Annotated in this window: 115 protein-coding genes, 8 tRNA genes and 2 pseudogenes (2 of these 125 only partly in view); 80 read left to right on the top strand and 45 right to left on the bottom strand. The window is 50.3% G+C overall.

What is annotated here, in order from left to right; genetic code table 11:
- The 3 genes from hchA to NCTC9997_RS08955 form a co-directional block, all read left to right on the top strand.
- Positions 1 to 767: the 3' portion of a glyoxalase III HchA gene (hchA, locus tag NCTC9997_RS08965; protein ID WP_064977895.1), read on the top strand. The gene continues 85 nt to the left of window position 1, outside the view; the window shows 767 of its 852 coding nt (coding positions 86–852); its start codon lies beyond the left edge, outside the window; it ends in the stop codon at positions 765 to 767.
- Positions 768 to 1,129: 362 nt separating this feature from the next.
- The gene (gene ycfP, locus NCTC9997_RS08960; RefSeq protein ID WP_010863875.1) at positions 1,130 to 1,672 is read left to right on the top strand and encodes an alpha/beta hydrolase YcfP; all 543 of its coding nucleotides are present in this window, start codon (positions 1,130 to 1,132) and stop codon (positions 1,670 to 1,672) included.
- Positions 1,673 to 1,803: 131 nt separating this feature from the next.
- Positions 1,804 to 3,096 carry an NAD(P)/FAD-dependent oxidoreductase gene (locus NCTC9997_RS08955; RefSeq protein WP_064977894.1) on the top strand — a complete coding sequence of 431 codons (1,293 nt, stop codon included), beginning with the start codon at positions 1,804 to 1,806 and terminating at the stop codon, positions 3,094 to 3,096.
- Between the two features lie 187 nt (positions 3,097 to 3,283).
- On the opposite strand, the gene mfd is transcribed toward NCTC9997_RS08955, so the two are convergent.
- Positions 3,284 to 6,754 (bottom strand): transcription-repair coupling factor, encoded by a 3,471-nt coding sequence (gene mfd / locus NCTC9997_RS08950; RefSeq protein ID WP_064977893.1) that lies wholly within the window; start codon positions 6,752 to 6,754, stop codon positions 3,284 to 3,286.
- A 3-nt stretch (positions 6,755 to 6,757) separates the two neighbouring features.
- Entirely contained in the window at positions 6,758 to 7,324 is a 567-nt protein-coding gene (locus NCTC9997_RS08945) for a PilZ domain-containing protein (RefSeq protein ID WP_064977892.1), read from the bottom strand.
- 289 nt (positions 7,325 to 7,613) lie between these two features.
- Between NCTC9997_RS08945 and lolC the strand changes: the two genes are divergently transcribed.
- From lolC to NCTC9997_RS08920, 5 genes are all read left to right on the top strand, one after another.
- Entirely contained in the window at positions 7,614 to 8,819 is a 1,206-nt protein-coding gene (gene lolC, locus NCTC9997_RS08940) for a lipoprotein-releasing ABC transporter permease subunit LolC (RefSeq protein WP_064977891.1), read from the top strand.
- The gene (gene lolD, locus NCTC9997_RS08935) at positions 8,812 to 9,516 is read left to right on the top strand and encodes a lipoprotein-releasing ABC transporter ATP-binding protein LolD (protein ID WP_010863870.1); all 705 of its coding nucleotides are present in this window, start codon (positions 8,812 to 8,814) and stop codon (positions 9,514 to 9,516) included. Before lolC ends, lolD begins: the two co-directional genes overlap by 8 nt.
- Positions 9,516 to 10,760 carry a lipoprotein-releasing ABC transporter permease subunit LolE gene (gene lolE, locus NCTC9997_RS08930; RefSeq protein ID WP_039044835.1) on the top strand — a complete coding sequence of 415 codons (1,245 nt, stop codon included), beginning with the start codon at positions 9,516 to 9,518 and terminating at the stop codon, positions 10,758 to 10,760. The genes lolD and lolE overlap by 1 nt, the downstream gene beginning before the upstream one ends.
- A 118-nt stretch (positions 10,761 to 10,878) precedes the next feature.
- A complete protein-coding gene (locus NCTC9997_RS08925; RefSeq protein ID WP_369795339.1) occupies positions 10,879 to 11,787 on the top strand; it encodes an SPFH domain-containing protein in 909 nt (302 codons plus the stop codon).
- Positions 11,784 to 12,242, top strand: a complete 459-nt coding sequence (locus tag NCTC9997_RS08920) for an NfeD family protein (RefSeq protein ID WP_064977890.1) — start codon at positions 11,784 to 11,786, stop codon at positions 12,240 to 12,242. The genes NCTC9997_RS08925 and NCTC9997_RS08920 overlap by 4 nt, the downstream gene beginning before the upstream one ends.
- A 243-nt stretch (positions 12,243 to 12,485) precedes the next feature.
- On the opposite strand, the gene NCTC9997_RS08915 is transcribed toward NCTC9997_RS08920, so the two are convergent.
- From NCTC9997_RS08915 to NCTC9997_RS08870, 10 genes and pseudogenes are all read right to left on the bottom strand, one after another.
- Positions 12,486 to 13,514 carry a phage integrase Arm DNA-binding domain-containing protein gene (locus NCTC9997_RS08915; protein ID WP_064977889.1) on the bottom strand — a complete coding sequence of 343 codons (1,029 nt, stop codon included), beginning with the start codon at positions 13,512 to 13,514 and terminating at the stop codon, positions 12,486 to 12,488.
- Complete coding sequence (locus NCTC9997_RS08910; RefSeq protein ID WP_071849696.1) at positions 13,483 to 13,707, bottom strand: excisionase; 225 nt, start codon at positions 13,705 to 13,707, stop codon at positions 13,483 to 13,485. The genes NCTC9997_RS08915 and NCTC9997_RS08910 overlap by 32 nt, the downstream gene beginning before the upstream one ends.
- An 86-nt stretch (positions 13,708 to 13,793) precedes the next feature.
- Positions 13,794 to 14,234, bottom strand: coding sequence for a hypothetical protein (locus NCTC9997_RS08905; RefSeq protein ID WP_064977888.1), 441 nt, complete (start codon positions 14,232 to 14,234; stop codon positions 13,794 to 13,796).
- Positions 14,227 to 14,382, bottom strand: coding sequence for a hypothetical protein (locus tag NCTC9997_RS08900; RefSeq protein WP_156669260.1), 156 nt, complete (start codon positions 14,380 to 14,382; stop codon positions 14,227 to 14,229). Before NCTC9997_RS08900 ends, NCTC9997_RS08905 begins: the two co-directional genes overlap by 8 nt.
- A gap of 148 nt (positions 14,383 to 14,530) precedes the next feature.
- A pseudogene (gene rdgC / locus NCTC9997_RS08895) lies at positions 14,531 to 14,623 on the bottom strand (recombination-associated protein RdgC); the annotation flags it as partial.
- Positions 14,624 to 14,712: 89 nt separating this feature from the next.
- Complete coding sequence (locus tag NCTC9997_RS08890; protein WP_064977887.1) at positions 14,713 to 14,901, bottom strand: hypothetical protein; 189 nt, start codon at positions 14,899 to 14,901, stop codon at positions 14,713 to 14,715.
- Between the two features lie 17 nt (positions 14,902 to 14,918).
- Complete coding sequence (locus NCTC9997_RS08885; RefSeq protein WP_064977886.1) at positions 14,919 to 15,989, bottom strand: RecT family recombinase; 1,071 nt, start codon at positions 15,987 to 15,989, stop codon at positions 14,919 to 14,921.
- Positions 15,986 to 17,449, bottom strand: coding sequence for a PD-(D/E)XK nuclease-like domain-containing protein (locus NCTC9997_RS08880; RefSeq protein WP_064977885.1), 1,464 nt, complete (start codon positions 17,447 to 17,449; stop codon positions 15,986 to 15,988). Before NCTC9997_RS08880 ends, NCTC9997_RS08885 begins: the two co-directional genes overlap by 4 nt.
- The gene (locus tag NCTC9997_RS08875; protein WP_064977884.1) at positions 17,434 to 17,700 is read right to left on the bottom strand and encodes a hypothetical protein; all 267 of its coding nucleotides are present in this window, start codon (positions 17,698 to 17,700) and stop codon (positions 17,434 to 17,436) included. The genes NCTC9997_RS08880 and NCTC9997_RS08875 overlap by 16 nt, the downstream gene beginning before the upstream one ends.
- A gap of 172 nt (positions 17,701 to 17,872) precedes the next feature.
- Positions 17,873 to 18,007 (bottom strand): protease FtsH-inhibitory lysogeny factor CIII, encoded by a 135-nt coding sequence (locus tag NCTC9997_RS08870; protein WP_156669259.1) that lies wholly within the window; start codon positions 18,005 to 18,007, stop codon positions 17,873 to 17,875.
- 165 nt (positions 18,008 to 18,172) lie between these two features.
- Between NCTC9997_RS08870 and NCTC9997_RS08865 the strand changes: the two genes are divergently transcribed.
- Complete coding sequence (locus NCTC9997_RS08865) at positions 18,173 to 18,688, top strand: hypothetical protein (protein ID WP_071849695.1); 516 nt, start codon at positions 18,173 to 18,175, stop codon at positions 18,686 to 18,688.
- Between the two features lie 721 nt (positions 18,689 to 19,409).
- Here the strand turns inward: NCTC9997_RS08865 and NCTC9997_RS08860 are convergent.
- Entirely contained in the window at positions 19,410 to 20,126 is a 717-nt protein-coding gene (locus NCTC9997_RS08860) for a LexA family protein (protein ID WP_064977882.1), read from the bottom strand.
- A gap of 101 nt (positions 20,127 to 20,227) precedes the next feature.
- Between NCTC9997_RS08860 and NCTC9997_RS08855 the strand changes: the two genes are divergently transcribed.
- The 15 genes and pseudogenes from NCTC9997_RS08855 to NCTC9997_RS08790 all read left to right on the top strand — a co-directional run bounded on the left by NCTC9997_RS08855 (position 20,228) and on the right by NCTC9997_RS08790 (position 28,940).
- Positions 20,228 to 20,434: a Cro/CI family transcriptional regulator gene (locus NCTC9997_RS08855; RefSeq protein ID WP_010863297.1), complete on the top strand. Its 207-nt coding sequence runs from the start codon at positions 20,228 to 20,230 to the stop codon at positions 20,432 to 20,434.
- Positions 20,435 to 20,547: 113 nt separating this feature from the next.
- Entirely contained in the window at positions 20,548 to 20,844 is a 297-nt protein-coding gene (locus NCTC9997_RS08850) for a CII family transcriptional regulator (protein ID WP_010863298.1), read from the top strand.
- A gap of 63 nt (positions 20,845 to 20,907) precedes the next feature.
- On the top strand, positions 20,908 to 21,735 hold the full coding sequence (locus NCTC9997_RS15325) for a helix-turn-helix domain-containing protein (protein WP_010863299.1): 828 nt from the start codon (positions 20,908 to 20,910) through the stop codon (positions 21,733 to 21,735).
- The gene (locus tag NCTC9997_RS08835) at positions 21,732 to 22,427 is read left to right on the top strand and encodes a replication protein P (RefSeq protein WP_064977881.1); all 696 of its coding nucleotides are present in this window, start codon (positions 21,732 to 21,734) and stop codon (positions 22,425 to 22,427) included. Before NCTC9997_RS15325 ends, NCTC9997_RS08835 begins: the two co-directional genes overlap by 4 nt.
- A gap of 265 nt (positions 22,428 to 22,692) precedes the next feature.
- A pseudogene (locus NCTC9997_RS15175) lies at positions 22,693 to 23,138 on the top strand (recombination protein NinB).
- Positions 23,131 to 23,403 carry a hypothetical protein gene (locus NCTC9997_RS08830; protein WP_064977880.1) on the top strand — a complete coding sequence of 91 codons (273 nt, stop codon included), beginning with the start codon at positions 23,131 to 23,133 and terminating at the stop codon, positions 23,401 to 23,403. Before NCTC9997_RS15175 ends, NCTC9997_RS08830 begins: the two are co-directional and overlap by 8 nt.
- Before the next feature lie 195 nt (positions 23,404 to 23,598).
- A complete protein-coding gene (locus tag NCTC9997_RS08825; protein WP_010863305.1) occupies positions 23,599 to 24,054 on the top strand; it encodes a hypothetical protein in 456 nt (151 codons plus the stop codon).
- A gap of 4 nt (positions 24,055 to 24,058) precedes the next feature.
- Positions 24,059 to 24,565, top strand: coding sequence for an antiterminator Q family protein (locus tag NCTC9997_RS08820; RefSeq protein WP_064977879.1), 507 nt, complete (start codon positions 24,059 to 24,061; stop codon positions 24,563 to 24,565).
- Between the two features lie 251 nt (positions 24,566 to 24,816).
- Positions 24,817 to 24,945, top strand: coding sequence for a hypothetical protein (locus tag NCTC9997_RS15395; protein ID WP_268952955.1), 129 nt, complete (start codon positions 24,817 to 24,819; stop codon positions 24,943 to 24,945).
- 263 nt (positions 24,946 to 25,208) lie between these two features.
- Positions 25,209 to 25,490 (top strand): hypothetical protein, encoded by a 282-nt coding sequence (locus tag NCTC9997_RS08815; protein WP_064977878.1) that lies wholly within the window; start codon positions 25,209 to 25,211, stop codon positions 25,488 to 25,490.
- Between the two features lie 395 nt (positions 25,491 to 25,885).
- On the top strand, positions 25,886 to 26,647 hold the full coding sequence (locus NCTC9997_RS08810; RefSeq protein WP_064977877.1) for a hypothetical protein: 762 nt from the start codon (positions 25,886 to 25,888) through the stop codon (positions 26,645 to 26,647).
- Positions 26,648 to 26,708: 61 nt separating this feature from the next.
- Positions 26,709 to 27,092: a type II toxin-antitoxin system death-on-curing family toxin gene (locus NCTC9997_RS08805; protein ID WP_064977876.1), complete on the top strand. Its 384-nt coding sequence runs from the start codon at positions 26,709 to 26,711 to the stop codon at positions 27,090 to 27,092.
- Between the two features lie 111 nt (positions 27,093 to 27,203).
- On the top strand, positions 27,204 to 27,524 hold the full coding sequence (locus NCTC9997_RS08800; protein WP_039046631.1) for a phage holin, lambda family: 321 nt from the start codon (positions 27,204 to 27,206) through the stop codon (positions 27,522 to 27,524).
- The gene (locus NCTC9997_RS08795) at positions 27,524 to 27,937 is read left to right on the top strand and encodes a M15 family metallopeptidase (protein ID WP_064977875.1); all 414 of its coding nucleotides are present in this window, start codon (positions 27,524 to 27,526) and stop codon (positions 27,935 to 27,937) included. The genes NCTC9997_RS08800 and NCTC9997_RS08795 overlap by 1 nt, the downstream gene beginning before the upstream one ends.
- Before the next feature lie 202 nt (positions 27,938 to 28,139).
- Positions 28,140 to 28,940, top strand: a complete 801-nt coding sequence (locus tag NCTC9997_RS08790) for an antA/AntB antirepressor family protein (RefSeq protein ID WP_064977874.1) — start codon at positions 28,140 to 28,142, stop codon at positions 28,938 to 28,940.
- 51 nt (positions 28,941 to 28,991) lie between these two features.
- Here the strand turns inward: NCTC9997_RS08790 and NCTC9997_RS08785 are convergent, their stop codons facing one another.
- Complete coding sequence (locus tag NCTC9997_RS08785; RefSeq protein ID WP_010864008.1) at positions 28,992 to 29,429, bottom strand: hypothetical protein; 438 nt, start codon at positions 29,427 to 29,429, stop codon at positions 28,992 to 28,994.
- A 360-nt stretch (positions 29,430 to 29,789) separates the two neighbouring features.
- The gene (locus tag NCTC9997_RS15440; RefSeq protein ID WP_197665187.1) at positions 29,790 to 30,395 is read right to left on the bottom strand and encodes a sugar O-acetyltransferase; all 606 of its coding nucleotides are present in this window, start codon (positions 30,393 to 30,395) and stop codon (positions 29,790 to 29,792) included.
- A 140-nt stretch (positions 30,396 to 30,535) separates the two neighbouring features.
- Between NCTC9997_RS15440 and NCTC9997_RS08775 the strand changes: the two genes are divergently transcribed.
- Positions 30,536 to 31,075 (top strand): DUF2514 family protein, encoded by a 540-nt coding sequence (locus NCTC9997_RS08775; protein ID WP_064977872.1) that lies wholly within the window; start codon positions 30,536 to 30,538, stop codon positions 31,073 to 31,075.
- A 69-nt stretch (positions 31,076 to 31,144) separates the two neighbouring features.
- On the opposite strand, the gene NCTC9997_RS08770 is transcribed toward NCTC9997_RS08775, so the two are convergent.
- On the bottom strand, positions 31,145 to 31,546 hold the full coding sequence (locus tag NCTC9997_RS08770; protein ID WP_064977871.1) for a PPC domain-containing protein: 402 nt from the start codon (positions 31,544 to 31,546) through the stop codon (positions 31,145 to 31,147).
- A gap of 334 nt (positions 31,547 to 31,880) precedes the next feature.
- Here NCTC9997_RS08770 and NCTC9997_RS08765 point away from each other — a divergent pair, with 334 nt between their 5' ends.
- From NCTC9997_RS08765 to NCTC9997_RS15390, 27 genes are all read left to right on the top strand, one after another.
- The gene (locus tag NCTC9997_RS08765) at positions 31,881 to 32,390 is read left to right on the top strand and encodes a terminase small subunit (RefSeq protein WP_010863318.1); all 510 of its coding nucleotides are present in this window, start codon (positions 31,881 to 31,883) and stop codon (positions 32,388 to 32,390) included.
- Positions 32,362 to 34,290, top strand: coding sequence for a phage terminase large subunit family protein (locus NCTC9997_RS08760; RefSeq protein WP_064977870.1), 1,929 nt, complete (start codon positions 32,362 to 32,364; stop codon positions 34,288 to 34,290). The genes NCTC9997_RS08765 and NCTC9997_RS08760 overlap by 29 nt, the downstream gene beginning before the upstream one ends.
- Positions 34,291 to 34,294: 4 nt before the next feature.
- Complete coding sequence (locus tag NCTC9997_RS08755) at positions 34,295 to 34,498, top strand: phage head-tail joining protein (RefSeq protein WP_010863320.1); 204 nt, start codon at positions 34,295 to 34,297, stop codon at positions 34,496 to 34,498.
- A complete protein-coding gene (locus NCTC9997_RS08750) occupies positions 34,495 to 36,087 on the top strand; it encodes a phage portal protein (RefSeq protein ID WP_064977869.1) in 1,593 nt (530 codons plus the stop codon). Before NCTC9997_RS08755 ends, NCTC9997_RS08750 begins: the two co-directional genes overlap by 4 nt.
- Entirely contained in the window at positions 36,077 to 37,345 is a 1,269-nt protein-coding gene (locus NCTC9997_RS08745) for a S49 family peptidase (RefSeq protein WP_064977868.1), read from the top strand. Before NCTC9997_RS08750 ends, NCTC9997_RS08745 begins: the two co-directional genes overlap by 11 nt.
- Before the next feature lie 9 nt (positions 37,346 to 37,354).
- A complete protein-coding gene (locus NCTC9997_RS08740; protein ID WP_010863323.1) occupies positions 37,355 to 37,681 on the top strand; it encodes a head decoration protein in 327 nt (108 codons plus the stop codon).
- Between the two features lie 53 nt (positions 37,682 to 37,734).
- Positions 37,735 to 38,760, top strand: a complete 1,026-nt coding sequence (locus NCTC9997_RS08735; RefSeq protein ID WP_064978486.1) for a major capsid protein — start codon at positions 37,735 to 37,737, stop codon at positions 38,758 to 38,760.
- A gap of 49 nt (positions 38,761 to 38,809) precedes the next feature.
- Positions 38,810 to 39,157 carry a DNA-packaging protein FI gene (gene gpFI / locus NCTC9997_RS08730; protein ID WP_064977867.1) on the top strand — a complete coding sequence of 116 codons (348 nt, stop codon included), beginning with the start codon at positions 38,810 to 38,812 and terminating at the stop codon, positions 39,155 to 39,157.
- 1 nt (position 39,158) lies between these two features.
- Entirely contained in the window at positions 39,159 to 39,548 is a 390-nt protein-coding gene (locus tag NCTC9997_RS08725; RefSeq protein ID WP_064977866.1) for a hypothetical protein, read from the top strand.
- A complete protein-coding gene (locus NCTC9997_RS08720) occupies positions 39,545 to 40,105 on the top strand; it encodes a hypothetical protein (protein ID WP_064977865.1) in 561 nt (186 codons plus the stop codon). Before NCTC9997_RS08725 ends, NCTC9997_RS08720 begins: the two co-directional genes overlap by 4 nt.
- Positions 40,098 to 40,625, top strand: a complete 528-nt coding sequence (locus NCTC9997_RS08715) for a hypothetical protein (protein WP_064977864.1) — start codon at positions 40,098 to 40,100, stop codon at positions 40,623 to 40,625. Before NCTC9997_RS08720 ends, NCTC9997_RS08715 begins: the two co-directional genes overlap by 8 nt.
- A complete protein-coding gene (locus tag NCTC9997_RS08710) occupies positions 40,594 to 41,217 on the top strand; it encodes a phage baseplate assembly protein V (protein WP_082935527.1) in 624 nt (207 codons plus the stop codon). Before NCTC9997_RS08715 ends, NCTC9997_RS08710 begins: the two co-directional genes overlap by 32 nt.
- A 7-nt stretch (positions 41,218 to 41,224) precedes the next feature.
- The gene (locus tag NCTC9997_RS08705) at positions 41,225 to 41,557 is read left to right on the top strand and encodes a hypothetical protein (RefSeq protein ID WP_010863330.1); all 333 of its coding nucleotides are present in this window, start codon (positions 41,225 to 41,227) and stop codon (positions 41,555 to 41,557) included.
- The gene (locus NCTC9997_RS08700; RefSeq protein WP_064977862.1) at positions 41,550 to 42,554 is read left to right on the top strand and encodes a baseplate assembly protein; all 1,005 of its coding nucleotides are present in this window, start codon (positions 41,550 to 41,552) and stop codon (positions 42,552 to 42,554) included. Before NCTC9997_RS08705 ends, NCTC9997_RS08700 begins: the two co-directional genes overlap by 8 nt.
- On the top strand, positions 42,547 to 43,155 hold the full coding sequence (locus tag NCTC9997_RS08695) for a phage tail protein (protein WP_064977861.1): 609 nt from the start codon (positions 42,547 to 42,549) through the stop codon (positions 43,153 to 43,155). The genes NCTC9997_RS08700 and NCTC9997_RS08695 overlap by 8 nt, the downstream gene beginning before the upstream one ends.
- Positions 43,152 to 44,882: a tail fiber protein gene (locus NCTC9997_RS08690; RefSeq protein ID WP_064977860.1), complete on the top strand. Its 1,731-nt coding sequence runs from the start codon at positions 43,152 to 43,154 to the stop codon at positions 44,880 to 44,882. Before NCTC9997_RS08695 ends, NCTC9997_RS08690 begins: the two co-directional genes overlap by 4 nt.
- Positions 44,882 to 45,457: a tail fiber assembly protein gene (locus NCTC9997_RS08685; protein ID WP_064978485.1), complete on the top strand. Its 576-nt coding sequence runs from the start codon at positions 44,882 to 44,884 to the stop codon at positions 45,455 to 45,457. The genes NCTC9997_RS08690 and NCTC9997_RS08685 overlap by 1 nt, the downstream gene beginning before the upstream one ends.
- Before the next feature lie 51 nt (positions 45,458 to 45,508).
- The gene (locus NCTC9997_RS08680; RefSeq protein ID WP_064977859.1) at positions 45,509 to 45,694 is read left to right on the top strand and encodes a hypothetical protein; all 186 of its coding nucleotides are present in this window, start codon (positions 45,509 to 45,511) and stop codon (positions 45,692 to 45,694) included.
- Positions 45,687 to 47,135: a phage tail sheath protein gene (locus NCTC9997_RS08675; protein ID WP_064977858.1), complete on the top strand. Its 1,449-nt coding sequence runs from the start codon at positions 45,687 to 45,689 to the stop codon at positions 47,133 to 47,135. The genes NCTC9997_RS08680 and NCTC9997_RS08675 overlap by 8 nt, the downstream gene beginning before the upstream one ends.
- Positions 47,135 to 47,626, top strand: coding sequence for a phage major tail tube protein (locus tag NCTC9997_RS08670; RefSeq protein ID WP_010863337.1), 492 nt, complete (start codon positions 47,135 to 47,137; stop codon positions 47,624 to 47,626). The genes NCTC9997_RS08675 and NCTC9997_RS08670 overlap by 1 nt, the downstream gene beginning before the upstream one ends.
- A gap of 77 nt (positions 47,627 to 47,703) precedes the next feature.
- Complete coding sequence (locus NCTC9997_RS08665) at positions 47,704 to 48,342, top strand: hypothetical protein (RefSeq protein WP_064977857.1); 639 nt, start codon at positions 47,704 to 47,706, stop codon at positions 48,340 to 48,342.
- A 49-nt stretch (positions 48,343 to 48,391) separates the two neighbouring features.
- Positions 48,392 to 51,253 (top strand): phage tail tape measure protein, encoded by a 2,862-nt coding sequence (locus NCTC9997_RS08660; RefSeq protein ID WP_064977856.1) that lies wholly within the window; start codon positions 48,392 to 48,394, stop codon positions 51,251 to 51,253.
- On the top strand, positions 51,253 to 51,684 hold the full coding sequence (locus NCTC9997_RS08655) for a phage tail protein (protein ID WP_010863340.1): 432 nt from the start codon (positions 51,253 to 51,255) through the stop codon (positions 51,682 to 51,684). Before NCTC9997_RS08660 ends, NCTC9997_RS08655 begins: the two co-directional genes overlap by 1 nt.
- Positions 51,656 to 51,865 carry a tail protein X gene (locus tag NCTC9997_RS08650; protein WP_064977855.1) on the top strand — a complete coding sequence of 70 codons (210 nt, stop codon included), beginning with the start codon at positions 51,656 to 51,658 and terminating at the stop codon, positions 51,863 to 51,865. Before NCTC9997_RS08655 ends, NCTC9997_RS08650 begins: the two co-directional genes overlap by 29 nt.
- Positions 51,856 to 52,866, top strand: coding sequence for a contractile injection system protein, VgrG/Pvc8 family (locus NCTC9997_RS08645; RefSeq protein ID WP_064977854.1), 1,011 nt, complete (start codon positions 51,856 to 51,858; stop codon positions 52,864 to 52,866). The genes NCTC9997_RS08650 and NCTC9997_RS08645 overlap by 10 nt, the downstream gene beginning before the upstream one ends.
- Before the next feature lie 151 nt (positions 52,867 to 53,017).
- A complete protein-coding gene (locus NCTC9997_RS08640; protein WP_064977853.1) occupies positions 53,018 to 56,551 on the top strand; it encodes a hypothetical protein in 3,534 nt (1,177 codons plus the stop codon).
- 273 nt (positions 56,552 to 56,824) lie between these two features.
- Positions 56,825 to 56,947, top strand: coding sequence for a hypothetical protein (locus tag NCTC9997_RS15390; RefSeq protein WP_268952954.1), 123 nt, complete (start codon positions 56,825 to 56,827; stop codon positions 56,945 to 56,947).
- Between the two features lie 110 nt (positions 56,948 to 57,057).
- Here NCTC9997_RS15390 and NCTC9997_RS08630 read toward each other — a convergent pair whose 3' ends face one another.
- Entirely contained in the window at positions 57,058 to 57,225 is a 168-nt protein-coding gene (locus tag NCTC9997_RS08630; RefSeq protein WP_156669258.1) for a hypothetical protein, read from the bottom strand.
- Positions 57,222 to 58,535, bottom strand: coding sequence for a hypothetical protein (locus NCTC9997_RS08625; protein WP_064977852.1), 1,314 nt, complete (start codon positions 58,533 to 58,535; stop codon positions 57,222 to 57,224). Before NCTC9997_RS08625 ends, NCTC9997_RS08630 begins: the two co-directional genes overlap by 4 nt.
- A gap of 531 nt (positions 58,536 to 59,066) precedes the next feature.
- On the opposite strand from NCTC9997_RS08625, the gene NCTC9997_RS08620 reads away from it, so the two are divergent.
- Positions 59,067 to 59,603 carry a YaeQ family protein gene (locus NCTC9997_RS08620; RefSeq protein ID WP_010863866.1) on the top strand — a complete coding sequence of 179 codons (537 nt, stop codon included), beginning with the start codon at positions 59,067 to 59,069 and terminating at the stop codon, positions 59,601 to 59,603.
- 324 nt (positions 59,604 to 59,927) lie between these two features.
- Positions 59,928 to 61,955, top strand: coding sequence for an EAL domain-containing protein (locus tag NCTC9997_RS08615; RefSeq protein ID WP_064977851.1), 2,028 nt, complete (start codon positions 59,928 to 59,930; stop codon positions 61,953 to 61,955).
- A 64-nt stretch (positions 61,956 to 62,019) separates the two neighbouring features.
- On the opposite strand, the gene NCTC9997_RS08610 is transcribed toward NCTC9997_RS08615, so the two are convergent.
- A complete protein-coding gene (locus tag NCTC9997_RS08610) occupies positions 62,020 to 63,591 on the bottom strand; it encodes an ABC-F family ATPase (protein WP_413463040.1) in 1,572 nt (523 codons plus the stop codon).
- A gap of 257 nt (positions 63,592 to 63,848) precedes the next feature.
- Between NCTC9997_RS08610 and earP the strand changes: the two genes are divergently transcribed.
- Positions 63,849 to 64,994, top strand: coding sequence for an elongation factor P maturation arginine rhamnosyltransferase EarP (gene earP, locus NCTC9997_RS08605; RefSeq protein WP_064977849.1), 1,146 nt, complete (start codon positions 63,849 to 63,851; stop codon positions 64,992 to 64,994).
- Between the two features lie 44 nt (positions 64,995 to 65,038).
- Positions 65,039 to 65,608, top strand: a complete 570-nt coding sequence (efp, locus tag NCTC9997_RS08600) for an elongation factor P (RefSeq protein WP_010863855.1) — start codon at positions 65,039 to 65,041, stop codon at positions 65,606 to 65,608.
- A gap of 99 nt (positions 65,609 to 65,707) precedes the next feature.
- Here efp and ttcA read toward each other — a convergent pair whose 3' ends face one another.
- Both ttcA and NCTC9997_RS08590 read right to left on the bottom strand, forming a co-directional pair.
- Positions 65,708 to 66,640 carry a tRNA 2-thiocytidine(32) synthetase TtcA gene (gene ttcA / locus NCTC9997_RS08595; protein ID WP_010863854.1) on the bottom strand — a complete coding sequence of 311 codons (933 nt, stop codon included), beginning with the start codon at positions 66,638 to 66,640 and terminating at the stop codon, positions 65,708 to 65,710.
- On the bottom strand, positions 66,597 to 66,866 hold the full coding sequence (locus NCTC9997_RS08590; RefSeq protein ID WP_144060933.1) for a hypothetical protein: 270 nt from the start codon (positions 66,864 to 66,866) through the stop codon (positions 66,597 to 66,599). The genes ttcA and NCTC9997_RS08590 overlap by 44 nt, the downstream gene beginning before the upstream one ends.
- A 255-nt stretch (positions 66,867 to 67,121) precedes the next feature.
- Here NCTC9997_RS08590 and NCTC9997_RS08585 point away from each other — a divergent pair, with 255 nt between their 5' ends.
- Entirely contained in the window at positions 67,122 to 67,838 is a 717-nt protein-coding gene (locus tag NCTC9997_RS08585) for an SIMPL domain-containing protein (RefSeq protein WP_039044831.1), read from the top strand.
- Positions 67,839 to 68,416: 578 nt separating this feature from the next.
- Complete coding sequence (locus tag NCTC9997_RS08580) at positions 68,417 to 69,289, top strand: cation diffusion facilitator family transporter (RefSeq protein WP_197665185.1); 873 nt, start codon at positions 68,417 to 68,419, stop codon at positions 69,287 to 69,289.
- A 145-nt stretch (positions 69,290 to 69,434) separates the two neighbouring features.
- On the opposite strand, the gene uspE is transcribed toward NCTC9997_RS08580, so the two are convergent.
- The 10 genes from uspE to ccoN all read right to left on the bottom strand — a co-directional run bounded on the left by uspE (position 69,435) and on the right by ccoN (position 78,694).
- Complete coding sequence (gene uspE, locus NCTC9997_RS08575; protein ID WP_010863851.1) at positions 69,435 to 70,382, bottom strand: universal stress protein UspE; 948 nt, start codon at positions 70,380 to 70,382, stop codon at positions 69,435 to 69,437.
- Between the two features lie 142 nt (positions 70,383 to 70,524).
- A complete protein-coding gene (locus NCTC9997_RS08570; RefSeq protein WP_010863850.1) occupies positions 70,525 to 71,274 on the bottom strand; it encodes an FNR family transcription factor in 750 nt (249 codons plus the stop codon).
- A 65-nt stretch (positions 71,275 to 71,339) separates the two neighbouring features.
- Positions 71,340 to 72,023 (bottom strand): sulfite exporter TauE/SafE family protein, encoded by a 684-nt coding sequence (locus tag NCTC9997_RS08565; RefSeq protein ID WP_064977848.1) that lies wholly within the window; start codon positions 72,021 to 72,023, stop codon positions 71,340 to 71,342.
- Entirely contained in the window at positions 72,020 to 72,244 is a 225-nt protein-coding gene (gene ccoS / locus NCTC9997_RS08560) for a cbb3-type cytochrome oxidase assembly protein CcoS (RefSeq protein ID WP_064977847.1), read from the bottom strand. Before ccoS ends, NCTC9997_RS08565 begins: the two co-directional genes overlap by 4 nt.
- Before the next feature lie 6 nt (positions 72,245 to 72,250).
- The gene (locus NCTC9997_RS08555; protein WP_064977846.1) at positions 72,251 to 74,710 is read right to left on the bottom strand and encodes a heavy metal translocating P-type ATPase; all 2,460 of its coding nucleotides are present in this window, start codon (positions 74,708 to 74,710) and stop codon (positions 72,251 to 72,253) included.
- An 18-nt stretch (positions 74,711 to 74,728) separates the two neighbouring features.
- Positions 74,729 to 75,217: a FixH family protein gene (locus NCTC9997_RS08550; protein WP_010863846.1), complete on the bottom strand. Its 489-nt coding sequence runs from the start codon at positions 75,215 to 75,217 to the stop codon at positions 74,729 to 74,731.
- Between the two features lie 185 nt (positions 75,218 to 75,402).
- A complete protein-coding gene (ccoP, locus tag NCTC9997_RS08545) occupies positions 75,403 to 76,425 on the bottom strand; it encodes a cytochrome-c oxidase, cbb3-type subunit III (RefSeq protein WP_064977845.1) in 1,023 nt (340 codons plus the stop codon).
- Positions 76,422 to 76,607 (bottom strand): cbb3-type cytochrome oxidase subunit 3, encoded by a 186-nt coding sequence (locus tag NCTC9997_RS08540; protein WP_010863844.1) that lies wholly within the window; start codon positions 76,605 to 76,607, stop codon positions 76,422 to 76,424. The genes ccoP and NCTC9997_RS08540 overlap by 4 nt, the downstream gene beginning before the upstream one ends.
- A gap of 11 nt (positions 76,608 to 76,618) precedes the next feature.
- Positions 76,619 to 77,236, bottom strand: a complete 618-nt coding sequence (ccoO, locus tag NCTC9997_RS08535; protein ID WP_010863843.1) for a cytochrome-c oxidase, cbb3-type subunit II — start codon at positions 77,234 to 77,236, stop codon at positions 76,619 to 76,621.
- 15 nt (positions 77,237 to 77,251) lie between these two features.
- Positions 77,252 to 78,694 carry a cytochrome-c oxidase, cbb3-type subunit I gene (gene ccoN / locus NCTC9997_RS08530; protein WP_036769819.1) on the bottom strand — a complete coding sequence of 481 codons (1,443 nt, stop codon included), beginning with the start codon at positions 78,692 to 78,694 and terminating at the stop codon, positions 77,252 to 77,254.
- A 580-nt stretch (positions 78,695 to 79,274) separates the two neighbouring features.
- Between ccoN and NCTC9997_RS08525 the strand changes: the two genes are divergently transcribed.
- Together NCTC9997_RS08525 and NCTC9997_RS08520 are read left to right on the top strand one after the other, a co-directional pair.
- Positions 79,275 to 79,757, top strand: a complete 483-nt coding sequence (locus NCTC9997_RS08525; protein ID WP_064977844.1) for a hypothetical protein — start codon at positions 79,275 to 79,277, stop codon at positions 79,755 to 79,757.
- 190 nt (positions 79,758 to 79,947) lie between these two features.
- On the top strand, positions 79,948 to 80,367 hold the full coding sequence (locus NCTC9997_RS08520; protein WP_039044953.1) for an acyl-CoA thioesterase: 420 nt from the start codon (positions 79,948 to 79,950) through the stop codon (positions 80,365 to 80,367).
- Positions 80,368 to 80,574: 207 nt separating this feature from the next.
- Here the strand turns inward: NCTC9997_RS08520 and NCTC9997_RS08515 are convergent, their stop codons facing one another.
- Positions 80,575 to 81,297: a DUF3581 family protein gene (locus tag NCTC9997_RS08515; RefSeq protein ID WP_039044826.1), complete on the bottom strand. Its 723-nt coding sequence runs from the start codon at positions 81,295 to 81,297 to the stop codon at positions 80,575 to 80,577.
- 313 nt (positions 81,298 to 81,610) lie between these two features.
- Positions 81,611 to 82,768, bottom strand: a complete 1,158-nt coding sequence (locus tag NCTC9997_RS08510) for an iron-containing alcohol dehydrogenase (RefSeq protein ID WP_064977843.1) — start codon at positions 82,766 to 82,768, stop codon at positions 81,611 to 81,613.
- A 418-nt stretch (positions 82,769 to 83,186) separates the two neighbouring features.
- Between NCTC9997_RS08510 and catB the strand changes: the two genes are divergently transcribed.
- Entirely contained in the window at positions 83,187 to 83,840 is a 654-nt protein-coding gene (gene catB, locus NCTC9997_RS08505; RefSeq protein ID WP_064977842.1) for a type B chloramphenicol O-acetyltransferase, read from the top strand.
- Here the strand turns inward: catB and NCTC9997_RS08500 are convergent.
- A complete protein-coding gene (locus NCTC9997_RS08500) occupies positions 83,792 to 84,568 on the bottom strand; it encodes a hypothetical protein (RefSeq protein ID WP_064977841.1) in 777 nt (258 codons plus the stop codon). The genes catB and NCTC9997_RS08500 overlap by 49 nt on opposite strands.
- 217 nt (positions 84,569 to 84,785) lie before the next feature.
- On the opposite strand from NCTC9997_RS08500, the gene miaE reads away from it, so the two are divergent.
- The 4 genes from miaE (at position 84,786) to pnuC (ending at position 88,332) form a co-directional block, all read left to right on the top strand.
- Complete coding sequence (miaE, locus tag NCTC9997_RS08495) at positions 84,786 to 85,550, top strand: tRNA isopentenyl-2-thiomethyl-A-37 hydroxylase MiaE (protein ID WP_064977840.1); 765 nt, start codon at positions 84,786 to 84,788, stop codon at positions 85,548 to 85,550.
- A 485-nt stretch (positions 85,551 to 86,035) separates the two neighbouring features.
- Positions 86,036 to 86,728 (top strand): Crp/Fnr family transcriptional regulator, encoded by a 693-nt coding sequence (locus NCTC9997_RS08490; RefSeq protein WP_081632875.1) that lies wholly within the window; start codon positions 86,036 to 86,038, stop codon positions 86,726 to 86,728.
- Between the two features lie 126 nt (positions 86,729 to 86,854).
- Positions 86,855 to 87,604, top strand: a complete 750-nt coding sequence (locus NCTC9997_RS08485; RefSeq protein WP_082935591.1) for a nucleoside phosphorylase — start codon at positions 86,855 to 86,857, stop codon at positions 87,602 to 87,604.
- Positions 87,604 to 88,332 (top strand): nicotinamide riboside transporter PnuC, encoded by a 729-nt coding sequence (gene pnuC / locus NCTC9997_RS08480; RefSeq protein WP_064977838.1) that lies wholly within the window; start codon positions 87,604 to 87,606, stop codon positions 88,330 to 88,332. The genes NCTC9997_RS08485 and pnuC overlap by 1 nt, the downstream gene beginning before the upstream one ends.
- Before the next feature lie 111 nt (positions 88,333 to 88,443).
- Here the strand turns inward: pnuC and NCTC9997_RS08475 are convergent, their stop codons facing one another.
- The 3 genes from NCTC9997_RS08475 to sodB form a co-directional block, all read right to left on the bottom strand.
- Entirely contained in the window at positions 88,444 to 90,621 is a 2,178-nt protein-coding gene (locus NCTC9997_RS08475; RefSeq protein WP_064977837.1) for an RCC1 domain-containing protein, read from the bottom strand.
- Between the two features lie 540 nt (positions 90,622 to 91,161).
- Positions 91,162 to 91,878, bottom strand: a complete 717-nt coding sequence (aphA, locus tag NCTC9997_RS08470) for an acid phosphatase AphA (protein ID WP_010863830.1) — start codon at positions 91,876 to 91,878, stop codon at positions 91,162 to 91,164.
- A gap of 288 nt (positions 91,879 to 92,166) precedes the next feature.
- Positions 92,167 to 92,748: a superoxide dismutase [Fe] gene (sodB, locus tag NCTC9997_RS08465; protein WP_010863829.1), complete on the bottom strand. Its 582-nt coding sequence runs from the start codon at positions 92,746 to 92,748 to the stop codon at positions 92,167 to 92,169.
- 399 nt (positions 92,749 to 93,147) lie between these two features.
- Between sodB and NCTC9997_RS08460 the strand changes: the two genes are divergently transcribed.
- The 4 genes from NCTC9997_RS08460 to kch all read left to right on the top strand — a co-directional run bounded on the left by NCTC9997_RS08460 (position 93,148) and on the right by kch (position 97,174).
- A complete protein-coding gene (locus NCTC9997_RS08460; protein ID WP_170919720.1) occupies positions 93,148 to 93,489 on the top strand; it encodes a Grx4 family monothiol glutaredoxin in 342 nt (113 codons plus the stop codon).
- A gap of 365 nt (positions 93,490 to 93,854) precedes the next feature.
- Positions 93,855 to 95,105 (top strand): uracil-xanthine permease family protein, encoded by a 1,251-nt coding sequence (locus tag NCTC9997_RS08455; RefSeq protein ID WP_039044817.1) that lies wholly within the window; start codon positions 93,855 to 93,857, stop codon positions 95,103 to 95,105.
- A gap of 165 nt (positions 95,106 to 95,270) precedes the next feature.
- Positions 95,271 to 95,723 carry a nuclear transport factor 2 family protein gene (locus NCTC9997_RS08450; protein ID WP_064977836.1) on the top strand — a complete coding sequence of 151 codons (453 nt, stop codon included), beginning with the start codon at positions 95,271 to 95,273 and terminating at the stop codon, positions 95,721 to 95,723.
- Between the two features lie 185 nt (positions 95,724 to 95,908).
- Positions 95,909 to 97,174, top strand: a complete 1,266-nt coding sequence (kch, locus tag NCTC9997_RS08445; protein ID WP_071849712.1) for a voltage-gated potassium channel protein — start codon at positions 95,909 to 95,911, stop codon at positions 97,172 to 97,174.
- Between the two features lie 165 nt (positions 97,175 to 97,339).
- On the opposite strand, the gene hcr is transcribed toward kch, so the two are convergent.
- The 3 genes from hcr to NCTC9997_RS08430 form a co-directional block, all read right to left on the bottom strand.
- Positions 97,340 to 98,458, bottom strand: coding sequence for an NADH oxidoreductase (hcr, locus tag NCTC9997_RS08440; protein ID WP_082935525.1), 1,119 nt, complete (start codon positions 98,456 to 98,458; stop codon positions 97,340 to 97,342).
- 114 nt (positions 98,459 to 98,572) lie between these two features.
- Positions 98,573 to 100,231, bottom strand: coding sequence for a hydroxylamine reductase (gene hcp, locus NCTC9997_RS08435; RefSeq protein ID WP_064977834.1), 1,659 nt, complete (start codon positions 100,229 to 100,231; stop codon positions 98,573 to 98,575).
- 324 nt (positions 100,232 to 100,555) lie between these two features.
- Positions 100,556 to 101,455, bottom strand: coding sequence for a LysO family transporter (locus tag NCTC9997_RS08430; RefSeq protein WP_064977833.1), 900 nt, complete (start codon positions 101,453 to 101,455; stop codon positions 100,556 to 100,558).
- 229 nt (positions 101,456 to 101,684) lie between these two features.
- On the opposite strand from NCTC9997_RS08430, the gene NCTC9997_RS08425 reads away from it, so the two are divergent.
- A complete protein-coding gene (locus tag NCTC9997_RS08425; RefSeq protein WP_064977832.1) occupies positions 101,685 to 103,340 on the top strand; it encodes an ATP-dependent nuclease in 1,656 nt (551 codons plus the stop codon).
- A 170-nt stretch (positions 103,341 to 103,510) separates the two neighbouring features.
- On the opposite strand, the gene pfkB is transcribed toward NCTC9997_RS08425, so the two are convergent.
- On the bottom strand, positions 103,511 to 104,443 hold the full coding sequence (gene pfkB / locus NCTC9997_RS08420) for a 1-phosphofructokinase (protein WP_064977831.1): 933 nt from the start codon (positions 104,441 to 104,443) through the stop codon (positions 103,511 to 103,513).
- Positions 104,444 to 104,613: 170 nt separating this feature from the next.
- Entirely contained in the window at positions 104,614 to 105,603 is a 990-nt protein-coding gene (locus NCTC9997_RS08415) for a VirK/YbjX family protein (protein WP_082935524.1), read from the bottom strand.
- A gap of 368 nt (positions 105,604 to 105,971) precedes the next feature.
- On the opposite strand from NCTC9997_RS08415, the gene NCTC9997_RS08410 reads away from it, so the two are divergent.
- The 8 genes from NCTC9997_RS08410 (at position 105,972) to NCTC9997_RS08375 (ending at position 106,853) form a co-directional block, all read left to right on the top strand.
- Positions 105,972 to 106,047: transfer RNA gene (locus NCTC9997_RS08410), tRNA-Gly, on the top strand.
- A gap of 4 nt (positions 106,048 to 106,051) precedes the next feature.
- Positions 106,052 to 106,125: transfer RNA gene (locus NCTC9997_RS08405), tRNA-Cys, on the top strand.
- A gap of 28 nt (positions 106,126 to 106,153) precedes the next feature.
- Positions 106,154 to 106,230, top strand: a tRNA-Met gene (locus tag NCTC9997_RS08400).
- Positions 106,231 to 106,277: 47 nt separating this feature from the next.
- A tRNA-Met gene (locus NCTC9997_RS08395) sits at positions 106,278 to 106,354 on the top strand.
- Positions 106,355 to 106,403: 49 nt separating this feature from the next.
- Positions 106,404 to 106,480: transfer RNA gene (locus NCTC9997_RS08390), tRNA-Met, on the top strand.
- A gap of 44 nt (positions 106,481 to 106,524) precedes the next feature.
- Positions 106,525 to 106,601 (top strand) — tRNA-Met (locus NCTC9997_RS08385).
- A gap of 49 nt (positions 106,602 to 106,650) precedes the next feature.
- Positions 106,651 to 106,727 (top strand) — tRNA-Met (locus NCTC9997_RS08380).
- Between the two features lie 49 nt (positions 106,728 to 106,776).
- Positions 106,777 to 106,853, top strand: a tRNA-Met gene (locus NCTC9997_RS08375).
- Positions 106,854 to 107,262: 409 nt separating this feature from the next.
- On the opposite strand, the gene NCTC9997_RS08370 is transcribed toward NCTC9997_RS08375, so the two are convergent.
- A complete protein-coding gene (locus NCTC9997_RS08370) occupies positions 107,263 to 107,451 on the bottom strand; it encodes a hypothetical protein (protein ID WP_010863812.1) in 189 nt (62 codons plus the stop codon).
- 332 nt (positions 107,452 to 107,783) lie between these two features.
- Positions 107,784 to 108,374 (bottom strand): GTP cyclohydrolase II, encoded by a 591-nt coding sequence (gene ribA / locus NCTC9997_RS08365; RefSeq protein ID WP_010863811.1) that lies wholly within the window; start codon positions 108,372 to 108,374, stop codon positions 107,784 to 107,786.
- A gap of 338 nt (positions 108,375 to 108,712) precedes the next feature.
- On the opposite strand from ribA, the gene nagK reads away from it, so the two are divergent.
- On the top strand, positions 108,713 to 109,624 hold the full coding sequence (nagK, locus tag NCTC9997_RS08360; protein ID WP_064977829.1) for an N-acetylglucosamine kinase: 912 nt from the start codon (positions 108,713 to 108,715) through the stop codon (positions 109,622 to 109,624).
- A 458-nt stretch (positions 109,625 to 110,082) separates the two neighbouring features.
- Positions 110,083 to 110,808, top strand: a complete 726-nt coding sequence (gene cobB / locus NCTC9997_RS08355; protein WP_010863809.1) for a Sir2 family NAD+-dependent deacetylase — start codon at positions 110,083 to 110,085, stop codon at positions 110,806 to 110,808.
- A 199-nt stretch (positions 110,809 to 111,007) separates the two neighbouring features.
- Here cobB and potD read toward each other — a convergent pair whose 3' ends face one another.
- On the bottom strand, positions 111,008 to 111,590 hold the 3' portion of the coding sequence (gene potD / locus NCTC9997_RS08350) for a spermidine/putrescine ABC transporter substrate-binding protein PotD (RefSeq protein WP_010863808.1). The gene runs 470 nt beyond the window's last position; the window shows 583 of its 1,053 coding nt (coding positions 471–1,053); its start codon lies beyond the right edge, outside the window; it ends in the stop codon at positions 111,008 to 111,010.

Below are 111,590 nucleotides of genomic sequence, written 5' to 3'. Positions count from 1 at the left end.
TTACCAGCTCTAAATCTGATCTCAGCGGGGCAGATTACGCCAAACCGTACCGCGGCAAGCACAAGATCTTGCTGATAGGCGCCGACGAGCGCTATTTGCCGACCGATACCGGTGCGCTGTTCTCAACCGGTAACCACCCAGTCGAAACGCTGTTGCCGATGTATCACTTGCATCAGGCCGGTTTTGAATTCGAGGTCGCGACGGTCTCCGGTTTGATGGTCAAGTTTGAACATTGGGCGATGCCGAACGAAGATGAGGCGATTGTCGGTTTGTATAACCACTATCTGCCACAGTTTATGCGCCCGCGTAAATTGCAGGATGTGGTCAGCCAGCTCACGCCAGATAGCGAGTATGCTGGGGTCTTTATTCCTGGTGGACATGGCGCGTTGATTGGTTTGCCAGCCAGTGAAGCGGTGGCTGAAACACTGCGTTGGGCATTGGCCAATGATCGTTATGTGATTTCTCTTTGCCATGGCCCAGCAGCATTTTTGGCGTTGTCGCACGGCGCAAACCCACTGCAAGGTTACGCGATTTGTGCCTTCCCAGATGCCGCCGATAAGCAAACCCCCGATATCGGGTATATGCCAGGGCAGTTAACCTGGTTCTTTGGTGAGCAGCTGCAGAAAATGGGGCTGACGCTGATGAACCAAGATATTACCGGGATGGTGCATAAAGACCGTAAAGTGCTGACTGGCGACAGCCCATTTGCCGCCAACGCATTGGGTAAACTGGCCGCCGAGGAGCTGCTCAAGGCTTACGTAGGCTAAGTTTCTCGTAATTTGGAAAACTGATTCCAAATACGGGCAAATGACCCAATAGGCACCAATGAAAAATAAGCCGGAGAGTGCACCCGTTGATAATAGGTGGGCTGTCCGGCTTTTTTATGGGTGATTCAGGTTATCAAGCAGGTTAAGCGGCGGGGCTCGGTGTGACGGGGAAGCGGTCATGCTGAACTATGAGCAAGCGTTACGTTTATGCACATGACATGTCATCAAATTACTCCCCATAAGCGATAGCAAATTTGCTTTTCTCCTCAAAACTTTATAACCCTTGTAATGATAGAGTGTCAGAGTAGGCGGTGTATCTACAGAGCCTTCTGGCCGCAAGCATCAGACAAGGAGTAACAAGCATGATCATCTATTTGCACGGGTTTGATTCAACCAGTCCGGGTAACCACGAAAAAGTACTGCAATTGCAGTTTATCGATCCGGATGTGCGGTTTATCAGTTACAGCACTTTGCACCCGCGGCATGACATGCAGCACCTGCTCAAAGAAGTGCACAAAGCAGTACAGCTGTGCGGTGATCAAAAACCACTGATTTGCGGTGTGGGGCTGGGGGGGTATTGGGCTGAGCGAATTGGCTACCTGTGCGGCTTACGTCAGGTGATGTTTAACCCGAATTTGCATCCCGAACAAAACATGACCGGAAAGATTGACCGGCCGGAAGAATATGAAGATATTGCGACCAAGTGTGTAGAAAACTTCCGTAAAAAAAATGAGGGAAATTGTCTGGTGATCCTTTCCACTCAGGATGAAGTGTTGGATAATCGGCTTACTCAGGAAGAGCTGAACGATTTTTACGAAATAGTCTGGGATGACAAGCAATCCCATAAATTTAAAAACATTTCTCATCACCTTCAGCGCATTAAGGCGTTTAAGCTGCAGGATTGAGGGGCGACCGGAACCGGTAAAAAATGCCCGTTCCGGTGACTCAGACGTGATGCAGTTAGAACAGGTAGCCTTGCGCGGTTGGTGTAAGTTTTTTTCATTCTGACCAAATAAGTTGTAACGAGGGCTACGCCTTGAAAAGAATCATTGTTGTTGGCGGCGGCGCCGGGGGACTTGAGTTAGTTACCCGTCTGGGCGATAAACTGGGCCGTAAGGGCAAAGCTGAAATCATTCTGATTGACCGCAGTCAGACCCACCTGTGGAAACCTCTGCTGCACGAAGTAGCCACTGGCTCTATGGATGATGGCGTTGATGCGCTGAGCTACCGCGCTCAGGCTCGTAACCATCACTTCCAGTTCCAGCAGGGCACTCTGGTGGATATCGATCGTGAGCGTCGCTCGGTCAAGCTGGCGGAAATCCGTGATGAAGACAACGAACTGCTGGTGCCTGAGCGCGAGCTGTTCTTTGATATTCTGGTCATGGCGCTGGGCAGCAAATCCAACGACTTCCGCACTGAAGGTGTGGCTGATAATTGTATCTTCCTCGATAGCCCAGATCAGGCTAATCGCTTCCATGAGCAGATGCTGAATCTGTTTATGAAGTTCTCGGCACAGCCAGAAAAGCAGGAAAAAGTGAACATTGCCATTGTGGGCGGTGGCGCGACGGGCGTTGAACTGTCGGCTGAGCTGCACAATGCGGTTAAACAGCTGCACCGTTATGGCTTTGATGCGCTGGATAGCCGTCACCTGAACGTCACGCTGGTGGAAGCCGGTGAGCGTATTCTGCCAGCACTGCCAGTGCGTATCTCTTCTGCGGCGCATCTGGAGCTGACCAAGCTGGGCGTGAATGTGCGCACCAACACTATGGTGACCAAAGCGGAAAGCAATGGTCTGCATACCAAAGATGGTGAGTTTATCCCAGCAGAGCTGATGGTATGGGCTGCAGGTATCAAGGCGCCGGATTTCCTGAAGGATATCGCGGGTCTGGAAACCAACCGTATCAACCAGCTGGTGGTCGAGCCAACACTGCAAACCTCGCGCGATTCCAACATTTTCGCCATTGGTGACTGTGCTAGCTGTCCACAAACTGACGGTACCTTTGTACCGCCACGCGCGCAAGCAGCGCACCAGATGGCTAGCCTGTGCTACCAGAACATCGTGGCACTGATGGAAGGGCGTACCCTGAAGAACTATGTCTATAACGACAAAGGCTCTTTGGTTTCCCTGTCTAAATTCAGTACCGTGGGTAGCCTGATGGGTAACCTGATGCGCGGCTCAATGATGATTGAAGGCCGTATCGCGCGTATCGCTTACATTTCACTGTACCGTATGCACCAGATGGCGCTGCATGGTTACGTGAAAACCGGCTTGATGATGCTGGTAGGCGGTATCAACCGTGTGATCCGCCCGACACTGAAACTGCACTGATTTCGCGTTTTACTGCGGCTACGGCTATGCTTACTCTGTGTGGATAGCCGTATGACTTCTTGGCCATAATTTCAGTGATTATTGTTAAGATCATGCAGTCATACCGGATAAGCAAAAACACCGCTCAATGAGCGGTGTTTTTTTATGCCAGCGTTTTGGCTATGAGCCTGTACGCTGTTACGCGCGATTAGCTGATTTTGTGGGCTTCAAAACCACTCAGTAACTGCTCGATATAGGCCAAGCGCTTAGCTCGATCGGTGAAGATCCCGAAAAACTTCAGCTTGTTCGGCCCCTCAAGTCGGAACTCATGCGGGTTATGCAGCAAGGAAATCAGATACGCTGGGCTAATATTCGGCTGATCGTTAAACTCCACATAACCGCCATTATCAGAGCCTTCGATGCGGCGAATGCCCAGCTGATGTGCGCGCAGGCGGATTTTCGCCACTTGCAGCAAGTTGCGTGTGGCATCTGGCAATAAGCCAAAGCGGTCGATGATTTCGACTTTCAGCTCATCCAATTGCGCGGCATCTTCAGCGCTGGCAATGCGCTTATACAGGGAAAGGCGCATATTAACGTCAGGCAGATAGTCATCCGGCAATAGAGCCGGTACACGCAGCTCCACTTCGGTCTGACCACGCGTCAGATCATCCAGTGACGGCTCGCGACCATGCTTCAGCGCGTCGACGGCGTTTTCCAGCATTTCCATATACAGGCTAAAGCCGACCGACTCAATCTGACCGCTTTGATCGTCGCCCAGCAGCTCACCTGCGCCGCGAATTTCCAGATCGTGGGTTGCTAACGCAAAGCCCGCACCCAAATCTTCCAGCGAGGCGATCGCTTCCAAGCGCTTACGCGCATCGTCGGTCATGCGCTTCGGTGGTGGCGTGAGTAAGTACGCATAAGCCTGATGGTGTGAACGACCCACGCGGCCACGCAGCTGGTGCAACTGTGCCAGACCGAAGTGGTCAGCATCATCAATGATGATGGTGTTGGCAGTCGGTACGTCGATCCCCGTTTCGATGATGGTGGTACATACCAGCACGTTGAAACGTTGGTGGTAGAAGTCCGACATCACGCGCTCCAGATCGCGCTCACGCATCTGGCCATGACCGATGGTGATACGTGCTTCCGGTACCAGCTCCGCCAGTTTTTCTGCGGTTTTCTCAATGGTCTCTACGCTGTTGTGCAGGTAATAGACCTGACCACCACGCAGTACTTCACGCAAAATGGCCTCGCGAATAGTGCGCTCATCATGCTCTCGCACGAAGGTCTTCACGGCCATCCGGCGTGCCGGTGGCGTCGCGATGATGGAGAGATCGCGCATGCCACTCATCGCCATATTCAGCGTACGTGGAATCGGCGTCGCGGTGAGGGTCAGAATATCCACATCGGCGCGCAGCGCTTTGATTTTTTCTTTCTGACGCACCCCAAAGCGGTGCTCTTCATCCACGATCAGCAGACCTAACTGCTTAAACTTCACATCGCCCTGCAGCAGTTTGTGGGTGCCGATGAGGATATCCACTTTCCCTTCTCGCACATCTTCCAGCACTTGCTGTTGCTCTTTGGCTGTACGGAAGCGAGACAGCACTTCAATGCGTACCGGCCAGTTGGCAAAACGGTCACGGAAGTTTTCAAAGTGCTGCTGTGCCAGCAGGGTGGTTGGCACTAATACCGCGACTTGGCGATGGTTGATGACCGACAAAAACGCGGCGCGCATCGCCACTTCGGTTTTACCAAAGCCCACATCACCACAAACCAGTCGATCCATCGCCACCGGTTGGGTCATGTCAGTCAGCACCGCGTTGATTGCATTGAGCTGATCATCGGTTTCATCAAACGGGAAACTGGTGCAGAACTGGCGATATTGCTCGCGATCGTGCTTGAACGCAAAACCCGGCTTAATAGCGCGGCGTGCGTAGATATCGAGCAATTCGGCGGCCACATCGCGCACTTTCTCTGCTGCTTTACCGCGCGCTCGTGCCCAGGCTTCGCCGCCCAGTTTGTGTAGTGGTGCGCTTTCTTCCGCGCCGCCGCTATAGCGGCTAATCAAATGCAGCGATGACACCGGCACATACAGCTTGGCGTCATTGGCATAGGTGAGGATCATGTATTCCGCAGTGACCCCACCGGTTTCCAGCGTGGTGAGGCCACCGTAGCGACCAACCCCGTGCTCCAGATGCACCACTGGCTGCCCAATACGCAATTCGGCTAAGTTGCGAATGATGGTATCGGTATTGATGGCTTTGCGGTTATCACGGCGGCGCTGGCTGACGCGCGCACCGAGCAGATCGCTTTCACAGATAAAGGCCAGCGCGCTACTTGCGTCAGCCTCTGACTCACTTTCTGGCGAGAGTACAAATCCAGACTCGGCCGCGCCTATCATTAGCGCCCGCGAGACGGTGCGGCTGTCGGCCAAATTCTGGATCGTTTGCGGACGCAATTTCAGCGGTGTCAGCAAATCGAGTAGCGTTTCTCGCCGACCTTCACTTTCTACCGAAAACACCACATTGCCGCGAAACTCTTCTAAGAAGCGGCGCAGAGCCTGCAGTGGCTCTTTATGTTGATGTTGTAAACGGATATCCGGCAACGCGCTAAGCGGCAAATTGCTGCGTCCTGCGCGCGGCTCTACCGCGTCTTTTTGCAGATGGACATTGGGGTAGCTTTTCAGGTTGGCATTGAGCTCATCCAAACGTTGCCAGAGAACCGGCGGTGCCAGCAGCGGCCGCATCGGGTCGACGCCGCGATCGTGGTAACGATGTTCGGCATCGGCATAAAAGCGGGTTGCCGCATCTTGAATATCGCCGACGCTAACAATCAGCGTATTGCCTGGCAGATGGTCGAACAAGGTGGTCATCTGCTCGAAAAACAGCGGTTGCCAATATTCAATACCTGCGGGCAGGGTGCCTTTGCTGACTTGCTGATAAACGTGTTCCGGATCACGACGGATTTCAAACTGTTCGCGCCAGCGACTGCGAAATCCTTCGATGGCATTTTTATCGGTTGGAAATTCGCGCGCCGGTAACAAGTTGATGTGATCCACTTCTTCCAGCGTGCGCTGAGAGTCAGGGTCAAAGGTGCGAATCGAGTCAATTTCGTCATCGAAAAAATCAAGACGAAACGGTGTCTGGCTGCCCATCGGGAACAGATCCAGCAGCGCGCCACGGGTGGCAAACTCACCGTGCTCCATCACTTGCTCGGCTGGGCGATATCCGGCTTGCTCTAACTGACTGCGTAGTTTCGACAGCGATAAGCGCTCACCTTTTTTCACCACCAAGGCATGCGACAGCAAAAACTCGCGCGGACATACCCGCTGCATCAAGGTATTGACCGGCATGATCAGCAGCCCTTGTTGCAAGGTCGGCAAGCGATACAGCGTCGATAAACGTTCCGAGATGATATCTTGGTGTGGTGAGAAGCTATCGTACGGCAGGGTTTCCCAATCAGGGAATAACTCCAGCGGCTGGGCGCTGAACTCACGAATTTCTTGGGCGAGACGCAGTGCCATCTGGCTGTCTTTGGTGACCAGTAGCACCGGCCCTTGATGCTGCGTACTGATTTGCGCGGCGGCCAGTGCCAGCGCAGCGCCCTGCAATTGACCAAAATAGCGGTGGTCGCCTGCTTTATCTGGCAGGCTCAGATTCAGAAATGGTAACGTCATGGATTAGTCTTTGACCCTGAGCTCGGCACGTTGCTTGAGTTGCTGCTGCTGCTCGTGCAGGGCGGCACGAATCAGCAAGTCCTGATCTTTGTCGCGCAGGCGAATAAAACGGATCTGCACCAACGGCCGACCGTCTTCAATGCTGACTTCACTCACTTTGCCATAGGCATACACGGCGGCGGCAGGCTGACTCAAAAACAGTTTAATACGCATGATACTGCCACTGGCAGGCGGCGTATCGGCAAAATAACTAAAACCACCGGCACTGAAAGAGTGTGTCAGGTGCCGTAAGTGCGGTTGATCTTCTTGCGCCAGAATATAGTTTACGACCAGATCGATTTTCTGCTGCTGAATGCGCAAAAATCCCATCAAATCATCGGCGGCACTGCCAATATTGCGCAGCGAGCGGATACTGCTGATATCCAGATGCGCGGTTTCGGCGGCAATGCGAAACGGCAGGGGAATTTCTTCATCAAACCGGGCGTCGTCCGGCAAGGTTTCATCGGCACGGAGCGGAATAATGTTGACCGACAGGTGTTGATGGACAGAGAAAAACTGCGCTTGTTCCATAGCGATACTCCGGTTCATGCGGTATTGCTTCCATTATCAGGGAAGATGCTGACAGATGAAAGACAGAGCGACTGGTACACAGTCGAAGCTTGGCAAAAAGTGCCATATTGTTTGCTTTGTGTCCGATGAAAACGCGTTGTGGAAGTATAGTTGTGTAAGTTTTGCTTTAAATAGTGAATAATATCACTCTATCAGGTTACGTGTTTAATCCGCAGGATGCGAAAAGGAAATTCTTTTCTGTTTCATCGGGTTGATATAATTTTCATTTTTTACGGTCAAGCATATTCCTATGTTTAATCCGGCTTCTGTTTTTATCGGGGTGCGTTATCTGCGCGGACGTACCGGCGACCGGTTCGGACGCTTTGTCAGCCGTTTATCCACCATCGGGATCACCCTTGGGGTATTGGCTCTGATTATTGTTCTTTCCGTGATGAACGGCTTTGAACAGGAACTGAAAAACAACACCCTGAGCTTGATGCCACAAGCGTTGGTGACATCTGAAAGCGGTTCGATTGATCCGCAGGCGGTGCCATTCTCCAGCTTAAGTCAAATCCCCGATGTCGTGCGACACACGCCGATGGTGATGGGGGATGTGATCATCCAAAGCGCCCAAAGTATCGGTGCTGGTGTCATGCTGGGCATTGATCCGAAAGATGGCGATCCGTTAGCGCCTTATCTGGTGGACTCTTCCTTGGATTCGCTCAAAGCAGGCGAATACCACGTGATCCTCGGTGATACCTTGGCCGGTCAACTCGGCGTGTTGCCGGGTGACAAAGTGCGCTTGATGGTTACCGATGCGTCACAATTCACCCCAATGGGCCGCATCCCAAGCCAGCGTCTGTTCACGGTATCCGGTGTGTTTGCGGCGGGCAGTGATGTGGATTCATCCCAAGTGCTGGTCAACATTCAAGACGCGGCGCGTTTACTGCGCTTACCGGCTGGGCATATCAGCGGCTGGCGCTTATTTATGCAAGATCCGTTTGATGTGGCCACCGCCGCCGATGCCCCATTACCGAAAGGGCTGGTGTGGCAGGATTGGCGTGCCCGTAAAGGCGAGCTGTTCCAAGCGGTGCGCATGGAAAAAAACATGATGGGCTTGCTACTGAGCCTGATCATCACTGTCGCGGCGTTTAACATCATTACCTCTTTGAGTCTGATGGTGATGGAAAAACAAGGTGAAGTGGCGATTTTGCAAACTTTGGGCCTCACACCACGTCAGATCATGATGATTTTTATCACGCAAGGAGCGTCGGCCGGTGTGGTTGGCGCTGTGTGTGGCGGCATTTTAGGAAGCCTGATTGCCGTGTATCTCAACCCGATATTGTCCCTGTTGGGCGTGAACCTGTTGCAGGGCGCGCGTTTGCCGGTTGATGTGTCGGTATGGCAAGTTTCTGCGATTGTTGTTTTTGCGGTGCTAGTGGCACTGCTGTCTACTTTATATCCTGCTTGGCGCGCATCAGCTGTCAAACCTGCCGAGGCATTACGTTATGAATAAGCCCTTATTAGTCTGTGAGAATCTGGTCAAAACTTACCGCGAAGGCAACATGGAAACCGAGGTTTTACGCGGTGTCTCATTTGGGCTGGAGCAGGGTGAGCTGGTGGCGGTTGTCGGAAGCTCCGGCTCCGGTAAAAGTACGCTGCTGCATTTGCTAGGCGGTCTGGATAAACCCAGTGATGGCCGTGTGCTGTTCCAAGGGCAAGATGTGTATGCCATGAGCAACAGCGCGCAAGCAAAGCTGCGTAACGAGCACATCGGCTTCGTGTATCAGTTCCATCATCTGCTGGCTGATTTTACCGCGTTGGAAAACGTGGCGATGCCACTGCTGATTGCAGGGGAAAAACCGTCCGTTGCGTCACAACGTGCGCAAGAGATGCTGACTGCAGTCGGCTTGGCGCGCCGGATTCATCATCGCCCGTCGGAAGTGTCTGGTGGTGAGCGCCAGCGTATCGCCATCGCCCGCGCGCTGGTCAATCAGCCTTCGTTAGTGCTGGCCGATGAGCCTACCGGTAATCTGGACCAACGTACCGCCGATGGTATTTTTGAGCTGCTTGGCGAGTTGAATGCCCGCCACGGCACGGCATTTTTGGTAGTGACGCACGATCTGAACTTGGCGGCGCGTTTGAGTCGTCAGTTGGAAATGCGTGATGGTCTGTTGACCCGTGAACTCTCCTTAAGTGCGGGAGGACGTTGATGTTCCGCCCGTTATCACTTTTTCTGGCTTTACGTTACAGCCGCGCGACCCGTCGCAGCGGCATGGTGTCGTTTATCTCGGTGATCTCTACTTTAGGGATCGCATTGGGGGTAGCGGTACTGATTGTGGGCTTAAGTGCCATGAACGGCTTTCAGCGTGAGTTGAATAACCGTATTTTGGCAGTAGTACCGCACGGTGAAATTACCCCAGTTGAAGGCAGTTTATCTGATTGGAAGCTGGTACAAACCCGTTTACAGCGCCACCCAGGCATTGTGGCTACCGCGCCGTATGTGTCTTTCACCGCGCTGGCCGATCAAGGCACTAAACTGAAAGCGATTCAGGTGAAAGGGGTAGACCCGCAGGCAGAAGCCAAAATCAGTGCCTTGCCGCAGTTTGTGCTGGGCGATGCGTGGAAAAATTTCCGTGCCGGTGAAAATCAGCTGATCTTAGGCAAGGGCGTTGCGGATTCGTTGGGGCTGAAGGTTGGCGATTGGCTGACTTTGATGATCCCAAACCCTGATCCGGAAATGAAACTGCGTCAACCCAAGCGCATTCGCTTACAAGTCAGTGGGCTGTTGCAATTGCATGGTCAGCTGGATCACAGCTTTGCCATGGTGCCATTGGCCGATGCGCAGCAATATTTAGATTTGGGCAATAACGTCAGCGGCGTGGCCATGAAAGTGGATAAAGTTTTCGAAGCCTCGAAAATTGTCCGTGATGCGGGTCGTTTGACCGGTGTGTATGGCTATGTGCGCAGCTGGATGGGCACTTACGGCTACATGTACCGCGATATCCAGATGGTGCGCGTGATCATGTATCTGGCGATGGTGCTGGTTATCGGTGTGGCTAGCTTTAATATTGTCTCCACACTGGTAATGGCCGTGAAAGATAAGCAAGGCGACATTGCTGTCTTGCGCACCATGGGCGCGAATAACCGTCTGGTGCGAAATATCTTTATCTGGTACGGCATGATGGCCGGTATGGTCGGCTGCGTATTCGGTACGATCGCCGGTATCTTGCTATCATTAAATTTGACCCAGATTATTCGGGGTCTCGAAACGCTGATCGGACATAAGTTTCTTTCCGGCGATATCTATTTTGTTGATTTTCTTCCCAGCGAATTGCAAGCACAAGATGTGATACTGGTGGTGCTCACCGCCGTAGGCTTGAGTTTGCTCGCCAGTATCTATCCGGCATGGCGAGCGACCCGCATCGATCCGGCTCGGGTTCTTAGCGGACAGTAATCGACTCAACTCGCGGGCGCATCAGCGCCCGTATGTTTTATGATTTCCCGCCACAGGGAAAGAACACCACAGAGGATGGCCAATGTATATGGATATCAGTGTGTTTTCTCCAGTTCTGATGATTGTTGTTGTCGCGATAGTGTTGATTATCACGGCGTTCAAAATTGTGCCGCAAGGCTATCAATGGACCATCGAACGCTTTGGGCGTTACACCCACACGTTAGCACCCGGATTGAACTTCGTGGTGCCATTTGTCGATCGTGTGGGCAGAAAAATTAACATGATGGAGCGGGTTCTGGATATCCCTTCGCAGGAAGTGATCTCCAAAGATAACGCCAGTGTGACCATTGATGCGGTGTGTTTTGTGCAAGTATTCGATCCAGCCAAAGCCGCGTATGAAGTCAATGATCTGGAAGATGCGATACGCAACCTGACCATGACCAACATCCGCACCGTGCTGGGCTCGTTAGAGCTGGATGAGATGTTGTCGCAGCGCGATACCATCAATAGCCGTTTGCTGCGCATTATTGATGAAGCAACTAACAGCTGGGGCGTGAAGATCACCCGTATCGAAATTCGTGATGTGCGTCCGCCGCAAGAGCTGATTGCCTCAATGAATGCGCAGATGAAAGCCGAGCGGAACAAGCGTGCCGATATTCTGGAAGCGGAAGGTGTGCGTCAGGCCGAGATTTTACGCGCGGAAGGGGAAAAGCAATCGCAGATCCTCAAAGCTGAAGGTGAGCGGCAAGCGGCATTCTTGCAAGCTGAAGCCCGAGAGCGGGCGGCAGAAGCGGAAGCGCGGGCGACCAAAATGGTTTCGGATGCTATCGCTGACGGTAATGTGCAGGCCATTAACTACTTCGTGGCGCAAAAATACACCGAAGCATTGCAAGCTATTGGGCAGTCACAAAACGGTAAAGTGATCTTGATGCCATTGGAAGCCAGCAGCCTGATTGGCGCTGTCGGTGGCATTGCGGAGCTGCTCAAAACGAACAATCCAAATTCAGACCAAGGGAAGCAGGCATGATGCCGCTATTTTCCGGTTGGGCAGAGTGGCACTGGCTGGTATTCGGCCTACTGCTACTGGCTTGCGAGCTGTTAGGCACGGCCGGTTATCTACTATGGATTGGTGTCGCGGCGCTATTGGTATCGGCAATACTCTGGCTATGGCCGCTGGGATTTGTCGGGCAGTGGATCTTATTCGCCATCTTGGCGCTGCTGGCTTCGCTGTTGTGGTGGCGTTGGCAACACACCCGAGATAGACAAGATCAGGATCACACCTCGCTCAATCAACGGCGTAATACCTTGATTGGCCGACAAGCAACCCTCAGCGAAGCGACAGAAAACGGCGTGGGGCGTTTGAATCTGGGCGACACCACGTGGCGGATACAAGTTGAGCAGGATTTGCCAGCAGGAACTGCCGTTGAAGTGGTGGACGTGCAAGGCATTACTTTGCTCGTGCGCCCGATAGATATTGGATAAATGAATAGTGAATATATTGCGCTATGCTGCGGGGCGTTTGTTGTGCCTTAGTGAGTTTCACTGGCGTAAGCCCCGTGTTATGGCGTATATAGCATGCGTGTTTGGCCCCGACCTGATGTCGGGGCTCTTATTTTAGGGTTCTATGACCGGTTGATTGCGGTCAGTATGTGAGACTGATGTTGTTTTATTTTCCTTTAAAATCAATGAAATGCGGCATTGTTATCACTATTATCCACTATTAAATCATAATTCGATCCATCCTCCACGCTCATCTCTATACCGATCCGTCATTGCGCTAGATTTGTGACCGAGCAGTTTTTGAGCGAATACAGCACCATGCTGATCTGTGTAGAGTCGTGCAGATAGGCTTCGGATTTCATGAAAGGATGGTGGTGTGCCGCTATCCCATTGCAAACCGCTTTTTTCCCGCATTTTTGCAAAAATGAATCTGATGCGCGGCTCCGTAGCTTGCGCTGTAAAAATTTTTCCAGAATCATCAGTGGGAGTCAGATTATCTACGAGTATGTGATTCGCAATTTTTAGTGATAGTGGTATAGCTATTTTTGTTCCAGTTTTTTGTTGTTTAACATGTAATCGCTCATCGTAAATATCGTCTATGTGCATTGCGCATAAATCAGCTTGCCGTTGGCCAGTAATTAGTGCGACTCGCAGAAGGCGACAAAACCATTCTGGAGCGTTTGTTTCGGAAACCTGTAAAATGGTCTGAAAATCCAATAGTGATAAGCGTGAGCGCTGCACAACGACTTTAGGTGCTCGTACTATCTCTGCGGGGTTACTCGTTATATGTCCAGAGGCAATGGCTTCTTTAAAAAAATCGATGAGCGTAGTGCGTAAACCTTGTGCCGTGTGCATTTTCCCTGCATTTGCGTAACTTGATACCAACTCGGCAATATCCCGAACACTCACTGTATTGAGCGCTAGGTTTCCAAGTTCTCTATAGATGATTCGTAGGTATTTTTTCTTATTTGTGATAGATGCAGGTCGTAAGCCGCGCATCATAAAAATGCGCTCATATTGTTCACACCATTCCTGAATGCTGAGTGTTTCATCTGCATTAATACGCTCCTGCAAGGTCAGCGTCACATTGCCGAGAGATAGGTTTGCTTCGATGGCCTGAGAGATGGCTAGTGCACGATTTCTGCCTAACCCATACTCTTTTTTAGTTTGCGGATGTCGGTATGAATAGTAACCGCGACGAACGTAGAGATTTGGCGGTAAATCACGATTTTCTTTTTTTCTTCTCTGTGCCATCTCGCTTAATTCTCTCCATCAATGATGTAGCTGTTACGCTGGTCATCAACTTGGCGTTCTCATCAAAAATCCAGCGGCGACCGTATTTTTGTGGGGCGGGGTAGATGTGTCCCGCTCGAGCATGTTTGCGCACTGTTTCTAGCGACAATTCAAGAGGCTGCCGCCGATTCCACTCTTCTATAGTTAGATACATGCAAACTCCAGCAAACTCTAAAAAGCGGACTGCAAATAGACAGTCCACTTCAGGATGGGAAATAAAAACCCCGCTCAGTGGCGGGGTTAGTGTTGAGGGCTAAACTCTTGTGATTTTTTGGCATCACGTCTTGCGAGGAAGAAGCAGTAGCAATCCTCTAGTTGCTGCCAAATGTCTTCAGCCCTTGGTTTATGAAATGCTCCTGCATCTTTTTCTTCGCTGTTTGGCAGCTCTCCGCGTGGAGCTAGAAAGTTGAATATCCACTCCATAGCAACATTTGCGCCTTTACCGTGCTCACACTCAATCACTGCGGCTTGTGTCGTCACCAATAGCTGGCCAAAATACAGATCGAGCTCTTTAATTCGTTTTTGTAGGAAGTCGATTTCGGCATCTCTATGTGCTAGTTCGGCGGCAATATCCGACTTTGAGGTTAGCCCCTCGGTTCCCATGGCGGTTACATGTTTTGAGTAGTAACCACCGATTGAGTCAAGATACTCCATATCACGGGGTGCGTATTGTTTATCCATTTAACTGCTCCACAGCCTTAACCACACCATCAATTCCAAACCAGACAAATAGAACTCCAAGCACAATAAGCATTACAGCCACTGTTATTGCTAGATTATCGTTGCTGTTCTCATATCCACTTTCGTGCGTTGTCACTTCTTTTTGCATCGCTCAAACTCCGTGCACTTAACAATTTTGTTCCAGCCGCAATCGGTAATAAGCTTCATGAGTTCAAAGTTGAGGTGTGAGCAGTCCCTATTTTTGTATTTGCACACCGCACACATACTGCCTTTTGGAATGTAATGTACTGTTTGCGTCATGATTCAGTGTTACCTCCCAGTGCATTATTTAGGTCATCAATTAGCGCTGATAATTCTCCGGACATTAACGCAAAATCAGCATCAAAGCGCCTTGTCAGTCGGGTTACATATCATTAATAGTTAAAAGGGCTAGTCCGATATTAAGGCGCTTAATAATGATTCAAATGGTAGAGGGTAATTAATGTAATATCTCGTTCTCTTTGCTTTCCAATATGTGAAGGGTGAATATGGATGCGCCAATCATATTGTTAATTGCATTGATAATTTCACTTTTTGTTTTACATTGAGATTGCTCTATATATTTACTCAAAAACTCAAGTGCTAAATCTCCGTCAGTTGGCTTGAAGGCAATTTTCAGAGCTTGCATGTTATTTCTCCTTGTTGCTATGCACACTTATTACGTAATCCTAAGCGATCCATGTTGCGGAGATAAACTGCTCTGGCGTGCTCTTGTTGTTCTTTGGACATAAATTGGCCAATGGCGGAGATTTCTTGAGCTAATGGTTTTAGCTCATCGTTTGACTGCGACTCGTCCATACGGAACAGTATATCGGCTAGCATATCTTGAATGTCTTGCTCTGATAGCTCTTTTGGTGAGTCGTGCTGTGCCGGTGTGGTATCTATAGTTGCTTCTTTCTCTGCTACGGAACGAGCTTCACCTTCAATGACGTTACCTTTGCGCGCAGCTTGCTGTGCAGCTCGTTTACGCGCAGCCTGTGCAGCTAAACGTTCTGTCACTGATTGTCTTGAGGGCGGAGTATCGTCACCACTAATCGGCGTGATGTCGATTTCCTCTTGCAGCTCGTCAACGGAGTAAACCCCCATGATGACATCCGGTGCGTACAATCGCGCCCAGCGCTTAACCCCCAGATAGGCGAGTTGTTGCTTGGGGTCATCCGCCCACAATGTGGAATTACGCGTACGTGCTTGTTGTAGTAATAGCTCAATGGTTCGTACTTCACCATTGCTTAAGGCTGCCGAAACACGAACACCGCAGCCTTTCTCATCATCAAATGTCCAATTTGGGGTGCGGTACTCGACATTCTCGCCATTTTTTTGTTTTTTGTTGACGTTGAACTTACCGATTACGCGCTCCCATGGCCCGAAAAACTCGTAGTCAAAGCGCCCCTTAATCACACCGGAGTTCACGACGACAGCGTTCACCAATTGGGCTTCATAGCCTAGCGTGCCGTTAACCAGATGAGTTTTTTGGGCTACGGGGAAGGGATTCATACCCCACTGTAGCGCTTGCAGGCATACAGCATAGCAATCAGCTTTGTTGCCGCGCAGATGATTGGGCACGGTGGCTTTTCCACTGGCCATTATGTCGGCCATTCGATCAACGCTCATCATGAAGTCTGCATTCATCATCAGATTGAGCATATTGGCTTGGCCGCGATCATTGGCAATAACAGAGTGGTTATTGATTGGAGTGGCGACTTGTTGATTCATCATGCGACCTCCAGTGAGTCAAACAGGTTTTCTGATAACGATAGTGGCTCGCCTTCGAGAAGCTCAATGGCGTGAGTTTCATCATTTGCCGGAGGGGTTATCCCTTCATCATTGAGTAGCTTGCGCTCCTCTGCGGCGACTTGAAAAGCCGGCACACTGATTTCGGCGACTCCATCATGTCCTGGGTAGTAATCGGCTTGACGCCAGCGGACAACGTTGCGAACAGCCATATCGCGCAGCTCTAACCCACGTTCACGGTCAGCGATACTGTAGTAATAGACGCCCACCAGAATGGGTTTGAAGACATCTTTTCCTAGTGGGCCATCCTTCTCAACGGCGATAAATACGAAGCTCGGAACGTGGCCGGTTAAGGTTTCGTACCCGTCACTATAATGGGCGTCTTGGATATGGTAGTTGTGCGTGCTGCCATCACGGGCAAATCCTGACGGGCTGGCATTACGGACAAACTTTAGATCGGCCAGTAGGTGCTCTTTGCGGCTCATCCAGTCCGGACGACATTTCAACAGCTCACCGGTTTGTGGATGATTCCAATAGAGACTGGTTTCCGCTTCACCTTCGAGCTCCAGCACTACTGCCGCTTCTGGATGGGCGAAGATGGCTTCGCGATAACGTAGCGCATGCTGATACTCTGCGGCAGTAACGATTTCTCGCTCTCCGGCTTCTTTTAGGAAGGCTTCTTTTAAGTCATCCAAAAAAATAGCATCCGGCTTGAGGCTGCGAATGCGCTCAGCCATTTCTGCTTTGGTACCGCTCACCGGCAATGGTTGAGGTAGGGCATTGATATGGGCAACGCGCTCGGCTTCTTTTGCTCCCAACATGGCGTAGCTATCGAGAACCGCTTGGTAACCGCCTGAAGTTTTCAGTGGCTTGGGTAGCGTATCGTTATAGCGTTTGATGCAGGCTTTGAGCGCTGTTGCGGTACGTTTGTCATCTGGTCCTAACGTTTGGTACGCAGCTGGTAGGGCATCGTAGGCCACTTCGTGAGCGGAGACCGTTTTCCCCGCATCTATGGGTTTGGTTAGTCGTGCGTTATGAGCTTCGATTGCGACTACCAACTCTTCGATGGAGGGCTTGGCCTCCAGTGAATCATTGTATTCCTGAATGATGGCTTTCATCTGGTCGGTGCTGTTGATGACCTCTTCTGGCCACGCCGGCTCAACAGCAAACTCGTTATTAAAGTCATCAAACTCTAGTACGATTTTGTGCAGGATTCGGCCTTCACGCAGTGCTGCTGTGGTTTTCTGGTCGTTACCTTCTACTTGGTAGTAGTGATAATGCAGGCCGGAAATCAGCGCCCAATCTAGCGCACTTTTAGAAAGACCTGAGCCGCGGTGATAAGCCGTAGCGGAAATATTCGGGTAAAAACCGGGCTCGGTGGGTTCAAAGTTAGTAATGGCAGCGTTATCAACTGGAGCCGTTTCTATCATCACTTCATTGAACATTGAAGGATCCCTTTTTGTTGCAGTTGCATGATTTGCGCCATGGCGTGCTCAAAAGCCTTTTGGCGGTTTATCTTGGCGCGGAGTGCAATTTCTTGTCGTTCTCGTGCTCTCTGTCTCTCTCGGATATATAAGGGAACGGGAGGTCCCATTAGGCGGGCGTAAAACTCTTGCTTTGCTCTTTCCAGTTTGGCTCGTACTTCAGCGAGGTCAGGGGAGTCAAAGATGGGGCCTCGCTCCATCATGTTGGACATGTGGCCTCCTTACGCTATTAAGCCGGATAAGAGAGGTACATCAGTGAGAGGACGACAAACAGCAGGATGGCTTTAAGCGTCCAATGCCCGCGCTTTGTTTTGAAATCTGAACCACTGAGAGTGTGTTTGAACATGATGCGGTTAATTGAGTCTGCGTGCATGGCATCCCCCTTTATTTTGTGCTGGGCTGATTAATAATGCGGATGGTGTTTTTAATGGCTTGTTTAATTCGCTCTACGATTGCAGATAATTGAGATTCAGGAGCGAAACCCATGAAGGTTCCGCCCGCGATGGCATAATTCATCATGGGTTTTCTCCATTCTTTTGTGACGTTGAATTGAGGGTTACACCCTCGCGGTAACGGTTGATTGCCTGTCTTTTTACCGCTTCAGGCTCGGCGGTTCTCACTATTCCCCAACAGCAAGAAATTGAATAGAGTAATAGCACCCCAACAACAAGATGAGTGCTAATAGTGATTACTGAACTATCTGCGGCTATGACCGCTATAAAGGAGACCATCAGTCTTGCTAAAGTAATTAGCGATGGGAAAACTGATTCAGAAGTGACGGCTGCAGTAATTGAGCTTCGGAGTAAATTACTCACGCTTCAAATGGAATGCCTTTCTTTGGGCGATACGATACGCTCTCGTAATGAAGAAATAATGCATCTCAAAGCAACAATAGCCAGCTACGAAGACTTTAAGCATCAAACTGATGGTTATTTTTTGAATCAGCTTGATTCGGGTTCTTTTGTATATTCTAAAGAGAAAGTCGTGGGTGGTGCGAAAACAGTTGTGCATCTTTGTGCAAACTGCTTTTCCAAGCATGTAGCATCTATACTCCAACCAATCCCAAGCCAAAATAATCATATGTTTCATCGGAGTCGTTGCCTCAATTGTGAAAGTGTCTTCTTTATGAATTACAACGATAAATATGAGCCTTCGCCTGGTTTGGCGGAGATAGGGCACCAGCTGTGTGGTAGTGACTAACCAATGAGAAACATCGACTGGTTTAGGTTCACACCCTTGCGGTAACATTTGCTTGCTTACGGCGATAGCCTGCCTGATACATGGCTGTCTTTGGCAGGCACGTGGATCCTAATTCAGAGTGGCTGTGGTGACGTTTTGGCACTGATACAGCATTCAGAACTCGGATAGAGCAACCTCCGATAGCTTCTTCCAGCTTACGGTTAAAAGCCGCTTCTTTAGCTTTTCGAGCGTTAAACTCGGCCATACGGCGAAAGTTATAGCGCTGTCTTGCGTTCACGATTGATCCTCCAGTAACAGACTTTGGTGATATTGACGCTCGGTCTGTTAATCCATGCTTACTGAGCGTTCATAAGCACGTAGCACATCAATATCCCAAAGCCTGTTGCCTTGGCTCACCTGTGTTCAGGTGAGAGCTTTATTGTTAAAGAGCGATGAGACCGGGTGTCTCGGTATATTTAGTATCACTTGCGGTGCTATTAAATGTCAACACCGCTAGAGATAAAAAATCACCGCAAGTAATAATGTTATTGTTTTTTAAGTGGTTTTATTTTCTTGGCGTAGGGGTGGTTGAAATTAGTGTCGACAAGAAATAGTGATGTGCTAAAGAGACAAAACCGGCACTTGGCCGGTTTTGCAGGGATTGGTTACGTTGTAGGAGTTCGCTCTTGTGACGACGGTAAAGGTTGCTGCTAACCAGCTCTAAGTATTAGAGAGCAAGCTATTAAAACATCTCCTCTGGCCACTGAGACATAATCACTTTTCCGATTATGCGGCAGGTGTCTCCACATGGAATGAGAGGGTATTGTGGGTTTAGCGGCTTAAGGAAACATAGGCCACTATCCCGAATCAACTTTTTGAAAGTGAACTCATTTCCATTGGTGTTTGCAACACAAAAGTCGTTTGGCTCTACATCACGGTCAGGGTCTACTAGAATTAGCATCCCTTCAGGAAAACTAGGGCTAGACCCTGCAGGCGCAGTCATAGAATCACCTTCTACCTCTAGCCAAAATGAGCGTGCAGAGGCTTTTTGGGATGTTTCTATCCAACACTTAGCGTCTTTTGCCGTATATGACTCAGCTACAGTTGTAAACGCTCCCGCTTGAACAGTTGTAAGCAACGGGAATGATCTTTTCTCTTGCGGCGGTACAACTTTACTAGGACTAAGAGAGCTATACATATCCGCAATATCTTGCGCCAGCCTCGGGCTAAACTCTTCCACTCCGACCTGCAATAGCTTAGCAATCGCCGCTGCATTGGTGTGATTTAATGCATTCACGCCGTTCATCAAAGACGCGACAGCAGACTGACCGATGCCTAGAGCATCAGCGATACTATCTTGTGAGAGTTTGAGAGCGCGTTTTTTAGCTGCGTAAATAGCTTTTAGCCGTTTAGCATCTTCAATTTGCTCTGCTGTGATAGGTTTTTTTTTCGTAGTCATCCTTCGATGTTATCACTCATGGTGTTAAAAGCATAACACCGCTAGTGTTGACATCAATTAGCTCTAGCGGTAATAATTGTTTGTCCGTGAAGGAGGTTCTAATGGAGCAAAGAGTAAAACTAATAGATTACGTAAAGCGTCTTGGGCAAACCAAGGCGGCTAAAAATCTCGGCGTATACCAGAGTGCAATTTTTAAGGCTATTTCATCTGGAAGAGATATTACGGTGATCATCAATCCAGATGGGTCAGTCCACGCGGAAGAAAGAAAACCATTCCCTAGTCAAAAACGAAGTAGTAGCGATATCTAACCCTCCGTTCTTTAACAACCTGACCGCCGACTGAACACAGACGGCAAACACCAACTAGCCATCAAGTTTGCTTGATGGTTTGGCTACTCATATTTCAAAAAGGAGTTTTGCACATGAGAAATGCAAGTTACAGCAAACCAACTCAGCGACAGATCGACCGTGCGGAGACAGACATTCTGATTGCTTTGTCACAACTGACTCAACGCAAGTTCGCTGAGCTATCTGGATGGCATGAATCTAAGGTTAGTCGAATGAATTGGCGCGATGTAGCAACGGCTTTTTGCATTCTAAAAATGGCCGCAGAAGTGAGCCCGTTGGGGCAGGTAGTTCGAGAGGTTTTTAAGGTTATCGGACAAAAAAAGTCCTCGGCGGCAACCGAGGACTTTGAGCAGTTAACAATGAGTTTTTAAGCAAAAATCACAGTTCACAGAGAAATACGCTAGAAATATTATATTTTTCAATGAGGCTTTTCAATGAGCATGACGTTAATGGCTAAGGCCATGAATATCAAGGTTGGAAACCCATTAAGGAAGTTGGTTTTAATCAAATTAGCGGACAATGCCAACGATAAAGGGGAGTGCTGGCCGTCATACCAGAATATCGCGGATCATTGCGAATGCAGCAGGAGCGCAGTAAGAGCACACATTGACGCGCTCATGGATATGGGGTTATTGACGAAAGAAAACCGTATCGGGAATAACAACGGAAAGGGGAATAGGTCGAATGTTTATTACCTGATTCTGGATACCCCTATGCCATCAAATGGCACACCCCTGTGCCATCAGATGACACCCCCTATGCCATTAGATGGCACACCCTGTGCCACCAGATGGCACCAGAACCAGTCAATAGAACCAGTCATAGAACCAATATCTGTTACGTCCGAGAATTCTGACGAATCCTCAGACGATCACAGCGGAGGTGTTTCTTTGCCTGACGATGGAAAAGCAATTCAGAGCGGTACCAAGTGGGGGACCGCTGATGACCTTGCCGCAGCAGAGTGGATGTTTGGGCAGGTGTTAGCGATTGCCCCCAAGGCTAAAAAACCTAACTACGCCGCATGGGCCAATGAGATACGTCTGATGCGCGAGCGTGACGGGAAGCAACATCGTGAAATGTGCGAGCTGTTCAGATGGGCGTGTCAGGATTCATTTTGGTCTGGGAATATTCTTTGCCCAGTCAGTTTGCGCCGAAAGTGGGATCAGCTAGAAATCAAGCGCAACAAGCAATTGGCTGGTACAGCAAATTCAGCATCCTTGAACTTCGATAACACTGATTGGGCTAAAGGACTTTTGGTATGAGACAGTCAGCAGCTGCGGTAACCACTACGTACAATAGCCACTCGGCGACAGTGGTGCAGATGGCCGATGCAAGACGACCGCGAAAACAACTCAACGACGGTGCGGTTGCGGTATTCAATGAGATATTTAAGCAATTCCGCGTTATTTTCCCTGCACTCACGGTAAGCGTTAAAAGCCAGTCTGACTTGGACACACTAAGGGCGCAGTGGGTGATGGCATTCTTGGAGAACGGGATCACTAGCCTTGAGCAGGTTGAGGCCGGTATGTCCGCCGCTAGACGCCAAAACTCACCCTATCTACCATCACCAGGACAATTCATATCGTGGTGCCGTTTGGGCGAGTTTCAGTCGGCGGGGCTCCCTGATTCTAATGAACTCTACAACATGCTAATGAAGTACTGCGCAGAGCGAAGCTTGTATGATTCTCCCGAGGAGTACCCGTGGCCCAGCAATGCGGCATACTGGATGATCACCAAGCTATATGACGTAATGAGATCTCAGGGATTGTCCGAATCTGAAACGCGCAAGCGATGCTCTACTGAGCTGAGTGATATGGCAACACGGATTCGGGCAGGGGAAGAAATCCCTAAGCCGATTAAGCAAGTCGCTAAATTGTATATTCCAGTCACCAAAGAGGCTGGGATGGCAAAGATAGCTGAAATCAAACGGAGATTTTTTAGAAGCCGGGTGTAAAAGCGCATGGAGGGCAGGCATGAAAAATAAATTCACTCACGTTGGTGATCTGTTGTGGCTGGATGCTTCTGGTGAGCAATGTGTTTCCCAGCGCAAGTTGAGAAAGTGCTTTTTCGTATGGATTGATGAGCATGGCCTGATGTTTAGTCGGTTATCAGGTCGAAGTGTTCAGTCTGCCGGTCTGTATTTGGATATATCGTCTATCAGACCTATTGGTTAGTTACTTCGGAGTTGCTTTTAAACTAATGGAGTGGATGTGAATGGCATAAACCAAGAAGGCATCAAACTCACTAAAGTAAACTTTCAGTCAGTCGGTCAGCAAATCCAACAACTGCTAGAGCACGGTGAATATCGCTTGATATTAAAACCGTGGAAAAACAAACGCAGCCTTTCACAAAACGCACTTTTCACATGTGGTGTAGCGAGATAAGCAAATACCTCCAGCGCAGAGGTAGGGGCTTCGCTACGCCTGAATGGGTGAAATGCGCAATGAAGCATACCTATCTTGGATACAAAGAGGAGGAGCGAACTGATGTTGTCACGGGTGAGAAAGTTATCGTCAGGGAGTTAATTAAAACATCAACCCTAGACACAGGGGCAATGCATTATTTTATGGGCCAAGTTGAAGACTGGGCCTTCGATAATGGGTGCCTCCTGACGATACCGAGTGATTCTGAATATATGCGACTTAAGGAGAAGCAAAATGAATAATAAATACTCATTACCAGATGAACAGTTATTCACGCTTGAAGCTCTGAACCGAATTGGTGGTTTCGTGTGGCCAGAGAAAGCGTCCCATGCAGTGATGTCAGAGGTGGAACATCAATCTATCGATCAGTTAATCACCGTATGGCAGAAAGCCAAAGCTAATGCCGATACGTCGCGCGCTATTTTGCAGCTTGCTGAGAAAGAAGAGCTTGAGGCTCGTGAGGCTGTCTATGGTGCGCTGCGTTCTGCTGGTTGGGGAGAAATATGATTGCATGGTTCACTCATAACCCGATGAGTAGTGAAGAGGCTGTACAGTTACTCGCTGAATACCAGCGGCGGGGATTGAAAGCGATGAAAAGTTTAAGCGACGATAAAACTCTTTGGGTTGTGTCGGTTGCCGCCCCAAAACGCCAGAAGTTACAGCCAACTCCACAATCAATGATTAATCGACTCTGGAGGTGATATGGCATTAAAGCGGGATAAATGGGACGCGATATTTTCAGAATTAGTAAGAGAGCGAACAAATTGGCAATGCGAATACTGCGGTAGACACTTCAACCACGACCATCAAAAACTTCACTGCTCACACTTCAAATCTCGTCGACACAAAGCCACTCGGTACCATCCTTACAACGCCTTCGCGCACTGCATAGGCTGCCATCGAAAACTTGGTGAAGATCCTTTTGAGTTCACGATGCACGCCAATATCACTTACGGCGAAATGACCATTGATCGCATAGCCCATTTATCTGCAATTCCCATCCGACTGAAACCATGGCAGATGGATGAGCTTTATCAGCATATGCGTCGTGAGCTTGTGCGCATGCGTGACCTACGGGCATCAGGTGAAGTAGGCCGCATCGAGTTTACTTTGCCGGATTGGTATCAGGATGGCATCACGTTGCGAATGGGGGAGTGAGCTGATGAACGTTGTCGATATGAAACTCAGCCCTGAGCAATATCGATGGGTTGATGACTGGCTGCAGTTGTGGGGCGCTTGGGTGTACTCCGGACGACTTGAAAAACGGATGTCCAGCATGATCGCAAGATTCATGGAAGCCGCAGATCCTACTCGAGTAACGCCATCGCGCCCAATGTGTAACGATGAGGACGGTATGTTGATTTCCCAGATCGTAGACCGTGTACTCGTTATCGACAAAAAGGCGCTTGGCATTGTGTTGAGCTATTACGCTTTTGGCTCTTCCAAACGTGCCATTGCATGCTATCAGTTCAGCACTGCAAAACCACGCAAGGTTATGCTGGGGCGAGGATATGAGGGGTGGCGAAGGCCATCATTATCAACATGTCGCCGTGAGGTCGATCAGGTACTTGATGCTTCACTCTGGCTGATTTACAGAGAGCTGCATCCTGCGCTTATTGGTCGTAAACGTGTTGTTAATATCGCTAAACGGGTGGCTATTTGTGCGTAACGCGAATTTTGATTTGACAATTGTGAGCCATTGAGCCACCATTGCAGGGTACGCTGCCTTAAGTACGTCGTAAGACACTTAGGCGGCTTTTTTTATGCCTTTTTTCTGAATGACTTGCTGTGTAATCGGAACAGAGTTACTTGCGTGTCACGGCAATTTTTAGGAGAAAAAGCATTTAAAATCATGTTGATATGACGCCACAGGCCAAGAAGATTTATAACCGCTTGTCCTGTGTCCGATGGACTTCCCCCGTGGATATGCAACTTATAACCGGCATGACGGCAGCTTGTTGCCAGTTAATTCTGACTCAGTTAGCCATGGCTGGATTGGTAGAGGATGCAATGGGGGAAGGGCGTTACTTCAAACGTTGTCGCCGGTAAGGCGGTTTCGCTGTGAAATGGGCGGCTGGCTAGTGTTGGTCGCATTGGCCAGCCATATGCCCGTTGTGGGGATCACAGGTATACCAAGGCTCGTATGCGCAGCAATGTGTTTTTGTATTGCGCCATAATAAGTTATGTATAGATGTGGCTGTCAGCATAATTCATGCGTAATAAATCACGTAAATGCAGACGGAATAAATAAAACTGAGTTGTTAGATATACAGTTTAGACTGTTCATGTTTTTTAAATGCCAGGGAGGCTTTATGGTGCGCAGAAAGAAGAAGAGCGATGATCTTGGCCTGTTGCTAGACGTGACAGAGGTTTTTTGGTGGGTAGGCGGAGTTATATCCATTCTGTTGGCAGTAGCTACTGTAGTGTTGGCTATTTTTATATACAAGGTCGGCTCTGCTCCGGTTAATGATATTATGTCTGTGTTTAAAAATATTTATTGGGTTGCGTATATACTCCCTGCGGTAACTGGATTCTACTCTTTTATATTTGGGGTGAAGGCTTGGGAAGTACGCTTACGTGATCGTATTTATTAATTTAATCAAGGGAATAGGGTTTTATAGCTAGCTGTAAATTTATATCTGAGTAGATGCTTTATTGTTTTGTCAGCTTTACTAACTACTTTGTTTTTGTGATGGGCTTGGTTGTTATACTGTATTGATATATGGGTTGTTGTTATAAGATGTGTGTAATTTAAATTAATCAGGCTGTGTTTAATAATTTAAAGTTATAACCATCAGTATTTTGTTTTAGAAAACATTGCATTTGTCACATTCGGCGTCTTTATTTTTGGCGAAAGATTGTATCCCTATGCTATGGTTGTTTCTGTCGGTTGTGTGTGGTCTCGCCATTTTATAGTGAAAAACATCATTGATGCATATGGGTGGATATACATCCATAGTAATGGAATTATATATTAAAGGAGATTATTATGGGTGTAGTAAGTAAGTTCATGCGTGATTTAGACCCTGCTAAAGATGTGGAACAGCAGTTAAACGAAACCCTAGGCATTTTGGTTAAACTCGCACAGACAAAATTAAATACGTACAGAATGGAAATGAATAATTCGTGGGATAAAGGCGGAGATGACAGCCTTGCTCCAGGAGTTACCAAAGATTTTCAAGATGAGCAGATGCATGTCATCACATCTACAGATAATCAGGCAATCCAAGATTCAATTGGGAAAATTGTTGATACGGCATTTTCATTAGGAACTGATCAGAGTGCAAAGAATGTTGGAACATTTATAAAGACACTAGCATCTCAAGGACTTGATTTGGTGTTAGGTTCTGGTTCTGCAGAAGAGAATGAACATAAGCAGTACATTATTTATCCAGATAAAAATTTCTTATGTCGATGTGATGTGTGGTACTGGCGCTACTCAATGTTATCAAAAGGATTTCAGCAAAAGCTTCAGAATGTTGTTGTCTTTAGAATGCAATATGGCGCAGTAGACATTACTAAAGTTTCGCCAATTGCTCTAGCGCACTGGTTTGATAAGTGGGGGTTAGATACTGAAGCAGCTAAAGCCACTTTGGAACAAGCAAAATCTCTAATTTTAAATGCGAAATCAAATCAGCCTGTGTTGTTAAGTAATAGCCTTGACGATAGAAGAGACATGTTTGTTGATCATGATATTAATGAAATTCAACGCTCAAGGGCTGAGTTAATGAGAAGCAGAAACAAGTATTAATTAGCCATCCTTTAAATGCCATCCATATGATGGCATTTTTATGCCTAATGGAGATTGCAGCATGATTTATTTAGAAAAGGATGAAATAGTTAAAGTTAATAATCAAGTTACTGGTCACGCAGTAATTATTAATGCTGGGGCACTTGATAATGCGGTTGAGGGGCCACAACGCACATTTAGCGGACATGAGATTTACCCAACTTTGCCAGGGAAAGTTTATGCTCTAGCTCTCCCTATTGCACAAAACCATCCTTTTGCTGATGGTAATAAGAGAACAGCAACAATATCTGTAAACCAGTTTCTGCAACTTAATGGCCATTTTGTTTCTCAAGATGATCAAGCTATCTTGATTGATAACATAAATAATCTTGCTGATGAAAACCCAATCGAAGAAGATGATTTTATTGAGGCGGTAGGTGATATAATTCAACCAAATGGCGTATAGTAATTTGGTTAAGATGTAATATAGAAGCACTATAGCTATTTACTGCATGCCATAACCCGCGTTTAGCGGGTTTTTTTGTGCCTACTGTCTGTCGTTAATTTTGGGGCCGATATGTCAGAAAAAGACCCTAGCATTTGGGCGATGCTATGTGCATGGGCGTATCAGAATGCGCCGACAATCTATTCTTTCTGTCTTGCTTTCACTATTGCTGCTTTCAGAGTTCTCTACGGCGGCGGAACTAAACGTACGATGATTTTAGAAGGGGCGCTATGTGGTGCTCTTTCTCTTTCCTTCGTCTCAGGAATGAAGTGGTTCGGCATACCGGTCGACGCGGCAGCATTTATTGGCGGCATGGTGGGCTTTATCGGCGTAAAGCAACTGCAGATTGTTGCTTTGCGGATTCTCAATAAGCACGTTCCTAAGGAGGAGTGATGTCGTTTTACTTAGGCAAGCACAGCCTTGAAAACTTGCGAGGCGTGCATCCCGATTTGGTCAAAGTGGTAAATCGAGCGATAGAGCTGACCAAAGTGGATTTTAAAGTTATTGAGGGTAAGCGTTCTGAAGCTCGTCAGCGTCAGCTGGTGGTCAATGGCAAGAGTAAGACCATGAATAGCCGTCATCTGACTGGCCACGCCGTCGATTGTGCTCCGCTGGTGGCTGGTGTTATTCCGTGGAATGACCGTAAGGCATTTGCATCCGTATCCAAGGCCATGTTTGCCGCGGCTAATGAGTTAGGCATCCCATTACGCTGGGGTGGAGACTGGAATCAGAATGGCCGAAGTGACGATGAGCGCTTCTATGATGGCCCACACTTTGAACTGCCTCGACAGAAGTACCCAGACTAGCGCTGGTCATCCAACTGGCCTCAAATGAGGTCGAAAAAAGAGAAATTGAAGCCTCGCTAACGCGGGGCTTTTTTGTATCTGCGCTATGCCCAGCGTATCAAGCAACACAGAGCCTTACAGAAATGAGCCTTGGAGAAGCACCGTTTCTCTGTGGGCGGCGTTTCTGGGCAACGAGGCTCATTTCTATAAGGTGACTATCGATATGAACACATCTATAGCTTCTTCTTATACCGACGCATCAAACATCCATCATGTCGTTAATGAGTTCGCTGACATTGTTCCTGTTGTCATAGGCCGTATCGGTGAGCGTGAAACCAGCGTTGTGAGTGGAACGTCGTTACACAAGGCGCTGGGAGTGGCAACCCGAATGACGGATTGGATAAAGCGTCGTATCAGGGAGTATGGCTTTAAGGAAGGTTTGGATTACATCATTGTTGAAAATTTGCGCTCCTCAAATTTGAGTAGCTCAAAATCTCGCCAGCAGATCAGCCATGAGTACCTGACCACGTTGGATATGGCCAAAGAGCTGGCAATGGTCGAGCGTAGCGAACAAGGGCGCGCCATTCGTCGTTACTTCATCCAGTGTGAGACTGCATTACAGCTTACTGCTCCAGAGGTCATTGCACGTTATCGTCGTAAGTTAAAAGCGCGCGTTGAGGTGGCCAATCTGTTCAAACCGATGTGCTCAGCTTTGGAGTGTTCAAGAGCAGATCAAGGCAAGGAGACGCAGCCTCACCACTACAGCAATGAAAGCAACATGATCGCTCGTATTGTCCTTGGTGGGCTAACTGCCAAACAGTGGGCAAAGATGCATGGTATTGAGGGTGAGCCGCGTGATGCAATGACGGCCGACCAGTTGGAGCATATGTCTTATTTGGAGAGCACCAACATCACATTGTTGGATATGGGGATGGAGTATCCGCAACGCAAAGCTGAACTTACTCGATTGTCTCAGCGCTGGATGGCTCGGCGTTTGGGGAATGTGCCATCAGGGAGTCGCTAATTTCGCGTTATTTATGATGGCTCAGGTGCTGAGCCATCTAGCTATGTGTGCTTACAGCGTTTGTTGAGTAAGCGTTATCTTGAGCAAACTATTCCCAGATTGAACCTCTTTGGTTTGGTCAAGTTCTACCGGTACAGATGCTATGGTTTGTTTGCCATCAAGGGTTATCTGCACTTTTACAATATATTGACCATTCTCTTTAGTAACTAATCCGATGAATGTCTTTTTTTGTTTATCAATGCTGCTTTGGCGCCATCCAGGGATGTCTAAACTAACCGCCATCGGTGGTAATTGATAGTTATCGATATTAACTCTAATAAGGTAGCCAATAGAGGTCTTATTAAAACAGTTAAACGCACTTTGCATTGGCTCGCCAAATGCACGATACGTTATAGATGTGCACATTGAAACGGGTTCATGCTCCTCCGCGGAAGCTTGAAAGTTACACATTATTAATAAAGTGGCTGCAAGTATGTGAATTGCCTTCATTCAGATTTAGTCCTGTAAAGTGTGGTTATTTTATTTTTTGGGAGCACATTATTACATAAGTTAATTTGTGTAATAAATTGAAATTTTATTTGATAGGGGGCAGACTATGGGGTTTTTATCATCTTGACTAAATGCAATCGCATTGTTCATCTAATTAAAGTTAAAGCAATACGTAGTAGTCAGTGAACATAATGCTTTTGTTGAAATTAAGACATCGGGACATTAGTTGGTGGCTACCCTAACCTGATGCGATTCTCTTCGCATCGCATGTCTCTTGTGATTGACACTAATGAGTGGATGAGAAAAACAACTTAGAAGCCACTAGCTTGATAATCTTGCTGGTGGCTTTGCCGTTTTGGACTATGACAAACAGGCTTCATTCACTAGTGGGGCTCTATCGCTTGGAGCTAGTTTACGAATTACACGAGCTGGGTTGCCTACAGCCAAAGAGTCGACAGGAATATCTCGGGTTACTACAGCGCCCGCACCAATTACTGCTCGATCTCCAATGGTAACGCCTGGACAAATTATCGCTCCACCGCCAATCCAGCAGTCATCACCGATGGTTACTGGTTTGTGGTACGTGGTCCAATTACGTCTATCTTGGAAATCTAAGCTGTGGGTGGCGGTGTAAATCTGTACGTTTGGTGCTACTAGCACATTACTGCCAATACGCACTTCGCCTACGTCGAGAATAGTCACGTTAAAGTTGAAGAAGGTTTTTTCACCTATGTAGATATTGCGTCCAAATTCACAGGTGAACGGTGTGCTTATCCAACTTGAGCTTTGGTATTGGCCAAAGATTTCGGTGCACAGGTTTTGACGTAAGGATTGATTGGCTGCGGGAGTCGCATTTAGTTCGGCAAGAAGTGTTTGGCAGCGATCTCTATCATTGGCTATCTGCTCACTCTGACAGTCCAGCACTCCGTCAGCTAACACCTTTTCCCAGTCGTTTTTCATACTCATCCATCCTCGTTTAAGTGGCACAAGTATATGCGAACAGAACCCCTTAGTCGGAGTGGAAAGCACATTTTATGAGGGAGATTTGATACGAATCATCAAACTTCTGGACTAAAAAGCATCGGCTATCTGTATGAGGTGCTCACATGGTGTTTAAAGCAATATGGAAGCCACTGGCGATCACCTCACTGGTGGCTTTGTCGTTATGGGGGCTATCAGCGTGGCGTTATTCCGCTGGTAAGGAAGCTGGTGAGCTGGTGGCTAATCAACAATGGCAGGCTCGCTGGCGTGAGCGAGATGCTGCAGATGCAAATGAACGCGCTGCTCATGAAAAGGCGATGCGTGAGCTTGAGAATAGGCGACGGAAAGATATAGAGCAGGTGGCTGCAGATGCTGAGAGACAATTGCAACTGGCGCGGGCTGATGCTGACCGTGCCGCTGATATTGCTGGTGGGTTGCGCACCCGTATCGCCCAACTCCGGCGCCAACTGGCAGACAGTGAAACCGGCCGCTTATCCGCCACTGCCCAAGCAAGCGCAGCAAGAGCCTCTGCCTCCGTTCTGCTTGCCGACGTGCTCAGCGAATCTCTCCGACGCAATGAAGAACTGGCAGCATATGCTGACCGAGCAAGAGCACAAGGGCTAGCGTGTCTGCAAGCGTATGAGCACATAAAGACCACTTTGTAGTCGGTAAGGGTTTGGTGATGGTGGGTTCAATAACAGCGCCCCTCGAGGGGACGCTGTAAGAGAGCTGTGTTATTTGATTTGAATCTGGAATTTGTAGTTCTGCGTTTTGTTACGACGTGCTTCGGCACGGCTTTGTAATACTCGCAGTTCGTATCTTCCTGATGCGGGCAATGTGTATTGACCGTTGTCATCCAAATCTGGGGAGTATTTCCCCAAATTCACTGAGTCATCAATGCCAGGCCCGAACAAGACAAAGTCAGGGGTTTCATTTGCCATTTCAATATGGACCAACTGACCTTTCTTGGCTCGGAAAAAATAAGAGTCGTAATCATAGCCTTTAATGTACCCAGTGTACTGCGCACTATCGTGCCCTTTAGCAAACTGAACATCGGTACGGATCCCCGCAGCAAAGGCCGTGGTAGTGACACACGCAAAAAGAAGGGTCACTTTCAACATTGTCTTCAAAATCATAGTACTAACGCCATTGTAAAGTGATGGGGAATTTTTATAACACGCGGTTGCATATGTGCTGGTCGGACATGTCCGCGGGTCCTTTCAGAGACTTTAAAAAAGTACGGGTGCGTATACCCGCAAAAAGTCGCTATTTATGAGCTTTTTTAAGAGGTTGGTTGTTGTTTAATTGTTTCTCCTATCATTATGAAAAATAAGGAAAATCGGAGATCAATACAACAACCTGAGCCCGTTTTTTGAAAGTTTCAATGAGGGAAATTTATTTAAAAACAATAGGTTATTGAGATTTGCTTGGTTGTTGTATTGCAGTTTGCAGAGCGTGAGGTTGATGTAAATGGCTGTTTTGCTTAATAAAAGTGATATGGCCGAATCAATAGGCATTTCTGTACAGGCGTTCGACAAGTGGGGTGTGGTTCCCACAGAGCGGCGAGGGCGAGAAGTCCTGTATGACGTTCGGTCGGTACTGGATGCGTGGCAGGCTCGGCAACAGAAAAAACAACAGGCTGAACCGACGACGGACGACAATGCTGCCCAGAAATTACTGCTGGCTCGCATCGCATTAACTGAAGAACAAGCCAAAGGACAGCAGCTGAAAAATCAGGAGTCAGAAGGGCGCGTCGTCGATACCGACTTTTGTATTTTTGCTCTCAACCGCATCGCGATGGAGTTATCGAGTATTTTGGATTCGATCCCCTTGGCTGTTCAGCGGCAGTGCCCAGACATCTCACCACACCATGTGGACTTCCTAAAATTGCAGATTGCGAAAGGGGCAAACTGCTGCGCCAACGCCGGGGATAAATTACCGGAGTGGCTGGATGAGTATCTCTCGATATCAGCTGAGTAATATGCAGGCCGCGGTGGCCATTGGCCTGAAGCCGTTACAGCGCCCAATTCCCATGACGGCTGTCGAGTGGGCGGATACACACTATTACTTGCCTAAAGAATCCTCGTATGGCGCGGGGAACTGGGAAACCTTACCGTTTCAAGTTGCCATCATGAATGCCATGGGCAACGACCGGATCCGCGAAGTCAATGTGGTCAAATCCGCGCGGGTCGGTTATTCCAAGATGCTGCTGGCGGTGTATGCCTACTTCATCGAGCACAAGCAGCGCAACACACTGATCTGGTTGCCGACCGACAGTGATGCCGAAAACTTCATGAAAACCCACGTCGAACCGACTATCCGTGATGTGCCGGTCTTACGGGCATTGGCACCGTGGTTTGGCCGCAAACACCGTAACAATACGCTGACCATGAAACGCTTTGCCAATGGCTGTGGCTTTTGGTGCCTCGGTGGCAAGGCGGCCAAAAACTACCGTGAAAAATCGGTGGATGTGGCTGGTTACGATGAGTTGGCGGCGTTCGATGCGGATATCGAGAAGGAAGGTTCACCGACCTTTCTGGGGGATAAGCGGATTGAGGGCTCGGTGTGGCCCAAGTCGATTCGTGGCTCCACGCCAAAATTACGCGGCACGTGCCAGATAGAGCGCGCGGCTAAAAATGCTGAGCTGATGATGCGCTTTCATGTCGCTTGCCCACACTGTGGACAGCCGCAGTATCTGAAGTTTGGCGATCGGGACACACCCTTTGGATTGAAGTGGGACAAGGGGCAGCCGGAGACGGTGTTCTATCTTTGTGAGCATTCAGGCTGTGTGATTAAGCAACACGAGCTGGATTTTTCACAGGCGCGCTATGTGTGCGAACGCACGGGGACATGGACGCAAGATGGTCTGCGGTGGTTCTCCTCCAGCGGGCAGGCTATTACGCCGCCGGAGAGTGTGACCTTCCATATTTGGACGGCCTATAGCCCCTTTACGACGTGGGTGCAGATAGTCAAAGACTGGCTGAAAACCAAAGGCGATATCGGTCAGCAAAAGACCTTCGTCAATACGACGCTGGGCGAAACATGGGAGCCGGCCGTCGGTGAACGCCCTGAAGCGGAAGTGATTGAAGAGGGCAAAGAGCACTTTTCGGCGCAGGTTCCGGATGAGGTGGCGTATCTCACCGCCGGTATCGACTCTCAGCTGGACCGTTACGAGATGCGCGTGTGGGGATGGGGACCTGGCGAGGAGTCTTGGTTAATTGATCGGGTGATCATCATGGGGCGACATGATGAGGAAGAGACGCTGGTACGTGTGGATACCGCCATTAATGCCGTGTATCGCCGAGCCAACGGGGTTGAGATGTCGATATCCCGTATTTGCTGGGACATCGGGGGCATTGATCCGCAAATTGTCTACGCGCGTTCGCGCCTGCATGGCTTATTTCGTGTGATCCCCGTGAAAGGGGCATCAGTCTATGGCAAGCCGGTGGCCGACATGCCGCGCAAACGTAATAAGCACGGGGTTTATCTTACCGAAGTGGGCTCTGATACGGCCAAAGAGCAAATCTATCACCGTCTGACGCTCAAGCGGGCAGCGCCCGATGAACCGATGCCCGGAGCGGTGCATTTTCCCAATAATCCAGACGTGTTTGACCTGACGGAGGCGCAGCAATTGACGGCAGAGGAGGTGACCGAGAAGTGGGAAAACGGCAAACGGCGTTACTTGTGGGATAACAAAGGCCGTCGTAATGAGGCATTGGACTGTTTTGTGTATGCCTTGGCCGCATTACGGATCAGCGTGTCCCGCTGGCAAGTGAATCTGGAGGCATTACAGGCCAGTTTTCAACAAGAGAATCGTGAGCAGTCACGACGACAGAGTGAAGCAACGTTAGCGCAAATGGCAAAAATACTCGGAGGGTAAGGGTATGGCTACGCAGGCTGATTTACTGGCAGCCCGTAAAGCACTGCATGATTTGATGACCGGAAAGCGGGTGACCTCGGTACAAAAAGAGGGGCGACGGGTTGAGTTTACGGCCGCCAATGTCAGTGAATTGAAACGTTATATCGCAGAGTTAGAGGCGCAGTCGGGCATGAGCCGTCGTCGTCGTCCGGCAGGGTTTTATGTATGAATTCGCAACTTCTTGCCCCCGATGGGGTGACGCCACTACGCCAATTCGCGGGGTTTTCAGGGGGTGGCAGCGGCTTTGGTGGTCAGCTTAAAGAGTGGAGCCCCGCACCAGAAAGTGCCGATGCGGCCTTATTGCCGGTATTGGCGCGCGGGAATGCGCGTGCAGATGATTTGGTGCGTAACAATGGCTTTGCCGCCAATGTTATCCAGCTACATCAGGATCATATTGTGGGGTCGTTCTTTCGACTCAGTTATCGGCCTAACTGGCGTTATTTAGGCATTGGTGAAGCCGAAGCGCGTGCGTTCGCGCGAGACGTGGAGGATGCGTGGGCAGAGTATGCCGAGGATAACCACTGCTACATTGATGCCGAGCGCAAGCGAACCTTCACCATGATGATCCGTGAAGGGGTAGCGGTCCATGCCTTCAATGGCGAGATTTTTGTTCAGCCGTGCTGGGACAGTGATACGCACACCCTATTTCGCACACGCTTCAAAATGGTCAGTCCTAAGCGGATTTGTAATCCGTTTGGTCGCTGTGATGAGACCGGGCTGCGTGCTGGGGTCGAGATAAACAGTGCCGGCGCGGCGTTGGCTTACCATGTGGCTGATGATGCGTATCCGGGCTGGACAGCGAGAAAATGGACGCGGATCCCCCGAGAAATGCCCAATGGGCGTCCGGCCATGATCCATGTTTTTGAGCCGCAAGAGGATGGGCAAACCCGCGGTGCTAACCGGTTTTATAGCGTCATGGAGCAAATGAAAATGCTCGATACGCTCCAGCAAACCCAGTTACAGAGCGCCATCGTCAAAGCCATGTATGCCGCCACGATTGAAAGTGAATTGGATACGGAAGCGGCGATGGAGTTCATTTTAGGCGCGGGAGAGAGCAGTAAAGCCGGTGGTGTCACGCCTCCATTAGAAGGGATGTTGGCACAAATGGCCGCTTACTACCTCAATGCCCAAGTTAAATTGGGTGGTGCCAAGGTGCCGCATCTTTTCCCTGGCGACTCCCTCAACTTACAAACCGCCCAGAATGCGGATAACGGCTTCTCTGCGCTAGAACAATCGTTGCTCTGCTACATCGCGGCCGGTACGGGCGTATCGTATGAGCAGCTATCCCGTAATTACCAGCAACTGAGTTACTCCACGGCACGCGCCAGTGCGAATGAGTCGTGGCACTACTTCATGGGGCGACGCAAATTCATCGCTTCGCGTCAGGCGAGCCAGATGTTTTTGTGCTGGCTGGAGGAGGCGATTGTCCGCGGCGTGGTGAGATTACCGGCTAAGGCGCGATTTTCTTTCCAAGAAGCGCGCTGTTCATGGGCCAAATGTGAGTGGATTGGTGCCGGACGTTTAGCCATTGATGGATTAAAAGAGGTGCAAGAGGCGGTCATGCTGATTGAAGGCGGCTTGAGCACCTATGAAATCGAATGTGCCAAGCGAGGCTTGGATTATGAAGATGTCTTTGCCCAGCAAGTGCGCGAGACCCTCGAGCGCAAAAATAAAGGTCTCGCGCCACCGGCATGGGCGGCCACCGCCTTCCAAACACAATTGAAGAACACCACAAAGGAGGAGGCTGATGCTGCGTAATCTTCCCCATATCGCGGGGTTGGCATTTAACCAACCCTTACTACTTGAACCCGCCTATGCGCGGGTTTTCTTTTGCGCGTTAGCCGAGCAGATGGGGATTGCGGCCATCCGTGATGCCACCGGTGAATCGTTAGCGACCTCACAGGAGTTAGCGGCCTTTCAGGAGCACGCGGGACGCCGAGAGCCACGACCGTATTCCGTGGCGGAGCGGATTGCTGTGATCCCAATATCTGGCACCTTGGTGAGTAAGACGCGCAGTGTGAAGCCCTATTCGGGGATGACGGGCTACAACGGGATTGTGGCGCGCTTGAATCAAGCCATGGCCGATCCCGATGTAGACGGGGTGCTGTTAGATATGGACACCCCTGGCGGGATGGTAGCCGGGGCGTTTGACTGTGCGGATGTCATTGCGCGGATGCGCGCGATAAAGCCGATCTGGTCCTTGGCCAATGACATGCACTGCAGTGCCGGCCAGTTGATAGCAAGCGCTGCCAGCCACCGCCTTATTACACAAACCGCTCGAACTGGCTCCATTGGCGTGATGATGGCGCACAGTAACTATGCCGGCGCGATGGCCAAAGAGGGAGTCGAGATCACCTTGCTGTATAGCGGCCAGCACAAGGTGGAGGGTAACCCGTATAGCGCGTTGCCGGACAGCGTACGTGAGCAGTTTCAGGCGCAGATGGATATGACGCGGCAGCGATTTGCCGAGAAGGTTGCCTGTTATACCGGCTTGTCGGTTGACGATGTTCTCGCGACAGAAGCTGCCGTGTATGCCGGCGCTGAGGTGTTGGATATCGGGCTGGCAGACCAGCTAGTGATTAATTCAGATGCTATCGGCGTGATGCGCGAGGCATTAACCCATTCATCAAAAACCGTGATTACGGGAGGAGTCATGCAAGAAAACCATTCTGCTGATAACCAGCTGACAGAGGCGGCGCAGAGTGTGGCGGGGATTTCAGCGGAGCAGTTATCCGCGGCGGTGGCTGACGCCGTGGCGGCTGAGAATGCACGCATTATGGGGATCCTCGGCTGTGAAGAGGCGAACGGGCGTGAAGCGATGGCGCAGGTGTTGGCTAAAACGCCGAGTATGACCGTCGAGGATGCACGACGCATTATGGCGGCCGCACCACTCAGTGCGCAGACGCGCAGTGAAACGGCCTTAGATGACATGATGCGCGGCGCGCCGGCACCGGTCACGTCGGCCTCAGCGCCTGTCGGGGCTGACGATAACGACTTACTGGCGATCCCGGTGTAAGGAGGGGCAATGAGCGAAGAAGTACTGACCTATTTTCAGCCATTGGGCGATAGCGATCCGGTGTACACCGCCCGCGGTGCAGCCGACTTAAGCGCGGCGACACCCGCATTGACCCCGTTGATGTTAAACGAAACGGGAAAATTGGTGGCATGGGATGGGACTAAAGCGGGTACCGCAGTGGGACTGCTTGCCTTAAGTGTCGCTGATTCTGCAACGCAGGTGACCTATTTCAAAAGTGGGTCGTGGCGTTTGGAGGATATTCAGTGGCCACACGGTGTCTCGGATGAGCACCTTAAACGTAATGCGTTTGTTGGCACTGCGCTCAGCGTGGTGTGATTGTCTGTTCAATGATTGAAGGCCGCGGATGCGGCTTTTTTATAGGTAACGCTATGTCGATGTATACGACTCATAAGCTGCTGACTGCGACGCAGCAAAAATTTAAGTTTGATCAGCTGTTTTTGCGTCTGTTCTTCCGTGAGACCTATACCTTCGATACCGAGGAAGTGAATCTGGCCAAAATCCCAGGTGAAGTGGATATGGCGGTGTATGTCTCGCCAACGGTATCCGGCAAGGTACTGCGTACCCGTGGTGGTCTGCGCCAACAATTCAAACCCGGCTATGTGAAGCCGAAGCATGAAGTCACGCCGGGCATGGTGGTGACGCAGTTGGCGGATGAAGACCCGCAGAACTTGAATGATCCGGCCTACCGCCGCAAGCGCCTGATTTTGCAAAACCTCAAAGATGAAGAGTTGGCCATTCAGCAAATTGAAGAGCGTCAGGCCGTCGATGCCGTGTTGCATGGCCGCTACATTATGGAAGGTGAGGATTTTGAGCCAGTCGAAGTGGATATGCAGCGCAGCGCCGGCAACAACATCACACAGGCGGGCGGCGCGGAATGGTCGAAAAAAGATAAAGCCACCTATGACCCCACCGAAGACATTGAAGCGTATGCCCTGCAGGCCAGTGGCGTGATCAACATCATCGTATTTGACCCGAAAGGATGGGCGCTGTTCCGCTCCTTCAAAAAAGTGAATGAGAAGCTGGATATCCGCCGCGGCTCCAATTCGGTGTTGGAAACCGCGTTAAAAGATCTGGGCCAAGCCGTGTCGTACAAAGGGATGTTCGGTGATGTCGCGATTGTGGTGTACAGCGGCCAGCATATCGTGAAGGGGAAAAAGCAAAACTACCTGCCTGAACTGACGATGGTGCTGGGCAACACCCATGCGCGCGGTCTGCGTACCTATGGGGGTTGTCAGGATATCGAGATTATCCGAGAAGGGGTCGTGAAAGGGACGCGCTTCCCGAAAAACTGGATCCAAACCGGTGACCCTGCGCATGAGTACACCATGACCCAATCTGCACCGCTGATGATTTTGGCGGATGCCGACGAATTTGTATCCGTGAAATTGGCGTAATGCCCATGAGCATGCCCCTGAATGGGGCATGATTTTTGAGGAGCGAAGCATGTCGCAGAAAGAGGAATTGATTACGCAATTGAATGCGCTCAGTGAGCAATTAGGGCGTAAGTTACCCGTGACGGGCTCGTTGGCTGATTTGCAGCAGCGTGTACGTGAAGCGCAGGAGGAATTGGCGGAAATGGCCAGCGCGCCGGAAGAAGCACCGAGTGAAGATGTGAACTCATTTGATTCGCAGGCTGAGCGCGTTCATGTGACCGCATTAGTGACCTTACATACCGATGCGTTCAACGCCGAAGGCCAGCCGATAAGTCTGGTGTTAAAAGGGGAGTCATGTTGGCTAGCGCCAGTGTGGGTGCCTGAGTTGAGTCAGCGTGGGCTGATTCAGGTGGTGTGATATGGCGTCTTTAGATGTGCTGTTTGATAGCGCTTTGCAGCGGGCTGATGAAGCCATCATGGAGCATATGGCGGCTGACTTTATTTTTGAGCTTTCGTCTGGTCAACAGCGGTCTATTCGCGCGATTTATGACTCACAACAATCGCTGGGAAAAGGGAGTGGCAGTAGCACCTCGCCACGTCCCTTTGCCGCCGTTTGTGAGCATGGGGCATTGTCTGTGTTGGGTGAACGATTAGAGCGCGCACTGATTGGTGCCAAGGTTAAAACGCCACAAGGCATGCGGATGGTTGTCGATGTCATCTACCCCGATGCAATCAGCACCATACTGGTGCTGGGCTTAGTGAGTGAGCAGCGTTTACCTTCCGGAAATGGGGTGAGATTTACGCGATGAGCCTGCTGTACATGCATATTGATGACGATGTGCTGGAGCGGATGCTGTTGCAGTTCTCGGCCTTGAGCGATAAAGCCATTCGCATGGCATATCACCGCGCCATGAAGCGAACCGAAATCACTATCCGTAAGCAGGCGTTAAACCTGATGCGTGAACGCCTTGGTCTGCGTCCCGTACAGCGAAGTTTGAAACGGCGTGTGCAAGCCTACTTAAAGCCCGGTCAGGATAGCGCTGAGCTCAAGTTTTGGTTTGGCTTGAATGACCTTGATCCCTTGCTGTTTAAAGGCGGCGTTCGCAAAGCAGCAGGCGGCCTGATGATTCGGGGGACTTATCACGAACAGGCTTTTGTGGCGGTCATTCGCGGACGGCGAGGGGTTTGGCGACGTAAGGGGAAGCAGCGGACCCCGCTCGAGCGGATCCGTGTGCCGATTGACGATGAGATGATTGTGGCGTTGGAGGATGAGGTGTTTTTGAATTTGCCGGATATCTTTTTGCGCCATTTCGAGACGGATTTACGGGGGCGCAGCAAGTTAGCGGCAGGAGGAGGACATGGCTGAAATGATTGAAAGCCCTAGTCAGTACTATGACCGCCTCGTGGCTGGGTTGACGACCCGTTTGGTCGGGGATATTCCCGTGCTGGGCTATGAGGACTTTGGGTCAGTGCCCTTAAACGGTCCGGCGGTCTTTATCCAATTCGAGGATGCACACCCCGGAACGCGCCGGCCAGATGGTCGCTATCAACACCAATTTCTTATTACCGCACATTGTGTCGTGCCGGCGTCAGTACCGCGCGCGGTGTTGGTGGCAATTGATTTGGCCTCAGAGGTTGAGCGCGTGATTGACTTAAACACGTTCGGTTTATCGGCTTCTTGTTGTGGCCAGCCGGATATTCAAGTGAACGGTGATACCGGCTTTATGCTGGGAGTGGATGGGGTAGAAAGTCGTGGTGTGCAATGGATCCAACCGCTGTACTTAGGTGCAGGGGCGTTCACCCCGTCGCCTATCCGTGATGGCGTGAGGTTTGCCGTAAATCCAGATAATCCGGATGACCCCAACGCATATCAGCCGCTTCTGTGAGGTGACTATGCATGATGCGTTAGATCAGATTATCGCGATGCGCCTTGCCCCCTTATTAGATCGGATTGCCTTGCTCGAGGCGCAGATTGAGTCTGGGCGGCGCCGCGCGAATAATGCGATTTTGCTCGGGCGTATTCAGTCAGTATCGGGTCACCGTTGTACCGTGGTGGTCGGTAAAAATACGACGCCACCGATCAAATGGTTTTCCGCCGCGGCGGGGGATGTGGCGCATTACCGCCAGCCCTCCGTGGGGGAAACCACGCTACTGCTCAATTACGGTGCCGGTGATAACTTGCAAGGCTGCATTGCCTTAGTCGGTATTGATTCTGACGACTTCCCGTTTCCCACCGATAACCCCGATTGGGTGTATACCCAGATAGCGCAGAGTTACCTGTATTGGGATAAAGCGGTCGGGAAATTGGTTATCCATGCCCCAGGCGGGGTGGAGTTCGTCGATACGCCCTATGTGCGCAATGTACATGGTGAGCTCGGCGATCAGGTTCGCAACCTGTCAGACGATCGCACTATCTATAATTCACACCGTCACCCACACGGTGAGCCGATGGTGGGGGCGGTCAGTCACACGCAATGAGGGGAATATGTTCGGGATGGACGCGCGCACAGGGCGCACTCTCCGCGGTTTCGAACAACTGGCCAGCCGCTTACAGCAACTCTTTACTACCCGTCAGGGGAGTCGGTACCGCCGACGCGCCTTTGGCTGCCATGTTCCTGATTATCTGGGGCGAAATGTATCGCCAGATGTCGCCTTACTCATCAAGGCGGACATGTTTGATGCCATGGCGGACCCCGCGAATGGCATCACGGATTTCAGCCCCAAGCGAATCGAACTTAAACCCGCCGACGCGGGTTTTTTTGTGTCGATTTTTGGCCATTACGAGGGGGAATATGTGGAGGTGAAGGTACATGTTTAATCCGGCGATAGACCGGATCCCCGTCCCGCAGGCGTTGCAATATGAACCCTTTTCTCAGAAGTATCCACGCTTAAAACAGGCCTTCTTGCAATGCCTCACGGCGATCCGCCCCGAGGATGTCACTGCCGTCGAACAGACATTAGAAAACGATGCAGAAATCCTGACGATTTTGCTGCAGTACCTGACGGAAGTGATGGTCTTTGAAGATCGTAAGCGCAACAAGCAGTTTGAAAGTTTGCTGATGCTGTTTGCCAAAGGGGATTCACTGGATGCGCGGGCGGCGGATTTTGGGGTTTTCCGGCAAACGTTAAAAAAGGGCAACCCGAATGCTTATCCACCCCAGCCTGACGAGATGGAAAGCGATCGGGACTTGCTGATCCGCGCCTTGCTGGCCCCGTTTGGATTTGGCACCACGGGCAGCCGAACCGCTTACCGGTTTCATGCCATGACATTGGGCGAACGGCCGACCATTTCGGTCGAGAAGCCACAAGCCAATGAAGTGGTCTTGCGCTACCGCTTCGCTGACGAAAGTCCGGTGGGCAAAGTGCTGGATGCGCAGGCACGTTGTGAAGCGCCGGGCACCGGTAACGTCTCCCTCTACATTTTGTCACGCGAGACGGCCGAGGGGATCCCCTCGGAGGCGCTGATCAAGGAGGTTGCGGCCTACTTGTCTCGGGATGACATTGAGCTGGAGACCGATGTCCTGTCGGTCAAAGCGCCGACGATCACCCACTATAAAATCCACGCCAAACTGTATGGTCGGCCTACGCCGGATGGACTGATTGATATCGAGCCGGTGACCGCGGCCTTGCAGGAATACGCGCAAGCCACGCACCGCCTGAACGGACGGGTAGATCTGTCGATGTTGTATTTCACCTTGCAGCAGGCACAAAGGGTGGTGCGTGTTGAATTGAGTGAGCCGGCGGCCAGCATTGTGTGTGACTACAAAACGGCGCCGTATTGTACCGGCATCAAGTTGGAGGTGGCGTATGAGTGACTCGCTCCCGGATAACCGCACTCCCTTGCAGTCCGCGTTGTTACGGCTGATAGAGGCCGAGTTACACCAACAAGAGGCGCGTTCACCGACTGCTGGACTCTTTGATGCCATGTGTACACCGGCCCAGTTTTTACCAGCGCTCGCCATTGAGCGTGGGGTGTCGGACTGGTTTCCGGAAGACTCACTACAAGCACGGCGTAATGTCACCGCCAATGGTTTGGTTATTCAGTCTAAAAGCTGCTCGCGCTATGGGCTGATGTTTGCCTTAAGTGCCCTGGGTGTTGAGGCGGAAATTACCAAAACCGGCCGGCCTTACGAGTTGAAGCTTGTGGCCAATTTACCCGATGCCCAGCTGGATGAGGCCACGTCACGGCGGATTATTGCACGTATTAATACCTACAAGGCCGAGCGGGATATCGTGGCTTTGGAGTTGGTTAGAGCGGCAGATGTTGCATTGTATACGGCGATTTATGCCGAGTCCGGTGTGGTGAGTGATTGTGAGCCGTGGGCTCCGGCACTGCGTTCGGATGATTATGGGGTATACCACGCAGTGGTGGGTGAGGTTTATATCATTTCAGATTCTGAGGCGGCTATCCGATGAGTAAAGATTATCGCGGCTACCTGACTCAGGCGGGTCTGAACTACGAAAGTACAGCACACGCTTTGGGTAAGGTCGTCAACATTGCCAAAATCGGGATTGGTAATGGCGTCCTACCGGATGACCAATCGCCGATGGGATTGACGGCCATGGTCAATAAAATTGCCGAGTTTCCGGCCAAGGTTTATCAGGATGAAAAGAACCCCGGTGTCTTTGTGGCGGAGTGCGCCATACCGGCCGAACATGCCATTAATGGCACGGGGTATTACATCAATGAGATGTCAGCCATCTTGGATAACGGCATCTTGTACGCCTATCGACGGGTGTCAGGGGACTTCAAACCGCTGATCACCTCGGGGGAAGCCAAAAGCTATTTGTACCGGCTGCGCTTCATTCCCCAGAATGCTGGCGTGGTGAATGTCACTATCGATCCGTCTGTGGTGTGGCCGACGTTGGCGGATTTGAAGCGAGAAATTCAACGCCATGAAGAAAGCCGCAACCACCCTGAGGCGTCATTGACGGAGAAGGGCTTTGTGCAGCTGAGCAGCGCCACAGAGAGTACCTCAGAGACACTCGCCGCAACACCCAAGGCGGTGAAAGCGGTGCGTGACTTGGCCGCAGGCAAATACACGGCAGAGAATGCCACTACGAGTAAGCGTGGTCTGGTTCAGCTAAGTAGTACGACTGATAGCACGTCCGAGACACTAGCGGCAACGCCGAAAGCGGTGAAGGCCGTTCACGACTTAGCGGCAGGTAAATATACCGCTGAGGATGCGACGACCGCTAAACGTGGTTTGGTTCAACTCTCCAGCGCTCTCGACAGTGAGAGTGAGAAGCTCGCCGCTACCCCAAAAGCGATTAATGAACTGCGTAAACGCATGAGTCAGGCCGCTTTCCCAATTAGTGAGCAGCCGCTATCGGTCGATTTAAATACCTTGGGCTCTCTGGCTCATCGAGGCGTGTATTACCAGCCGGCGAATGCAGGGGCGACAACCGAACACCATTATCCGTTAGCGGAGGCCGGCACATTGGTTGTGACACCTTCGGCCTATGGATGTCAGCAGGAATACACCACCTTTGGTTCATGCCGTAAATTTTGCCGTGGCTTAACGGGAAGTTGGAACGGCACAAATGGGCCATGGCGCGATTGGGTTGAAGTTGGCAATACCTTGCCTGTTGGAGTGCCATTGCCGTGGCCATCGGATACGCCACCTCCGGGTTATGTACTGATGCAGGGACAAAGTTTTAATAAGGCGCAGTATCCATTGCTGGCGAATGCATATCCGTCAGGTGTATTGCCCGATATGCGTGGACAAACCATTAAAGGGAAACCTAATGGGCGTGCGGTACTGAGCTTAGAGCAAGATGGCATCAAATCTCACGGACACGCCGCCAGTGTATCGAATACTGACTTAGGCAGTAGAACAACCAGTTCTTTTGATTACGGTACTAAAACCACAAACACCACCGGGAATCACCAACATGACGGGATTGACCCCTATTCTGGTGTAGGTGCGAACAATCCATGGCGACAAACAGGTACAGATGGGTATGGCAGAGGCCCTAGCACCAATGCGGCAGGGAACCATGCGCATACAGTTTATATCGGCGCGCATACACACAGCATCAGCATTGGTTCGCATGGTCACACTGTGAGTATCAGTGCCACGGGTAACGCAGAAAACACGGTAAGAAACATCGCATTAAATTACATGGTGAAATTAGCATGATGAGTTTTGCAATGTCGGATAAACCGCAAATATTACGGGTTTATAACTTGCGGGCAGATACCCATGAATTTATTGGTGCAGGGGATGCATATATCGCACCTCATACCGGCTTGCCGGCAAATTGTACGCTTTGTGCCCCTCCGGAGATCCCCACGTCCTATGTGGCTGTATGGGATGAGCAATCACAGGTGTGGTCACTGGTTGAGGATCATCGAGGAACTACTGTTTACCGCACAGATACGGCGGAGGCTGTATTTATTGATTCACTGGGGCCACTGCCGGAAAACACGGTATTGCAGGCACCGAATGGAGAATATGAGCGTTGGGATGGCTCTCAATGGGTAAAAGATCCGGTAGCCGAGAAGCAGGCACAAATCGAACAAGCGAATACTCAGAAAAATATGCTATTGCGGCAGGCGGGAGAGCGAATCGCACCGCTGCAGGATGCGGTGGATTTAGGCATGGCTTCTGCGGAAGAAACGGCGTTATTGGCCGATTTAAAGCGGTACCGCGTGTTGCTCAGTCGCGTAGATACCCACTTAGCCCCAGATATTGATTGGCCATTAGCGCCATAACCTCGTGTTGTTGCAGACCCGCCTTGGTGCGGGTTTTTTTATGGGATTTTTATGACGAAAAAACGCTATATCGCGCGGATTGGCTTTGAACTTCCCAACCAACCGCGCTGGGTGGAGCAGGGGCAATCCTGCGAACTGACCGATTTGGAGTCCGAACACTTGCTCCGTATCGGCTACATCAAGGCGCTCACCAGTAAAGAGAAACCGCGTCGTCGCGAGGAGGTAGGTCATGCCTGAAATTACCAGCTTCGTACACAATGGTATTTCCATTTTGAGCCAGCCGGCACCGCAGCCCATGGGACCGCTAGGCGGTGTGGTATTGGGGCTTGTGGGGACCGCGCCAGATGCCGATCCACAAATCCCGCGCAGTAAAGCGTGGCGCATTAATACCCCCGTACAAGCCGCCATGCTGGATAAAACCGGTAATGAGCGCGGGACGCTGTGGCGTGCGGTCACCGAAATCCAAAAGGTGGCCAATGTCCCCATTTACGTGGTGATTGAGCGTGAAGAGACCGATTTGGAGCCGGCCGCCAAGGATTACACCATGACGGTCGTGTCAGCCTCTCAGGAAGATGGCGGTCCCATTCAGGTGATTGTTGATAGCTCAACGTTATTGGAATCGGTCAGCGGGAGCGCCGTTAACAGCTGGACGGCCGTGGTGGGAGAAAAAAGTGCGGCGGTGCAGATTTACACGGTGGGTGAGGTTAACACCTTAACGTTGAGTCAAAACGGCACCTTGCGCGTTGCCGACCTGACCCAAGGCACACAAATCACGGTGAAAGGTAAAGACCTGACGCCTGCCGGAACCGTAGCCAATATCATTGGCAAGGTTGATCCGGACACCGGTCGTCGTACTGGTATTCAAGCCCTGATTAGCACGGATGAATCGCTGACCCATATCGCGGCACCGGGCTTTAACCATAAAGCGGTGTGTGATGCCTTGGCGCAAATGGCACTGCGTATTTCCGCGCAGCCGGTGCTGGATGGGCCATCGACCAACGATCAAGATGCGATTAACTTCAGTAAATCGCTGGGCACGGTTGGCACGGGTTATGACTTGGCCACACTGGTCGATCCGTTTGTCAAAGTCTGGTCTGCCAAGGCCAAAGGCTACGTCTACATGTCTGGTGTCCCGCATTTGTTGGGGGCGGCGGCACGGGTTAACCCGTGGGAAGTGCCGGGCAAAGGGCGAATGAACGTCAATATTGACGATACGCAGCGCACCATTGATTACAACGTCATGGATAAGGCCAGCGGTGGCAATCTGCTGAACCGCTATGGCATCACCTACTTTGCTCACACCAGTGTGGGGGGCTTCTCAGTCATTGGTAACCGCACGTTATCCGGCCGTTTCATCAATAAAGTCGGCTTAGAGCAAGCCATCATCCGCAAACTGATTAAAACCGCTGATCGCAAGATGGGGGAAAACCTGACCGCTGAGTTTATGCAGCAGCAATGCGACAGCCTCAATGCGTGGTTAGCGCAGGAAGCGGCGGCCGGTGCGCTGATTGCCGCACAGGTCTATTTGCACCCGACGTTGAACTCGCCGGAGGCGTATCTGAACGGTGAATGGCACATCGTGATTGCCTACGGTGGATACAGTCCGAATGAGCACATGGTATTCCACCTGCGTGAGGATGTGGGGATCGTGAAATCATTTTTGGAGGAGACGCTGTAATGGCCGGCGCACAAGCAAAACTGGGTATGCGGGTATTGCTCAACGGTATTCCCTCAATGCTGGAGTTTGAGGATTACACCTCGGCGTACCCCAAAAAAGTGATGGAAGGCACGCGTGGCGGCTCCTTTGTGGCCGGTGAGCACTGGGTCGGTATTGAGGCGATGAAGGGGGCGCTGACCTTAAAAGGCGCGACACCCGCGATGCTATCCCAATATGGCTTAACGGCGGGGGCACTGATCCCCGTGACCATTTTTGAGACCTTCCGTGATGAAGATGGCGCGGTGATCCAAGCGCAGGAGATTTGGCAAATGGCAGAAATCACCGCCATTGAGCAGAGCAATACCCAGATGGGACAGCTACGCCAGCATGTGATCAATTTCTCCATCAAATCGGCGCGTCGTTTGGAGAACGGAAAGACCGTATTTCATGTCGATCGCAACGCCAACATTGTGGACTTGGGGCTGGGTAACGTCCTCGCCGCGGTGGTCTAACCGCATTCTCTTTCGCCTTAGTTTTCCCTGATGACGGATCCCTGCATGAGCAGGGATTTTTTTTATCTGGAGGTTTTATGTCTGTCACTGCCTATAGCAAAACCCACACGTTGCGCTGGTCGATTGTTGATGACAAAGGGCAGCCGCTGACTGCCTTGAACATTCATACCTTGCCATTACGGACGGTGCGCGAGTTGCGTGCTGAATATGGTTTGGTGGATGGGGCATCAGACGGGGCCAGTGATGCGGTACTGATGAAGTTTGAAAAGGCACTCTTGCTGCGCTCGACCGGTCTGTCTGACAGTGAATACCTGCGATTGTGCGTACCGGATTACAACAGCATTCTGCGCCACGTACGCGCGATGGTGAACGGCAAGGCCCAGCCTTTTCTGGCTGAGCAAGCCATGGCGCAAGGCAAAAAGGTTACCGAAGTTGATCCCGATGCGCCCGTGTTATTGGTGCCTGTCGAGGACAAGTTCAAAGGGCGCGTGAGCCAAATTGCCATTCAACCGCCGACCGTGCATTTGCAGCAGGAGGCGCGTAAGCATACCGATCCGTTCCAGCAAACCCTCGTTATTGTCTCCACTTGTACCGAGTTGGATTTTGATGCGCTGCTCGATATGCACATGCCGGATTGGAACACGCTAACCGAGAGGGTGACTGATTTTTTGTCCGAAACGGCGGACTTCTTTCCGACATCGACTGCCAACGACTGACAGACACCATTCCTTTAGTTTACTCCGCCACTGAGCGTGAAATCCTTGGATGGCGGATCCCCACGGCGTTGCGCCGGTACTCACTGGCGCTGGCGAGATTAAAGGTATCCGAATGACGGGTAAAAAATATTCGGTCACGCTGGAAGCGAAAGATGCGCTGTCCCGAGTATTTGACAGTGCGGGGAAAGCGGCTGAGCGATACAAAACGGCCATTGGCCAGACCCGTGAGCAGGTGCAAGCGCTCGAGCGCTCACAAAAGCTGCTGGGTGAATATCAAGGATTGCAGCGTTCACTGGCAGAGAGCACGACCCGCTTAGCTGAGGCGCGACGCGCCGCTGATGCACAGGGGGCCAGTTTGCGGATCGCCGCGGCAGAGCAGCGTCGCTATGCCAAGGAGATGAATCAGGCTCAGGCGGTGATTGATGCCTTGAACCGTGAGTTGCGGCAAAACGGCACACTGACAGCGGCGCAAAGCCGCGCCATGGCGCAGGCACAGCAGAAGATAGCCAGTCTGACACCGGCTCATCAGAAAGCGGCGGAGGCGGCCGCCAAGCATCAACGCGAAACCCATAAACTGAGCGGTGAAGCTGCGCGGCTGGAGCGGTCCATGGATGGACAACGACAGCGGTTAGCCCGCTTGGGCGGTGCGCTTAAACTCTCGGGGGCAGAGGCAAACCGATTAGCGACCTATCAAGATCGCCTACAACGGGCGACAGACAAGGCGAATCACGCGCTGCAACGACAAGAACAACGGCTAAAAACGCTCAATGCGGCCAACGACAAGATGCAGAAGAATGCAGAACTGCGTGGGGCGTTGGGTGGTGACATTATGGCTACCGTGGCCGCTGGCGCACCGTTGGTCGCGTTAGCGAAAAAGTCGATTGATTATGAGGCCAGCTTTGCCGGCGTGAAAAAGGTCGTCGATTTTAAAGATAAAGCCGACGAAGACGCCACCCGTCGCCGCATGATGAAACTGGCCTCGGAGCTGGGGATCTCCCAAACGGGGATGACGGACATTGTGGCGGCGGCCGGTGAAGCCGGGATCGGTAAAAAGGCGGATGGTAAAACCGACAGTAATGAACTGCTGGAGTTTGCTGCATCGGCCGCAAAAATGGGGGGGGCCTATGATGTTTCCTCGGGAGAAGCGGGGGAGATTTTAGCCACGTGGCGCAGCGCGATGGGCTTAACCCAAGACCAAGCCATGCAGCTGGCCGACTACACCAATCAGATCAGTAATGAGATGAAGGCGCGTGCCAAGGATGTGTCTGCGGTGATGAATCGCCAAGGTGCGACGGCCATGGGCGCGGGCTTTACTGATAAGCAATCCGCCGGTCTTGCTGCCGCCATGTTGGCCGGTGGGGCCACTGAAGAAACCGCCGCGACAGCGCTGAAAAATATCTCAGGGGCACTTACCAAGGGCTTTTCTGCCACCAAAAGTCAGCGCGAGGCCTTGGCCATGATCGGGTTTAATCCCGAGCAGTTGGCGAAAGACATGCAGAAAGATGCGGCCGGTACCTTGTTTAAGGTGCTCGAGAAGCTGAAAAAAGCCAAGCCTGAAGATCAAGGAGCCATCATCAGCCAGATTTTCGGTGAGGAGGTCAAAGGGGCAGTGGCCAAGTTGGCCACCAATACCACCTTACTGAAAAAAGCCCTCGATATGGCCGCGGACAGCAGCGCTTATCTCGGCTCGATGCAAAAAGAGTATGACGCGAGAGCACAAACTCGGGCGCACCGTATTGCACAGGTAAGCGCCAAGATTGAGCGCATCTCCATCGCGCTGGGCGATATGTTGCTGCCGATGGTCGATGACTTGCTAGAGCCGGTGGCTAAATTAGCGGATGCCGGCTCCGAGCTGATGGAAACTTCCGAGTCAGCAAGAACGACCGTGAGCTGGTTATTGAAAGCCGGCGCCGCACTGGTTGGGCTGAAAGTGGGGATCGTGGTCCTAAAAGGGCTAGGCTCGCTGGTCTCCGACATCATCCAAGTGGGGCGTATCGGTAAGGCTAAGTTAGGTGATATGACGAGCCGCACCGCTCGCTCATCTGAACGTGCGGCGCGCGGGCTGGAGGCCGTGAATCGTCAGCTAGACCGGATGGGAAAATCCCACGGGGCTTTGCCATTGGAGTCAATAGACGGCATCCACCCTCGCACTAAAAGGCGCAGAAAGAAACGGGGCTTGGGTAAAGGGCTTAGCTTACTGGGATTAGGCGCGGGTATTGCGAGCTTTTCCGCATCTGCGGATGCCACGGATATGCTCTCAACCGGAGCAGACTTGGCTGATGGGGCTCGCGAGGTGCTGGATGCCGGTGGGCCACTTATGCAGCGGATCGGAAAGTTCTTTAAACCTCTGCATTACCTACTAGCAGGTTCATCGCTGGCTAGCACGGTTATGACCGGTGATCGTCAGCAGATAGGGAGTGTTGCTGGAGACCTTGCGGGAAGCGCCGCCGGCGGTTGGGCGGGTGCATCGGCTGGCGCAGCATTGGGCACGCTAATTTTGCCTGGTGTGGGCACGGCGGTGGGTGGTGCGTTAGGCGGTCTGGGCGGCTCATTATTGGGCGGTGATCTCGGTAGTGCAATCGGCGAGCAGCTGGCAAGCAGTGATATCTTGACGGCGATTGCGAACCGCATCGGCAGTTGGTTTGGTGGAGAGAGCCAGAATAAAACGGATGCCATGTTTAAGGGCGATCCATCCGAGAAAATCAGGCAGGCTCCATCACGTGATGTCAGTGTAGATAACAAGTTTGAGATTAAATTTGATATCAAGGCGTCAGGGGATCCGGAGCAAGATAACGCGCTGGCGCAGAAAATTCAGGCCCAACTCTCCAACCTCATTCCTTCATTACTCAGCAACTCATTATCACTGGATACACGGTTAGATGCTTCATTAGCCGGTTTAGGGAGTGATTGATGGCGCAATACGTGTTTGGCGATTTCTTATTTAGTGAGCGGGATGATAGCCCGCTTTACTCACTCAGCCGCAGTGCTGACGGTGGTTGGATAGAAGTGGAATTACTTAACCGGTTACCGATGCAGCAACAAACGGGGCGGAAGCTGGACCAAATTACCTTACGGGGTCTTTGGTTTGGTTCTAAGGGTCAGCAGAGCTACGACAAGTTATTGGCCATCCGCGAGGAAGGTAAACCGCGCACGTTAGTCCGTAGCGATGGCACCAACTTGGGACGCTTTACGCTGGTTAGCATTGATTTTCAGGGCGATAGGATGGTGCATAACGGTATTTGCATGGTGCAAGAAATCGCTCTCACCTTGAAAGAGTTCAGTGACCCGAACATCAAAAAACAGGAGCGCAATAATGCAAGTCATCAGAACGCAAGCGGGTGATACGTTACCGGATTTGATGTGGCGTTATCTGGGCCGTGATGACGATGAAACCGAAGCCTTGCTTTACCAGTTAAATCCCGCGTTATATCGGTTGCCGCGGATTTTACCGGCCGGTATCGTATTACAGATGCAAGCACCTGTGATTCAACGCGTCAGCAAACAGGTGGGAGTATGGAGTTAAAAGTTGGGATCACCCCGGTTCATTACTGTGCGGGAAAGGGGGCTGACATCATTAATTCGCGATTAGAGTCTTTTGAGCGTATTGATGCCAGTGGTGTGCAGTCCGATCAGCTGACACTTGAGGTGAATGTCGAGGGATTGGATAGCATCCCACAGGAAGGGGCCGTACTGACATGGTATGAAGGGTACAAAGAAACTGAAGTGCTCGAAATCGGAACATTCAAAATAACGCGCATCACGCCACGGCTTTTCCCGCGCCGTATCACCATTGTGGCCACTGCTGCACTGTTTGATAAAGACGATTCGACCGGCTTTAAAGAGCGTCGCTCCCGCAGCTGGGATGGCAAAACTCTGGGGGAGGTCTTTAGGGAGGTGGTTGAAGCGCATCACCTGACACCTCGAGTCGATCCGGAATTAGATACGCTCCCGTTAGGGCATACCGATCAGACCGATGAAACTGACGCCGCATTTTTAACTCGGATTGCAGAGCAATATGATGCAGTAGCCAAGCCGATGGATGGCATGTATGTATTGGCGTTGAGAGGGCGAACTCACACCATCACGGGTAAAGAGATGCCCGCCGTAGAGGTCACGGTGCCACCGGACAATCGCCCCGGCTGTAGAGCTTTTATTAATTGCCAGCTAGATACGCCATCACGAAAAAATGCAGGAGGGGTGATAGCGCAATGGGTGGATGAGAACGGCAATCTTCACGAGATTAAAAGTGGCAATCCACCCTATAAGCGAATGCCAGAGCCCTTTGTGAATAAAGCGCATGCTGAGCAAGCCCTAAAAGGGAAGGTGAGAAAAACTCAGCGTGAAGCATCCCGATTAACGTTAGATATTCCTGGTGACCCTCGCGTGTGCGCTGAGCTTCCCGTTGTGCTGGATAAGACATTTCCCAATGGTATGGCGGGGACTCGCAGTATTGATAGGGTGGTAGTGAGAGGTTATCGCTCTGGAGGATATCGGATGACAGTTGTAGCTACAAATCCTATGTGAGTATGAAGTTGATCTATTTTTCCCAAAATTATGCAACTAAATAAAATCCAGCTCACAATACAACTCGTTACATTAGCCTGCTCCTTCAGTATGAGATGATAATTTCTGTTTAATAACGCTGTTAGAAATAATACTACTGAGAGTAGCGTCGATGGCGAAACAGAAAAAACTAAGCAATTCATTCTCTACCGGTGGTGGCGGTTCTCATTTTGAAGCGCATATCCAAGCGTCATTTGTCGCGCTGATGCTTACCGGCGGTCACGCTCCCTGTCTTCCCTGCTGGCCTATTGCGGAAATCAAACTTCAGGGCAAGATTGATGGCTTTGATACAGACGACCTCATTGTTGTCGTGGAAGACGTGAACAGCAAGGAGCGGCGGAAACTTCTCGGGCAGGTTAAACATTCCATTGCCATCACGCAGGGCAGCGCCCTGTTTGGGGAAGTGATGCAGGCTGCCTGGAATGATTTCAATAATTCCAAGGTGTTTACTCGAGGTAAGGATATTATTGCGCTGATCACTGGGCCACTTAGCGCGACTGATGCACACAATGTACAATGGCTTCTGAATCAGGCGAGGCATACTAAAAACGCGGATGAGTTTTTCAGAAACGTTCAGCAGTCGAATTTCAGCCCTTCCAAGAGTATCGAAAAGCTGGATGTCTTTCAGTTGCATCTGAATAAAGCAAACGGCGGTAACCTTGTTTCAAGGGCTGAACTCTATGATTTCCTGAATCACTTCCATTTACTAGGCTACGATCTTGGTAACGAGTTCGGTGTTGTCCTGTCTCTGCTGCATTCTCACATCTCCCAATTCCAGCAGCAGTATCCGCAGTGGGTCTGGTCACGGGTTGTCGATATCGTACAAACATGGAATCAGGATGCAGGCACCATCACGCCTGATAAGCTTCCGGATGACCTTCGAGAGGTCTTTAAACCAAAGGTTTTGGCGGAGATGCCTGAGGAGTTCAAGGCGGTACAGGAGAAACATAAAACCGATTGGACTCAGCACCCAGAAGCCACCTATCTGGCCTTGGCTGTTTTGATTGGCTCTTGGCAAGACAAGAGTCAAGGCGACCTTGAAGCGATAACTCAACTGTTCGGTATCAGTTACGATGAGTGGCTAAAGAAGGCCCAGGAAATATTGCACAGACCCGATAGTCCGCTGTCGCTCAAAAACGGCACTTGGAAAATTGTTAACCGAACCGAGCTTTGGATGGTGCTGGGATCGCGCATCCTTGATCAGAACCTCGATAAGTTTAGGTCGCTGGCTGTTTCCGTACTAAAGGAACCTGACCCTGCTTTTGAACTGCCAGCCGAAGATCGATATGCGGCAAGTATTCATGGCAAGGTGCTGAATTGTTCACACGTGCTGCGAAACGGCATTGCCGAGGGTTTGGCTATCTTGGGCAGCCAGCCGGAGGCGTGCGCCAACTGTTCGCTAGGGAAGGCTGAAGCAAACTGCGCATTGGTGATACGTGAACTGCTGACTGATGCTGACTGGGTCTTGTGGGGCAGCCTGAGCGGTGTACTGCCAACCTTGGCCGAAGCTGCTCCGAGTGAATTTCTTGATGCGGTCGAGAAGGCGATGCGCCTGAAGCCCTGCCCCTTTGATGAGCTTTTTTCCCAAGAAGGCAACGGCATCACCGGCAGCAATTATTTAACCGGCCTGCTTTGGGCGTTGGAAGGGTTGGCTTGGGATGAACAATATCTGGTTCGTGTCTGTGTCGCGCTTGGTGAACTCGCTAGCCATGACCCCGGCGGCCATTGGGCCAATCGCCCCTCCAATTCGCTTACAACCATTTTGCTGCCTTGGCTACCGCAAACACTGGCATCTGTAGAAAAGCGTAAGGTAGCAGTACGGACGATCCTTAATGAATGGCCTGATATCGCCTGGAATCTGATCTTTCAGCTTCTTCCCGGCCAGAACCAGACATCTTCCGGTTCGCACAAGCCAAGTTGGCGCAAGACAATCCCTGATGATTGGGAAAAAGGCGTTACGCATCAGGAATACTGGCAGCAGGCATCTTCTTACGCGGAACTTGCGGTGGCTGCTGCAGGCCAAGATACCGCTCGGCTCTCAGCATTGATTGACCATTTTGATAACCTGCCTACATCCGCTTTTGATCAACTTCTTCAAATTCTCTCCTCGCAGACCATTTCAGAACTTCCTGAAGATCAACGACTTTCGATTTGGGACCATCTTACGAGATTTACAAGCAAACACCGGCGGTTCTTCGACGCGAAATGGGCATTACCCGACGAACTGATTACCCGCATTGAAAAGGTTGCAGAGCAACTCGCGCCCACCAACCCATTCAATTTATATCAGCACCTCTTTACAGATCGTGATTTTGACCTATACGAAGAGAACGGCGATTGGGAAGGGCAGCGAAAGAAACTTGACAGGCGACGTGAGAGAGCTATTTCGGAGATCTTTCAGCAATATGGTGCCGAGGGTGTAATCCGATTCGCTGAGTCCACTTCTTCACCCGGTCAGGTGGGGAATGCACTTGGTGTTATTGACGATTCAATTATTGATCGGACTTTTTTGCCTCACTTCCTTGAATCAGCGGACAACAAGCGTAAGGCATTGGTGAGAGGTTTTATCTGGCGGCGCTACCACGCCAAAAGTTGGGAGTGGTGCGACGACATCGATAAATCTGATTGGACGCCAGAGCAAGTAGGACAATTCCTAGCTTATTTGCCATTTACGAAGGGAGCATGGGATCGCGCTTCTAAATGGCTTCAGGCGTACGAGAGTGAATACTGGGCACGCAGCGGCGCGAATGCCTATGAGACCGATGGAGATCTTGCCATTGCTATTGAGAAACTTATTGAACATGGAAGACCGTACGCGGCAATCAATTGCCTGGACAGGATGCGCCATGCCAATCAGCCAATCGATAGTAATCAATGTGTTCGCGCGTTGCTCGCAGCGCTTTCCTCCAGAGAGCCCAGCAACGCTATGGACGGGTACCACATAGTCGAACTGATCAAGTTTCTTCAGGCAGAGCCTTCGGTTAACCAGGACGACCTCTTTAGAGTCGAGTGGGCATATGTTCCCTTGCTCGATCGTCATAGAGATGCCGCGCCCCAACTCCTTGAAAGTAAGCTGGCCAATGAACCCGAATTCTATTGTGAGGTAATTCGACTGATCTACCGTTCCAAGAAAGAAGATCAGCCGTCGAGCGAACCCACTGAGGGATCAAAGGTAATCGCAACAAATGCTTGGCGACTGCTGCATGAGTGGAAGACACCACCGGGAACACAAAAAGATGGTACTTTCAGTGAAGAGTGCTTCATCGGATGGCTCCAAAGGGTTAAAGAAGTCTGCACGGAGTCCGGCCACCTGCAAGTTGCACTCATCAATATTGGCGAAGTATTGATTCACACCCCGCCTGATCCAGACGGCTTATGGATACGTCGCGCTGTCGCTGCCGCATTGAATGATCGTGACGCTGATGACATGCGCGCCGGTTTCAGGACGGGGACATACAACTCACGCGGTGTTCATTGGGTTGACCCAACCGGAAAGCCGGAGAGAGAACTGGCCGAGCAGTTCCGGAATAAAGCCGAGGAAATAGAGAACGCCGGATTTCAGCGATTTGCAGTTACTTTGAGATGTTTGGCGGACGGCTATGACCGCGAAGCTGAACGAGTAATTAATAATCACAAAGACCGGTAAGGTGAGTAAGGTCAATGCCTAACAACCTCATAACCGCCTTACACGAAGAAAGAGTGAAGACATCCACAACTCTTTGCCTACAAAGTTCTGGAGAGTTAACTGAGACACTAACAATTGTTAGCGCCTTCCTCATGGCTTGTCTAGGCTGTTATTTAGCTGTTTGGCAAGTTGTGAGGGGCATAAAATGCCAAGGCCAAAGTATACGAGGTAAGTCTGGATGATACGCCGTTTTACCGCTATATCATCCGCTGGGTGCGGTGGGCGTTTTAGTTTATGCGAGCTTTGAACGAGTCCATTGCCAGACTGGCAAACAAAGAAGATGGCTGTAAAGGCTGTTTCTGGGAAGGCGGTTTAAATCCCAAGCTCTATTGGATGGGGATGGCGCTGCTGTACTAGCCTATAGGCCTACGTAGACTTGAATCCCATCAAGCAACACCAGAGCAGTTTGAGTTTACGAGTGTAAAAGACCCGCCATAGCGGGTCTTTTTATGCCAGAGAGAACATAGTTATGCCAGAGAGAACATAGGCTCTTTTTTATTATTTCTTTCGGTCAGCGCCTTTGCTTTCTGAGCGATACTACCGTTGTGGCTGGTTTCCTCGTTTAGCTTCTGCGGATTGAAGAGACGACGCCACTCACGCAATTCCATTTTTTCGTGAAGATGCTTTTGAGTCATGATTGGTACGCTCCATTCGCCTGATTGTCAAAGTAGTGTTGGTTCAAATCTTTTTTAAAGTAGTGCTTGCGTTTAACCCAGATGAAACCGTCTCCTTTGGAGATAATCGCTACGTCGACAGGCCCACCTACAGTCTCACTATCATTAGAGACCTTTCGCTTAAAGGCCGTTAGATTAACCAGAGACTCTGCCATCTCCGCCAAGTCCTGCTTAGGCAAGAATGCAACCATATCGACTACCTTATCTATATAGCAGGTTTGGATGTGTTTTTGAAGATTTTGATTGAATTGATCGTACATTTGTGTGGCAGTGTCAATAAGTTCACCCTTAAATGCTTGCTTGGATTGCTCATCGATGTCCAACTTTTCTACGTTCTCAGAAGCTCTGTCAAGAACATTCTGCAGCAGCAGTTTACTATCAATGATAACCTTGTTTTTGATGTTTTTGCTGATGCCAGACACAAAGCTATCAACTTCTTCCTCCTGAGCATAGGCTATAAGCCCACTTGCGCCGGCAGGCGCACTTTTCTTAGAGTTAGGAGAAAGCCTTAGTTTACCATTAATAAACCCTAGCAAATTGAAGGCTAAAACTACAGGAAAATACTCTTGATCTCCGAAACCAGCAAAAACTATTCCTGTATTTGCACCAATCTCGATTTTTTTACACGAAGCATTGACGAACACTGATGCAACAGCATTTATCAATGCTTCTGGTATTTGAGACTCCTCTGAAGGGAGGTTTTTCTCACATAAGTGTGAGGCAACCTCTGATGCAAATGGAAGTGCATCTTGTAAGTCTTGCTCTGTAAGGTTCTCGTAAAACTCAACGTTGCGAAGCATGTTTGTCAGATCTACGCAATGCTCTCTGAGGAGATTATACGTTTCTTCAATGGTTGGATGTCTTTGGTTTGACTGAATAAAGCCAAATGCGAGGTCCTCAATTTTGGAAAAAATTTCATTGCGAAAAACCTGCTCGTAGAAATGGCATAAGCTATTCTCCTTCATCTCTGGAGGGATTAGATGCTGTTCTGCTACAAGAAAAGCCCAGAATGCTTGCGCGTATTGTTCCAATGTGTCTCTTTGGGTTGAGCCATGCTTTTTCCTGAACTGTTTAATGATCAATTCCCAAGGGACTCCACATAACGAACCTGAACCGTACACCATTACACCCACTGGATGTGCTTTCGATAGTGCAAATAGCTTTTCTGCTCCGTTGTAGATCTTGTAAGTGCTACCGCCTTGTATCGTCACGGCCGAATCCGCCGCCAGTGCAACCGAAGATTTGTTGTAAATAGCTATTTCCGCAGTCATTCTTTAATCCAAATTAAGTAACGATCGATTGAATGGTGCCATCAATAAAGAGGGGACCTCCAAACCTTTTTAAGTATCTTCGCCCTCGACTAGGCTTTGAGTGGCTACTTGTTGCCAGACGATGTTTGCCATGACCACTACCTGTCGCCCAACTGCTTGCGCTAATGGAAATTCATTAGTTATTTTTAAAATAAAAACAATATGATAACTAAGATATAAGATGATGTTTCGTCTTTCAGGCATGAAATGATATGAAGGCTGCAGATTGACTGTCTAGTATTTGCTAATCAAAGGTGTGAATAGTGAGATATATGTCATGTTTCACTATCCTGTGGATGAGGGGAATTATGGAGCTAAATGTGTTTGGAGCGCATCACTATTCAACTTAACTCATTGAAAAATAGTGAGCTGTGAAATGTGTTTTTTCTATTTTTGCGGCTCGTTTTTTGAGCCAAATCTTAGTAACTATTTGATTTTAAATGTCTCATTTCTCTGTTATGCTGTATGTATGTGAGATTTCGGAAGTCGTTTATGGCACTTAAAGCAACAGTCTATAAAGCAAACATCAATATCGCTGATATGGATCGGCATTATTATCAGAGTGCCGATTTGGTGCTGGCACAACATCCTTCCGAAACCGAACAACGCATGATGGTTCGTCTACTGGCATGGGTTCGTCATGCCAATGAGCGTTTGGTGTTCACCAAAGGTTTGTGCGCCGATGATGAACCGGAAATTTGGCTCAAAAACTATCATGATGGAATCGACCTGTGGATTGACGTCGGCGTGCCGGATGAAAAGCGGTTGAAAAAAGCCTCGCATCAATCTGAGCAGGTGGTGCTATACGCATACGGTGATCGCGCTGCCAAAGTGTGGTGGGAGCAAAACAGCAATAAAATCCGTCAATATTCTAATGTACGCGTCTTTTTCATTTCCGATGAGCAAGTCAGCCGTTTAACCCAATTGGTTAACCGCACTATGAACCTGCAAGCCACATTGCAAGATGGCCTAGTTTGGTTGTCGGATGCAGTACATAACGCAGAAATTCAGCCTGAAATTTGGCAGTAATGGAAATCTTGGCGTGATATTAAGTCAGTATCCGGTATGAGGTAAGCACGATAACATCACGCCGTGATGGCGCACCGCCATCAGACCTAGTGCACATTGATTTTTGCTTAAAAGCCCACAGCAGATTGTGGGCTTTTTATTATCCGTAATTTTTCTGACATCTGTTATGCGCTTCTTGCTTGAGGCTTTAACCAACAGGATTAATACTCAAAGAGACTAAAACAACGTTTCTCTGAATAGCGAAAAACGCACAGCAATTATGAAGGTAAGTACTCTTCATATTCGCGATTAGCATGGATGCATAATAACGGATGGCGATTATTTATGGCCGAAGCAAAGGTGACTGCGCCGCAACACCTGTTCAGTGAAGAGCCTACGGCTGGACACTCCTTATTGCGAATTTTGCTGCATCAGCAGATGTTGCTGATTTTTTTCCTTTGCGTAGTGCTGTGCGGATTAATGTTAGCTGTGATCCGCACCACCGTCATAGAACAGCAGCGTAGCATCATGGCTGTTGATGCGCTGCGATTGGAAGACACCTTGCGCCCGTATCTATTACGCTACGATCTGATGGGCGTTGAAACCATTATGCGCCGCGTTTTGGCCGAGGGGCGGTATGCGGCAGTACAGCTGCATCTTGATAACAGCTCTCCCATAATTGTAATGCTGCCTCCGGCCTCAAAAGCGGCAAATACTCGGGAACACCCGATTCCGCGCTGGTTATTGCGTTTGCCTTTATTTGAACCACAGCTGATACAGCAGAGGCTGAGTACCGCTGGGTTACCCGATGGGTACTTGACGTTACAAAGCGCGGCTATCCCGTCATATCACACGTTCTGGCGGTTGAGTCTCCATGTATTCCCGGTGATTGCGGGGATATTCATTATCGCACTGGCACTGCAAGCTGCGCTTTTACGTCGTCGCCTGCGCCCTTTGGCGGCATTAGAAGCGCGAGCGGAGCAGGTCGCTCATCGCCATTTTTCCGCCGATCCGCTCCTGCTCCCCGCTGAATCGGAACTGCGAGCATTGACCCGTGCTTTTAACTTGATGGAAAGGGAGATTGGCCAAGCGTTTCAAGCGCAAAGCGATACCGTGGCGGCACTACATCGTGAAGCCTATCAGGATGTAACCACGGGATTGGCAAACCGACGCTGGTTTCGCCAGCAGATTGATGTGGCCGCAGCAGAAAATGTGCCCGGAACGCTGTTTTTATTGGAGCTGGCAGTATTGGGGCGTAGCTATCAGTTAACGGATCCCCACGTTGCCGATCAGTTGGCTCGCCGTTTGGCTGGGGCCGTGCGCGATGTTTTTTCTGCCTATCCACACGCGCTATTGGCGCGCACCCGCTTAACGGAGTTAGCGCTCTGGTGTCCGGGGTTGGAGTTAGAGATGGAAGCGCAGCCATCGAAAAGTATCGGTCTTAAACTTTTAGCGGTGCTGAAACAGCACATTGTATCGAGCGATTTGGACGCGCAAATCCCTGTTTATCTGGGCGCTGCTATCAGCAACGGGCATATCACCGCCAACAGTCTCTTAGCGACGGCTGATATGGCATTGCACCGCGCTCGTAGAGAAATGCCGCCGTTTTACTTATACACCGGAGATTATGAGCCCGTATTACAAGGTAAGCAGGCATGGCGACCGGCTATTTTAGCCGCATTGGCTGATCCTGCCGCGCTACATGTGGTGTTACAGCCGGTGCTAAGTGAAACAGGCGTGGTGTTACATCAAGAGGCGTTTGTCCGGCTAAAACTTGCAGGGCAATGGGTTAGCGCCGCAGATTGGCTACCGATGGCTGAAGCACTTGGATTAGGCGCAGCCATCGATTTGGCCGTATTACGCCACATTATCCAACAACAGTATGAGACGCCGGTTGCGGTAAATATCAGCAATATCAGTTTGCAGAGTGCCGATTTTATCAATGGGATCCAACATCTTGCGGCACAGCAGACGCCGCACGGGTTACACGGAGTGATGTTGGAGATTGCTGAGTCAGGAATGCTCGCAATGCCAGTTGCGGCAGCACATTTGATACGCATCTTAGAGGCTATTGGTTGGCGGTGGGGATTGGATCAAGTCGGACGCAGCAATGCTGGCACAGAATATCTGGCACGTTTTGCGCCTGAATATGTGAAATTGGATTATGGCTATAGCCATACGGCAGAAGAAGCGCCGGTCAGCAAAGTGATTTCGGCATTGTGCCGTTTAGTTCGCCAGCGTTCGGAGTGGGTGATCGCGACGCGTATTGAAAATGATGCGCAGCGTCAGTATCTGATGTCGCTGGGGGTAAATGGCTTTCAAGGGTTTGGTGTACAGCCGATGGTGAATGATGAAAACCATGGGCATAAATAAAAACCGCCTCCAGAGGAAGCGGTTTCTTTCATCTACAGACTAATCAGCTGTGTCTTGTTTGCGATTACGCGCTTTCAATGCCCTGACGGCGCAGGTACTCATCGTAAGTACCGTTGAAGTCAACGATGCTTTCAGCGGTCAGCTCGATAATACGGGTGGCCAGTGAGGATACAAACTGACGGTCGTGGCTGACGAAGAACAGGGTGCCTTTGTAGTTTTCCAGTGCCAGGTTGAGTGACTCGATGGATTCCATATCCATGTGGTTAGTCGGCTCATCCATTACCAGAATGTTCGGCTTTTGCAGCATCAGCTTGGCAAACAGCATCCGGCCTTGCTCACCACCGGAAATCACGCGGACAGATTTCAGGATATCGTTTTGTGAGAACAGCATCCGGCCCAGCATGCCACGCACCACTTGCTCGTCATCGCCCGGCTTCTTCCACTGATCCAGCCAGTCATACAGGTTCAGATCGCAGTCAAACTCATCGGCATGATCTTGTGCGTAGTAACCGATGTTGGCGTTTTCGGACCACTTGATGATGCCTTGTTTTGGCGCCATGTTGCCGACCAACGTGTGCAGCAGGGTTGATTTACCGATACCGTTCTGACCGATAATCGCCACGCGCTCGCCGACTTCAACCATCAGGTTCAGCTTGGAGAACAGCAGCTCATCGTAACCTTGGGCCAGATTTTCAATTTCCAGCGCGTTACGGAACAGCGGTTTTTCCTGATCGAAACGGATGAACGGGTTCTGACGGCTAGAAGCTTTAACTTCTTCCAGCTTGATCTTGTCCATCTGACGAGCACGCGAGGTGGCTTGTTTCGCCTTAGACGCGTTAGCCGAGAAGCGGCTGACGAACGATTGCAGTTCGGCCAGTTGTGCTTTCTTCTTGGCATTATCGGCCAGCAGACGCTCACGGGCTTGGGTCGCGGCCATCATGTACTCGTCGTAGTTACCTGGGTACAGACGCAGCTCACCGTAGTCCAAATCGGCCATATGGGTGCAGACACTGTTCAGGAAGTGACGGTCGTGCGAAATGATGATCATGGTGCAGTTACGCTGATTCAGCACGTCTTCCAACCAGCGTATGGTGTTAATATCCAAGTTGTTGGTTGGTTCGTCGAGCAGCATGATGTCTGGCTCGGCAAACAGTACCTGTGCTAGCAACACTCGCAGTTTCCAGCCCGGAGCAACCGCACTCATTAGACCGAAATGCTGCTCCAATGGAATGCCCACGCCCAGCAGCAGTTCACCGGCGCGCGCTTCTGCGGAGTAGCCATCCATCTCGGCAAATTGCACTTCCAGATCGGCCACTTTCATGCCGTCTTCTTCGCTCATTTCCGGCAAGCTATAGATGCGGTCACGCTCTTGCTTGATGGTCCACAGCTCTTTGTGGCCCATGATCACCGTATCGATGACGGTGTACTCTTCGTAGGCAAACTGATCCTGACCCAGCTTTGCCATCCGCTCATTAACGTCCAGACTCACGTTACCGGCGGTCTGCTCGAGCTCGCCGCTTAAAATTTTCATGAATGTGGATTTACCGCAACCGTTGGCTCCAATCAGACCGTAACGGTTACCTTCTCCGAATTTAACAGAGATATTTTCAAACAACGGCTTATCGCCGAATTGCATTGTGATATTGGCGGTGGAAAGCAAGGCAGTGTACCTGAAAGAAAAGAATGGAAAATAAATCAGCGCGCAGACTACATCCTGAACGGCTTTTGAGCAACCGAAAGGGCAAAAAATCCTATCAAAATGGTCTCTTTGCACCGTTATCGGTGGGCAAAACAGCACAAAAATGGCTTTAAGCGCCTACTTTAACTGTGCAGATATTACGTCGGCAGAGAAAAATCCCGTACACTAGCGCCTTCTTGATAAAGGACCAAACCATGACAGCAACACGTTATGACTGGGATATCTTTTGCACCGTGGTCGATAACTTCGGTGATATCGGGGTAACCCTGCGTCTGGCCCGCCAGCTGGCCCATGACTATCAGCAGCAGGTGCGGCTGTGGGTGGATGATTTACAGTCTACTGCGCGGATCTGCCCGGGGTTGGATGCAACGCTCACATCCCAAATGTATGACGGTGTACACATTTGTCGCTGGGATACGCCGTTTACCGCGCAAGTCACGCCAGCGCATCGGGTGATCGAAGCATTTGCTTGTGAATTGCCGCCAGAGTTTCGGCAGCAAATGAAAGCTCTGTCACCGGCACCGCTGTGGCTGAATCTGGAATACCTGAGTGCGGAAGAGTGGGTGGAAGGCTGTCATCGCTTGCCATCATGGCAGCCAGACGGGCTGACTAAATACTTTTTCTTCCCTGGCTTTACACCGGCAACCGGTGGCTTGCTGCGTGAGCAGGGGCTATTTGCCGCGCGTGATCAGTGGCGTGGCAGTGCTGAAGAGAGTGCTTACTGGGCCGAGTTTGGTATTCCTGCCGGTCAGCGTCAGCAAGAGATCTGGATCAGTCTGTTTACCTATGAAAATCCAGCGCTCTTTACGCTACTTGAGGCGTGGGAGCAATCGCCAGACCCAATTCGCTTGTGGGTGCCGCAAGGGCGCACGCTTGATTACATCGCTGCACGTTATAGCCAAGTGCCGCCTAAAGCCGGTGATTGTTGGCAGCGCGGTAATCTGTCATTGCAGGTCTTGCCGTTTACCGATCAGCGTGGCTTTGATCGCTTGCTGTGGAGCTGCGATTTTAACTTCATTCGTGGGGAAGACTCGTTTGTCCGCGCGCAGTGGGCTGCGGTGCCAGTGATTTGGCATATCTACCCACAAGAAGAAGAGGCTCACATGGAAAAGCTGGATGCGTTTTTAGAACGCTACCTGGCGCGCTGGGATGAGGCCAGTGCTGACCTGATGCGCCGCTTTAGCCGTGGCTATAATCAGGGTAAAATCAGCGCCTCAGACTGGAATTCACTGTTCATTCAGCGTGAGTTGTTGAAAAAAAACGCGATTGAATGGGCAGATTTACTCGCTGAGACAGAAGATTTAGCCTGTCAGCTAGTGAATTTCTCCGAAAGCAGTTAGAATACTGCGCTTTTTAAAACTCTTGTTGAACACAGGATATACGAATGAAAGTTGCTCAGGAAATCCGTGCCGGTAACGTAGTAATGATTGGCGGCGAGCCAATGATCGTGCTGAAAACCGAATTTAACAAATCCGGTCGTAACGCAGCAGTATGTAAGATGAAACTGAAAGGTCTGCTGACCGGTGCCGGTACCGAAACCGTTTTCAAAGCAGATGAAAAAATGGAAGACATCATTCTGGATCGTAAAGAGTGCACCTACTCTTACTTTGCTGATCCAATGTATGTATTCATGGACAGCGAATACAACCAGTATGATATCGAGAAAGAAAACCTGGGCGACATGCTGAACTACATGGTAGACGGCATGGAAGACGTATGCCAGGTAACTTTCTTCAACGAGAAAGCGATCAGCGTAGAGCTGCCAACGACTATCGTTCGTGAAGTTGCTTACACCGAGCCATCAGCTCGTGGTGATACTTCTGGTAAAGTGATGAAGCCAGCTACCCTGAAAGGTACTGACTACACTCTGTCTGTTGCTGACTTCGTTCAGATCGGCGACATGATCGAGATCGACACTCGTACCAACGAATTCAAGCGCCGTATCAACAAGTAATGGTGCTGTCGCATACCGCTTGCGGATGCCGACACTGAATAAAAAAGAGAGCCAATCGGCTCTCTTTTTTTGTCTCTGGCATTTGGCCATCAGGCAAGCTTATTTCAGCTCAACGATATCCAGACGCTCGCCCACATTTACCGGCTGATAGTCTTCTTCCTCTTCCAATCCCACCGGTTGCAGTGGAATATCCTGACGGTCAAACGCGATATCACCGCCATCAATCACTTCACTGCCGGATTTGATGGATTTGAAATCAAACAGCTTACTGTCACACATGTGTGATGGCACGATGTTCTGGGTTGCGCTGAACATGGTTTCAATGCGGCCAGGGTAACGCTTGTCCCAATCGCGCAGCATTTCTTTGATCACCTGACGCTGCAGGTTTGGCTGCGAACCACACAGGTTGCATGGAATGATTGGGAACTCACGAATTTCAGCGAAACGCTCGATATCTTTCTCGCGGCAGTAAGCCAGCGGGCGGATCACCACATGCTTACCATCATCGCTTACCAGTTTCGGTGGCATGCCTTTGAGTTTACCGCCGTAGAACATGTTCAGGAACATGGTCTCCAGAATGTCATCACGGTGGTGGCCCAGCGCAATCTTAGTGGCGCCCAACTCAGTGGCGGTACGGTACAAAATACCGCGGCGCAGACGTGAGCACAGAGAGCAGGTGGTTTTACCTTCTGGGATCTTGTCTTTTACGATGGAATAAGTGTCTTCTTGGACAATCTTATACTCGACACCAATGCTCTCCAGATATGCCGGCAGAATATCTTCCGGGAAACCTGGCTGCTTCTGATCCAAATTCACAGCCACCAGCTCAAAATTCACCGGTGCACTTTGCTGCAGGTTACGCAGGATATCCAGCAGGGTGTAGCTATCCTTACCGCCGGACAGGCACACCATGATGCGATCGCCTTCTTCAATCATGTTGAAGTCAGCAATGGCATTGCCGATTTCACGGCGCAGGCGCTTTTGCAGTTTATTGAAGTTGTACTGTTGTTTCTGGTTCAGTGGCTGAGTCATAGTCATCTATCGTATCGAACTGTATGTAATCGGCGGTGTGGTGGGGGATGTCAAAGACAATCGCTACCGTGCCGTCGGTTATCGGGTCTGTCTGGTTGCGCTCAAAACACGCCAATAAAACGCACCAATAAAGCGTGCCGCGTATGGTACGGTTTTCTGCGGCGAATACCAATGCGTTTTCCTGCGCTCTGGTAGAAAACGTGTGGAAAAATCGCTGAATACGCATCTGCACTCAGCGTATATCCCGCAGACACCAAGCATGATGGCGAGATGTCGGGCAAGTGACTTGGCATTCGTTATGCCTTCAACTGCGCCTATTGTTGAGCATGCTGTAACGCACGAAGTTGCGTATTATATTCGTCGCCGATAGGCTAAGCATAGCGATAAAGTGACCTGATGAGATGAGCGAACAGCAAAGACAGTAGAAAGACCAAGCAAGACAAGAATCAGAACAAATAATCACAAATAAGGATACGAAACGATGAATCGAATTGTGATGGCGCTACTGGTAGCGCTGGGCTTGGCGGCCGGTGGTTGGCTAGCCGGTTATGGGGTAGAGAAAAGTCGCGCACCAGTACGCACGGTAACCGTGAAAGGGCTGGCAGAGCAGGATGTAAAGGCTGATCTGGCGTTATGGCCGATTCGCTTTGTGCGTGCGGGGAATGATTTGGCGCAGGTGCGTGATGAGATCCAGCGCGATGACACGGCCGTGACCGCTTTTTTGCAGAAAAATGGTTTAGCGGATGCAGTATCCTTTCGTGGCATGGATGTGACTGACCGTAATGCACAGCAATATGGCGATGGCAATGTGCCGTTTCGCTTCATCATTACCCGCACTATCATGCTGCGTACCCAAGATGTCGCCAAAATAGATGAGGCGTACAAGCAAAGTAGCCAGCTGGTGGACAGTGGGGTGATCTTAAGTAACGAAGGTGTGGGGTCGGGTAATCCGGTTTATCTGTATAACGGGCTGACTACGCTGAAGCCGGCCATGATTGCGGAAGCGACCAAAAATGCCCGTGAAGCAGCGCAGCAGTTTGCCCATGATTCACAAAGTCGTCTGGGGCGGATTTTGGTAGCCGATCAAGGCGTCTTCCAGATTTTGCCTCGTGATAACGCACCGATGCTGCAAGAAGATCAGCAAATCGATAAAACCATTCGCGTAGTCACGACCATTAAATATCAGTTAGTCGATTAATTCTTACTTCAGTAGAAGTTGAAAGCTACGAGCGCAAAAAAAAAGCCCGCAGTTTCTGCGGGCGATGGTGTCATTCTTTTCCGTGAAAACTGTTCAGGGCAGCCACTCCGTTGGCTTTGGCTGCTTCGATTGCAGCCCATTCAAGTAACTCTTCACGAGTCATGGCTTACTCCTGAAATAACGGTGTACCCAAATCAGGTACGCCACGACTATACCGCAGGAACGTGGCAGCAACTAGACAGTGCGCTTCATCTGCAATGCAGTTCGGTATACCGCTGAAGAGCCTCAAATCCTCGTCAGAGCTGGGGTGGCAGGGCATGCAGTAGAGCCTGTACGGGTGGCTCTCGTATGCTGTTATGGCTTTTTGCATTCAAAACGGCGCGTGTAATAACAATTGGCACTATCAAGTTGTTGCGCAGCAGTATTGAAATGTTTTGTGCTTTTAGTAGGCTAATGACGATCAGAAAAGGCTGCTTAGCAGCCTTTTTTACAGGCATATATTTTTTAAACACACAACGTGGAGGACATCTATGGTTGATCTTAACCATGCACTTATTAGGGAACGCAGAGCATTAAAATTGTCGTTAGCTGGCACCATCGTGATGTCAGGCTTTGGCATTGGTTATGGTTTGCTGGTTGGCTCCAACGCCATTTTTATGGATGGCTTGTTCTCCTTGCTCAGCATGGGCATGACCGGGTTGGGCTTATTGACCGCTTATCTGGTTTCCCGTCCCGATGATCACCGTTTTCAGTATGGATATGCGCACCTTGAGCCGTTGATCAATGTGGTCAATGGAGGCGTGATCTTACTAACCTGTATTTTTGCATTTGTAAATGCAATCTCTTCTATCCGCCAAGGTGGTCATGTCATCAATCTGGACAGTGCGCTGTTGTATGCACTGGTCTCGACTATATTTTGTTTTGGTGTTTACAGCGTTGAATTGCGTGTCGCACGCTCGGTAAACTCCGAACTGGTACGCGTGGATGCGAAAGAGTGGCTAGTGGATGGCATTTTAAGCTGCACGATTTTGCTGGGTTTTGCGCTGGCTAAAGTGTTAGAAGGCACCAGCTTGGCGTGGGTCAACGTGTATATTGACTCGGTGATGGTGGCCGCATTGGCGCTGGTGGCGATGTTTATCCCGATTAGCGTACTGCGCCGTAATCTCAGTGAAGTATTATTAGTTGCGCCGCGTAGCCCGCTTTCGGCGCATTTGGATGAAACCCTGTCGCGGATCGCCAATCGTCACGGATTTATCGAATATTCCAGCCATCTGGCCAAAATAGGCCGGCGCTACGAGGTGGAAGTGAACATCTTAGTGCCCCGCGATGGCGACTGGGGGATCCACCGTCAGGATCATATCCGCAAAGAGTTGTGGGATGAGCTGGGTGAGGAGCTGGGCAATGACCCTTGGCTGTCACTCTGTTTTACCAGTGAATCACGCTGGTTATAACCGCATACTTATAAAAACCGCCGACAGATGTGTCGGCGGTTATCTTTAAGGGATAGCTAAGGGATAGTGGTCGTTAAGGCATATACAATTACAGGTATAGCTAAACTTGCCAGTTAACAAACTCGGAGCTAAAAGGCGCTTGAGGCTATTTGGCTAAACTGTCTGTAATTGGGCAAACAAACCCGTCTGGTTTCACCGCCAACAAATCACACGTTAAGCGATCAATCACATGCTCTGCGGTATTACCGATGAACGCGGCTGAAATACCGGTACGGCCAATGGTGCCTAAAATAACTAACTCAGCATCAATCTTGTCGGCAACATCTGGGATTACTTCCTCGGGTAGCCCTTCCACCACATGGGTACATTCGGCGCTGATATGGTATTGCTGGCGCAGTGTCTTCATGCCTAACAAGTGGTGTCCGCGAATTGCATCGTTATAGGCTTTTGGATCAAACTCAGGAATATCAATCGAGATATTTACCGGAGTAGACGGGTACGAGTTCACCAAATGCACTTCGCCGGGTTGCAGCGCCACGCTTAAACTTTGTGCCTCGCAAATCAGCTTTTCGTTCAGGCTTTGGTGATACTCTTCATCACTCGAGAGGTTCACCGCTACTAACAGCTTGCTGTATTCACGCCACTCATTGTTTTTCACCATCAGCACTGGGCACGGACACTTACGCAGCAAGTGCCAATCGGTTGGGGTAAAGATCAGTGATTCCAGACCATCATGCTGGTGCGTGGCTTTGATCAGCAGATCGTGCCCGCCTTGAATAACTTCGCGAATAATTGCTTCAAAAGGGCGGTTGTGCCATACCACTTTGATATGAATCGGCACGTTGGTATCGGTGTAATCTTTGAGTAAGTCACGTACCCAATTGATCCGCTGCCCAACTACGCCATCACGCATCGCTTGGCGCTCGTCAGCCGACAGCATCGAAGTCATTTCATAGGAAAAGTCATAAATGGATAAAAAGGCGGTAATTTCCGCGCCTTCTTCTTGCTGGGCGAGGTATAAAGCTCGGCTCAGTGCCGGTTGCGCTTCCTGATTAGGATCGATGGCGACCAGAATGTTGCGGTATTTAATCATAGATACCTCCCACACAGATGTTATCCGTCGCTACAAAACAATAACTAAAGCGTAATGTATAGATACCAGAAGAGACAGCTGGAGGGGGAGATACGGGTCAAGAATTTGATCATCCTTGACCCAGATAGAACAAAGTGTGAGCTTAGGCTTGTTTATTATTACCGGCGAGCACCGATAAAGCATCAATGTCATTGATGGTGATGTACTTACCTTTCACTGCCAGAATGTTGCTCTTCTGGAAGCGGCCCAGCAGACGGCTGATGGTTTCGACAGTCAATCCCAGATAATTGCCGATATCACCACGGGTCATAGTCAGGCGAAATTCGCGTGGTGAGAAGCCGCGCGCCGCAAAACGACGTGACAGGTTATAGATAAACGCCGCCAAACGCTCTTCCGCGTTTTTCTTAGACAGCAGCAGGATCATATCCTGATCGCCTTTGATTTCGCTGCTCATCAGACGCATCATCTGCTGACGCAGTTTAGGCATCTTGCCTGACAGGTCATCGAGGATCTCGAACGGAATTTCGCACACCATCGAGGTTTCCAGCGCCTGAGCAAAGCTTGGATGCGCCATGTTATTGATGGCGTCAAAGCCAACCAGATCGCCGGCCAGATGGAAGGCAGTGATCTGCTCATCACCTTGTTCGGTGATGGTGTAGCTTTTGATCGTGCCGGAGCGGATCGCGTACAGGGATTTAAGCTCATCACCTGCTTTGAACAGCGCCTGACCTTTTTGAATCGGTTTCTTGCGTTCAATAATGTTATCGAGCTGATCCAGTTCGCTTTCATTCAGCGTGAAAGGAATACATAACTGACTGATGCTGCAGTCCTGACAGTGGATGGCACAGCCACCGGATTGAATGCGTCGTATCGTCTTTTTCTCTGGGATCATAACGTATAACACTACCTGACATTGATATGGGTCAATTTTACCATGTTTAAGCGCAGAATTGTTAACTATGTCAACTGCTGAATAGCGATATACGCAGTTTGTGCGCCATATAACAAAAGTAGCACGGCAGATGTGCGTTTAAATAGCATCCCCGAGAGAAAATTTCGCAGCTGAGACGCAGCTTGTCCGACCACTAACATGGCCGGTAAGGTGCCCAGGCCAAAGCCCAACATGATGGCCGCGCCCGACAGCGCACTGCCGGATGCCGATGCCCACGTGAGAGTGGAGTACACCAATCCGCACGGCAACCAACCCCAGACAAAGCCAAGAGGCAACGCCATAAACGGATTTTTCAGTGGGATCATCGCTTGAGCCAGTGGTTTAACGCGTTTCCACACATGTTGGCCGAGGACTTCAAAACGTTGTAGCCCAAACCACCATTGCCCCATGTACAGGCCAAGTGCAATCATCATCACGGCGGCCAGCAAGCGCAAAACCAGCAATAAGGTTTTGCCGGCGGCGAGATCGGCCAGTGAGGCAAAGAGCCCGCCGAGCAGTAAGCCTGCTAAAGAATAAGCCAAAATACGGCCGATATTGTACAGCAGCAGATAGCCCGTTTTACGCCAGAGCGAGTTTTGATCCGGTAGAGCAAAGGTCAAGGCGGCGGCTACGCCTCCGCACATGCCCAAGCAGTGGCCTGCGCCAGCTAAGCCGACCAATACTGCTCCGGTGGCACTCAAGGTGATCATGCTAATGGCCCCTGATCTGGGTTTTTGCTTTGTGTTTTGCTATCTGACTTGTTAGCTGCCGGACGTGCAGCGCTAGGCTGCTCATCTTCCTCAAACAAAATTTGCATTCCTTGGCGATTTAAATCTTCAAATTGCTCAGATTTCACCGCCCACAGAAACACCAGTACTGCCACCAGCACGAACAACATGGCAATCGGAACCAGTACATAAATAATGTCCATCTTGCGCTACCTCATTAAACGCAACGAGTTAAGCACCACAATCAGCGAGCTGGCTGACATGCCGATAGCGGCCAAATACGGAGGAAGCATGCCGCTGATCGCCAGGGGTAAAATCACCAAGTTGTAGCCGAGTGACCACGCCAAGTTTTCACGGATAATTCGGCGAGTTCGGCGTGCCAAATGCAGCGCCTGCGGTAAACGATCCAGTTTATCGGACAGCAATACCATGTCAGCAGCGTTTTTTGCCAAGTCGGTTCCACTTCCCATTGCCACCGATAAGTGCGCACTGGCTAAGACTGGCGCATCGTTCACGCCATCGCCGACCATCATCACTATCTCACCTTGTTGCTGACGTTGTTGTAGGTAATCGAGCTTGTCTTGTGGCGATAATCCTTTATGCCAATCGGCCAGCGGCAATTGTGCAGCAATGTAATCGGCGGCGCCAGAGCGATCGCCTGTGAGAAGCGAAAGTTGAATGCCGCGCTGATTTAAGTGGGTGAGGCTAGCCAAAGCATCGTCACGTAATGGGTCTTGCAGCCAGAAGCACGCCAGCAGCTGTGTTTCATTTGCCAGATAGACCGGCAAAACTCCCGCCGGCACGTCGCTAGGCTGGCGGTGAGCCTGTTCTGTGGTAGCAACGTTTGTGTTGGCCAACGCTGCGCAAGCAAAATCATAGTGTCCGATACGATAAACCGTGCCATTAATGCGGGCGCGGATACCATTACCGGTGACAATTTCTGCTTGTTCGGCACTATACGCGCTCGGGGAGCCTGAGTTCACCGAGACATCACTGAGGTGCTGAAACACCCGCGCTATCGGGTGGGCGCTGTGCGCTTCCAGTGCGGCGGCCAGAGCCAGTACATCGGCACTTGAGCGTTGTGCTGTTAGCACATCAGTGCGCACCAGTGACATGCGCCCTTCGGTGATGGTGCCGGTTTTATCCAGTACGATCCGATTGACCTGACATAAGGTCTCTAGCGCATGCCCTTTACGGACCAACAGCCCCATTTGGCTTAGGCGCGAGATGACGCATGTAACGGCGGTCGGCGTAGCTAGGGCTAATGCGCACGGGCAGGTAGCCACCAATACGGAAAGCGTCACCCAGAACGCTTTTTCGGGCTCATACAGGTGCCAGCCGAACCATGTCATGGCGGCAATCAGCAGCAAGGCCCACACAAAGTAACGGGCAATCCGATCGGCAATCAGCACAATGGCCGGTTTGGTCTGCAGCGCTTGATCTTGCAGGCGCAAAATCGATGCCAGCAGGCTGTCGGCACCGGTGTGGGTGACTTGCGCCGTTAAGCTGCCTTCGCCGTTAACGGTACCGGCGTACACCGGATCGTGTTTTTGTTTGGTCACCGGTAAGTATTCACCGGTCAGCATGGATTCGTTGACGTCACTGATTCCATCGGTAATACAAGAATCGGCCGGGACTCGCTCGCCGGGGCGGATAATAATGCGATCGCCCGGGCGGAGGCTTTTGGCTGCCACCTGTTCGCCGTTTTCCCGTGTGGCGATGCTGGGCACCAATTTAAGCAAATTGCTGGTTGCCTCAGTGGCTAAGCGCCGCACGCGCATCTCCAGAAAACGCCCCAGTAACAAGAAAAAGGCAAACATGGTGATGGATTCAAAATACACCTCGCCTTGATTGGTGATAGTGGCGTAAGCACTGGCAATGTAGGCACCAATTAAGGCAAAAGAGACAGGAACATCCATATTCAGTGTGCGAGCCTTGAGGCTGCGCCAAGCACTGTAATAGAAGGGCAGGGAAGCGTAGAGGATCACCGGCGTCGACATGATGAGGCTAACCCAGCGAAAATACCAACGCTGGGTCGTATCCAAATCACTGAACATTTCAAGATACAGGGCAACGGCGACCATCATCACCTGCATGCTGGCTAAACCGGCGATCCCCAGTTTACGCAGGTAACTGTTCATTTCGCGCCGGTATTGCTGCTCTTGGCTGGCAACTTCAAACGGAGCGGCTTGGTAACCTAAGCGGCGCAGGCGCGCCAGCAATTCGCTAAGGCGGACCCGCGCCGGATCCCAACGCAGCAATGCGCGCTGTGCGGTGGCATTGACCTGAATACTGAGTACGCCATCGCTTTGGCCAAGGTGTTTTTCAATCAGCCATGCGCAGGCTGCGCACGTGACGCCATCAAGCGATAGGCTGATTTCATTTCGGGTTTCACTGCCTTGGTTATTTTGGTGCACGAATTCGGCTTGTACTTCAGGCAAGTCGTAGTGTTGCAGATTTTTCAGCTCGTCCGGAACCAACTCGCTTCGTGATGCAGGCGTTGTACGGTACTGGTAATAGGATGTCAGTCCGCTGTCGACAATGGTCTGAGCGACGGCTTGGCAGCCGGGACAGCACATAGCGCGCGGCTCATTGAACAGAATAACCTCATAGCGGCTACCGGGTGGAACCGGCTCCCCGCAGTGATAGCAGGCATGAACAGCATCCATAATATACAACTTCCATTATTAACGGTGCCCGGAGAAGGAAAATAGCGCGCTGGATGGCAATGTGATGGACTCTTGTAGCCGCCAGCGCGAGTCGAACGGCTCGATACTCACTTGCCACTTGCCGGTGATCGCCGATGGCAGATCAAAGCGGTACACCCCATTGTAATCGGCGTTGATCATCAGATTGAAATCATGATCTTGCAAGGTCGGGTGATAGAAATAGATCTTGAGAGCAGGGAAGGCGGGGAGTTCACCTTTTTTCAGGGTTAAGCGCGCTTGCTCGCCGACAATCAGCAAATCGCCTTGGATATGCAGTTGTTCAGCCAATTGCAAACGGCTGATATCTTCGTTGATGGCTTTGCCTTTGTTGTAATAATCATCTACCACTAGACTGTCACGGTGGGTAATGGCCAATTTTAGGGTGTAAAAACTGGCTGCAACCGCGGCAAGGGGGAGCAGGATCAGAAACCAAGGCCAGAACTGCTTATACCAGACCTGTTGTGTCATTGTGTTTATCCGTCCCTGTGAGTTTTTCGTCCAAATTGCTTCATGCACATTAACGCACGCAAGTTGGTTCCTGTTGAGACGGTTGCCGGACGGACAGTAACGCTGCGTCGTCCGGCAATCGTGTTTTCATTGTGTTACGTCTAGCTATGTTTGCGTTTAGCGATGTTTTAGCGGGTAACGGTTAATCAATGCGCGGCTTTTGCCGGTTCATTGGTTGCCATACCGGCTTGTCCGCCGTTATTTTGGCTCAAGCTAAACACATAAGCGGCCAACAGATGGACTTTATCGTCACCTAGAATGGATTGCCATGCTGGCATCTGTCCATTACGGCCATATTTCACCGTTTCTTCGACATTGGCACGGGTTCCGCCGTACAGCCAAATCTGGTCAGTCAGGTTTGGCGCACCGACAGCAGGGTTACCTTTACCATCCGGACCGTGGCAGGCTGCACACAGCACAAAACGTTTTTTGCCGGCTTCCGCTTCCCGTGGGTCGACCTTACGGCCGGACAAACTTAAGGCGTAGCTGACGACTTCACGAACGCCGTCTGGGCCTAAGGTGTCTTTCCACGCTGGCATTGCACCGATACGACCATGCAAAATGGTGGTTTTGATCACTTCCGGCTCACCGCCGTACAGCCAATCATTGTCGGTCAGGTTCGGGAAGCCTTTTTGTCCGCGCGCATCTGACCCGTGGCACAGGGCGCAGTTTTGCAAGAATAACGCTTTCCCAACTTTCATGGCATTCGGATCATTTGCCACTTCGGTCAACGGACGGAAGGTTGTGCCATCAGCCTGATAAGCCAGCTTTTTAAAGGTTTCGCCGAAGGTTTTGTCGGCTTGCGCCTTTTCTTGGTCGTATTGCACGTATTGGCCAGCGGCTTTGGCTTTTTCAACCGCGGCATTCGACTCTTGCAACGACAACACGCTCTGGTTAGCACTGTGCCAGCCGAGCAAGTTACCCCATGCACCTAAGCCTGGATACAGCACCAGATAGCCCAACGCAAACACGATGGTCATCCAGAACATGTAGCGCCACCATTTTGGTAGCGGGTTGTTGATTTCTTTAATGCCGTCGTAACTGTGGCCCATGTCAGAGCCTTCATCGACGCCCATTTTATCTTTTGTACACCACCACAACAGTACGCCGCAGCCAAAGATCGTGGCCAGCGTGATGATGGTGATCCAAAGTGTCCAGAAAAGACTCATGCTTGCTTACTCCCTGCAGGCGTCTGTGATTCCTGTGGTGGTGTCTGCTCGTCGGCAAAAACCAGATTGGCGGCTTCGTCAAAACGGGCCTTTTGTTTTTTGCTGTAAGCCCAGACGATGATGCCAAGGAAGCTGACAAAGACCACCACAGTGTAGATGCTGTGAATGACTCCGAAATCCATCTGCATACTCCTTATTTCATCGCCAGACCGAGGGACTGCAGATAGGCAATCAGCGCATCCATTTCGGTTTTACCTTTTACATCCGCACCGGCAGAGGCAATTTGCGCTTCGGTGTAAGGAACCCCGAAATTATCGCGAAACAGTGCCAGCTTCTTACCGGTGAGCTCACCGGTCAGCACATTTTCTTCCAACCATGGGAAGGCGGGCATGTTGGACTCCGGTACAACGGAACGCGGGTCTAACAGGTGCTCACGGTGCCAAGTATCGGAGTAACGGCCACCAACGCGCGCCAGATCCGGGCCCGTACGCTTAGAGCCCCATAAGAAGGGGTGCTCCCAGACCGATTCACCGGCCACAGAGTAGTGGCCGTAACGCTCGGTTTCGGCGCGCAGCGGACGCACCATCTGGCTATGGCAGGTGTGGCAACCTTCGCGAATATAAATATCGCGCCCTTCCATCTGTAAGGCGGTGTAAGGTTTGAGGTTGGAGACCGGTTGAGTGGTCTCTTTCTGGAACATCAGCGGCACAATCTCTACAAGCCCGCCGAGGCTGATCGCAACCACGATCAGGATCGCTAACAAGCCGATATTTTTTTCCACAATCTCGTGGCGGTTGTTCTGACTGCTCATTGTTATTCTTCCCTGTCAGGCTGGTTCACCGGCAGCTTTGTTCACTGGATCGAGTTCCGTGCTGCTATCCGTAATGGTTTTATAGGTGTTATAGGCCATCACAAACATGCCGGTGATGATGAATAAGCCGCCGACAAACCGGATGAAATAGAACGGATAAGATGCCTGTAACGCTTCCACAAATGAGTAGGTCAGGGTGCCATCGGCATTGACAGCACGCCACATCAGGCCTTGCATGACACCGGAGATCCACATGGACACGATGTACAACACCGTACCAATGGTCGCCAGCCAGAAGTGCACGTTGATAAGACGGGTGCTGTACATCTTCTCACGGTGGAATAAGGCTGGAATCAGGTGATACAACGAGCCGATAGTGACCAACGCTACCCAGCCCAGCGCACCAGAGTGCACGTGGCCGACTGTCCAATCGGTGTAGTGGGACAGGGCGTTGACGGTTTTGATCGCCATCATTGGGCCTTCGAAGGTCGACATCCCGTAGAAGGAGAGGGAGACCACCAAAAAGCGCAGTATCGGATCATCACGCAGCTTATGCCAAGCACCAGACAGGGTCATGATCCCGTTGATCATGCCGCCCCAAGAAGGCACGAACAGGATCACGGACATCACCATGCCGAGGGTTTGTGTCCAGTCAGGCAGCGCGGTGTAGTGTAAATGGTGCGGACCGGCCCAGATATACAAGGAGATCAGCGCCCAGAAGTGCACGATGGACAGACGGTATGAATACACCGGACGGCCCGCTTGTTTCGGTACGAAATAGTACATCATGCCGAGGAAACCGGCGGTCAGCAGGAAGCCTACAGCGTTGTGCCCGTACCACCACTGTACCATCGCATCGACTGCACCGGAGTACAGGGAATAGGATTTGGTCAGGGTCAGTGGGATCGCCATACTGTTAACAATGTGCAACACGGCCACGGTGATGATAAAGGCACCGAAGAACCAGTTGGCGACATAGATATGGGAGACTTTACGCTTGGCGATGGTGCCAAAAAAGCAGATAGCATAGGCCACCCACACAATGGCGATCAGGATATCAATCGGCCATTCCAGCTCGGCATACTCTTTGGACGTGGTAAATCCCATCGGCAGCGAGATCGCTGCGCACAGGATCACTAACTGCCAGCCCCAGAACACAAATTGCGCTAATTTGGGCGCAAACAGTGCGGTTTGCGATGTTCGTTGGACAACATAAAACGATGTTGCCATCAACGCCGAGGTACCAAAGGCGAAGATGACCGCATTGGTATGTAACGGACGTAAGTGGCTATAAGTCAGCCACGGTGTTTCGAAGTTAAGCTGAGGCCAAATAAGTTGCGCAGCAATCAGAACACCTACAGACATGCCCACAATGCCCCAGACCAAGGTCATGATGGCGAATTGGCGCACGACTGTATAGTTGTAAGTTTGCTCAAGCGTATTCATCTGTTGGGTCATGATGACGTGCTTCCGCTGTTGTCACTATCAACTACACTAATGTATCCCTGTGCAGGAACATCTCTGTTTTGCCGCGTCCGGAAGAGAGGCTCTGTCCGGTTTTTTTGCTACTTACTGTAAACGCGGCATTTTCCGTTTCCGATTCTACTTGAGTCATGCATGAAGTGCAGCAAAAAAAGCACACATTTGTTACGGTGAGATAACAAATTTGTGGGTATCGTAACGGTGTATGAGGTTGTAAGGCACTTATAGTGCTAAGCGCTTATATATGTGTGATTCAACTCGTGTGATTGAGTGGCTAATTAGCGCTGCCACCGCCGGCGCTGCTAGCTAAGTGTGTGGGTTAATCCACTTAGCACACAGCGGTGCGATCAATACGGGTGTTATGACACGCGCTAACTCGCTGGCTTTTATCACTGACCATAGCGATGTCAGCGAAATAATTAGCATTAACACCGATAACTAAAGCACCATAAATCAGTACAATAGAGCGAGAGTTGCGAGCGCATCAGCGCCAATTTAGTTACCCGCGTTATGCGTAATGACGTGAATATTCAGTAATAGCAATAAAGGAGTAAATGTGGCTGCCGAGAAACTCACCCGTGCACGGTTAATCCAGCTGATTGTGGTGTTAATTATCTTTCTGGCGTTAGTGGCGTGGCGGACGTGGTCATTTTATGAAACCCGCGCACAACAACAAACCGATATGACGAACGGCAGTGCTCCATCAGCCAGTACGCTGTGCAATTTAAATCTGCAGAGCTGCGCATTGGAAAGTAAAGCTGGTGCTGCGATAACCTTGGAATTATCGCCACTGCCGCCACAGGCCGAAAGTGAGTTGCAGTTACGTTTATCTGGCTTACCGGCTACGGTAGTACCGCAAGGCACGGTTGAAGGGCGCGATATGTATATGGGCGTGATCCCGCTGGTATTTACTCGCCAAGGCGATGATTGGATTGCCTCTTTCCAAGTGGGTTCTTGCACCAGTGACAAGATGGTGTGGCTGGTGAATGTGGTAGCCGCAGGCGAGAGCTATCCGCTGTTATTTGATGTTGCTAAATAGATGAGTCTGCGCGTGATTGCCTTACGGTAATGCAAACATGCAGTGCACATCTTGAAAATCAGTGCGTAAAAGGGAATTCAACAGTGCAATAACACAACACGAGGCATCAGCAGTTCCTCCGTGATATCCCGTTAGGATCGAGGAAAGATCCAGCAAGGAGTTAGCGATGAGCGATGGAAATAAGGCGATATTGCCGGTTAGCATTCGGGTTAGGGGTTATCATCTGGATGCCTATCAGCATGTGAATAATGCGCGGTATCTGGAGTTTTTGGAGGAGGCGCGTTGGCATTGGCTGGAAACCAGCGGTGATTTAGCTTGGTATATGCAGCGTGGTGTTGGCTTTGTGATTGCGAATATCAATATTAATTATCGCAAGCCGGCGCTGCTCAATCAGCATTTGAGCGTCGATTGTCATCTGGAGCGTCTGGGGGAGCGCAGTGGGGTGTTACAACAACGCATTGTATGTGTCGAAAGTGGTGATCTGATTGCTGATGCAGCGATCACCTTTGTCTGCGTGGATATGAAAACGCAAAAGGTGTTGGCCTTGGAGGGTGATTTACGTGAGCGTTTGGAGCAAGGCTTCGCCCGTGGTTGTGGCGCAACGACCTGATCTATAACTTAAGCTAAGCAGTTTAGTCGCGCTGGATTTAGTCGCAGCGGCTTAGCAACAGCCAATCAACAGTAATAGCAAGAAACGGTAGTTTAGCGGTTGTGTCTGAATTCGAATGTTATTTTAAGCCGCAGTTTGATGTCGTTATGATTCAAACTGCGGCTTTTAAGACGGTTCTGTTAAGCAATAGTCCCGTAACTCGTAGGTTTACGCGACCAGAGCCTGATTTAAAAAGGCATGTTTGCGTTGCTCAAAGCGGCTGACTAAGTCGTTGACGGCATCTTGCTGATATGGGATCAGACCGCTAGCGACCATGCGTTTGCGTCCCATGCCCACTTCTTTACCATTTTCGGTAAAGACAAATTCTAGCGTTACATTGCCGCGTTTCCCTTCGATATCCATACTGGCATTGCTCAGGCGTACGCTTGGGCGCGCCAGCTCCAGTGATGACATCTCCAGTGACATGCTTTCATAAATCACCAACGGGCGCGTTGGATGGATCATGTGCTGGGTTTGTTCCATCAGCGGAACCATGATATGTGGGAAATTCATACCGGAAAATGCCACATAGCTGCGGATCACTTGCTCGGTGATGTGGCTATCAAAGGTCGTCTCCCCTGATGTGGCAACATTGAGGTAGTTTTTACCGCTGTCATCGGTTACACACCACAGCTGCTGATCTTCGCTATTGAGGCTAAGAGTCACACCATCAGAAACCATACCGGCAAAATCAAAATGCATGTGTTGGCTCAGGCCGATTTTGCTCATGATCAGGGCAAACAGCAGGTCACCCGGTACACAAAAGCGCTTGGCATCGGGATCGTGGATGGGGTTGAAGTCGCCGGCGATGCGCTTGGCAAAGTGACTGGCCTGCTCGCGGCTGAAGTGAAAGCTGTCTGCGGCTGATTGGTAATACGGCTGAAGGAACATGGCATCAGATCTTCTGATTAATAACATGACAGCAGTGTAGCTAAATTTTCGTGGTCAAATGGTCTAGCCAGTTAAGTGATCGGAGGTGTGGCCTGTTACTGGCTAACGCAGTTGTGCGGTGATGAGCGAATTGCGAGTACTTGAGCGGCAGAGATGTGTGAGGAGAAACGAATGAAAAATGAGGAGAGAAAGAGGACATCAGATGCATTATCTGTGTCCTCTTATTGTATGGTTTTTGGGCGGTATATTTATCGATTTTATCGACAGCTAGCATGCCCTTGTGGCTACGCTAGCCCGCATAACATCTGAAAAATTAAGCCATTAACAAAATACGCGCGACCACTTCAGGGGTGATGTCTTTGTGCTCGCCCAGTGCCGTCATGTGGTGACGTTTGAGTGAGGAAACCACTTTTTCCGCAGCATCTTTGGCATTGATACCGTAATCGGCCAGATGCGTTTTTACACGCATCATTTCAAAAAAATCGCGGGTTTTCTCGATGGCTTTGTTGATGCGATGCTCGTCTTTACCATCACGCAAGCCCCAGATGCGTTCGGCATATTGCAGCAGTTTTTGCTTTTTCTGCTCGCGCTGTACATCCAGCAATACAGGCAAAACGATAGCCAAGGTTTGCGCATGATCCAAACCGTACGCCGCGGTGAGCTCGTGGCCAATGGCGTGAGTTGACCAGTCTTGTGGCACGCCCACACCAATCAAACCGTTCAGTGCCATAGTAGCACTCCACATGATGTTGGCGCGGATGTCGTAATCTGTTGGGGTGGCCAGCGCGCGTGGGCCTTCTTCCAGCAAGGTCAGCAACAGACCTTCGGCAAAACGATCTTGCACTTTGGCATTGACCGGATAGGTCAGGTATTGCTCCAGAATATGGATAAACGCATCGACAACGCCGTTACTGATTTGCCGCTCTGGCAAGGTATAGGTTTTGGTTGGGTCAAGTACCGCGTGTTGTGGATAGACGCGTGGGCTGGCGAAAGCCAGTTTACTGTGATCGGATTTACGGCTGATCACGGCAAAGGAGTTGGTTTCTGAGCCGGTGGCTGGCAGGGTCAGAATGCAGCTCAGCGGCAGTGCGCACTCAACCGGTGCTTGCTTGCTCAGGATGTCCCACGGATCATCGCCGGTAAAACAGGCCGCAGCGGCAATGAATTTAGTGCCATCCACCACAGATCCACCACCAACAGCCAGCAGGTAGTCAATTTGATGCTCTTTAACGGCCGCGACAGCTTGCATCAAGGTTTCGTAAGACGGATTCGGCTCGATGCCACCGAATTCAAAGAATGTGTGTTTGTGCAGGACTTGGCGTACTTCATCCAATGTGCCAAAGCGGATCACGCTGCCACCACCATAAGTGATCAGGATCCGCGCATCGGCCGGAATACGCTCGGCCAGCCGGGCAATTTGCTGCTGACCGAACAATACTTCGGTCGGGTTATAAAAAACAAAAGACTCCATGAGATCAGCTCCTTAAATGTCTACATGCTGCCGGGGAGACCTGCTATCAGATGTGCTCCAGCCTAATCCAAAATGGCTACCGGTGATGTTTTTATTGATTGCCGGTTGTAATGAAAGATTATCTGTCTATCTAAGTAAAGTGGCGACATTATTTTGCTGGTTTTTTGTCTTTGGCGGTATTTTGCAATATCCCCTTCCTACTTGAAGCTGCAGCGGTGTTGGCTACGTTCGTTCACCCCAATCACATAGTTTGTCTATGCTCATGGGGATTCACTCACTTGCCGCCTACCTGCAGCTTCACGTTGTTTGGGTATAGATGTGGCAGTTATGACGTTTTAGACACTGTTTTGTTTTGCTGGCTGACAAGGTTTACGTTACATATCTGTGGGCATCATCGACGTAAGGTATCGACAGTATTATGCAAAATTATTTTTCCAGCCCGTTTGCGGGTAAATCGCTCCAAGAACAAATTACCAATAAGAACATTATTGCAGGTCGACATAGCTATTATTCTGGTTATTACCATGGTCATAGTTTTGATGACTGTGCGCGCTACCTAAGTCCTGATAGGGATGATGTCGATAAGCTGCGCATCGGCAATTTCTGCTCTATCGGCTCTGGGGCGGTATTTATGATGGCGGGCAACCAAGGGCACCGGACCGATTGGGTATCAACGTTTCCTTTTTTCTATATGGACAATCCGCTGTTTTCTGCGGCGCAAGATGGCTTTGTGCGTGCAGGAGACACCGAAATTGGGCATGACGTGTGGATTGGCACTGAGGCGATGATCATGCCGGGGGTTAAAGTCGGTAATGGCGCGGTGATTGCTAGCCGAGCTTTGGTGACCAAGGATGTCGCGCCGTATGAGATTGTCGGTGGGCATCCGGCCAAGCATATCCGTTTTCGTTTTGACGAGGCGGCCATTGCGCAGTTGCAGGAGATGCAGTGGTGGCTGTGGCCGGATGAAGTGATTGCGCCTGCGGTATCGCGACTGTGTGCCGGTGACGTAGCCGGTTTATATGCTTACTGGTGTGAGCAGGTGCGAAGTGGCGCAATTGCCGTAGCAAACTGACGGATCTGTGTTTCTAATGCGGAGCGATGTTTTTCCAACTCCTTCAGACGGTTGACGTTGGCTCCGGAGGGATGCGGGAAACCGGATAAAATTTGTGAGGCATCCACGCAGCCTTCGCTGGCCAGTTGCTGTAAAACCTCTTCGACAGCTTTGCCTAGCGGAATGAGTAAGACGTGATCTTTGTGCTGCAACTGGCCGAACTCGTGCGCAAAGGTGTGACGTGCGTAGTTCATCAGTAGCGCTGTCTTACCCAGTTTGGGCGTATGGCCGGTGTAGTTGGTGCCTTTGACAAAAACGGGATAGGGGATCAGTGACACTGTGTGTAACCAATGATCTTGTTCATCAAATAAGGCGGCGCAGCTGGCCAGACCTAACGCTTGGTTTAGGTGCAGGCTGTCGAGCATGTTGATGATATTGGTGCGCATGCTGCCACTAAAACGAGCGGCCACTTTGCATTCGTATTGAATGGTGGCCAGTGACTTTGCGGCTACCAGCCCACGATGCGCGGTGACAAAGGCTTGTGACATCTGCTGAAAGCCGGGCGTGATCCCCACGATAAAGACGCGAGCTTGTGAGTTGGCGTATTCGTTGTGTGGCGCGTAGTAAATCTCCAACGTGCCGGATTTTTCTAGCAGAAAATCGGGAATCAGTAGATCGTTGCGCGTATAGCTCGGTTTATCTGGCAGTGCGGCGATGCGAGTTTGGTAATCGACAAGTGTCTTGTGCATTTGAGTTCGGTTTCAATTGAGGTCAGTCGAGAGTGTTTGCCCATTGCCCATTGCCCATTGCCCATTGCCCATTGCGACTTACTCATTGTGCACGGCAAGGCGTTATTGCTGCTATGCCGAGTTTTGGGAGCGTAGGCCTGATGGCAGGGCGCAAACATAATGTTATTATCAGGTTATGGTAAACCACCACTCTTGTATAACGCTATTTTAGAACGGTATGTCTGTTGAACAATTGCTTGAGCCTGTGTACCAGTTTTTACAGGCGGTGACGCCCGATAGCTGGATCACTGAGGCGAGAAAGCCCGAAAATTTGCCGGTGATTTTACGCGATCATCTGTTGTGCGAGCTAAAAGCGGCGCAAAGTGCGCTGTTTTTGATTCGTCGCTATGCCGTGGAGCCCGAAAGTGCCGCGATGCTCAATGCGTGGCTGCAGCCTTATGAGGATCTGGCGTATCGCCGATTAGGCTCTGTGGAGACGCTGCGTGGGAAAAGTGCGGCATCGAAACAGGTGATTGTGCGTGCAGATTGCCGTTATGGTGCGGAGCTGGTGGATAAGATGGTGCTGCTGATCAAAGAAGAGCTGCATCACTTTTATCAGGTGCTGGAGATCATGGCGCAAAAGCAGATCCCCTATGAGCCGCTGCCCGCGAGTCGGTATGCGAAGAGTATGATGCGTCATGTGCAGCACTTTGAGCCGAATGCGTTGGTCGATAAGCTGATTATCGGCGCGTTTATCGAGGCGCGTTCGTGTGAGCGCTTTGCCAAGCTGGCTCCTTACTTGGATGAGGAGTTAGGGCGATTTTATCTGTCGCTGCTGCGCTCGGAGGCGCGTCACTATCAAGATTATCTGTCATTAGCTCAGGCCGTGGCGGGGCAGGATATCAGTGCGCGTATCGCTTACTTTGCAGCAGTGGAAGCGGAGCTGATTACCTCACCGGATCCGGAGTTTAAATTCCACAGTGGTGTGCCTGTTTGGCACTAAATAGCGAATCAGCGCGGCGGTAGTGTGAGGTTGATGCTGAGTGAGTTATACGGTATCAACACCACGAATTGTTCTTTTTTGCCATAGGTATGTGATGAGCACGAGGTAGGCTGCTTGGCCGCTAAAGATGGGCAGTGTGCTTTGGTTTGCGCTGTAACAGCGTATTGTGCTTTTCCCTCTTTTCCCTCTTTTCCCTCTTTTCCCTCTTTTCCCTCTTTTCCCTCTTGTAGCTCTGTTATGGGCTTTTGCTTTTATCCCTAGTTTATTTAGGGTTTTTGCTTTTCACGCTGAGCGTATAGCGTTGCTGCAAGAGATGTCACGCGTGATGGCCATCACGAAATTTTGCCAGTTGTTGCGGTGTGGGACATTTGTCCGCCTTGGGTGTGTAATATCAGACCTTCGCGACATTTTGCGCTGCGCAGGCTGTTAGCTGGGTGGACTACGGTCCTGTCTTTACCTGCAGAGGAAACTTTATAGTGTTCAGCATGAAAAAGAGCTTATATCCGGACGATTGGCTGGCGATTGTCGAGCTGATCAGCAATGAGCCGGCGCTGTATGAACTGGTAAAACACTGTCCGTTGGATGTGATGCGGCGTTGGCGGTTACTGCAGGTAACTCGTGGAACACTGATTTGTCGTCAGCATGAACCTTGTCGCCATTTTCACCTGATTTTACAAGGCCGGGTGGATGTGTTCTTGGAAACGGACGATGGGCGACGTTATCAGCAGGCCAATTACGGCAAAGGCGACATGCTGGGCGAGTTGGAGATTTTTGAGCAGCGCCCTTACATTTGCTCGGTTGAAGCGACAGAAGATACGCGCTTATTGCGCTTATCACGTGATGATTTTAGCCAGTGGCTAGCACTCGATAATCACTTTAATCAGAGCATGTTACGTACGTTTAGCCAGCAATATTATCGCTTATCGCAAAAAGCGGGGGCCGATAACTTGTATACGCTGCATCAGCGGGTGGCGCTGGCGTTGTGGGAGCAATTTGAAACTCACGGTAGCCCTTGCGCGATGCTGGATAAGCAGCAGTTGAGTCATGAGTTTGCTGCGGCGCCGCGCAGTATTAACCGGATCCTGCATGAGCTGAAAGAGCAGCAAATTATTGCGGTGGATGGTGAACAAATTCGATTGCTGGATGCGCCACGTTTACGTGCGCAAGCCGGTATGTAAGCCGAATTGTCTTCTGTGAAGCATCGGCGTTGACCCATGTTGCCTTGAGCATCTGCGCGAATGGCATAGTCATGACCATAGTAATGGCGCGGTAGTGAGCCTAGGCAACAAAGTGAGGTACCCATGATGGAGTTGCAACCACACATTCGTTTAAGCCGAGCGATGACTGGCGCGCGTTACGCGTTGCTGCCGGGCGATCCGCAGCGTGTTGAGCATGTCGCTCGCTTTTTGGATGACGTACAGCCACTGGCCTATAACCGCGAGTTTCGCTCTTTGCGTGGCTGGTATCAGGGCATTGAGGTGTTGGTATTGTCGACCGGCATTGGTGGCCCGTCAGCGGCAATAGCTATCGAAGAGTTGCAGCGCATTGGCGTTACTACCTTGATTCGTATTGGCAGTTGCGGGGCATTACAAGTGCCGATGCAGCTTGGCGATCTGGTGATTGCGACAGGCGCGGTACGGGATGAGGGCACGTCACAGATTTATGTACCATCAGGCTATCCGGCATGCGCTGACACCGGCTTAGTGCATTGCTTACAAACGCAAGCGCAGCGTTTGCAGTTCCCGACCCACAGCGGCTATGTGCGTAGTCATGATAGCTTTTATACCGACCACGAAGCTGAATTAACCGCTAAGTGGGCTGCCTTTGGTATTTTGGCTGCGGACATGGAAACGGCGCCGTTGATGGTCATTGGCGCACTGCGTGGCATGCGCACCGCTTCGGTATTGAATGTGGTGGTGACGAGCAGCGGAGAGTTAGAACAAGGGATTAATGCCTATCAAGAGGCAGACTCTTGCGGACATCTGGGGGAGGCGCGCGAGATTGAATTGGCCTTGGCCGCTATCTATCAAGATTATAATAAGGAGAATGTGTGATGGATTTTTTCAGTATTAACAATGTGATGGTGAATATTCCGTTGGGTGAAGGCGGTTATGCACTGTCGTGGATTGAAGCTATCGGCACCATTTTTGGTTTGCTGTGTATCTGGTTTGCCAGCAAAGAGAAGATCATTAACTATCTGTTTGGTCTAATCAATGTGACGTTGTTTGCCGCCATTTTCTTTCAAATCCAGCTGTATGCAAGTTTGCTGTTACAGGTGTTTTTCTTTGTCGCCAACGTGTATGGCTGGTATGCGTGGAGCCGACAAACTGCCGACAACGAAGCGGCGCTGAAAATTCGCTGGTTGTCGCGCAGTAAAGCCCTGACGCTGACCGGTGTGTGCGTGGTAGCCATTATTTTGATGAGCCAGTTTATCGATCCGGTGTTTGCCTTTTTGACCACTGTCGCCATTGACTTGATGCAGGGAATGGGGCTGGCCGTGACAATGCCTGAGCTGCAACCGGATGCCTTCCCAGTGTGGGATTCGGCAATGTTAGTGCTGTCGATTGCGGCGATGATTTTGATGACCCGTAAGTATGTAGAAAACTGGCTGCTGTGGATTGTCATTGATCTGATCAGCGTGGTGATTTATGCCGTGCAGGGCGTGTATGCGATGTCGCTGGAGTATATTTTGCTGACCGCGATTGCGGTGATGGGCTCGGTGACGTGGATCCGCAGTGCGGAGCGTCATGGTTCGCGCCCGTTGGCATCGGAATCGCTGTAACCGTGCATTTAGATACCCACTCATGCCCATTGCATGCGTGATTGAGTGAAAAAAACACCGGCGAATGCCGGTGTTTTTGTTGGTGCAAGCGGCTCGCAGCGCGAGTTCTCGTTACAGCTCTTCTTTCGGTACGGAGATAAACTCATCATCCATGTAGCCTGTGGTGCGCCATGTATGGAGGGTACCGTTATCATCCAGTACAGCAAAGCCGGTGGTATTGGCGAGGGCTTGACGCACTTTGCCAATATTTTTAAGCGCCGGTTTATCTTGTGGCGTGAGCGCACTGAGGGTTTGATCTTGGTTGAGCGACAGCAGTGAACCGTTGGAGATGATTTGGGTCTGACTGTTTTGCATGTTTTCGGCGAAGAATTTCGCGTAATTGTCGTAATCTGCATCTGTCATTGTCATCAGGACGGACACTTGTCCGCTACCTTGAGTCAGGTACAGGTAAGATTGTAAGAACAACTCGGTACTTTGGAGCTGCGGGATCACAGTGCCGTTATAACTGCGCAGCGCTAACGGCGCATCGCCACAAAAATAAATGCTTTCATTACGGTCATACAACATCACGTGTTGTTGATTAGGCATCGGTATAATTTTTTGGATCTGGCTGAAGTTATTACAATTTTCAAAGAAGCGCTCTGAAGCACTCTCTGACTCATCAATATTCACCACCTCGCCATCGGCCGTCAGTGCCAGCAAATCGGTCCAGCCGATATCGGGTTCGGTGTACACGCCCACCGATTGTACTTGCTGCACCTGATCCAGTTGCTTGTATGCGCGTGGCTTAGGATCGCTAGCGGTCGGCTGCTGCCAGTACATCAACGTGCCGTCAGTTAATAACGCGGCATTGGTGCGGTGGCCGGCATAAAACTCGCTGATATTGGCAGCCCATTGCGGTAATACGTATCGCGATTGTGTTTCTGCGCGGTTCGAAATCACCAAAACGGTATCATCAAAGGTTTCGGCCAGGATTTGGTCGCCATAGGCGCGAATGCGCTTATATGTCCGATTGCTCAGCTTGGGCGCTAAGTCAGATTCGCATGTGCTGTAGCCCCATACGTGCGTGGCACCTTGCTTATCTAGCGCGATAAAGCAGCCATATGAGTCGGTGATGCTTTGAATATCGGTCAGGCTGTTGGCCTGTCCGACGTCGCTGTCCTTTTCTTGTGGTGGGGCCCAGCTGACAACGCTCCCGTCATTTTTGAGTACGGCGATCATGCTAAAAGCACTGGCAAAGCCGTACATCCGGCGGGTGGTAAGGACTTCTTTTACCTCGGTTAAGCGTGGCTCTAATTCCGCAGGTGCTTGTGTTTCACCCCAAGTGACTAAGCGATCATCTTCGGTCAGAGCAAAAAAACCGAGCTGTTCGAGCATGCCATGCAAGCCACCATTAAAGGGCAGCACGCTTTTAATATTGTGTAGTGCCTGAACTTGTGGGCTGCTATTAGCGCCTTGAAAGCTAAAGCCCCAAGTGATCAGGCTACCGTCATTTTTGATGGCGGCAAAAGCGCCATCATTGGCGTAGAGCGCTTTCACGTTAGGAACTTTTTCGGCCAGATAATTTCTATCATCCGCATTAATGGCTTTTTCTATCTGGAATAGCTCATTGCTAACCGATGATGCAGCGTCTGACGTCGGTGATTCTAATGCGATGTGACTGCTCGCAACGCTATTACCATCGATTTGGCTAAATACGACCGCCGCGCCAATCCACACCACGACTAATCCAATAATGATGGTGCGTTTATGTGGCTGGGGCGCGGCATCGGCAATTTTATCGTTGTGATTTGCACTTGCGGCAATCATTTCACCGTGAACGGTGCAGCCTTGGGCAATAAGCAGCTCAGTGAGCGTGGGGTAAATATCCGGATCAGTGTGGATAAGTACTTGGCTGTCATCATGCAAGGTCAAATTCAGTTTACGGTGGTCTTCTGATAATTGCAGTGAGCGGATGTCCGCACGCGCAATGGCAATAGGCCCCGTATTGAGGATTAACGCACTGTAGATTAACTTACCGGCACACAAGCCTAAAAATCCAGCTACCGGACCTAGCCCTAATCCGAAAGTTAAAAATACAATCATGATCACCGCACCAGCACCGAACAGGAATTTGGCTAATGCGTTGTATTGGATTGTGGAATATTCCAATCGATCGTCAAAGAGCTGGTAATAGAATTCTGTCGTATCCGGGCTAATTCCCGTGCGGGGCGTGTATTTGCATGACCACTCAATCAAATTTTTATCGGTAGGCGTATCCGGTGTCATGCTGGTGGTAGAGCTGTCCATAATAATCTGTTCCGTTTTGGATGCCGGATGCTGCCGAAGAGCCATAATGCCACGATGTGTAGCGAGAGATTGTCATTCCAGTGACATTTTCCCGCGATGCCTTAGGCATTATTTCGTCACAGCAAAAGAAATCGTGTGCACTGTCGTGTGCTTAACACGCATTTCCCGATCCTGAGCGTGAATAACCTGAAGTTTTAAAATTTTGTGCGACATAATCGTAAGTGCAGCGATGTGGGTCAAACCTCTAATGCACTTTTTTTCATAACTGTGCGGTAGGTTAAGTTACGCTTAGTCAGTAATCTGGCATTTTTAGGTAAGGAAAGTCAGATATCTGGCGTTATTTGAAAATGCGGGGATGAGCCATCAAAAGATAAGCGCAGAAAAGAGAAGCACAGAATAGTAACGATAAAAAAGAGAGCACGAGAGAGAAGTACAACACAGTAAGAGCAATAAAACGCTTTACACTGATGGGTGTAGATGATCCGCGATGGGCAGCGGATCACCTACGTGCTTGAATGAGGATGCGGTAAATTATCTGAATTAATATTGCGAGTTAATGATCACCTCTTCGCCCATGGCGCCGGCTTGCGGCAGCGGCTGGTAAGTGGAGTTAGACGCTCTCAGTAAACGGATCCCGCGCGCATTAGTCGCAATGGCAGCTTTGATATCGCCATCAGAGTCACCGTAATAGATTTTGATGTCTTTGGCTTTCATCCAGCTGATTTTGGTATTTTGGCCTGGTTTGTCACCGGCAAAAATAACTGGATTTAATGCGTTATCGGGGATCGCAAAATCTTTTTGCAGCGTTTTGGTCACGGTTTCGGTTTTAGTTTGATCGCGACCGGTGATGAAATAGATATGATCACCACGTTTTAAGTGCATCGCAATTAAGTCATGTCCCACTTTCTTCGGAATGCTGAATTCATCCCAACCGTTATTCATTTTTTCCCAGAATTGTGGGTTTTTCAGGTAAGCATAGCTATCAGGGGAGAACATTTGCTTACCGCGATAAAATCCAGGGCTGGAAAACAGCACGGTATCATCAATATCAAAACCTACCGCCATCGGCGCTTTGCCTTTGAGGCTGTGTTCGATTTGTTCTACGGAGACCCAATGAATGGGTTTTTCTTGCGCCAGCTCGGCCACGGTGACACCGCTGTAGAGCGGCGCGGTGGTGGCGGTTTCAGCGGCGTGTACGGCAGTATTTAGCGAGAAGCTCAGCGCCAATGCGCTGGCAAGTAATGTCAATTTACGCATTTTTATTGTTATATCCCTTTATCGGTAAGATGTTTTTAAAAAGCAGGGGCATGATAGGGATATGTATGACGATAAAGTGTGATGTTGCGCAGGTTGTTACAGAGTGAAATATTTTCAGGGAAAGCGTTGCTGATTGCGGAGTTGGATGGTGTAAACGAAGAAAAACAACCTGTATTTGGGCTAGGTGAGGCTGGATGTGGGATATAAAAATCCCCCGCCTGAGCAGGGGATAACGAGGTCTACGTGCTCTCGGTGCATATGACGGGCACCGATGATGAGCCGAAGATCTTACGCGGCCAGATTTTTAGCGACGAAGTTCCAGTTTACCAGCGCCCAGAAACCATTCAGGTAGTTAGGACGTACGTTGCGGTAATCGATGTAGTAAGCGTGCTCCCACACGTCCACAGTCAGCAGTGGAGTGTGACCTTCAGTCAGTGGGCAGCCAGCGTTAGAGGTGTTCACGATTGCCAGAGAGCCGTCAGCTTTCTTCACCAGCCAAGTCCAGCCAGAGCCGAAGTTCTTCACTGCTGCGTCGTTGAACTGAGTTTTGAACGCGTCAAAAGAGCCGAATGCTTGATTGATTGCATCAGCCAGTGCGCCGGTAGGCTCGCCACCCGCTTGTGGTGCCAGGCAGTTCCAGTAGAAAGTGTGGTTCCAGACTTGAGCGGCGTTGTTAAAGATCGGGCCGGAAGAGGTTTTAACGATATCTTCCAGAGACTTGCCTTCGAACTCAGTGCCAGGAACCAGATTGTTCAGGTTAACCACGTAGGTGTTGTGGTGCTTACCGTAGTGATACTCCAGCGTTTCAGCTGACAGGTGTGGTTCCAGTGCATTTTTTGCATATGGCAGTGCAGGTAATTCAAAAGACATTGCCGTTATCTCCGTTATTGTTGGGTCTTTGCCCGGTTTAATTGCTTCCTCTAATCATCCTATTGGCGATGATTGGACACAGCTTGCTGTTGTTGAACTGTTATGGTTTGGGATTTTAGCAAGTTTTTTCTATATTAAAAGGCTGCAGACTAAATTTCTGTGTATCATCTGCTGTTATCCGGACGATACGCCGGTTTTATGCACAAGGTACTGCCAGAGTGTGCTGCAGCTGGATGCATAGTGAGTTCAGTGGAATAAATATGCATCTGGTTGATATATCAGTGTGTTATTGCGGTGTACAGCAGATGTTTGTTCCAAAACCACACAAAATATGTGATTTTTTATTTTGCCGCAGAGTCGGTAGAATCAAGCCAACAGAACACCAATGCGGAAGTGAGCATCATGGAAACTATTGAAAAGATTAAGCAACAACTGGCTGAAAACCCAATCATTTTGTACATGAAAGGCTCGCCAAAATTACCGAGCTGTGGTTTTTCTGCCCAAGCCGTGCAAGCGCTGATGGCTTGTGGTGAGCGTTTTGCTTACGTTGATATCCTGCAAAACCCAGATATTCGTGCTGAATTGCCAAAATTTGCTAACTGGCCAACCTTCCCACAGCTGTGGGTTGAAGGCGAATTGGTTGGCGGTTGCGACATCATGCTGGAGATGGCGCAAAAGGGCGAACTGCAAGCGTTGATTAAAGAAACCGCAGCGAAGTACAAAGACGACAGCGCAGAATAAAAACGCCTGTATGTCGTGATGAGCACGATTTTTATGGAAACGGTGCCTTACAAGGTGCCGTTTTTTTCTATTTTGCTGCAAACGTTTGCTATTTGCCGCTGAATCGAGTAGTATCTGATTCTCGATGCTTGTGTGTTGCTGATATTGAGTGTCGGTGGATGTTTTCTCTGTAACATCCTGAAACACGGTAAGGTGTAATGAGCGATCTATCGCGAGTTTTGTGCCTTACTGGGTATCGAGATATTCCTTTCGCACCCTTTATTCCTATCACACCGTTTTACAAGCAGGATCCGGATTTATCCACTCGGTAACCCCCGAGGGTTAAGTCACGTTATTGCCTTATATTGTTGTTGCTAAGGATCCGCATGTTCTCCCAGATAAAGCAAAGTATTGCCGGGTTGCAAATTCTGTTTGTCGCCTTCGGTGCTATGGTGCTCGTTCCTCTGTTGACGGGATTGAACCCTTCAATGGCCCTGTTGGGCGCCGGCGTGGGAACACTGTTATTTCAGTTATCAACGCGTAATCAAGTGCCGATCTTTCTGGGATCGAGTTTTGCCTTTATTGCCCCGATTATCTATGCCACCCAAACCTGGGGTGTGCCATCCACTATGTTTGGCCTGTGCATGGCCGGCCTGATGTACTTCCTGTTTGCTGGCATTATCCGCTCCAAAGGGGTGGGCTTTGTGCACCGCTTGTTGCCGCCAGTAGTGATTGGGCCTGTGATCATGGTTATCGGTCTATCAGTGGCGCAAGTGGCCTGTAACATGGCGATGGGCCGTGTGAACGGTGAGCAGATCATCCCGTTGGATACTGCACTGGCGCTGGCTGGCGTATCGCTGGCGACCACGCTGGTTACTGCAGTCTTTTGTAAAGGCTGGCTGCGCTTACTGCCGATTTTATCCGGTGTCGTGGTGGGGTATTCCGTAGCATCATTCTCTGGCATGGTGGATTTCACCGGTCTGCAATCCGCGGCATGGTTGGCGGTGCCAACCTTTATTACGCCGGAAGTGAACTGGGCGGCGGCGCTCTTCATGTTACCGGTGGCGATTGCGCCTTGTATCGAGCATATCGGTGGCGTCATGGCGATTGGTGGCGTAACCGGTAAGGATTACACCAAGACTCCGGGCTTGCACCGCACGCTGTTTGGTGATGGTTTGGGCGTATGCTTTGCTGGTCTGATTGGTGGCCCACCAGTGACCACCTATGCGGAAGTGACTGGTGCAGTGATGATCACCCGTAACTTCAATGTGCGTACCATGACGTGGGCGGCGATTTTTGCCATCATCTTGGCATTCTTCGGTAAGTTCAATGCGCTGCTGACCTCAATCCCGATGCCTGTGATGGGCGGGATCATGCTGCTGCTGTTCGGCTCTATCGCGGCAATTGGTTTGAAAACGCTGGTTGATGCGAAAGTGGATTTAGGCGCTTCCCGCAATATCGCCATCGTAGCAATTACCTTGACGATCGGTATTGGCTCGCTGGAGCTGAAAATCGGCAGCTTTGCGCTGGCAGGTGTAGGTCTGGCATCGCTGGTGGCGGTGTTACTGAACCTGATTTTACCGCATCAAGTGAATACCGAAGGCTCGGATAACTCCTCTATTGAGGAAGTGAAGTAAGCTGATGGTATAAATCAAAACGAGTCAGATAAAAAGCCGCCCATGAGGCGGTTTTTTATTGCGTGGTTTTTATTGTGTATGGTGAGCGATTTGTCTGGCGGTTAACGGCACTTGGCGGGAGATGGCATATACTTTTAACGGTGATGTTATCAACAGGAGGGGAGAATGTTAGCGCAACATCAAGCCATGATTGATAAATTCAGCGCCGCGTATGCCGAACTGACTGCCGAGAAAATCGCGCATTTCCCTGATTTGTATGCCGATGATGTGGTGTTTATGGACCCAGTACAGCAAATCTACAGCGTACAAGAGCTGCAGGTCTATTTTTTTCGCATCATTGAGCAAACCTATTATCACCGCGTAAAAGTTATTCGTGCCTTTAGCAGTGATAATGATGTGTTTATCCTCTGGGAGCTCAGTTACGCCCATGCCAATTTGGAGCAAGGGGATGATATTTCCGTGGAAGGAGCTTCACACTTGCGATTGGAAGGCGAACGGATCATTTTTCAGCGTAACTACTATGACATGGGAGCCATGTTATATGAGCATATCCCGCTGATCAGCCGTGTAGTGCATTATATGAAGGGGAAAATTGCGGGTTTTAACCGTAATGACTGACGGATTTAGACCTCAATGTTAGCTATGATTTTGTGATTAATCGTTACATAATCCAGTGAAAAGCTTTTGATTGCTGCGGATAACCTCATCTAGTATAACGCGCATGCTTCGGGCATCGGGCGAGTCAGATCGGTGCTGAATCGGCGAGAAATTGATAAACAGTATTTGTGGTTGCAGAGGTATCAGTGAGTCACTGGGCTGTATTTAAACGAACAACGGTAAATTTGTGGATGGCCGTTCGGCATGACATTGCGGCATTGGCCGTGTTGCTGAATGGGTTGCTGATTTTTAAAACCATCTATGGCATGTCGGTCAATCTGCTGGATATTTTCCATATCCATGCCTTCTCTGGTTTGAATTTGTCATTATTGGCAAATGCCCCGCTGTTTATGTTGGGGGTATTCCTCGTCCTGAACTCGTTAGGTTTGCTATTTCGGGCCAAACTTGCGTGGGCTATTAGTATTATTCTGCTATTGATCACGCTGATCTACACTATTCATTTTTATCCTTATTTAAAATTCAGTATCGGATTTTGTATTTTTTCTATTCTGGTGCTGGTTTTACTGCGTAAAGATTTTTCCCATAGCAGTGCTACTGCCGGTAGTATTTTTGCCTTCATCAGTTTTGCGACTTTGTTGTTTTACTCAACCTATGGCTCGCTGTATTTAGGGGAAGGATTTAACCCTAAAATTCATAGTCTGATGACGGCATTTTATTTCTCGATAGAGACCATGACCACCGTGGGCTACGGGGATATCGTGCCGGTATCTGAGGCGGCGCGATTATTTACCATCTCGGTCATCATTTCTGGCATTACCGTATTTGCGACATCCATGACTTCTATTTTCGGCCCACTGATCAGTGGAGGGCTGAACCGACTAGTGAAAGGGAACAAGCATACTATGAATCGTAAAGATCACTTTATTGTCTGCGGACATTCCATTTTGGCGATCAATACTATTTTGCAGCTCAAGCAACGTGGTCAAAATGTTACCGTTATCACTAATTTGTCGGAGGATGAAGCCAATCAACTGGAGCAGCGTTTAGGTGGCAAGTTCGATATTATCTCTGGTGACAGTAATGACAGCGCTGTGCTGAAAAAAGCCGGTATCGATAGCTGCCGAGCGATTTTGGCCTTGAGCGATAATGATGCCGATAACGCGTTTGTGGTCTTGTCAGCCAAAGATTTGAGCAAAGACGTGAAAACGGTATTGGCGGTCAGTGACAGCAAAAACCTGAATAAGATTAAAAAAGTTCAGCCAGATATCATTTTGTCGCCGCAATTATTTGGTAGCGAGATTCTAGCTCGGATCTTAAACGGTGAAGAAATCGACAATAATATGTTGGTTTCGATGCTACTCAACTCAGGACACGGTATCTTTACTGATAAAGACAGCGACAAAAACAGTGACGATAGTGCTACCAGCAGTGAGCCATCCGACAAAAAGTAATACGGATACTTTTACTGTTTGCGTAAGAAAACGGCCAACAACAATGTTGGCCGTTTTTTTGTACGGGATCTCGAAGGTGGTTTGCTCACGGTGAGTGCCGCGCAGAAAATCTGCGGATAACTTGGCTTATTTATTGGCTTAGCTCGATGCCTGTAAGATATTCACTTAGGCCAAAGTGATGTTCTGTTTAATTCGGCAGCTGCACGCCAATACATAACCTTGCTCGATCTCTGCTTGCGTCAGTCCACTTTGGCTGGTGGTGTCGACTTCGCCTGCGATAATTTGCACTTTGCATGAGCCGCAAACTCCGGCGCGACAAGCGGCAAATACTGGTAGATTATGCTGCTCCATGGCGGCAAGGAGTGACGTACCCACTGGCACATCGATGTCACGCAAGGCATGGCGAATATGCATACGCACCGTATTAGGGGCGGCGGCTTGTTCATTAAAAGAACAGGCGTTTTCGTTATCTGTATGAGTGATCGCTTCAGTTGCAGTGAAAAAGGCTTCTTGGTGGATCTGCTCCGCCGGTACACCTAATGTCTTAGCCAGTTGTACCGCGCTTTGCATGTAGCCCTCAGGGCCGCAAGTCATCACAATTCGCTCACGGATATCCGGCACCAGCATTTCCAAGGTAGCTTGATTTAGCCGTGAGCGCAGCTCATCAGGCCAATACGGCTGACGGGCAAGCAGATGAACCGTGAGTTCCTGTGGAAAGCGGGCGGCCAGTTGCTGCCAATGGTCGGCGAAAATCAGATCTTCAACATCACTGGCGTGATACAGCAACGTGATGTGCGTCTGTGGGCGAAACGCTAACAGCCAGCGCGCCATTGACATCAGCGGCGTGATCCCGCAACCGGCTCCCAACATCAGATAGTGTGCATTATTAGGGTGCGATGCACAGGTAAACTCACCTTGGGCATCACTGAGCCACAGCGTATCTCCGACGTTCACCTTTTCGGTAAGCCATCCCGAGCCTTGTCCGTTCGCAATACGGCGCACAGTAATACTTAAATTGGTGGAAACATCAGGCGAAGAAGATAAGGTGTATGCGCGAACGGTATGGCTTTCATGGCCAATACGCACCAGTGCATATTGACCGGGCTGATAGGCATAAGGTGTTGCTGGTTGAAGGCTAAGAGTCCAGACATCTCGGGTTTCTTGATGGATATCTAGCACCTGCATTGGATGGTGGCACAGATCCTGTACTGCGGCGCTGAAATCGGCCGCGGATGTATTATGGGTGTTCGAGGCAGTAGGGGCGCGAGTTTCAGTCAACTTCATGGGACTAATTCCGGCAAAATGAACAAAAGGGATGATAAAGGCCGCATTGCGGCCTTTGTGATGCGTTGGCGAAAAAGCCGAGAGATAAGCCGTTATTCCAGCCTGTGCGCACGGTTATCCGGCGGTTGGCAGCATCTCTGCTAAGTCAGCTTCCACGGTGGTGATTGGGCGCATGCCAAACTTTTCGTTCAAAATGGCGAGCAAATTGTCGGTTAAGAACGCTGGCGCGGTTGGGCCGGTATAGATATTTTTCACTCCGAGCGACAGCAGGGTCAGCAGAATCACAATGGCTTTTTGCTCGAACCATGACAGCACCAACGTCAATGGCAGATCGTTCACGCCACAGCCCAGCTTCTCAGCCAAACGCACGGCCAGCATGATGGCGGAGTAGGCATCGTTACACTGACCGACATCCAGCAAGCGTGGCAGCGCGCCGATGGTGCCGAAATCCAAGGTGTTGAAGCGATATTTACCGCATGCCAGCGTCATGATCAGGCAATCTTGCGGTACGGCGCGGGCAAAATCGGTGTAGTAATGGCGCTCACCACGGCTACCATCACAGCCTCCCACCAAGAAAACATGACGCAGTTGCTTGGCGGCGACCATATCGATCACGGTATCGGCTGCACCGAGCAGGGTTTCCCGACCAAAACCCACGGTGATCAGCTGTTCGATTTCGGTATGCAGGAAGCCTGGCATGGCTTGCGCTTGCGCGATCACGGCAGAGAAGTCTTCGCCTTCCAGATGCTGAACACCTGGCCAGCCGACAATGCTACGAGTCCAGATGCGGTCAGCATAGTTACCCACATTCGGATCGATAATGCAGTTGGAGGTCATGATGATTGGGCCAGGAAAACGCGCAAATTCCGCTTGCTGGTTTTGCCAAGCGCTACCGTAGTTACCGACCAGATGAGTGTATTTTTTCAGCTCGGGATAACCGTGAGCTGGCAGCATTTCACCGTTGGTGTACACATTGATGCCGGTGCCTTCGGTTTGCTCCAGCAGGGCTTTGAGATCTTTGAGATCGTGACCGGAGATCAAAATCGCTTTGCCTTTTACCGGACGCACGTTCACCTGTGTCGGTACTGGGTTACCGTACAGTGCGGTTTCGCCGGTATCTAGCATCGCCATTACATCAAAGTTCATGCGGCCAATTGCCATGGCGTTATCCAGCAGGGTCGTGACATCGGTAGGATTGCTGCCTAACCACGCCATAAACGCGTGGAACTGCGCGTAAATAGCGCGATCTTGTTGTTCTAATACTCGGGCATGCTCCAGATAGGCGGCTGCGCCTTTGAGGCCGTACAGGCACAGCACGCGCAAGCCGTGGATATCATCGCCGCATTCGGCTTTGTCTTTGTTCAGGGCATAGTCAGCGGATTGTGCCAGCAGCGCTGGTATGCTCAGATCGCTTAAGGTAATTGCGGCAACGGGCAGCTCAACATGGGCGCTAGGCTCAATCTGCCGGCAACGTGTAGCTAATGCTTCACGCATGGCAATGGCTTGTTCGGTGTATTCGATAATACGCGCAGAATCGAAGTTAACGTTGGTCAGGGTAGAGAAAAATGCCTTTGGGACAAACGCATCGATAGCATCATCAATAATATTCAGCTCACGCGCTTTTAAGGCCCAAGCGGACAAGCCTTCCAGCACTGCAACCAGCAAGTCTTGTAGGTCAGAGGTTTCGGCGGTTTTACCGCACATACCCTGTGCGTAGGAGCAGCCATTGCCGGCTGGAGTTCGTATAGTTTGCTCACATTGTACACAGTACATTGCTATCCCCTTTATAAGGTGTATTTAGTATGCTTCTTATTGGGCGAGGATAGGGGTAATAAAATGACATTTCAAATGCAACTTAGCTGTCAGTTGATGTACATCAATTTAGCCGATAAAAATTGCATACGGTGAAACAGTGCCCAGTATTGGCGTAATCAGTGTAGTGAAGTGAAGAAATAAGGAAAAACAAGTAGATAAACGAAAGGGAAGGTAGGGCGAGTGAGGTAAACTTCAGGAAGCCGCTGTACTTTGCTGCATTTTGCAGAGATAACGGCATCCTGAAGTTTATGCTGATAAGTTCAGTCAGTATGGCGTGTATTATTAGAGCGCAAATAGCGCCATTAATACCGGAGCGCTCAGGCTGAGTAAAAAGCCACTGACAATCGCGGCGGGCACTAAATCAACGCTGCCTGCGCGCTGGATAACCGGAAGGGTGAAATCCATGGCAGTAGCGCCACCAATGCCGACGGCAGTGGAGGTATAACGGCGTATCAACGATGGGATCAGCATAATCGCGACTAACTCACGCAGCAGATCATTAAAGAATGCTGCGCTGCCTAACACCGGCCCCAGCGCATCAGTCAGCATAATGCCTGATAGTGAATACCAGCCAAAACCGGAAGCGATCGCTAAACCGGTATTCCAAGGTAGACCCAGTAACCAAGCGGCCAGTGCGCCACCGCCTAATGAACTGAAAAACACCACCACGGCAATCACCAATCCACGACGATTAAGCAGGATTTGGCGCAGCGGCATATTACTGTTGCGCAGCTGCATACCAATCAGCCAGAGCAGGAATATCAGCGCATATTCACTGGCTTTTCCGGCATTGGCCAGTAAAGGTTGCGTCAGCAAGCCGAGAATAAAACCGCCGGCGACCACCCCGAGCAGTTGCAAAGAATCAACCGCCATCCGCAGGCGCGAAGGCAGCTTTTGTTGGTGCAGTTTTACGCGCCATTCCCAGCGCTTATCCATGATGCACAGCGCCAGCATATTGATAACGCAGATGCAAACAAAAAAGACCACAGCGGTGCTAAAAATGTGCTGTAGGTTACTGGTCAAATTATCCAAGTAAGAGAGACTGGCGCCCATCAAAAACAGAATGATGTACACCATCCAACCACAGACTTTGCTGATCCAAGGGGCAAAACGCGGATGACGAACGGGGAGCAAATAACCGATTAACAGCGGAACAATTACAATCAGAAGGCCGGAGTACATCCTTTAACCCTTAACCATAAATCAGACAGACATATCTGTACCAAGCTATAGCAAACGGTTACTCGTGTAAAGAAATGTGTCAGCGATAGCAGGTTATAACGCACTTGGCGGGAACGTCGCCAAATTATTACCAATATCTGTGAGATGCCACAGGATGAAATACCAAAAGACTTGACCGAGCTAGGCTGTCTTATAATGCTAACTACATTGCAGGTAATGGGGATGAGCGATGTTTCTCGAACGGATTGAGATGGTAGGGTTTCGTGGGATCAACCGCCTGTCACTGCAGCTGGATGATAATACGGTGCTGATCGGGGAAAACGCATGGGGTAAATCCAGTTTGTTGGATGCCTTGCGCCTGATCCTTTCGCCTGCGCAAGAGTTGTATCGTTTTCAGGTCAGTGATTTTTATCACCCGCCGGGAGAAGAGACGGCCAAAGAGCGTCATCTGCACATTGTACTGACCTTTTGCGAGCACACCGTGGGGCATTGGTCTGCGGACAAATACCAGCTATTTAGCCCAGTGTGTATGCTCGGGGTCGATAACCTGCACCGGATCCACTTTCGCCTCGAAGGCGAGTGGTGCGAAGACGGTAGCGTCGCGACGTGGCGCAATTTCATCGATGCTGCAGGGCGTTCGATTCACGTGGCTAATATTGATGTGCTGATCCGGCAACTGATCCGCTTGCATCCGGTTCTGCGTTTACGCGATGCGCGGCAGGTGCGCCATCGGGCGCAGGAGTTGACCGAGAACGGGGTTCCGCTTGAAGGTTTTTCTGAGATAACCGACCGGTTAGCGCACAGCTTAAGTGAATGCCCAGAAAATATTACCAACCGTGAGATCCGTGAAGGCTTGGAGGCCGCGCGCCAACTGTTAGAGCACTATTTTGCCATTCATGACTCAGCCCCTTTGCCGCAAAAACGGCGCCGTATTCCTGATTTAACGCAGCATAACTCATGGCAATCATTGGAGATTTTGCGTGGATTGGCGAAACGGCCAGAAAATCGCAATATTCGTCTGCTGTTTTTGGGTATGTTTGCCAGCTTACTGCATTCGCGCGGCATCGACGCGCTTGCGCCAGAGGCAAGGCCACTGCTGATCATCGAAGATCCAGAAACCCGATTGCACCCGATCATGTTGTCGGTGGCATGGGGCGTGCTATCTGAATTGCCGTTGCAGCGTCTGACTACCACCAACTCGGGTGAGCTGCTTTCCTATGTGCCGGTGGAGCGTATTTGCCGCCTAGTGCGTAACTCCAACAAGGTTTCAGCGTATCGGGTATTCCCTGGCATGCTCAGTCGTGAGGACAGCCGCCGCATCGCTTTCCATATCTGCTTTAACCGCGCAGCTTCTTTATTTGCACGCAGTTGGCTGTTGGTGGAAGGGGAGACGGAGGTGTGGTTGCTGACTCAGCTGGCGAGCTTGTCTGGTTATCATTTCCATTCGGAAGGGATCAAAATCATCGAGTTTGCGCAGTGTGGCTTAAAGCCGCTGATCAAATTTGCCCGCGGGATGGGGATTGAATGGCACGTGCTGACCGATGGTGATGATGCGGGGAAAAAATATGCCGCAACGGTGCGAGGCGCGCTGCGTAACAATGACACTGAGCGAGAGCGGTTAACCTTCTTACCGGTGTCGGATATGGAGATGTATCTATATCGGGAAGGATTTGCTAGCGTTTTTCACCAAGTAGCGCAAATTCCACAGGGCATTCCGATGTCTCCAAGGCGAGTGATCGATAAAGCGATCCACAAAAGCTCGAAACCAGATTTGGCACTGGCGATTGTGGAAGCGGCGGAGCAGCGCGGAGCCGATTCTGTGCCACGTCTGTTGCGACAGATGTTCTCACGGGTGGTTTGGTTATCACGCGGACGAGCCGGTTAAGCGCGAGGCACTGCGTAAGGCAAAACTAGCGGCAAAACGTCGTGAAGTAAAAGATAAGGCGCGCAAAATAAAACAGGAGACCTCAGGTCTCCTGTTTTGTATCGTCGGTCACGGATTGTCTATGGATAATTCCGCACGGCTTAGGCGCTAAATCTTAAGATCGCATAGCCTTAGAGCGATTCGACTTGCGTGTTGTTCAGCACATAGTCCAGCGCTTCCATAGACGGAACATGCACGCCATGATCGGAAACCGTCCAGCTTGCCAGCGCAGTGGCAAAACGCAGCCCTTGGGCAATATCCCAGCCTTTAATGGCCGCCCAAGCCAGACCGGCTACCAAAGTATCACCGGCACCCACTTCAGAGACCACATTGACCTTCGGCGGCATGCTACGGAAGACGCCTTGTCCACTGACCGTGATCGCCCCCTGACAGCTGGCCGAAATCACCACCTGCGCTACACCGTTTTGGTGTAACTGATGAGCGAATGGCAGAGCTTGTTCTAAGGTGGTGATCTCTTTACCGCACCAGTGCGACAGCTCTTTCAGGTTCGGTTTGATCAAATGTGGACCGGCTTTTACCCCCTCCGTCAGCGCGGCTGAACTGGAGTCGAAGTAAACCGTCGCGCCTTTGGCACGCAGGGCGCGGATCAATTCGGCATAGAACCACGGCTCGACACCTTGTGGCAGGCTGCCACTGAGGATAAACAACGAGTCAGGGCCCGCCTGATGGCGCAGCTGATCGAACAAACGTTGCTGAATGGCCGTATCAACATGGAAGCCGGGAAAGTTAATCTCGGTTGTGCGGGTATTACTTTCAGCCAGCTTAATGTTGACTCGAGTTCGGCCGTCGACGCGCAAGAACTGATCTTTCAGTCCTTTTTGCTCAAACAGGCTCTCAAATCCCATCTGGTTGTTATTGCCGAGAAAGCCGGTGACTGTAACGTCGGCACCCAGATCGGCCAAAATACGAGCGACATTGATCCCTTTGCCCGCACAGTGACGGCTGAAATCATTAACCAGATTCAGCTCACCCGGGTGTAATTCATCAATGTTACCGGTGAGGTCGATAGCCGGATTTAACGTTACCGCAATGACGCGCTGCATCCGCGATGACTCCTAAAAAGTAAAAATCAGTGACAACGTCACAGCACTGTCACTGATGTTCCGCAATCAATGTAATACCGCCAGTTGTTCAGTTCTTTATTATAGTACAGGCTGAACCGAATCAGCACTAGCTGATTATAATGCGCGCAATCGCTTTTTTAGCCTTGCGCTCAGGGCGTGCGGATAATAGCAGATTTATTATGCATTTTTAGAGTAATTTCGTTACTCATGTGATCTATTAGTGCATAACGGCGCTGATATTCGCCGCGTTTTTTACTCACCACATCTTGCAGTGCTTTGCGCGGCAGAGGCAGTGCCAATCGGTAATGGCCGGAGTTGAGTGCTTCGCCGGCAAACGTTTCCCAGAAACTGTCGTAATCCGCTTGAATGGTCTTGCGATAGCGCAGTGAACGGTAGATATGCGTCTGGTTGCTGGTGGCGATAATTTGCTGACCATCCAGAGCCATGACAAAGGCTGCGAGGGCATCAATCGCCAATTTTTTCGGGAACAAACCGTGTAAATCTTTGGTTGCGACTTTGATCACTTCATGAGGCGTACTTTGGCGCGGTCCCTGTAAGCCACCAATATAGATAGCCGGGCGACCTTCCAGCTCAATCAAATTGAAGGTGACGGTGACTAGTACTTGTCCCTGCGGGTTGTATAAGCGTAAAGATAGCTCGCCTTCTTTATCAAATGAGTGCAGCGCGGAGATCTGTACCGGATAAAACTCCCCTGATTTGCCTTCCAGCTCTGCCAGCGTAAAACCCTCATTGGACAAGCACGCTTGTACCACATCACTTGGCAGATGATTTAGCAGCAGTTGATAGTGCTGGCTGAGTAAATTTAGGCGCTGGCTCAGATTCAAGCCTCGGCTTAAGTAAGGGCGATGCAAACGTAAGGCAACCGACGGCTCTTTTTGCGCCAACGAGCACAGCGCATCGGTTTGGCCAATCGTACTCAGCCAGCGTAGCGTCCACGGAAAGGTGAGCAATGAGCGCAGGAAAAACTTGATCCGATTTTTAGGATGATGCAAACAACCTTGCTGAGTCAGGCGACCACTACTGAGGTTAAACAGCATCCGCACACCGGCAGACGTTATTGGGGTATCAGTATTACGTAGGGAAGGGCAAAGTTCAGGTGAAAAAAGCAGGTGGTTCATAACGTCTCTGTCGTATAGCCGTGGAACAATGGCGCCATATATACGCGCTGTCACCTAAACGGTAGGACAACTGAACTGAGGTTTGTTGCATATCTGAACAATCAGATAGACACCGCATGCGATAGCGGTATAGAAAGAGATAAAAGTCGTCACAAAACACGATTAATGTGATTTTTACCGCTCTTCTAGACTTTTTTGCTTGAAAACTGCACATTGTGCATGAATGTCAGCCAGATGGCCGTTAATTCTGGTTTCGGGTGTTGACATAACGCAGGAATCAGGTAGTATCTGCATCCGTTCCCGGGGACATGAAAACATAACGTTTTGATGTTAAAGGGAAAATAAAAAGTGGTAATTGAAAGTGATATGCGGGAATAGCTCAGTTGGTAGAGCACGACCTTGCCAAGGTCGGGGTCGCGAGTTCGAGTCTCGTTTCCCGCTCCAAAAAGGCGCGTTAACAAAGCGGTTATGTAGCGGATTGCAAATCCGCCTAGTCCGGTTCGACTCCGGAACGCGCCTCCAATTTCTCTCATCATAGTTTTACATCAGTCGCGGGATGGAGCAGCTTGGTAGCTCGTCGGGCTCATAACCCGAAGGTCGTTGGTTCAAATCCAGCTCCCGCAACCAGTTTTAAACAAAACGCACTAGCGGTTTGTCGCGAAGAAAGAATCTGTCGCGGGGTGGAGCAGTTTGGTAGCTCGTCGGGCTCATAACCCGAAGGTCGTTGGTTCAAATCCAGCCCCCGCAACCAGTTTTATGTGTCACTGATGGGTGACAGACAAGAAAAAGAAAGAATTTGGCGCGGGATGGAGCAGTTTGGTAGCTCGTCGGGCTCATAACCCGAAGGTCGTTGGTTCAAATCCAGCTCCCGCAACCAATTTTATCAGTCACCGATGGGTGACACGCGAAGAAAGAATCTGTCGCGGGGTGGAGCAGTTTGGTAGCTCGTCGGGCTCATAACCCGAAGGTCGTTGGTTCAAATCCAGCCCCCGCAACCAGTTTTATGTGCCACCGATGGGTGGCAGACAAGAAAAAGAAAGAATTTGGCGCGGGATGGAGCAGCTTGGTAGCTCGTCGGGCTCATAACCCGAAGGTCGTTGGTTCAAATCCAGCTCCCGCAACCAGTTTTATGCGTCACCGATGGGTGATAGACAAGAAAAAGAAAGAATTTGGCGCGGGATGGAGCAGTTTGGTAGCTCGTCGGGCTCATAACCCGAAGGTCGTTGGTTCAAATCCAGCTCCCGCAACCACATTTAAAGCCCACTGAAAACTCAGTGGGCTTTTTTGTATTTGTTTTTCGTATATCCTGCGAGGCTAATAAGGTGTCTTTCGTGTAAAGATGCGAAATTTTCGTTTATCGCCAAGATCGCTAAGCCTGTGGATAGAGAACAAATGGAGAAGAGAAAAGTAAGAGAGCTGCAAGGAGGTTGCTTGTCTGCGAGACTTCCCTTCGAGATAAGTTATTGTGATTTCTTAATGCATGGATATTGCTGTATAACAAACAACAATCAGCTATCATTTGTGCTTTGGTTTAAATCGAACTGTCTGTCACTTTAGCATTTGTTTGAGAATAGTCGAGTGGATCATCCGTCACTGCGAGATTACTTTTCGCTTATGACGAAAGTGACGGAAGGCAATGCACGAATGATCCTACCGTGATCAGCGCTTTTCACGCCCCATCATCCGATCCCATTTTCGCTTTTGCTCATTGAGTTGATCTTGGCGCATTTGCTGTTTCATACGCATTTTCCGGATCAAGTCTTGTTTCTTTTTTTTGCGTTGCACTATATTGGCTATCAGCAGAAAACAGAAAAAAATAAATAACAGTATCAAAAACTTAGCTGTCATAAATTAGTCTCACACCCGCATGATGGTGTCTGAAAGTCGAAAAGAAAAGGGCAAAATGCAGCTATAACAATCGATATCTCGTGATGCCTAGCAATGCATGTGTATAGCGTTAAGCGGTGCAGCACGACGACATTTCGTAAGGGGTTTACGTATTCAAATAGTGCCAATGCTACTCATCTCAGGTTCACGGTTGAGAACGCGATGATACGCTGAGGTGATTTTGACAAAACGTGCTGCTGCCGATGCAGGATAACCGCTATGTTCGCTGAGAGCCAGTGTAAATAACATAGCGTATAGTAATAAAACATTATCCTGCAGCAGGATAGGCGGTATTAGCGATCGAGCATATGACCCATTTTCAGGGCTTTGGTCGCCAGATAGTGTTCGTTTTTCGGGTTTTTCCCCACCAGCAGCGGAACTCGCTCAACAATATCAATACCGGTTTCAGTGAGGATATTCACTTTCTTCGGATTATTGGTCAGCAAACGCACATGCTGTACACCCAACAGGGTAAACATATCGGCGCATAACGTGAAGTCACGCTCATCAGCAGCGAAGCCGAGTTGATGGTTGGCTTCTACCGTGTCGGCTCCTTGATCTTGCAGTGCATACGCGCGCACTTTATTCAGCAGACCAATGCCACGGCCTTCCTGACGGTGATAAATCAGAACGCCACGTCCGGCTTCGGCAATTTGTGTTAGAGCGGCGTGCAGCTGAAAACCACAATCGCAACGCAAACTGAACAGCGCATCGCCCGTCAGACATTCGGAGTGCACACGGGCCAGAACTGGCTCATCACCCGAAATGTCACCGAAAACCAGTGCCAGATGATCTTTGCCGGTTGCCAGCTCTTCAAAGCCAATCATCTGAAAATCGCCCCAAGGCGTCGGTAATACGGCTTCCGCCACCCGTTTTAACTTCATGTTGGACTCCTGCAATATTATCTTTTAGATCCTACTGTCAGTTGCGGTGCTTGACCAGCATTTAATGTAACGTCCTGAAGATTCTCAAAGATCCTGTGCGGCATGCCATACCCTGACTTTCTCTTCTACGCAGGGCATGGAATAAATTGCGAAACAGAGCATGATATTGGATGTTGCAGTGAGTTTCTTACGTAAGATAATCAGATTTTATGCAATAATTAACCTATTGATTATTAATGGATCATGCGTTGCATTTTTTCAGGGGATATGCCGTAAACCGCTAACAAACACGGACGGCAGCAGCGCATACAATGCTGTGTAAAAAAGGGAGTGGAGCAATGTATTACGGCTTTGATATCGGCGGCACCAAAATTGAGTTTGGCGCTTTTGATGCAGATTTGGTACGGGCTGCGCGTGAGCGCGTGGCAACGCCAACCGAAAGCTATGCCGCTTTTCTGGACGCTATTGTGACGCTGGTGAACAATGCTGATGCCGAGTTTGGCGTCAAAGGTACGGTTGGAATTGGGATCCCAGGGATTGCGGATGTCGAAACCGGTAAGCTTCTTACCTCCAATATTCCGGCGGCGATGGGGCACACTCTGCAACGCGATCTGGAAGAGCGCTTGCAGCGTCCGGTAAAAATTGAAAATGATGCCAACTGCTTCGCATTATCCGAAGCGTGGGATGAAGATCTGCGCGGTGAGCCGTCCGTATTGGGACTGATTTTGGGTACCGGAGTTGGGGGCGGGTTGATTTTCAATGGCAAGGTGCACTCTGGTCGCGCCAATATTGCGGGTGAAATTGGGCATACCCGTTTGCCATACGATGCATTGAAATTGCTCGGTATGGAAAATGCGCCGATTTTCCCGTGCGGCTGTAAAAACAGCGGTTGTATTGACAACTACCTGTCTGGGCGCGGTTTTGAGCAGCTGTATGACCACTATTTCTCAGAAAAACTGTCGGCCCCTGAAATCATAGCTCACTATGAACAAGGTGAGCGCCGCGCCGTGCAGCACGTTGAGCGGTTCATGGAGCTGTTGGCGATTTGCTTGGCGAACATCTTTACCTGCCTTGACCCACATGTGGTGGTGCTAGGCGGCGGTTTGTCTAATTTTGAGCTAATTTACCAAGAGTTGCCAAAGCGTTTACCAGCGCACCTGTTGCATGTGGCTAAGTTGCCAAAAATCATTAAAGCACGTCACGGTGACGCGGGGGGCGTGCGCGGGGCCGCTTTCTTAAATTTGGCCTAATAGCGTAGTCACGGTAAGCGACGAGCTTGGCATTACATCGGTAACGTCAGCAGAACTACACGTTCTGTGTAAATATCGTTGCGGCTTGGCCGTTTTTCGCACGACTCAAACCCGAATACTGACCTTGGTGTGTGTTCGGGTTTTTCTTTGTCTGCGGATGGGTTACCGAGTGTGTGCAGATTTATTATGGACTAAAGGCGAACTTTATTTTTATCCCTAACAGTGACATGGTAATAGCTCTACTTATTGCGGCCGTGGTTTGCGCATCTTGATGGTAGAACAACAAACGGCACGCAAGATACTCGTGGTACTGAATGTAAATGACACACCTGATGACAACACGCGTCCGTCGGCGGCGGCATCTCTGGCAGTTTCAATGTCAGCGTCGTTCGTCTTGTAATCTTGGCCGCGGGGAATGCGGTGACACGCACGGTGAAATGAATCTAGGGAGTAAAATTATGCAGCATCAGCATATCGGCAAGGTTGTCGTATTGACTGGCGCCGGGATTTCCGCCGAATCCGGGATCCGGACTTTTCGCGATCAAAATGGGTTGTGGGAAAACCATCGGATTGAAGATGTCGCCACTCCTGAAGGTTATTTGCGCGATCCAGAGCAGGTGCAGCATTTTTACAACCTACGTCGTCAAGAGCTGTTGTCGGAAGACTTAGAGCCAAATCCTGCGCACGTGGCGCTGGCGACTTTGGAAGCGGCGCTGGGGGATAACTTCCTGCTAGTGACGCAAAACATCGATAACTTGCACGAACGTGCTGGAAATCGCCGGATTATCCATATGCACGGTGAATTGCTCAAAGCGCGTTGTCCGGAGTCAGGGCAAACCATTGAGTGGCGCGGTGATTTACATACCGATGATCATTGTCACTGTTGCCAAATTCCTTCACCGCTACGTCCACACGTGGTGTGGTTTGGTGAGATGCCAATTGGGATGGATAAGATTTACACCGCGTTAGCGCAGGCTGACTTGTTTATTGCGATTGGCACGTCGGGCAATGTGTATCCGGCTGCGGGGTTTGTGCATGAGGCGCGCTTGGCGGGTGCGCACACCGTTGAGCTAAATTTAGAGCCGAGCCTTGTGGAAAATGAGTTTGCTGAGAAGCTGTATGGCAAAGCCAGTGACGTGGTGCCAGCTTTTGTGAATCAGCTATTGGCGGGCGAATATCGCTAATAGCAAGAGCGGGGTGAGTTGGGGCAATTTTTTGCACAACATCCGCTTTCGCCAAATGTCCGCTTTTGCCAAAAATCGGCGAAGCGTCCGTAAAACACGAATCACATTTTCGTGAAGGGATGCGAGTAGGGCAGATAAAAAAACCGAGCAGAGCTCGGTTTTTTAGTCATAGCTAAATCAGTGAACTGAAATCAGACGATTAACGACCAGCTTTCAGCTTCTGGAAATAGGTTTCGTACAGTTCGTTGGCTGAACCCACATCACTTTGCCACTCACCAGCCATGATGGTTTTTTCATCAGGGTAAATGGTTTTGTCTTCTACCATCTCTTTTGGCAGCAGAGGCTGGGCAGCTTTGACTGGTGTTGGATAACCAATTTCTTTCGCGACTTTTGCCGCTACATCAGGACGCATCAGGAAGTTGATCAGCTTCAGTGCTCCTTCTTTGTTACGGGCGTCAGCAGGGATAGCCAAGCTGTCCATCCAGAAGATAGCGCCTTCTTTTGGCCATACGATCTGTACTGGGGTGCCTTCTTGGCGCGCCATATAGGCAGAGCCGTTCCACAGCATACCCAGATTCACTTCACCGGCGATATAAGGATTCGCAGGGAAGTCAGAGTTGAAGGTCAGCACGTTTGGCATCAGCTTTTGCAGCTCATGGTAGGCTTCTTCAATCTGCTTTGGATCTGTGGTGTTAGCAGAGTAGCCCAGCTTGCGCAGTGCAACGTGGAAGAACTCACGCGCATCATCCATCATCAGCAGGCTACCGGCGTATTCCGGCTTC

Origin of the sequence: Plesiomonas shigelloides (assembly GCF_900087055.1) — a bacterium.
Lineage (GTDB): Bacteria > Pseudomonadota > Gammaproteobacteria > Enterobacterales > CAMTGL01 > Plesiomonas > Plesiomonas shigelloides.
The sequence above is the reverse complement of the archived record's forward strand: the minus strand, read 5'-3'. Positions and strand labels throughout refer to the sequence as shown.

What these genes read in the sequence shown, in the direction of transcription:
- ycfP (WP_010863875.1), top strand. Translation starts at nt 1,130, where the DNA reads ATGATCATCTATTTGCACGGGTTTGATTCAACCAGTCCGGGTAACCAC.
- mfd (WP_064977893.1), bottom strand. Translation starts at nt 6,754, where the DNA reads ATGACGTTACCATTTCTGAATCTGAGCCTGCCAGATAAAGCAGGCGAC.
- NCTC9997_RS08945 (WP_064977892.1), bottom strand. Translation starts at nt 7,324, where the DNA reads ATGGAACAAGCGCAGTTTTTCTCTGTCCATCAACACCTGTCGGTCAAC.
- lolC (WP_064977891.1), top strand. Translation starts at nt 7,614, where the DNA reads ATGTTTAATCCGGCTTCTGTTTTTATCGGGGTGCGTTATCTGCGCGGA.
- lolD (WP_010863870.1), top strand. Translation starts at nt 8,812, where the DNA reads ATGAATAAGCCCTTATTAGTCTGTGAGAATCTGGTCAAAACTTACCGC.
- lolE (WP_039044835.1), top strand. Translation starts at nt 9,516, where the DNA reads ATGTTCCGCCCGTTATCACTTTTTCTGGCTTTACGTTACAGCCGCGCG.
- NCTC9997_RS08925 (WP_369795339.1), top strand. Translation starts at nt 10,879, where the DNA reads ATGATTGTTGTTGTCGCGATAGTGTTGATTATCACGGCGTTCAAAATT.
- NCTC9997_RS08920 (WP_064977890.1), top strand. Translation starts at nt 11,784, where the DNA reads ATGATGCCGCTATTTTCCGGTTGGGCAGAGTGGCACTGGCTGGTATTC.
- NCTC9997_RS08915 (WP_064977889.1), bottom strand. Translation starts at nt 13,514, where the DNA reads ATGGCACAGAGAAGAAAAAAAGAAAATCGTGATTTACCGCCAAATCTC.
- NCTC9997_RS08910 (WP_071849696.1), bottom strand. Translation starts at nt 13,707, where the DNA reads ATGTATCTAACTATAGAAGAGTGGAATCGGCGGCAGCCTCTTGAATTG.
- NCTC9997_RS08905 (WP_064977888.1), bottom strand. Translation starts at nt 14,234, where the DNA reads ATGGATAAACAATACGCACCCCGTGATATGGAGTATCTTGACTCAATC.
- NCTC9997_RS08900 (WP_156669260.1), bottom strand. Translation starts at nt 14,382, where the DNA reads ATGCAAAAAGAAGTGACAACGCACGAAAGTGGATATGAGAACAGCAAC.
- NCTC9997_RS08890 (WP_064977887.1), bottom strand. Translation starts at nt 14,901, where the DNA reads ATGCAAGCTCTGAAAATTGCCTTCAAGCCAACTGACGGAGATTTAGCA.
- NCTC9997_RS08885 (WP_064977886.1), bottom strand. Translation starts at nt 15,989, where the DNA reads ATGATGAATCAACAAGTCGCCACTCCAATCAATAACCACTCTGTTATT.
- NCTC9997_RS08880 (WP_064977885.1), bottom strand. Translation starts at nt 17,449, where the DNA reads ATGTTCAATGAAGTGATGATAGAAACGGCTCCAGTTGATAACGCTGCC.
- NCTC9997_RS08875 (WP_064977884.1), bottom strand. Translation starts at nt 17,700, where the DNA reads ATGTCCAACATGATGGAGCGAGGCCCCATCTTTGACTCCCCTGACCTC.
- NCTC9997_RS08870 (WP_156669259.1), bottom strand. Translation starts at nt 18,007, where the DNA reads ATGATGAATTATGCCATCGCGGGCGGAACCTTCATGGGTTTCGCTCCT.
- NCTC9997_RS08860 (WP_064977882.1), bottom strand. Translation starts at nt 20,126, where the DNA reads ATGACTACGAAAAAAAAACCTATCACAGCAGAGCAAATTGAAGATGCT.
- NCTC9997_RS08855 (WP_010863297.1), top strand. Translation starts at nt 20,228, where the DNA reads ATGGAGCAAAGAGTAAAACTAATAGATTACGTAAAGCGTCTTGGGCAA.
- NCTC9997_RS08850 (WP_010863298.1), top strand. Translation starts at nt 20,548, where the DNA reads ATGAGAAATGCAAGTTACAGCAAACCAACTCAGCGACAGATCGACCGT.
- NCTC9997_RS15325 (WP_010863299.1), top strand. Translation starts at nt 20,908, where the DNA reads ATGAGCATGACGTTAATGGCTAAGGCCATGAATATCAAGGTTGGAAAC.
- NCTC9997_RS08835 (WP_064977881.1), top strand. Translation starts at nt 21,732, where the DNA reads ATGAGACAGTCAGCAGCTGCGGTAACCACTACGTACAATAGCCACTCG.
- NCTC9997_RS08830 (WP_064977880.1), top strand. Translation starts at nt 23,131, where the DNA reads ATGAATAATAAATACTCATTACCAGATGAACAGTTATTCACGCTTGAA.
- NCTC9997_RS08825 (WP_010863305.1), top strand. Translation starts at nt 23,599, where the DNA reads ATGGCATTAAAGCGGGATAAATGGGACGCGATATTTTCAGAATTAGTA.
- NCTC9997_RS08820 (WP_064977879.1), top strand. Translation starts at nt 24,059, where the DNA reads ATGAACGTTGTCGATATGAAACTCAGCCCTGAGCAATATCGATGGGTT.
- NCTC9997_RS08815 (WP_064977878.1), top strand. Translation starts at nt 25,209, where the DNA reads ATGGTGCGCAGAAAGAAGAAGAGCGATGATCTTGGCCTGTTGCTAGAC.
- NCTC9997_RS08810 (WP_064977877.1), top strand. Translation starts at nt 25,886, where the DNA reads ATGGGTGTAGTAAGTAAGTTCATGCGTGATTTAGACCCTGCTAAAGAT.
- NCTC9997_RS08805 (WP_064977876.1), top strand. Translation starts at nt 26,709, where the DNA reads ATGATTTATTTAGAAAAGGATGAAATAGTTAAAGTTAATAATCAAGTT.
- NCTC9997_RS08800 (WP_039046631.1), top strand. Translation starts at nt 27,204, where the DNA reads ATGTCAGAAAAAGACCCTAGCATTTGGGCGATGCTATGTGCATGGGCG.
- NCTC9997_RS08795 (WP_064977875.1), top strand. Translation starts at nt 27,524, where the DNA reads ATGTCGTTTTACTTAGGCAAGCACAGCCTTGAAAACTTGCGAGGCGTG.
- NCTC9997_RS08790 (WP_064977874.1), top strand. Translation starts at nt 28,140, where the DNA reads ATGAACACATCTATAGCTTCTTCTTATACCGACGCATCAAACATCCAT.
- NCTC9997_RS08785 (WP_010864008.1), bottom strand. Translation starts at nt 29,429, where the DNA reads ATGAAGGCAATTCACATACTTGCAGCCACTTTATTAATAATGTGTAAC.
- NCTC9997_RS15440 (WP_197665187.1), bottom strand. Translation starts at nt 30,395, where the DNA reads ATGAGTATGAAAAACGACTGGGAAAAGGTGTTAGCTGACGGAGTGCTG.
- NCTC9997_RS08775 (WP_064977872.1), top strand. Translation starts at nt 30,536, where the DNA reads ATGGTGTTTAAAGCAATATGGAAGCCACTGGCGATCACCTCACTGGTG.
- NCTC9997_RS08770 (WP_064977871.1), bottom strand. Translation starts at nt 31,546, where the DNA reads ATGATTTTGAAGACAATGTTGAAAGTGACCCTTCTTTTTGCGTGTGTC.
- NCTC9997_RS08765 (WP_010863318.1), top strand. Translation starts at nt 31,881, where the DNA reads ATGGCTGTTTTGCTTAATAAAAGTGATATGGCCGAATCAATAGGCATT.
- NCTC9997_RS08760 (WP_064977870.1), top strand. Translation starts at nt 32,362, where the DNA reads ATGAGTATCTCTCGATATCAGCTGAGTAATATGCAGGCCGCGGTGGCC.
- NCTC9997_RS08755 (WP_010863320.1), top strand. Translation starts at nt 34,295, where the DNA reads ATGGCTACGCAGGCTGATTTACTGGCAGCCCGTAAAGCACTGCATGAT.
- NCTC9997_RS08750 (WP_064977869.1), top strand. Translation starts at nt 34,495, where the DNA reads ATGAATTCGCAACTTCTTGCCCCCGATGGGGTGACGCCACTACGCCAA.
- NCTC9997_RS08745 (WP_064977868.1), top strand. Translation starts at nt 36,077, where the DNA reads ATGCTGCGTAATCTTCCCCATATCGCGGGGTTGGCATTTAACCAACCC.
- NCTC9997_RS08740 (WP_010863323.1), top strand. Translation starts at nt 37,355, where the DNA reads ATGAGCGAAGAAGTACTGACCTATTTTCAGCCATTGGGCGATAGCGAT.
- NCTC9997_RS08735 (WP_064978486.1), top strand. Translation starts at nt 37,735, where the DNA reads ATGTCGATGTATACGACTCATAAGCTGCTGACTGCGACGCAGCAAAAA.
- gpFI (WP_064977867.1), top strand. Translation starts at nt 38,810, where the DNA reads ATGTCGCAGAAAGAGGAATTGATTACGCAATTGAATGCGCTCAGTGAG.
- NCTC9997_RS08725 (WP_064977866.1), top strand. Translation starts at nt 39,159, where the DNA reads ATGGCGTCTTTAGATGTGCTGTTTGATAGCGCTTTGCAGCGGGCTGAT.
- NCTC9997_RS08720 (WP_064977865.1), top strand. Translation starts at nt 39,545, where the DNA reads ATGAGCCTGCTGTACATGCATATTGATGACGATGTGCTGGAGCGGATG.
- NCTC9997_RS08715 (WP_064977864.1), top strand. Translation starts at nt 40,098, where the DNA reads ATGGCTGAAATGATTGAAAGCCCTAGTCAGTACTATGACCGCCTCGTG.
- NCTC9997_RS08710 (WP_082935527.1), top strand. Translation starts at nt 40,594, where the DNA reads ATGACCCCAACGCATATCAGCCGCTTCTGTGAGGTGACTATGCATGAT.
- NCTC9997_RS08705 (WP_010863330.1), top strand. Translation starts at nt 41,225, where the DNA reads ATGTTCGGGATGGACGCGCGCACAGGGCGCACTCTCCGCGGTTTCGAA.
- NCTC9997_RS08700 (WP_064977862.1), top strand. Translation starts at nt 41,550, where the DNA reads ATGTTTAATCCGGCGATAGACCGGATCCCCGTCCCGCAGGCGTTGCAA.
- NCTC9997_RS08695 (WP_064977861.1), top strand. Translation starts at nt 42,547, where the DNA reads ATGAGTGACTCGCTCCCGGATAACCGCACTCCCTTGCAGTCCGCGTTG.
- NCTC9997_RS08690 (WP_064977860.1), top strand. Translation starts at nt 43,152, where the DNA reads ATGAGTAAAGATTATCGCGGCTACCTGACTCAGGCGGGTCTGAACTAC.
- NCTC9997_RS08685 (WP_064978485.1), top strand. Translation starts at nt 44,882, where the DNA reads ATGAGTTTTGCAATGTCGGATAAACCGCAAATATTACGGGTTTATAAC.
- NCTC9997_RS08680 (WP_064977859.1), top strand. Translation starts at nt 45,509, where the DNA reads ATGACGAAAAAACGCTATATCGCGCGGATTGGCTTTGAACTTCCCAAC.
- NCTC9997_RS08675 (WP_064977858.1), top strand. Translation starts at nt 45,687, where the DNA reads ATGCCTGAAATTACCAGCTTCGTACACAATGGTATTTCCATTTTGAGC.
- NCTC9997_RS08670 (WP_010863337.1), top strand. Translation starts at nt 47,135, where the DNA reads ATGGCCGGCGCACAAGCAAAACTGGGTATGCGGGTATTGCTCAACGGT.
- NCTC9997_RS08665 (WP_064977857.1), top strand. Translation starts at nt 47,704, where the DNA reads ATGTCTGTCACTGCCTATAGCAAAACCCACACGTTGCGCTGGTCGATT.
- NCTC9997_RS08660 (WP_064977856.1), top strand. Translation starts at nt 48,392, where the DNA reads ATGGCGGATCCCCACGGCGTTGCGCCGGTACTCACTGGCGCTGGCGAG.
- NCTC9997_RS08655 (WP_010863340.1), top strand. Translation starts at nt 51,253, where the DNA reads ATGGCGCAATACGTGTTTGGCGATTTCTTATTTAGTGAGCGGGATGAT.
- NCTC9997_RS08650 (WP_064977855.1), top strand. Translation starts at nt 51,656, where the DNA reads ATGCAAGTCATCAGAACGCAAGCGGGTGATACGTTACCGGATTTGATG.
- NCTC9997_RS08645 (WP_064977854.1), top strand. Translation starts at nt 51,856, where the DNA reads ATGGAGTTAAAAGTTGGGATCACCCCGGTTCATTACTGTGCGGGAAAG.
- NCTC9997_RS08640 (WP_064977853.1), top strand. Translation starts at nt 53,018, where the DNA reads ATGGCGAAACAGAAAAAACTAAGCAATTCATTCTCTACCGGTGGTGGC.
- NCTC9997_RS15390 (WP_268952954.1), top strand. Translation starts at nt 56,825, where the DNA reads ATGCGAGCTTTGAACGAGTCCATTGCCAGACTGGCAAACAAAGAAGAT.
- NCTC9997_RS08630 (WP_156669258.1), bottom strand. Translation starts at nt 57,225, where the DNA reads ATGACTCAAAAGCATCTTCACGAAAAAATGGAATTGCGTGAGTGGCGT.
- NCTC9997_RS08625 (WP_064977852.1), bottom strand. Translation starts at nt 58,535, where the DNA reads ATGACTGCGGAAATAGCTATTTACAACAAATCTTCGGTTGCACTGGCG.
- NCTC9997_RS08620 (WP_010863866.1), top strand. Translation starts at nt 59,067, where the DNA reads ATGGCACTTAAAGCAACAGTCTATAAAGCAAACATCAATATCGCTGAT.
- NCTC9997_RS08615 (WP_064977851.1), top strand. Translation starts at nt 59,928, where the DNA reads ATGGCCGAAGCAAAGGTGACTGCGCCGCAACACCTGTTCAGTGAAGAG.
- NCTC9997_RS08610 (WP_413463040.1), bottom strand. Translation starts at nt 63,591, where the DNA reads ATGCAATTCGGCGATAAGCCGTTGTTTGAAAATATCTCTGTTAAATTC.
- earP (WP_064977849.1), top strand. Translation starts at nt 63,849, where the DNA reads ATGACAGCAACACGTTATGACTGGGATATCTTTTGCACCGTGGTCGAT.
- efp (WP_010863855.1), top strand. Translation starts at nt 65,039, where the DNA reads ATGAAAGTTGCTCAGGAAATCCGTGCCGGTAACGTAGTAATGATTGGC.
- ttcA (WP_010863854.1), bottom strand. Translation starts at nt 66,640, where the DNA reads ATGACTCAGCCACTGAACCAGAAACAACAGTACAACTTCAATAAACTG.
- NCTC9997_RS08590 (WP_144060933.1), bottom strand. Translation starts at nt 66,866, where the DNA reads ATGCGTATTCAGCGATTTTTCCACACGTTTTCTACCAGAGCGCAGGAA.
- NCTC9997_RS08585 (WP_039044831.1), top strand. Translation starts at nt 67,122, where the DNA reads ATGAATCGAATTGTGATGGCGCTACTGGTAGCGCTGGGCTTGGCGGCC.
- uspE (WP_010863851.1), bottom strand. Translation starts at nt 70,382, where the DNA reads ATGATTAAATACCGCAACATTCTGGTCGCCATCGATCCTAATCAGGAA.
- NCTC9997_RS08570 (WP_010863850.1), bottom strand. Translation starts at nt 71,274, where the DNA reads ATGATCCCAGAGAAAAAGACGATACGACGCATTCAATCCGGTGGCTGT.
- NCTC9997_RS08565 (WP_064977848.1), bottom strand. Translation starts at nt 72,023, where the DNA reads ATGATCACCTTGAGTGCCACCGGAGCAGTATTGGTCGGCTTAGCTGGC.
- ccoS (WP_064977847.1), bottom strand. Translation starts at nt 72,244, where the DNA reads ATGGACATTATTTATGTACTGGTTCCGATTGCCATGTTGTTCGTGCTG.
- NCTC9997_RS08555 (WP_064977846.1), bottom strand. Translation starts at nt 74,710, where the DNA reads ATGGATGCTGTTCATGCCTGCTATCACTGCGGGGAGCCGGTTCCACCC.
- NCTC9997_RS08550 (WP_010863846.1), bottom strand. Translation starts at nt 75,217, where the DNA reads ATGACACAACAGGTCTGGTATAAGCAGTTCTGGCCTTGGTTTCTGATC.
- ccoP (WP_064977845.1), bottom strand. Translation starts at nt 76,425, where the DNA reads ATGAGTCTTTTCTGGACACTTTGGATCACCATCATCACGCTGGCCACG.
- NCTC9997_RS08540 (WP_010863844.1), bottom strand. Translation starts at nt 76,607, where the DNA reads ATGGATTTCGGAGTCATTCACAGCATCTACACTGTGGTGGTCTTTGTC.
- ccoO (WP_010863843.1), bottom strand. Translation starts at nt 77,236, where the DNA reads ATGAGCAGTCAGAACAACCGCCACGAGATTGTGGAAAAAAATATCGGC.
- ccoN (WP_036769819.1), bottom strand. Translation starts at nt 78,694, where the DNA reads ATGACCCAACAGATGAATACGCTTGAGCAAACTTACAACTATACAGTC.
- NCTC9997_RS08515 (WP_039044826.1), bottom strand. Translation starts at nt 81,297, where the DNA reads ATGTTCCTTCAGCCGTATTACCAATCAGCCGCAGACAGCTTTCACTTC.
- NCTC9997_RS08510 (WP_064977843.1), bottom strand. Translation starts at nt 82,768, where the DNA reads ATGGAGTCTTTTGTTTTTTATAACCCGACCGAAGTATTGTTCGGTCAG.
- catB (WP_064977842.1), top strand. Translation starts at nt 83,187, where the DNA reads ATGCAAAATTATTTTTCCAGCCCGTTTGCGGGTAAATCGCTCCAAGAA.
- NCTC9997_RS08500 (WP_064977841.1), bottom strand. Translation starts at nt 84,568, where the DNA reads ATGCACAAGACACTTGTCGATTACCAAACTCGCATCGCCGCACTGCCA.
- miaE (WP_064977840.1), top strand. Translation starts at nt 84,786, where the DNA reads ATGTCTGTTGAACAATTGCTTGAGCCTGTGTACCAGTTTTTACAGGCG.
- NCTC9997_RS08490 (WP_081632875.1), top strand. Translation starts at nt 86,036, where the DNA reads ATGAAAAAGAGCTTATATCCGGACGATTGGCTGGCGATTGTCGAGCTG.
- NCTC9997_RS08485 (WP_082935591.1), top strand. Translation starts at nt 86,855, where the DNA reads ATGGAGTTGCAACCACACATTCGTTTAAGCCGAGCGATGACTGGCGCG.
- pnuC (WP_064977838.1), top strand. Translation starts at nt 87,604, where the DNA reads ATGGATTTTTTCAGTATTAACAATGTGATGGTGAATATTCCGTTGGGT.
- NCTC9997_RS08475 (WP_064977837.1), bottom strand. Translation starts at nt 90,621, where the DNA reads ATGGACAGCTCTACCACCAGCATGACACCGGATACGCCTACCGATAAA.
- aphA (WP_010863830.1), bottom strand. Translation starts at nt 91,878, where the DNA reads ATGCGTAAATTGACATTACTTGCCAGCGCATTGGCGCTGAGCTTCTCG.
- sodB (WP_010863829.1), bottom strand. Translation starts at nt 92,748, where the DNA reads ATGTCTTTTGAATTACCTGCACTGCCATATGCAAAAAATGCACTGGAA.
- NCTC9997_RS08455 (WP_039044817.1), top strand. Translation starts at nt 93,855, where the DNA reads ATGTTCTCCCAGATAAAGCAAAGTATTGCCGGGTTGCAAATTCTGTTT.
- NCTC9997_RS08450 (WP_064977836.1), top strand. Translation starts at nt 95,271, where the DNA reads ATGTTAGCGCAACATCAAGCCATGATTGATAAATTCAGCGCCGCGTAT.
- hcr (WP_082935525.1), bottom strand. Translation starts at nt 98,458, where the DNA reads ATGAAGTTGACTGAAACTCGCGCCCCTACTGCCTCGAACACCCATAAT.
- hcp (WP_064977834.1), bottom strand. Translation starts at nt 100,231, where the DNA reads ATGTACTGTGTACAATGTGAGCAAACTATACGAACTCCAGCCGGCAAT.
- NCTC9997_RS08430 (WP_064977833.1), bottom strand. Translation starts at nt 101,455, where the DNA reads ATGTACTCCGGCCTTCTGATTGTAATTGTTCCGCTGTTAATCGGTTAT.
- NCTC9997_RS08425 (WP_064977832.1), top strand. Translation starts at nt 101,685, where the DNA reads ATGTTTCTCGAACGGATTGAGATGGTAGGGTTTCGTGGGATCAACCGC.
- pfkB (WP_064977831.1), bottom strand. Translation starts at nt 104,443, where the DNA reads ATGCAGCGCGTCATTGCGGTAACGTTAAATCCGGCTATCGACCTCACC.
- NCTC9997_RS08415 (WP_082935524.1), bottom strand. Translation starts at nt 105,603, where the DNA reads ATGAACCACCTGCTTTTTTCACCTGAACTTTGCCCTTCCCTACGTAAT.
- NCTC9997_RS08370 (WP_010863812.1), bottom strand. Translation starts at nt 107,451, where the DNA reads ATGACAGCTAAGTTTTTGATACTGTTATTTATTTTTTTCTGTTTTCTG.
- ribA (WP_010863811.1), bottom strand. Translation starts at nt 108,374, where the DNA reads ATGAAGTTAAAACGGGTGGCGGAAGCCGTATTACCGACGCCTTGGGGC.
- nagK (WP_064977829.1), top strand. Translation starts at nt 108,713, where the DNA reads ATGTATTACGGCTTTGATATCGGCGGCACCAAAATTGAGTTTGGCGCT.
- cobB (WP_010863809.1), top strand. Translation starts at nt 110,083, where the DNA reads ATGCAGCATCAGCATATCGGCAAGGTTGTCGTATTGACTGGCGCCGGG.